111 protein-coding genes, 1 other RNA gene, 3 pseudogenes and 2 riboswitches are annotated in these 107548 nt (G+C 34.9%); of the genes and pseudogenes, 92 read left to right on the top strand and 23 right to left on the bottom strand.

Going from position 1 to position 107548, the window contains the following annotated elements; translation table 11 throughout:
• A partial coding sequence (locus tag RTL21_RS00485) for a DEAD/DEAH box helicase (protein WP_312092232.1) occupies positions 1-1353 on the bottom strand: 1353 nt, incomplete at its 3' end.
• A gap of 298 nt (positions 1354-1651) precedes the next feature.
• Positions 1652-1744: riboswitch (glycine riboswitch) on the top strand.
• Between the two features lie 3 nt (positions 1745-1747).
• A riboswitch (glycine riboswitch) is annotated at positions 1748-1835 on the top strand.
• A gap of 81 nt (positions 1836-1916) precedes the next feature.
• Between RTL21_RS00485 and gcvT the strand changes: the two genes are divergently transcribed.
• The 3 genes from gcvT (at position 1917) to gcvPB (ending at position 5899) form a co-directional block, all read left to right on the top strand.
• A complete protein-coding gene (gene gcvT / locus RTL21_RS00490) occupies positions 1917-3038 on the top strand; it encodes a glycine cleavage system aminomethyltransferase GcvT (protein ID WP_312092234.1) in 1122 nt (373 codons plus the stop codon).
• Between the two features lie 64 nt (positions 3039-3102).
• Entirely contained in the window at positions 3103-4449 is a 1347-nt protein-coding gene (gene gcvPA, locus RTL21_RS00495; RefSeq protein ID WP_312092236.1) for an aminomethyl-transferring glycine dehydrogenase subunit GcvPA, read from the top strand.
• Positions 4442-5899, top strand: a complete 1458-nt coding sequence (gcvPB, locus tag RTL21_RS00500) for an aminomethyl-transferring glycine dehydrogenase subunit GcvPB (protein ID WP_312092238.1) — start codon at positions 4442-4444, stop codon at positions 5897-5899. Before gcvPA ends, gcvPB begins: the two co-directional genes overlap by 8 nt.
• Before the next feature lie 85 nt (positions 5900-5984).
• On the opposite strand, the gene RTL21_RS00505 is transcribed toward gcvPB, so the two are convergent.
• Positions 5985-6368 carry a rhodanese-like domain-containing protein gene (locus tag RTL21_RS00505; protein WP_312092240.1) on the bottom strand — a complete coding sequence of 128 codons (384 nt, stop codon included), beginning with the start codon at positions 6366-6368 and terminating at the stop codon, positions 5985-5987.
• A gap of 222 nt (positions 6369-6590) precedes the next feature.
• On the opposite strand from RTL21_RS00505, the gene RTL21_RS00510 reads away from it, so the two are divergent.
• The 7 genes and pseudogenes from RTL21_RS00510 (at position 6591) to RTL21_RS23185 (ending at position 14642) form a co-directional block, all read left to right on the top strand.
• The gene (locus tag RTL21_RS00510; protein WP_312092242.1) at positions 6591-7427 is read left to right on the top strand and encodes a lipoate--protein ligase family protein; all 837 of its coding nucleotides are present in this window, start codon (positions 6591-6593) and stop codon (positions 7425-7427) included.
• Positions 7428-7917: 490 nt separating this feature from the next.
• Positions 7918-8703, top strand: a pseudogene (locus RTL21_RS00515) (ribonucleotide reductase N-terminal alpha domain-containing protein); the annotation flags it as partial.
• Between the two features lie 393 nt (positions 8704-9096).
• A pseudogene (locus RTL21_RS00520) lies at positions 9097-10866 on the top strand (vitamin B12-dependent ribonucleotide reductase); the annotation flags it as partial.
• 429 nt (positions 10867-11295) lie between these two features.
• Entirely contained in the window at positions 11296-11991 is a 696-nt protein-coding gene (vanR, locus tag RTL21_RS00525; RefSeq protein ID WP_312092244.1) for a vancomycin resistance response regulator transcription factor, VanR-F/VanR-M family, read from the top strand.
• On the top strand, positions 11984-13096 hold the full coding sequence (locus tag RTL21_RS00530) for a HAMP domain-containing sensor histidine kinase (RefSeq protein ID WP_312092246.1): 1113 nt from the start codon (positions 11984-11986) through the stop codon (positions 13094-13096). Before vanR ends, RTL21_RS00530 begins: the two co-directional genes overlap by 8 nt.
• Before the next feature lie 101 nt (positions 13097-13197).
• The gene (vanY, locus tag RTL21_RS00535; RefSeq protein ID WP_312092248.1) at positions 13198-14118 is read left to right on the top strand and encodes a VanY-A/VanY-F/VanY-M family D-Ala-D-Ala carboxypeptidase; all 921 of its coding nucleotides are present in this window, start codon (positions 13198-13200) and stop codon (positions 14116-14118) included.
• 53 nt (positions 14119-14171) lie between these two features.
• Complete coding sequence (locus RTL21_RS23185; RefSeq protein WP_396954404.1) at positions 14172-14642, top strand: VanZ family protein; 471 nt, start codon at positions 14172-14174, stop codon at positions 14640-14642.
• Positions 14643-14946: 304 nt separating this feature from the next.
• On the opposite strand, the gene RTL21_RS00540 is transcribed toward RTL21_RS23185, so the two are convergent.
• Positions 14947-15171, bottom strand: coding sequence for a spore coat protein (locus RTL21_RS00540; protein ID WP_312092250.1), 225 nt, complete (start codon positions 15169-15171; stop codon positions 14947-14949).
• A 337-nt stretch (positions 15172-15508) separates the two neighbouring features.
• Here RTL21_RS00540 and RTL21_RS00545 point away from each other — a divergent pair, with 337 nt between their 5' ends.
• Positions 15509-16393 (top strand): patatin-like phospholipase family protein, encoded by an 885-nt coding sequence (locus RTL21_RS00545; RefSeq protein ID WP_312092251.1) that lies wholly within the window; start codon positions 15509-15511, stop codon positions 16391-16393.
• 170 nt (positions 16394-16563) lie between these two features.
• On the opposite strand, the gene RTL21_RS00550 is transcribed toward RTL21_RS00545, so the two are convergent.
• Both RTL21_RS00550 and RTL21_RS00555 read right to left on the bottom strand, forming a co-directional pair.
• Positions 16564-16944 (bottom strand): SA1362 family protein, encoded by a 381-nt coding sequence (locus RTL21_RS00550; RefSeq protein ID WP_312092252.1) that lies wholly within the window; start codon positions 16942-16944, stop codon positions 16564-16566.
• 248 nt (positions 16945-17192) lie between these two features.
• Positions 17193-18137, bottom strand: coding sequence for a DUF1385 domain-containing protein (locus RTL21_RS00555; protein WP_312092253.1), 945 nt, complete (start codon positions 18135-18137; stop codon positions 17193-17195).
• Between the two features lie 275 nt (positions 18138-18412).
• Here RTL21_RS00555 and RTL21_RS00560 point away from each other — a divergent pair, with 275 nt between their 5' ends.
• The 4 genes from RTL21_RS00560 to ssrS all read left to right on the top strand — a co-directional run bounded on the left by RTL21_RS00560 (position 18413) and on the right by ssrS (position 21132).
• Positions 18413-18943 (top strand): YqhR family membrane protein, encoded by a 531-nt coding sequence (locus RTL21_RS00560; RefSeq protein WP_312092255.1) that lies wholly within the window; start codon positions 18413-18415, stop codon positions 18941-18943.
• 294 nt (positions 18944-19237) lie between these two features.
• Positions 19238-20299 carry a M24 family metallopeptidase gene (locus RTL21_RS00565; protein WP_312092256.1) on the top strand — a complete coding sequence of 354 codons (1062 nt, stop codon included), beginning with the start codon at positions 19238-19240 and terminating at the stop codon, positions 20297-20299.
• Positions 20300-20311: 12 nt separating this feature from the next.
• Positions 20312-20869, top strand: coding sequence for an elongation factor P (gene efp / locus RTL21_RS00570; RefSeq protein ID WP_312092257.1), 558 nt, complete (start codon positions 20312-20314; stop codon positions 20867-20869).
• 71 nt (positions 20870-20940) lie between these two features.
• Positions 20941-21132: non-coding RNA, 6S RNA (ssrS, locus tag RTL21_RS00575), on the top strand.
• Between the two features lie 52 nt (positions 21133-21184).
• Here ssrS and RTL21_RS00580 read toward each other — a convergent pair.
• Together RTL21_RS00580 and RTL21_RS00585 are read right to left on the bottom strand one after the other, a co-directional pair.
• Complete coding sequence (locus tag RTL21_RS00580) at positions 21185-21901, bottom strand: LysM peptidoglycan-binding domain-containing protein (RefSeq protein ID WP_312092259.1); 717 nt, start codon at positions 21899-21901, stop codon at positions 21185-21187.
• 61 nt (positions 21902-21962) lie between these two features.
• Positions 21963-23354: an alkaline phosphatase gene (locus tag RTL21_RS00585; protein ID WP_312092260.1), complete on the bottom strand. Its 1392-nt coding sequence runs from the start codon at positions 23352-23354 to the stop codon at positions 21963-21965.
• A 326-nt stretch (positions 23355-23680) separates the two neighbouring features.
• Between RTL21_RS00585 and spoIIIAA the strand changes: the two genes are divergently transcribed.
• From spoIIIAA to spoIVB, 20 genes are all read left to right on the top strand, one after another.
• Positions 23681-24607, top strand: coding sequence for a stage III sporulation protein AA (gene spoIIIAA / locus RTL21_RS00590; RefSeq protein ID WP_312092261.1), 927 nt, complete (start codon positions 23681-23683; stop codon positions 24605-24607).
• Positions 24608-25123: a stage III sporulation protein SpoIIIAB gene (spoIIIAB, locus tag RTL21_RS00595; RefSeq protein ID WP_312092262.1), complete on the top strand. Its 516-nt coding sequence runs from the start codon at positions 24608-24610 to the stop codon at positions 25121-25123.
• An 18-nt stretch (positions 25124-25141) separates the two neighbouring features.
• Complete coding sequence (gene spoIIIAC / locus RTL21_RS00600; protein WP_016204918.1) at positions 25142-25348, top strand: stage III sporulation protein AC; 207 nt, start codon at positions 25142-25144, stop codon at positions 25346-25348.
• A gap of 8 nt (positions 25349-25356) precedes the next feature.
• Positions 25357-25752 (top strand): stage III sporulation protein AD, encoded by a 396-nt coding sequence (spoIIIAD, locus tag RTL21_RS00605; protein WP_312092474.1) that lies wholly within the window; start codon positions 25357-25359, stop codon positions 25750-25752.
• 31 nt (positions 25753-25783) lie between these two features.
• Positions 25784-27016, top strand: coding sequence for a stage III sporulation protein AE (gene spoIIIAE / locus RTL21_RS00610; protein WP_312092264.1), 1233 nt, complete (start codon positions 25784-25786; stop codon positions 27014-27016).
• A gap of 14 nt (positions 27017-27030) precedes the next feature.
• Positions 27031-27663 carry a stage III sporulation protein AF gene (gene spoIIIAF, locus RTL21_RS00615; protein WP_312092265.1) on the top strand — a complete coding sequence of 211 codons (633 nt, stop codon included), beginning with the start codon at positions 27031-27033 and terminating at the stop codon, positions 27661-27663.
• Entirely contained in the window at positions 27656-28309 is a 654-nt protein-coding gene (gene spoIIIAG, locus RTL21_RS00620) for a stage III sporulation protein AG (RefSeq protein WP_312092266.1), read from the top strand. The genes spoIIIAF and spoIIIAG overlap by 8 nt, the downstream gene beginning before the upstream one ends.
• A 13-nt stretch (positions 28310-28322) precedes the next feature.
• On the top strand, positions 28323-28883 hold the full coding sequence (locus RTL21_RS00625; protein WP_312092267.1) for a SpoIIIAH-like family protein: 561 nt from the start codon (positions 28323-28325) through the stop codon (positions 28881-28883).
• A 511-nt stretch (positions 28884-29394) separates the two neighbouring features.
• Positions 29395-29865, top strand: a complete 471-nt coding sequence (gene accB, locus RTL21_RS00630) for an acetyl-CoA carboxylase biotin carboxyl carrier protein (RefSeq protein WP_312092268.1) — start codon at positions 29395-29397, stop codon at positions 29863-29865.
• An 18-nt stretch (positions 29866-29883) separates the two neighbouring features.
• Positions 29884-31242, top strand: coding sequence for an acetyl-CoA carboxylase biotin carboxylase subunit (gene accC / locus RTL21_RS00635; protein WP_312092269.1), 1359 nt, complete (start codon positions 29884-29886; stop codon positions 31240-31242).
• 15 nt (positions 31243-31257) lie between these two features.
• Entirely contained in the window at positions 31258-31665 is a 408-nt protein-coding gene (locus tag RTL21_RS00640; RefSeq protein ID WP_312092270.1) for an Asp23/Gls24 family envelope stress response protein, read from the top strand.
• Positions 31666-31945: 280 nt separating this feature from the next.
• The gene (nusB, locus tag RTL21_RS00645; RefSeq protein ID WP_312092271.1) at positions 31946-32338 is read left to right on the top strand and encodes a transcription antitermination factor NusB; all 393 of its coding nucleotides are present in this window, start codon (positions 31946-31948) and stop codon (positions 32336-32338) included.
• A 191-nt stretch (positions 32339-32529) separates the two neighbouring features.
• Complete coding sequence (gene xseA, locus RTL21_RS00650; protein WP_312092272.1) at positions 32530-33876, top strand: exodeoxyribonuclease VII large subunit; 1347 nt, start codon at positions 32530-32532, stop codon at positions 33874-33876.
• A gap of 3 nt (positions 33877-33879) precedes the next feature.
• On the top strand, positions 33880-34119 hold the full coding sequence (gene xseB, locus RTL21_RS00655; protein ID WP_312092273.1) for an exodeoxyribonuclease VII small subunit: 240 nt from the start codon (positions 33880-33882) through the stop codon (positions 34117-34119).
• Positions 34120-34122: 3 nt separating this feature from the next.
• On the top strand, positions 34123-35016 hold the full coding sequence (locus RTL21_RS00660; protein ID WP_312092275.1) for a polyprenyl synthetase family protein: 894 nt from the start codon (positions 34123-34125) through the stop codon (positions 35014-35016).
• 419 nt (positions 35017-35435) lie between these two features.
• Positions 35436-37328 carry a 1-deoxy-D-xylulose-5-phosphate synthase gene (dxs, locus tag RTL21_RS00665; protein WP_312092277.1) on the top strand — a complete coding sequence of 631 codons (1893 nt, stop codon included), beginning with the start codon at positions 35436-35438 and terminating at the stop codon, positions 37326-37328.
• Positions 37329-37335: 7 nt separating this feature from the next.
• Positions 37336-38166, top strand: coding sequence for a TlyA family RNA methyltransferase (locus RTL21_RS00670; RefSeq protein WP_312092279.1), 831 nt, complete (start codon positions 37336-37338; stop codon positions 38164-38166).
• 332 nt (positions 38167-38498) lie between these two features.
• Positions 38499-38948: a transcriptional regulator AhrC/ArgR gene (gene ahrC, locus RTL21_RS00675; protein ID WP_312092281.1), complete on the top strand. Its 450-nt coding sequence runs from the start codon at positions 38499-38501 to the stop codon at positions 38946-38948.
• Positions 38949-38964: 16 nt separating this feature from the next.
• Positions 38965-40653 (top strand): DNA repair protein RecN, encoded by a 1689-nt coding sequence (gene recN, locus RTL21_RS00680; protein WP_312092283.1) that lies wholly within the window; start codon positions 38965-38967, stop codon positions 40651-40653.
• Between the two features lie 332 nt (positions 40654-40985).
• Positions 40986-42278, top strand: coding sequence for a SpoIVB peptidase (spoIVB, locus tag RTL21_RS00685; protein ID WP_312092284.1), 1293 nt, complete (start codon positions 40986-40988; stop codon positions 42276-42278).
• A 69-nt stretch (positions 42279-42347) separates the two neighbouring features.
• Here spoIVB and RTL21_RS00690 read toward each other — a convergent pair whose 3' ends face one another.
• Positions 42348-43265: a 1,4-dihydroxy-2-naphthoate polyprenyltransferase gene (locus RTL21_RS00690; protein WP_312092286.1), complete on the bottom strand. Its 918-nt coding sequence runs from the start codon at positions 43263-43265 to the stop codon at positions 42348-42350.
• 483 nt (positions 43266-43748) lie between these two features.
• Between RTL21_RS00690 and spo0A the strand changes: the two genes are divergently transcribed.
• The 13 genes from spo0A (at position 43749) to RTL21_RS00755 (ending at position 57012) form a co-directional block, all read left to right on the top strand.
• Positions 43749-44534 carry a sporulation transcription factor Spo0A gene (spo0A, locus tag RTL21_RS00695; protein ID WP_312092288.1) on the top strand — a complete coding sequence of 262 codons (786 nt, stop codon included), beginning with the start codon at positions 43749-43751 and terminating at the stop codon, positions 44532-44534.
• Between the two features lie 378 nt (positions 44535-44912).
• Positions 44913-45113: a cold-shock protein gene (locus RTL21_RS00700; RefSeq protein WP_016203255.1), complete on the top strand. Its 201-nt coding sequence runs from the start codon at positions 44913-44915 to the stop codon at positions 45111-45113.
• 103 nt (positions 45114-45216) lie between these two features.
• The gene (locus RTL21_RS00705; RefSeq protein WP_312092293.1) at positions 45217-45939 is read left to right on the top strand and encodes a glycerophosphodiester phosphodiesterase; all 723 of its coding nucleotides are present in this window, start codon (positions 45217-45219) and stop codon (positions 45937-45939) included.
• A gap of 290 nt (positions 45940-46229) precedes the next feature.
• The gene (locus tag RTL21_RS00710) at positions 46230-47840 is read left to right on the top strand and encodes an AAA-type ATPase lid domain-containing protein (RefSeq protein WP_312092295.1); all 1611 of its coding nucleotides are present in this window, start codon (positions 46230-46232) and stop codon (positions 47838-47840) included.
• A 22-nt stretch (positions 47841-47862) separates the two neighbouring features.
• A complete protein-coding gene (buk, locus tag RTL21_RS00715) occupies positions 47863-48942 on the top strand; it encodes a butyrate kinase (protein ID WP_312092297.1) in 1080 nt (359 codons plus the stop codon).
• 19 nt (positions 48943-48961) lie between these two features.
• Positions 48962-50386, top strand: coding sequence for a dihydrolipoyl dehydrogenase (lpdA, locus tag RTL21_RS00720; protein ID WP_312092299.1), 1425 nt, complete (start codon positions 48962-48964; stop codon positions 50384-50386).
• A gap of 80 nt (positions 50387-50466) precedes the next feature.
• Positions 50467-51459, top strand: coding sequence for a thiamine pyrophosphate-dependent dehydrogenase E1 component subunit alpha (locus RTL21_RS00725; RefSeq protein ID WP_312092476.1), 993 nt, complete (start codon positions 50467-50469; stop codon positions 51457-51459).
• Between the two features lie 14 nt (positions 51460-51473).
• Complete coding sequence (locus RTL21_RS00730) at positions 51474-52457, top strand: alpha-ketoacid dehydrogenase subunit beta (protein WP_312092301.1); 984 nt, start codon at positions 51474-51476, stop codon at positions 52455-52457.
• A gap of 24 nt (positions 52458-52481) precedes the next feature.
• A complete protein-coding gene (locus tag RTL21_RS00735; protein WP_312092303.1) occupies positions 52482-53738 on the top strand; it encodes a dihydrolipoamide acetyltransferase family protein in 1257 nt (418 codons plus the stop codon).
• Between the two features lie 117 nt (positions 53739-53855).
• Complete coding sequence (locus tag RTL21_RS00740) at positions 53856-54296, top strand: BrxA/BrxB family bacilliredoxin (RefSeq protein WP_312092305.1); 441 nt, start codon at positions 53856-53858, stop codon at positions 54294-54296.
• 421 nt (positions 54297-54717) lie between these two features.
• Positions 54718-55503, top strand: coding sequence for a transporter substrate-binding domain-containing protein (locus tag RTL21_RS00745; protein ID WP_312092307.1), 786 nt, complete (start codon positions 54718-54720; stop codon positions 55501-55503).
• A 134-nt stretch (positions 55504-55637) separates the two neighbouring features.
• On the top strand, positions 55638-56297 hold the full coding sequence (locus RTL21_RS00750; RefSeq protein ID WP_312092309.1) for an amino acid ABC transporter permease: 660 nt from the start codon (positions 55638-55640) through the stop codon (positions 56295-56297).
• Positions 56290-57012, top strand: a complete 723-nt coding sequence (locus tag RTL21_RS00755; protein WP_312092311.1) for an amino acid ABC transporter ATP-binding protein — start codon at positions 56290-56292, stop codon at positions 57010-57012. Before RTL21_RS00750 ends, RTL21_RS00755 begins: the two co-directional genes overlap by 8 nt.
• A gap of 192 nt (positions 57013-57204) precedes the next feature.
• Here RTL21_RS00755 and prli42 read toward each other — a convergent pair whose 3' ends face one another.
• Entirely contained in the window at positions 57205-57306 is a 102-nt protein-coding gene (gene prli42 / locus RTL21_RS00760; protein ID WP_152679997.1) for a stressosome-associated protein Prli42, read from the bottom strand.
• A gap of 206 nt (positions 57307-57512) precedes the next feature.
• Here prli42 and RTL21_RS00765 point away from each other — a divergent pair, with 206 nt between their 5' ends.
• The 9 genes from RTL21_RS00765 to gndA all read left to right on the top strand — a co-directional run bounded on the left by RTL21_RS00765 (position 57513) and on the right by gndA (position 66800).
• Complete coding sequence (locus RTL21_RS00765) at positions 57513-58634, top strand: tripeptidase T (RefSeq protein WP_312092314.1); 1122 nt, start codon at positions 57513-57515, stop codon at positions 58632-58634.
• 1031 nt (positions 58635-59665) lie between these two features.
• Entirely contained in the window at positions 59666-60088 is a 423-nt protein-coding gene (locus RTL21_RS00770) for a DUF2712 domain-containing protein (RefSeq protein ID WP_312092316.1), read from the top strand.
• A gap of 139 nt (positions 60089-60227) precedes the next feature.
• On the top strand, positions 60228-61001 hold the full coding sequence (locus tag RTL21_RS00775; protein ID WP_312092318.1) for a hypothetical protein: 774 nt from the start codon (positions 60228-60230) through the stop codon (positions 60999-61001).
• Entirely contained in the window at positions 60991-61689 is a 699-nt protein-coding gene (locus RTL21_RS00780) for a WxPxxD family membrane protein (RefSeq protein ID WP_312092320.1), read from the top strand. The genes RTL21_RS00775 and RTL21_RS00780 overlap by 11 nt, the downstream gene beginning before the upstream one ends.
• A 51-nt stretch (positions 61690-61740) precedes the next feature.
• The gene (locus RTL21_RS00785; RefSeq protein WP_312092322.1) at positions 61741-62427 is read left to right on the top strand and encodes a DUF2705 family protein; all 687 of its coding nucleotides are present in this window, start codon (positions 61741-61743) and stop codon (positions 62425-62427) included.
• Between the two features lie 14 nt (positions 62428-62441).
• Positions 62442-63074: an ABC transporter ATP-binding protein gene (locus RTL21_RS00790; protein ID WP_312092324.1), complete on the top strand. Its 633-nt coding sequence runs from the start codon at positions 62442-62444 to the stop codon at positions 63072-63074.
• 388 nt (positions 63075-63462) lie between these two features.
• Positions 63463-63930 carry a chemotaxis protein CheW gene (locus tag RTL21_RS00795; RefSeq protein WP_312092326.1) on the top strand — a complete coding sequence of 156 codons (468 nt, stop codon included), beginning with the start codon at positions 63463-63465 and terminating at the stop codon, positions 63928-63930.
• Between the two features lie 50 nt (positions 63931-63980).
• Positions 63981-65246, top strand: a complete 1266-nt coding sequence (locus tag RTL21_RS00800; protein ID WP_312092328.1) for a DNA polymerase IV — start codon at positions 63981-63983, stop codon at positions 65244-65246.
• Positions 65247-65387: 141 nt separating this feature from the next.
• On the top strand, positions 65388-66800 hold the full coding sequence (gndA, locus tag RTL21_RS00805; RefSeq protein WP_312092330.1) for an NADP-dependent phosphogluconate dehydrogenase: 1413 nt from the start codon (positions 65388-65390) through the stop codon (positions 66798-66800).
• A gap of 310 nt (positions 66801-67110) precedes the next feature.
• Here gndA and RTL21_RS00810 read toward each other — a convergent pair whose 3' ends face one another.
• Entirely contained in the window at positions 67111-68223 is a 1113-nt protein-coding gene (locus tag RTL21_RS00810) for a metallophosphoesterase (protein WP_312092332.1), read from the bottom strand.
• A 94-nt stretch (positions 68224-68317) separates the two neighbouring features.
• Entirely contained in the window at positions 68318-69790 is a 1473-nt protein-coding gene (gene zwf / locus RTL21_RS00815; RefSeq protein ID WP_312092478.1) for a glucose-6-phosphate dehydrogenase, read from the bottom strand.
• A 417-nt stretch (positions 69791-70207) separates the two neighbouring features.
• Between zwf and rnz the strand changes: the two genes are divergently transcribed.
• Positions 70208-71122 carry a ribonuclease Z gene (gene rnz / locus RTL21_RS00820; protein ID WP_312092334.1) on the top strand — a complete coding sequence of 305 codons (915 nt, stop codon included), beginning with the start codon at positions 70208-70210 and terminating at the stop codon, positions 71120-71122.
• Between the two features lie 81 nt (positions 71123-71203).
• Here rnz and proC read toward each other — a convergent pair whose 3' ends face one another.
• Positions 71204-72040 carry a pyrroline-5-carboxylate reductase gene (gene proC / locus RTL21_RS00825; protein WP_312092336.1) on the bottom strand — a complete coding sequence of 279 codons (837 nt, stop codon included), beginning with the start codon at positions 72038-72040 and terminating at the stop codon, positions 71204-71206.
• Between the two features lie 657 nt (positions 72041-72697).
• On the opposite strand from proC, the pseudogene RTL21_RS00830 reads away from it, so the two are divergent.
• Positions 72698-73476, top strand: a pseudogene (locus RTL21_RS00830) (SDR family NAD(P)-dependent oxidoreductase).
• A 6-nt stretch (positions 73477-73482) separates the two neighbouring features.
• Here the strand turns inward: RTL21_RS00830 and RTL21_RS00835 are convergent.
• Positions 73483-73683 carry a YqzH family protein gene (locus tag RTL21_RS00835; RefSeq protein ID WP_312092338.1) on the bottom strand — a complete coding sequence of 67 codons (201 nt, stop codon included), beginning with the start codon at positions 73681-73683 and terminating at the stop codon, positions 73483-73485.
• A 201-nt stretch (positions 73684-73884) separates the two neighbouring features.
• Between RTL21_RS00835 and msrA the strand changes: the two genes are divergently transcribed.
• Together msrA and RTL21_RS00845 are read left to right on the top strand one after the other, a co-directional pair.
• Positions 73885-74397: a peptide-methionine (S)-S-oxide reductase MsrA gene (msrA, locus tag RTL21_RS00840; protein WP_312092340.1), complete on the top strand. Its 513-nt coding sequence runs from the start codon at positions 73885-73887 to the stop codon at positions 74395-74397.
• Between the two features lie 235 nt (positions 74398-74632).
• Complete coding sequence (locus tag RTL21_RS00845; RefSeq protein WP_312092342.1) at positions 74633-76345, top strand: methyl-accepting chemotaxis protein; 1713 nt, start codon at positions 74633-74635, stop codon at positions 76343-76345.
• 42 nt (positions 76346-76387) lie between these two features.
• Here the strand turns inward: RTL21_RS00845 and RTL21_RS00850 are convergent, their stop codons facing one another.
• Entirely contained in the window at positions 76388-77299 is a 912-nt protein-coding gene (locus RTL21_RS00850) for an alpha/beta hydrolase (RefSeq protein WP_312092344.1), read from the bottom strand.
• A gap of 271 nt (positions 77300-77570) precedes the next feature.
• Positions 77571-77702 (bottom strand): hypothetical protein, encoded by a 132-nt coding sequence (locus RTL21_RS00855; protein ID WP_312092346.1) that lies wholly within the window; start codon positions 77700-77702, stop codon positions 77571-77573.
• 128 nt (positions 77703-77830) lie between these two features.
• Here RTL21_RS00855 and RTL21_RS00860 point away from each other — a divergent pair, with 128 nt between their 5' ends.
• Together RTL21_RS00860 and RTL21_RS00865 are read left to right on the top strand one after the other, a co-directional pair.
• Complete coding sequence (locus RTL21_RS00860) at positions 77831-78280, top strand: OsmC family protein (protein WP_312092348.1); 450 nt, start codon at positions 77831-77833, stop codon at positions 78278-78280.
• Between the two features lie 25 nt (positions 78281-78305).
• Positions 78306-78554, top strand: a complete 249-nt coding sequence (locus RTL21_RS00865) for a YqkE family protein (protein ID WP_312092350.1) — start codon at positions 78306-78308, stop codon at positions 78552-78554.
• 67 nt (positions 78555-78621) lie between these two features.
• Here the strand turns inward: RTL21_RS00865 and RTL21_RS00870 are convergent, their stop codons facing one another.
• Positions 78622-78936, bottom strand: coding sequence for a hypothetical protein (locus RTL21_RS00870; RefSeq protein ID WP_312092352.1), 315 nt, complete (start codon positions 78934-78936; stop codon positions 78622-78624).
• A gap of 170 nt (positions 78937-79106) precedes the next feature.
• Between RTL21_RS00870 and RTL21_RS00875 the strand changes: the two genes are divergently transcribed.
• The 4 genes from RTL21_RS00875 (at position 79107) to RTL21_RS00885 (ending at position 82515) form a co-directional block, all read left to right on the top strand.
• A complete protein-coding gene (locus tag RTL21_RS00875) occupies positions 79107-79625 on the top strand; it encodes a DUF402 domain-containing protein (protein WP_312092354.1) in 519 nt (172 codons plus the stop codon).
• A gap of 85 nt (positions 79626-79710) precedes the next feature.
• Complete coding sequence (locus tag RTL21_RS23190) at positions 79711-79755, top strand: erythromycin resistance leader peptide (protein WP_145999722.1); 45 nt, start codon at positions 79711-79713, stop codon at positions 79753-79755.
• A 328-nt stretch (positions 79756-80083) separates the two neighbouring features.
• Positions 80084-81553 carry an Msr family ABC-F type ribosomal protection protein gene (locus RTL21_RS00880; protein WP_312092356.1) on the top strand — a complete coding sequence of 490 codons (1470 nt, stop codon included), beginning with the start codon at positions 80084-80086 and terminating at the stop codon, positions 81551-81553.
• An 89-nt stretch (positions 81554-81642) separates the two neighbouring features.
• Entirely contained in the window at positions 81643-82515 is an 873-nt protein-coding gene (locus RTL21_RS00885; RefSeq protein WP_312092358.1) for an AraC family transcriptional regulator, read from the top strand.
• A gap of 724 nt (positions 82516-83239) precedes the next feature.
• Here the strand turns inward: RTL21_RS00885 and RTL21_RS00890 are convergent.
• Complete coding sequence (locus tag RTL21_RS00890) at positions 83240-84121, bottom strand: ribokinase (RefSeq protein WP_312092360.1); 882 nt, start codon at positions 84119-84121, stop codon at positions 83240-83242.
• A 197-nt stretch (positions 84122-84318) separates the two neighbouring features.
• On the opposite strand from RTL21_RS00890, the gene RTL21_RS00895 reads away from it, so the two are divergent.
• The 14 genes from RTL21_RS00895 to RTL21_RS00960 all read left to right on the top strand — a co-directional run bounded on the left by RTL21_RS00895 (position 84319) and on the right by RTL21_RS00960 (position 93441).
• Positions 84319-84933, top strand: a complete 615-nt coding sequence (locus RTL21_RS00895) for a histidine phosphatase family protein (protein WP_312092362.1) — start codon at positions 84319-84321, stop codon at positions 84931-84933.
• 110 nt (positions 84934-85043) lie between these two features.
• Positions 85044-85511: an NUDIX hydrolase gene (locus RTL21_RS00900; RefSeq protein WP_312092364.1), complete on the top strand. Its 468-nt coding sequence runs from the start codon at positions 85044-85046 to the stop codon at positions 85509-85511.
• A 17-nt stretch (positions 85512-85528) separates the two neighbouring features.
• The gene (locus RTL21_RS00905; RefSeq protein WP_312092366.1) at positions 85529-85960 is read left to right on the top strand and encodes a GNAT family N-acetyltransferase; all 432 of its coding nucleotides are present in this window, start codon (positions 85529-85531) and stop codon (positions 85958-85960) included.
• Between the two features lie 19 nt (positions 85961-85979).
• The gene (locus tag RTL21_RS00910; RefSeq protein WP_312092368.1) at positions 85980-86750 is read left to right on the top strand and encodes a GNAT family N-acetyltransferase; all 771 of its coding nucleotides are present in this window, start codon (positions 85980-85982) and stop codon (positions 86748-86750) included.
• Positions 86751-86881: 131 nt separating this feature from the next.
• The gene (locus tag RTL21_RS00915) at positions 86882-87409 is read left to right on the top strand and encodes an RNA polymerase sigma factor (protein ID WP_312092370.1); all 528 of its coding nucleotides are present in this window, start codon (positions 86882-86884) and stop codon (positions 87407-87409) included.
• Positions 87393-88100 (top strand): hypothetical protein, encoded by a 708-nt coding sequence (locus RTL21_RS00920; RefSeq protein ID WP_312092372.1) that lies wholly within the window; start codon positions 87393-87395, stop codon positions 88098-88100. The genes RTL21_RS00915 and RTL21_RS00920 overlap by 17 nt, the downstream gene beginning before the upstream one ends.
• Positions 88101-88213: 113 nt before the next feature.
• Positions 88214-88627 carry an NUDIX hydrolase gene (locus RTL21_RS00925; RefSeq protein ID WP_312092374.1) on the top strand — a complete coding sequence of 138 codons (414 nt, stop codon included), beginning with the start codon at positions 88214-88216 and terminating at the stop codon, positions 88625-88627.
• Positions 88628-88753: 126 nt separating this feature from the next.
• Positions 88754-89275 (top strand): GNAT family N-acetyltransferase, encoded by a 522-nt coding sequence (locus RTL21_RS00930; RefSeq protein WP_312092376.1) that lies wholly within the window; start codon positions 88754-88756, stop codon positions 89273-89275.
• Positions 89276-89294: 19 nt separating this feature from the next.
• On the top strand, positions 89295-89696 hold the full coding sequence (locus tag RTL21_RS00935; protein ID WP_312092377.1) for a GNAT family N-acetyltransferase: 402 nt from the start codon (positions 89295-89297) through the stop codon (positions 89694-89696).
• A 67-nt stretch (positions 89697-89763) separates the two neighbouring features.
• Positions 89764-90591 (top strand): DUF2785 domain-containing protein, encoded by an 828-nt coding sequence (locus tag RTL21_RS00940; RefSeq protein WP_312092379.1) that lies wholly within the window; start codon positions 89764-89766, stop codon positions 90589-90591.
• On the top strand, positions 90588-91130 hold the full coding sequence (locus tag RTL21_RS00945) for a DUF4269 domain-containing protein (RefSeq protein WP_312092381.1): 543 nt from the start codon (positions 90588-90590) through the stop codon (positions 91128-91130). Before RTL21_RS00940 ends, RTL21_RS00945 begins: the two co-directional genes overlap by 4 nt.
• Before the next feature lie 80 nt (positions 91131-91210).
• Positions 91211-91786, top strand: coding sequence for a histidine phosphatase family protein (locus tag RTL21_RS00950; RefSeq protein WP_312092383.1), 576 nt, complete (start codon positions 91211-91213; stop codon positions 91784-91786).
• Between the two features lie 16 nt (positions 91787-91802).
• Positions 91803-92348 carry a ribonuclease FAU-1 family protein gene (locus tag RTL21_RS00955; protein WP_312092385.1) on the top strand — a complete coding sequence of 182 codons (546 nt, stop codon included), beginning with the start codon at positions 91803-91805 and terminating at the stop codon, positions 92346-92348.
• A 106-nt stretch (positions 92349-92454) separates the two neighbouring features.
• Positions 92455-93441, top strand: a complete 987-nt coding sequence (locus tag RTL21_RS00960; RefSeq protein ID WP_312092387.1) for an HD domain-containing protein — start codon at positions 92455-92457, stop codon at positions 93439-93441.
• 116 nt (positions 93442-93557) lie between these two features.
• On the opposite strand, the gene RTL21_RS00965 is transcribed toward RTL21_RS00960, so the two are convergent.
• On the bottom strand, positions 93558-93998 hold the full coding sequence (locus RTL21_RS00965) for a GNAT family N-acetyltransferase (RefSeq protein WP_312092389.1): 441 nt from the start codon (positions 93996-93998) through the stop codon (positions 93558-93560).
• 107 nt (positions 93999-94105) lie between these two features.
• On the opposite strand from RTL21_RS00965, the gene pdxR reads away from it, so the two are divergent.
• Positions 94106-95512 (top strand): MocR-like pyridoxine biosynthesis transcription factor PdxR, encoded by a 1407-nt coding sequence (gene pdxR / locus RTL21_RS00970; RefSeq protein WP_312092391.1) that lies wholly within the window; start codon positions 94106-94108, stop codon positions 95510-95512.
• Positions 95513-95610: 98 nt separating this feature from the next.
• On the opposite strand, the gene RTL21_RS00975 is transcribed toward pdxR, so the two are convergent.
• From RTL21_RS00975 to mciZ, 4 genes are all read right to left on the bottom strand, one after another.
• Positions 95611-96168 carry a cysteine hydrolase family protein gene (locus RTL21_RS00975; protein WP_312092393.1) on the bottom strand — a complete coding sequence of 186 codons (558 nt, stop codon included), beginning with the start codon at positions 96166-96168 and terminating at the stop codon, positions 95611-95613.
• Positions 96169-96312: 144 nt separating this feature from the next.
• Positions 96313-96549, bottom strand: a complete 237-nt coding sequence (locus RTL21_RS00980; protein WP_312092395.1) for a DUF3977 family protein — start codon at positions 96547-96549, stop codon at positions 96313-96315.
• 602 nt (positions 96550-97151) lie between these two features.
• Positions 97152-98063, bottom strand: a complete 912-nt coding sequence (locus RTL21_RS00985; protein WP_312092397.1) for an aldo/keto reductase — start codon at positions 98061-98063, stop codon at positions 97152-97154.
• A gap of 71 nt (positions 98064-98134) precedes the next feature.
• Positions 98135-98275 carry a Z-ring formation inhibitor MciZ gene (mciZ, locus tag RTL21_RS00990; protein WP_312092399.1) on the bottom strand — a complete coding sequence of 47 codons (141 nt, stop codon included), beginning with the start codon at positions 98273-98275 and terminating at the stop codon, positions 98135-98137.
• Positions 98276-98364: 89 nt separating this feature from the next.
• On the opposite strand from mciZ, the gene RTL21_RS00995 reads away from it, so the two are divergent.
• Positions 98365-98913, top strand: coding sequence for an NUDIX domain-containing protein (locus RTL21_RS00995; RefSeq protein ID WP_312092400.1), 549 nt, complete (start codon positions 98365-98367; stop codon positions 98911-98913).
• Between the two features lie 2 nt (positions 98914-98915).
• Complete coding sequence (locus RTL21_RS01000; protein ID WP_312092402.1) at positions 98916-100100, top strand: endonuclease Q family protein; 1185 nt, start codon at positions 98916-98918, stop codon at positions 100098-100100.
• Between the two features lie 18 nt (positions 100101-100118).
• Here the strand turns inward: RTL21_RS01000 and RTL21_RS01005 are convergent, their stop codons facing one another.
• Positions 100119-100676, bottom strand: coding sequence for a GNAT family N-acetyltransferase (locus RTL21_RS01005; RefSeq protein WP_312092404.1), 558 nt, complete (start codon positions 100674-100676; stop codon positions 100119-100121).
• A gap of 154 nt (positions 100677-100830) precedes the next feature.
• On the opposite strand from RTL21_RS01005, the gene spoIIM reads away from it, so the two are divergent.
• The 8 genes from spoIIM to deoB form a co-directional block, all read left to right on the top strand.
• Entirely contained in the window at positions 100831-101499 is a 669-nt protein-coding gene (gene spoIIM / locus RTL21_RS01010; protein ID WP_312092406.1) for a stage II sporulation protein M, read from the top strand.
• A 165-nt stretch (positions 101500-101664) separates the two neighbouring features.
• The gene (gene fur / locus RTL21_RS01015; protein WP_312092408.1) at positions 101665-102129 is read left to right on the top strand and encodes a ferric iron uptake transcriptional regulator; all 465 of its coding nucleotides are present in this window, start codon (positions 101665-101667) and stop codon (positions 102127-102129) included.
• Positions 102130-102389: 260 nt separating this feature from the next.
• Positions 102390-102518, top strand: coding sequence for a hypothetical protein (locus RTL21_RS01020; protein WP_312092410.1), 129 nt, complete (start codon positions 102390-102392; stop codon positions 102516-102518).
• A gap of 10 nt (positions 102519-102528) precedes the next feature.
• Positions 102529-104088: a methyl-accepting chemotaxis protein gene (locus RTL21_RS01025; protein WP_312092412.1), complete on the top strand. Its 1560-nt coding sequence runs from the start codon at positions 102529-102531 to the stop codon at positions 104086-104088.
• Positions 104081-105130 carry a sugar ABC transporter substrate-binding protein gene (locus RTL21_RS01030; protein ID WP_312092414.1) on the top strand — a complete coding sequence of 350 codons (1050 nt, stop codon included), beginning with the start codon at positions 104081-104083 and terminating at the stop codon, positions 105128-105130. The genes RTL21_RS01025 and RTL21_RS01030 overlap by 8 nt, the downstream gene beginning before the upstream one ends.
• 294 nt (positions 105131-105424) lie before the next feature.
• Positions 105425-105658 carry a YqzK family protein gene (locus RTL21_RS01035; RefSeq protein ID WP_312092416.1) on the top strand — a complete coding sequence of 78 codons (234 nt, stop codon included), beginning with the start codon at positions 105425-105427 and terminating at the stop codon, positions 105656-105658.
• A gap of 4 nt (positions 105659-105662) precedes the next feature.
• Positions 105663-106556, top strand: coding sequence for a site-specific tyrosine recombinase XerD (xerD, locus tag RTL21_RS01040; protein ID WP_312092418.1), 894 nt, complete (start codon positions 105663-105665; stop codon positions 106554-106556).
• 254 nt (positions 106557-106810) lie between these two features.
• On the top strand, positions 106811-107548 hold a 738-nt coding region (gene deoB / locus RTL21_RS01045; RefSeq protein ID WP_312092420.1), incomplete at its 3' end, for a phosphopentomutase.

Raw genomic sequence — 107548 nt, forward strand, 5'->3', positions numbered from 1 at the left:
AAAGTTAATAATATGGTGACAGAATTGGAGGTTGATACCTTCTCCGCCGGCTTCTGTTGCAATTAAAACTTGGGCATGATTTTGGAACAGGTCTCGCATCCAATCTTTCTTTCCCCGTTTGAATCCGCCGCGAAAGGGAACAGATGTAATCCCATGCTGCTTCAAAAACCATTGTAAATATAATTGAGTTGCTCTATATTCAGTAAAGATGATTACTTTATCATTAATTTTCTTAATAAGCTCCAATGCTTTCATTGCTTTTGAATTTTGCTGGATAGCTTCTACTTTTTTAACAAGTTCTTGTATTTTTTGCTGGAATTCAGGTGTTGGGTTTTCCACCTTTTTTAACATATTTTGTAATGTGTAATAAACAGCTTCTCTACTTGAGCAAGCTTCTCGTTGTAATGTAATCATGGAAAAAGAACTTCTGTTATTTTCGATATCATTTGATGTATAGTTATCGGTTCTTAATTCCATAATGGCTTCATATAATGCTCTTTCATCATTTGAAAATTCTATAGGTACTGCCTCTACGATTCGTTTCGTCCATTCAATTCCAGTATCATGACGTCTGTTTCTAATCATCACTTTATTGACTAATGCTTTTAAATTCTCATCATCATCAATAGAACGAGCATCTTTTTTATATTTCTCGTAGAAGGATGATTCACTGCCAAGATGTCCTGGTTTCAGTAAAGATACTAAATTGAAAATTTCACTAACCCTGTTTTGGATAGGGGTCGCAGTTAATAGTAAACAGAATTTCTTTTTTAAATTCTGGACAAATTCATAGTTTTTGGTTTTGTTATTTTTAAGTTTATGGGCTTCATCGATAATGACCAAGTCATAATCCTGATTGTATATGATATCCCGATGAGGCTGTCTTTTTGCCGTATCGATAGAGGAAACAACAATATCGCATTGCTCCCACACATAACTTTTGCGCTGAACCATTGCAGGAATGTAGAATTTGCTGTTTAACTCGAAAGCCCACTGAGTAACAAGGGAAGCAGGAACTAAAATTAACACTTTTTTTACTAATCCACGAATCATATATTCTTTAAGAATTAATCCTGCTTCAATCGTTTTACCAAGCCCAACTTCATCTGCTAAAATAGCTTTTCCATTCATATCCTCTATTACCTTTTTGGCAACCTCTAATTGATGAGGCAATGGCGAAAGATCGGAAAGATATTTTGGAGCTTGAAGACCTTCAAAGTCTGGAATGATATTTTGTTTTTCCACTTCTACAGCAAGCTTATATAGTTCCCAGTTTGCCCACGGACCATCATCAGAAATTCGTTTTAGTAGCTGATCATTCCATGAATCGTCAAAATGGATTTGCAAGGTCATATGCAGTCTTCCTTTCTTATGTCAATTGGTAAGCCGATATGTAAAATATGTATTAAAGAAAATGTAAAAAGAAAGCTAGTAAAAACACAAAAATATATTGCCACCTTATCGTTCGGATGTTAGGATAAAAGGGTAAAAAAGTTTTTAATTTTGTCACAATTTCATTATATTTGAATAAAACATGAACATTTAAGTTGAATAGATAAAAAACAATCGTATTTTTACTTTTTGGGATAGCTAATTATTTTTAGCAGGTAGTATTTAGTATGACCAACTGAAAAAATTTTATGAATCGCGGATGAGAAATAGGGGAGAGACTACATTCGTAGCGCCGAAGGAGCAAGCAAAGATTCTTTGTGAATCTCTCAGGCAAAAGAACTCTATTTGGACGCAGCTCTGGAGAGTGCTTACAGTATAAATGTGAGCCACCAAAGGGGACAGCCGATATTATCATCGGTAAACTTTCAGGTGCAAGGACAGAGACCTTACTTTTTATAAAGGGGGGTTTCTGTCTTTTTTTGTTGTAATTCTTTAAATACAACAAATGAAAATGTCTAATACATATGGAATTGGAGTGTTGTTCATTGACTTTATTAAAGCAAACACCATTATATGAGGTGTATAAAGAGTACGGCGGTAAGACAATAGATTTCGGAGGCTGGGATTTACCGGTTCAATTCTCAGGCATAAAGCAGGAGCATGAGGCTGTGCGAACAAAAGCTGGCTTATTTGATGTATCTCATATGGGGGAGATCGAAGTAAAGGGAAAAGATAGCTTACCCTTTCTTCAAAAGGTTTTAACAAACGATATAGCAAAAATAAAAACTAATGCTGCTCAATATTCTGCAATGTGCTATGAGAGTGGCGGAACAGTAGATGATTTATTAACATATAAGCTTGCAGATAATCACTATTTGTTGGTAGTAAATGCATCGAATATTGAAAAGGATTACGAATGGCTACAAAAACATGTTAGTGGAGAGGTAAGCTTGATTGATTTATCAGAAGATTTCGCCCAATTAGCACTTCAAGGTCCGTTAGCGGAAAAAATACTTAAGCGTTTGAATCCACTTATTGATTATGCTGAAATTAAGTATTTTCAATTTAAGAATAAGGTGAATATAGCAGGTAAAGAAGTTCTCTTATCACGCACCGGCTATACTGGCGAGGATGGTTTCGAAATTTATTGTCATAGTGGAGATGCCAAGCATTTGTGGAGAGAAATATTGACTGCAGGAGAAGAGTTAGGTGTTCTTCCTTGTGGCTTAGGTGCAAGGGATACTTTACGATTTGAAGCAACACTTGCTTTATACGGTCAAGAATTATCGGCAGACATTACACCTCTTGAGGCTGGAATTGGTTTTGCGGTTAAGTTAAACAAAGAAACGGACTTTATTGGGAAGGAAGCCTTAAAAAAGCAAAAAGAAGAAGGGTTAACAAGAAGGTTAGTTGGTCTTGAAATGTCAGACAGAGGTATTCCAAGACATGGTTATAAAGTATTTGCGAACGGAAAATGTATCGGAGTAGTTACCACGGGTACACAGTCACCGACCTTAAAGAAAAATATTGGTCTTGCATTAATTCAAGTAGATTATGCTTCGTTGGATACAGAGGTGGAAGTAGAAATTAGAGGAAAGTATTTGAAGGCAAAGGTTATCAATACACCTTTTTATAAACGAAAATAATTTCTAAAGGCTATTTTCTAAAAAATAGTAGAAAAAAATGGGCTAATGACTGGGGGAAAAACGAATGAAGCATCGCTATTTACCGATGACAGAACAAGATCAAAAGGAAATGCTTGAAACAATAGGAGTAAGTTCAGTAGAGGAATTATTTTCGGATATTCCAGAAAAAGTGCGCTTTAAAGGAAGCTATCAAATTAAACCTGCAAAAAGTGAATCTGCTTTATTGAAAGAATTAACAAAGCTTGCCCAAAAAAATGCTGACGCAAAAGCAAATGTTTCTTTTCTTGGAGCAGGAGTTTATGATCACTATTCGCCTGTAATTGTAGATCATGTTCTTTCACGCTCAGAATTTTATACGGCTTATACCCCGTATCAGCCAGAGATATCACAGGGGGAATTACAGGCTATTTTCGAATTCCAGACAATGATTTGTGAATTAACAGGAATGGATGTAGCGAACTCCTCTATGTACGATGGAGCAACCGCACTAGCGGAGGCTGGCATGTTGAGTGCCGGTACGACGAAACGTAAAAAAATCCTTCTTTCAAGTACGACCCATCCAGAAGCAAAAGAAGTAGTAAAAACGTATGCGAAGGGTCAATACATTGAAGTGGTAGAAGTTCCACATCATGATGGAGTAACAGATATGGAAATGTTAAAGACAATGATGGATGATCAGGTTGCAGCTGTGATGATTCAATATCCGAATTTCTTTGGTAGAATTGAACCTTTAAAAGAGCTGGAAGCAATTATACATGCCCATAAATCATTATTTGTTGTATCAAGCAATCCGTTAGCATTAGGTGCTCTAACACCTCCAGGTAATTTCCAAGCTGATATTGTAGTGGGAGACGCACAGCCATTTGGTATTCCAATGGGTTTTGGTGGTCCACACTGTGGTTATTTTGCTGTTACATCTAAATTAATGCGAAAGGTTCCTGGTCGTTTAGTAGGACAAACGGTAGATGAAAATGGTCAAAGAGGATTTGTTTTAACTCTTCAGGCTAGGGAGCAGCATATACGCCGTGATAAGGCAACTTCTAATATTTGTTCCAACCAAGCACTTAATGCTTTAGCTGCTTCAGTTGCGATGACAGCACTCGGAAAGCACGGGGTGAAGGAGATAGCTGTTGCTAATATTCAGAAGGCACATTATGTAAAAACAAGATTAAAAGAGGCGGGCTTTGAAATTGTTTTTGAAGGACCATCCTTTAATGAATTTATTATTAAATGTAATTCTTCTATTTCTGCTATTAATCGTGCGTTATTAGAAATAGGTATAATTGGTGGCTATGATTTAGGAAGAGACTTCGAACAACTAGAAAACCATATGCTAATAGCCGTAACTGAATTGCGTACAAAGGAAGAAATGGATGAATTCGTAGCAGAAATGGAGGATTATCATGTCTAATCAAAATCAACCTCTTATCTTTGAAAGCAGTACACCAGGCAGAATAGGTTATAGTTTACCAGAAATGGATATTCCCACAGTAGACCTTACTGAGCTGTTACCGAATGATTATATTAGAGAAGAAAATCCAGGATTACCAGAAGTATCTGAATTAGATATTATGCGCCATTATACAGCCCTATCAAAACGAAATCACGGCTTAGATTCCGGCTTTTATCCATTAGGTTCATGTACGATGAAATATAATCCGAAAATAAATGAAAATGTCGCGAGATTTAATGGCTTTGCTCATATTCATCCATTACAAGAAGAGTCATCAGTACAAGGAGCATTAGAGCTAATGTATGACTTGCAGCAGCATCTTGTTGAAATAACAGGAATGGATGAAGTGACGCTACAACCAGCTGCAGGTGCTCATGGTGAGTGGACTGGATTAATGCTGATTAGAGCTTTTCATGAAGCGAATGGGGATACTCATCGCACTAAGGTAATTGTCCCAGATTCTGCTCATGGAACCAATCCTGCTTCGGCAACAGTTGCTGGGCTAGAAACAGTAACAGTAAAATCAAATGAACATGGATTAGTAGATTTAGAGGATTTAAAGCGAGTAGTAGGAGAAGATACTGCAGCGTTAATGTTAACAAATCCTAATACTCTAGGTCTATTTGAAGAAAATATTTTAGAAATGGCAGAAATTGTCCATCATGCAGGCGGAAAATTATATTATGATGGCGCAAATCTAAATGCAGTTCTCTCAAAAGCAAGACCTGGAGATATGGGCTTCGATGTCGTTCATTTAAATCTGCATAAAACCTTTACAGGACCACATGGTGGAGGTGGACCAGGGTCCGGGCCAGTAGGGGTAAAAGCTGATTTAATACCATTTCTACCAAAGCCAGTTTTGACAAAGGTAGGAGAAGAATTTGTCTTAGATTATGATAGACCACAATCCATCGGTAGAATTAAACCTTATTATGGTAATTTTGGAATAAATGTCCGTGCGTATACTTATATACGTTCCATGGGTCCTGATGGCTTAAAAGCTGTTACAGAGAATGCGGTATTAAATGCAAATTATATGATGCGAAGACTATCTGCCTATTATGATTTACCATTTGACCGCCATTGTAAACATGAATTTGTGTTAAGTGGAAGAAGACAAAAAAAATTAGGAGTTCGCACATTAGACATCGCAAAGAGACTTCTTGATTTTGGCTATCATCCGCCAACTATTTATTTCCCGTTAAATGTGGAAGAATGTATTATGATTGAGCCAACAGAAACAGAGTCTAAAGAAACGCTAGATAGCTTTATCGATGCGATGATTCAAATTGCTAAGGAGGCAGAAGAAACACCTGAAATCGTTCAGGAAGCTCCTCATACGACAGTAATTAACCGTTTGGATGAAACGTTAGCAGCAAGAAAACCTGTTCTCCGTTATATAAAGTAAAAAAATATAAATTCGAACCATGAAAGAAGCTGATGTCTTTTAGACATCAGCTTCTTCTATATAATAATTCCTAGTTAGAATATTATTATTTTTTTGCTTTGATTTTACCAGTCCACTTTTTGAATCCGCCTTCTAGTTGGGTTAAATCTTTATATCCTTTACGATATAGAAATTGAGCAGCTCTTCCGCTTCTCATCCCATTTTGACAGTATAAAAATACTGGTTTATCAGGACGGATTTCACTTTTTCTCATCTTTAGCTGCGATAGTGGAATGTTTCTTGCACCAAGTACATGACCTGCTTCATATTCGTTTGGTTCACGTACGTCAATTAACTGTGCCTTTCTGTAGCCTTGTCGAAATTCATCCTGGCTTACAGTTTTTACAATACGACGTTGATACAGCCACATAACCACGGAATATACAAGGAATGCGACTAAAACGATGAGAAGAGTATAAATCGTTGTCAATTCTCATTTCTCCTTTCAATTACTTACACTATCTCTATTATATCTATCAACCCTTATAGTAGTAAAGTAAATACTTACAATATCATTAACATTCCATGGTTCTTAAAGTGCATACAGATAAGTGTCATTCTTTTTCCATGCAAGTTACTTTCAAATACTCTTTCTTTTTGATATCCTTAGTAAGAATTCAGGTGTACATTTTACATAAAAAGAGGGTTCAAAATGATAAAAGAAACATGGAGATTTATTGATTCAGGCAATCATTCTCCTTCTTTTAATATGGCATTAGACGAAGCTTTATTAGAATGGCATTCTAAAGGGATTTTTCCGCCGGTGATTCGTTTTTATGGTTGGAATCCTGCTACTTTATCTATTGGATATTTTCAGAAGGTAGAGAAAGAAATTGACTTAGAGGCAGTGAAAGAACTAGGTCTTGGATTTGTAAGAAGACCAACAGGTGGAAGAGGTGTTCTCCATGAACATGAATTGACATACAGTGTGATTGTTTCAGAAGAACATCCCAATATGCCTACGACAGTAACAGAAGCGTACCGAGTAATTTCAGAAGGTATTTTAAAAGGTTTTCACTTTCTAGAATTAGATGCCTACTTTTCTGTACCAAAAACAGAGGAGCAAAAAAATAATTTAAAAAGTCCGAGGTCAGCTGTATGTTTTGATGCTCCTAGCTGGTATGAATTAGTTGTAGAAGGCAGAAAAGTTGCTGGAAGTGCACAGACTAGACAGCAGGGCGTCATTTTGCAGCATGGTTCTATTTTATTAGACTTAGATGAGGATAAACTATTCCGTTTATTTAAGTATCCAAATGACCGAGTAAAAGAAAGAATGCAAAAGGCTTTTAAGAGCAAAGCTGTTGCAATTAATGATTTAACATCTAGAAATATCACTATTGACATGGCGAAAGTAGCTTTTAAAAAAGGCTTTGAAGAAGGCTTAAATATTCAATTAGAAAATTATCAATTAAGTGACAAAGAAGTAGAATACGTAGATAAAATAGCAAAAGAAAAATATGAGAGTGATGAATGGAATTTTAGACGATGAAATTTGTCGCAATTTTTGAACACGAAATTCTTTTTTTAGAATTTCGTGTTTTAATTGTGCGAAAAGTTCGGTTTAAAAGAAAAAAAGCAAAGGTGCAGTCTCATTTTTGACTGTCGAAAAATTTTTTTGGAGAGCAAAGTTATAGAGAAACAGGATTATATCAATGGGTTATCCCTTCTTATATTTAGCAAGTGCGAAAAAGGACGGAATTTCTTTTTTTTTGTCAGATTATCTATGTATCTCTTTCTTTTTCTTTAAAATCTACTTTTTTTCGTCGTTTGACAAATCGGCAGATATTGAAAATGCACACAACATATAGGCGTTTGTTTTTATAATTAATACTATATATTGATTTTATGTGTTTGATGTGATAGTTTAAGGGTATTACTAAAAATGCTAGATATCTAATTATAGATTTATATACAAAGATTATTTTCCATCAACTATTAGTATCTGCTCTATTTTTTATATGAATGAAGGGGTTGTGTTTATGTCAGTAATGTTAAGTCAAGGTTTGAAAGTAGATAAAGAAAAGCTGAATAAGGATATTGCTTTATTTCCGGAGGTTCATCCGATTACTCCAGATATGAAACTAACTCATAAAGGCGTTTCTCGACTTGTCATGCTTGACCGTTATACGTATAAAGATACAGAGAAAATTACGTTATCTGCTGGCGATTTCGTTGTGTTAACTATTAAAGAAGATCCTAAGTTCCCAGCAAGGGGATTAGGTTTCATTCAAGAAATTGATCATATTCTAAATACAGCAAAAGTATTAGTCGAAGAGGATTACCGTGGTGTGCTTGAAGGTGAAGAGGGAGAAACGGGTGTAATTGTTCGTTCATTAGATGTCATCGAAAAACCGTTGGAAATTTATTACGAGCAAATTGCAAAACGGAATGCTACTGGCTTAGCATCAGTAGAAAAAACGGAAGAGAAACGAAAAGAATGGTTCGAGAAGTTTTACAGTGAACTGGTTAACTTAAATTTCATTCCGGCAGGTCGTGTTCTATATGGAGCGGGAGCAGGCACGGATGTTACGTACTTTAACTGTTACGTAATGCCGTTTGTACAGGATTCAAGAGAAGGTATTTCCGAACATCGTAAGCAGGTTATGGAAATTATGAGCCGTGGTGGCGGTGTTGGAACAAATGGATCTACATTAAGACCTCGCAATACTTTAGCAAGAGGCGTTAATGGTAAATCATCTGGTTCTGTTTCTTGGTTGGATGATATTGCAAAGCTAACTCATTTAGTAGAACAAGGCGGATCCCGTTAACCTATAACGGCGGGATTAAAATCTCGTGAATTGCTGGAACACCCTTAGAGCTTTATCAACCACAACGTGACTGGTAACGGTGAGCGTGATGGTTTAAAAATGATAAAGATTGGGCAATCAGCAGCCAAGTGTCTTTGGAAACGAAGATAAAGGTTCAACGACTATTGAAACTTCCTAAAGTTACCAGTAAAATGACCCTATAGTACAAAGAGGGTATAATATTGGGAGCGAAGGAAGGAGTAAATCATAACAAGCGGAGACGTCGTTATGAGGCACGAGACAAAGAGGAATTGATTAATCTTCTTTGATGATATAGTCTGCTCTCATATGAAAGTATGAGAGGGTGGCAGAAATGACCATCCCCACTTCAATGAAGTGAGTAACAAATAGCGTGGTGCACAAATGATTATGCTAGCAGATTGGCATCCAGATATTATCGAATTCATTATTTCGAAAATGCAAAATCCGCGCATTTTACGTTTCTTGATTGAAAATACACAAGATGAAACAATTAAAAAATATGCACAAGATAAATTGAAATTTACGCCATTAACTGAACAAGAACGCTCTATGTATCAAGGCATTCTTAATTATAAAAATATCCCTGGTCATGGTGGTTTTAATGAGGGTATTTTCCGAGATGCAGAAGAAAAACTATCAAGTGGCGGAACTTATGCTGTCCATCAATCTGAATTTTTAACAGGGGCAAACATTTCTGTCTGCTTAACAAATGAATTTATGGATGCAGTGGAGAAGGATGAGGAGTATGCACTTCGTTTCCCAGATGTTGAAAGCTATGATAAGGAGCAAATGCAACATTATAACGAAGAATGGCATAAAGTTGGAGATGTAAGAGAATGGGAAGCAGAAGGAAATAAAGTCCGTGTTTATCGCAAAATTAAAGCGAAAGAATTATGGAACTTAATTAATATCTGTGCAACTTATTCTGCAGAGCCAGGAATTTTCTTTATTGATAATGCGAATGAAATGACAAATGCAACTAGCTATGGTCAAAAAGTTGTTGCTACAAACCCTTGTGGCGAGCAGCCATTAGCACCATTTAGCGTATGTAACTTAGCTGCTGTTAACCTTGCAGAAATGGCAGATAAGGAAAATAAAACAGTTAATTTTGAAAAGCTAAAGCAAACAGTAGAAATAGGCGTAAGAATGCAGGATAACGTTATCGATGCTACACCTTACTTCTTGGAAGAGAATAAAAAGCAAGCCCTTGGAGAACGTCGCGTCGGTCTTGGTGTTATGGGGCTTCATGATTTACTAATTTACTGTGAAACAGAATACGGTAGTGAAGAGGGTAATGTATTAGTAGATAAAGTATTTGAAACAATAGCTACTACTGCATATAGAGCATCCATTGAGTTAGCAAAAGAGAAGGGCAGTTTCCCATTCTTGAATGCAGCATCGAAAGATGAGGAAGCGAAACTACGTAGTGCCTTTATTCATACTGGCTACATGAAAAAAATGCCTGAGGATATTAGAGAAGATATTCTTCAATATGGTATCCGTAATTCTCATTTATTAACAGTAGCACCTACAGGCAGCACAGGAACGATGGTTGGGGTATCAACTGGACTTGAGCCGTACTTCTCCTTCTCTTATTTCCGAAGTGGAAGACTTGGAAAATTTATTGAGGTGAAAGCTGATATTGTTCAAGAATATTTAGATGCTCATCCAGAAACAGATCCAAATAATCTTCCAAATTGGTTCGTTGCAGCGATGGATCTTGCTCCTGAGGCACATGCTGATGTTCAATGTATCATCCAAAGATGGATTGACAGTTCTATTAGTAAAACGGTAAACGCGCCAAAAGGATACAGTGTAGAGCAAGTTCAAAAAGTATATGAAAGATTATATCGTGGCGGGGCTAAAGGCGGTACTGTTTATGTAGATGGCTCTCGCGATAGTCAAGTACTAACGTTAAAAGCGGAAGAAAACACATTTGATGAAGCACAGCAACCACAAAAACGTGAAGAACCACATGTAGTTCTTGTAGATACGATAAATGAGTTGAAATCAACAAACGTGACGATTGGTTCAGAAATCGGCGATACTTGTCCTGTTTGCCGAAAAGGTGTTGTAGAAGAAATCGGTGGATGTAATACTTGTACGAATTGCAACACGCAATTAAAATGTGGACTTTAATTCTTAAGCGATAAAGAAAAATGTCCGTTTAAGATAAAGTTACGATGAATTATATAAAAAGACGCGATATTTAAATACAGTTGCGAAGAAACACCTCTATGGATATGATTATCTGAAGGGGTGTTTTTTGATGTGAAAAAGAACGAGAACCTCTAAAGCTGATTAAGGGATAGAAGGCTGTCTTTCTAGAAGGAGAAATTTCTACATTAAAAGCTGTTTAAAACAATATTAAAGACAACTATTATTTATTTACATAAAAATATCAGAAAAAGAAATACAAGCTCTGCATTATCCCTTGTTAGTTAAGATATTGCTGACAAGGTAATCCCACACCAAAAACATTTGATCTTTTTGAAGTGTGCAGCTTTTTAAGGTTTCATGATTAATAAACAATACTAAAAATGTAACTTTGATATAGGAGTGAAATAAATGAAACAGATATCGATTTTAATTGCTGATGACGAGGAGGAGATAGCTGAACTGATTGCCATCCATCTAGAAAGAGAAGGATACAATTGTATTAAAGTACATAATGGACTAGAAGCTATACATGTTATCCAGACGCAGGTCATTGATTTACTAATTTTGGATATTATGATGCCGGAAATGGATGGATATGAAGTAACTCGTCAGATTCGGGAACAATATAATATGCCTATCATTTTTTTGAGTGCGAAAACTTCTGATTTCGATAAGGTACATGGATTAGTGATTGGAGCAGATGATTATATGACTAAACCATTTACCCCCATTGAATTGGTTGCACGTGTGAATGCACAATTGCGGCGCTTTATGAAGCTAAATCAACCCAAAGTAACGAATAATGCTATCTTGGAATTTGGTGAAATAGTGATTTCTCCTGATCAGCGGACCGTTTTGCTTTATGGCGAAAACGTCGAGCTAACGCCGAAAGAGTTTGATATTTTGTATTTATTAGCCAGTCATCCAAAGAAAGTGTATAGCGTAGAAAATATTTTTCGGAAAGTGTGGGATGAAGCATACTTTGAAGGGGCTAATACGGTAATGGTGCATATTCGTACTCTGCGGAAAAAACTTGGAGAAGATAAGCGAAACAACAAACTAATTAAAACAGTTTGGGGAGTGGGGTATACATTTAATGGCTAAATTTATACGCAGCTTTCGCGCTAAAATAACCATATTATTTACTTTCAGTATGCTTTTAAGTGGGGTAATATCTTACTTAATCTTTAAGGGACTTCAGATTTATTATCATTCGGCGGTTCGTCGTGGTGACCCACTTTCTTCACTTCGTCAATTCATAGGAAGTATTGGAGACTTTAACGTTTTTTTTCTACTATTTATCTCCCTTTCGATCTTGTTTTTCTATTTACTCATTAAGCCCTATTCAACTTATTTTAATGAAATATCAAATGGAATCCACTATCTCGCAAGTGGCAACTTTAAACATCGTGTTTATATTCAATCAAATGATGAATTCGGAGATATTGCGCATGCAATTAATCTGGCAAGTGAAAAATTAGAAGAAGCAATACAAAGAGGCGATTTTTCAGAAAATAGTAAAGAACAGTTAGTTGTAAATTTGGCCCATGATTTGCGAACACCCCTAACTTCTGTTTTAGGTTATTTAGATTTAATCCTGAAAGATGAGAAGTTGACACAAGAACAAGTCAAACATTTCTTAACGATTGCCTTTACGAAATCTCAGCGATTAGAAAGATTAATTGATGAATTATTCGAAATCACCAGAATGAACTATGGCATGTTGCCAATTGAAAAGAGGCAAATTAATGTAAGTGACCTACTTCTTCAATTAAAAGAAGAATTGTATCCTGTTTTCGAAAAAAACGATTTAATCGCTCGAACGAATATTCTGCCAAATTTACCTATTTTGGGGGATGGAGAGATGTTAGCTCGGGTGTTTGAGAATCTTTTAACCAATGCCAATCGATATGGATATGATGGTAAGTTTGTAGATATTAATGGGTTTGTTGATTCAGGGGAAGTGGTTGTTCAGGTAGTTAATTATGGAGATAGCATTCCCCATGATGAACTTCCGTATCTTTTTGATATGTTCTATACAGGAGACAAAGCACGGACTCATCTAGAAGATAGTACAGGTCTTGGTTTATTTATTGCAAAGAATATTGTGGAGCAACATAATGGAACGATTACAGCTGAGAGTAGTTTAATTCGTACTGTATTTGAAGTTCGTTTGCCACAGGAAAGTGATGCGATGGACAATGTTTAAAAATTTGATAAAGGATTTAAGAAAAATTTAAACTTTACCCTACTCTTTTTTTAAATAGTTTTTCCTATTCTAGTATCTATAAGAATAAGGAGGAACTTGAAATGAAAAAGTGGGGTCTTTTTTTGTTTTTAGTATTGTGTCTAAGTTTTACATTTGTCAATAAAGAATCTTCTTTTCAAGATAATGAAGAAATACAAAGCTATGAAAAAAATAACATAGATCATTTAGATAATAGCGACAGCTCTGAAAGCTTCCAAAAGATAGAGATTACTAAAGAAATGGTCTTTCAAGGAAATTTACTCTTGGTTAATAATGAATACCCAGTTCATCAAGAGAGTATAAAATCAGATGTTGTAAATTTATTTACGCATCAAGATTTGACAAAGGGATATGGATTGCTTGATAACGAAATTAAATTGTCCGAGGAGGTAGCACGGGAATTTAGGACAATGATAAATGCTGCTGAAAAGGAGGGGGTTCACCATTTTTTGATTAATAGTGGCTTCCGAGATTTTGATGAGCAAAGTGAGCTTTACCAGGAGATGGGGGCCGACTATGCTTTGCCTGCAGGCTATAGTGAACACAATTTGGGATTATCACTTGATGTAGGATCAACTCAAAATAAGATGGAGGTAGCACCTGAAGGAAAATGGATCGAAAAAAATGCTTGGAAATACGGCTTTATTTTACGATATCCAAAGGACAAAACAGCAATTACAGGCATTCAGTATGAACCTTGGCATATTCGTTATGTTGGATTGCCGCACAGTGTGATTATGGAGGAAAAGAATTTTGCGTTAGAAGAATATTTGGAATTCCTAAAAGAACAAAAGTCTATTTCAACTACTATACATGGTGAAAAATATGAGATCTCTTATTATCCTGTAACCAAAGATACGACCATTGATGTTCCATTAAATTTTAGTTGGGAGATATCGGGCGACAATATGGATGGTGTAATTGTGACAGTGTTTTCCAAAACATCACATACGAATCATAAGGAGGCAAGGATGACGGAATGAAAAAAACGAAATTATGGAACAGAATAATTGTACATGCACTATTCGTTTTTTATATGTACGCAATAATTAGAATCATTTTATTTAAGTTCCGCTGGAGAGATACGACCTTTCTCCTATCTCAACTTGAGAGGAATTTTGGGAACCCTGATATTCTCATATACCGATTGCAAAGGGGGAATTTTATCCCCTTTAAAACAATATTCATTAATATTCAGAATCTGTCGGGGTGGCATGATTTAAGTAACTTGGTTGGGAATATCATCGCTTTTATCCCATTTGGCATTTTTTTAGTATTATTATTCCCTAAGAAAGGGATGTCGTTCAAAAGCGTATTATTTCTATCTTTCTGTTTGAGTTTAAGCTTGGAATGCCTACAGATTATTTTCACTATCGGAAATTTCGATGTCGATGACTTAATACTAAACACAACTGGGGGATTGCTTGGCCATTACGTTATCAAGCTTTATGATAAGGTTTATAGCAAGTCTAGAGTGAATAATTCAAGTATTGTCCAAGATAGATAAGTTTTGAAAACGAGGAATTTAACAGGATGAAGCATGATGAACCATGCTATAAAAAACAAGTTCAGGTTATTCAGCTAAACAGGATAGATACCAGAAATAGTAACCATTGGGCAGCCGTTATTATTGATGATTTCAGCTAGAAAATTATCAAACGTTTATGGAATTGTCCTGTGCTTCTTAAGGGAAGAATTCGTTATGTTCAAACTTTATGTTGGAACTACATAAAGGCTGTGCAGTTGCACAGCCTTATATATTTGATTACCCCTTTTAAAAGGGAGGTAAAAAACCAATCCCAATTTGATATTTAATAATACCCATATGGTGGGATGCCATAGCCATATGGTGGATAGCCATATCCTCCATATAAAGCCGGAGCAAGTAATGCACCTGTTGCAAAACCGCCTAGTAAGCCTAATCCAAGTCCGAATCCAGCTCCGCCGAAGCCAGGTCTGCCAAAACCGGGTCTGCCTATTCCAAAGCCAGGACGTATTCTTCTCACATCATGTGGATGAATGAAATGATTTTGCATAAAGTTTCCTCCTCTTTTTTCATCATTTAGCTTAAGCGCAATCTTCTCTACAAACTTATGCTTTTTTTTTCGAGTTTGCGGGAAAAACAAGTGCTTGCACTTTTTATCTTTCGAAATAGTCTATGTGTTAATATACTAAATTGCTTGATACAAACGCCTAAACACCTACATGCATTCACTACATTCTTTCTAAGCAAATACTATATAGATAATAAAAGAGCATTTAACTTGTCTGCTGTACTATTTTTCAATTCAGAATACTAAATTGGAGTATAGAGGTACAAATTCCATTCAAAGCTTTCGAATTTCCATTTGCTTGTTTAAAGGAGTGAATAGCATGTATATAGACGGCGTCTTTTCAGGCGGAGGAATTAAAGGGCTAGCATTAGTGGGGGCATACGAGGTTATAGAACAAAGGGGATTTCAATTTGCTAGACTGGCAGGAACTAGCGCAGGTTCAATCATTGCAGCCTTAATTGCCGCAGGTTATACGAGTCGAGAAATTGCGGAATTATTGGAGGAGTTGGATTTAAGTACGTTTTTAGATGAAAGACAATTGCTCATTCCTTTTCCACTTGCAAAATGGTTTTTTCTTTATTGGAAGTTAGGGTTGTATAAAGGGGAGGAACTGGAAAAATGGATTGAACATAAATTAGCAATAAAAGGCTTAAAAACATTTGCGGATATTCATCCTCAATCATTACGCTTTATTGCTTCTGATATAACCAATGGAGTATTAATGATCCTACCAGATGATTTACCTAAATATGGAATAGATCCACAGACGTTTTCGATTGCGAAAGCAATTAGGATGAGTTGTAGTCTTCCATATTTTTTTGAACCGGTGATACTCGGCAATAAGTCAAATAAAAATGTGGTGGTCGACGGAGGTGTACTAAGTAATTTTCCTATGTGGTTATTTGATCAAGAGAATATACTGAAAACCAGACCTGTTTTAGGTGTTAAATTAAGTCATAACATAAAGGAACATCCGAAACATAAAATCCTAAATGCAATTGATTTATTTACCGCAATGTTTGAAACAATGAAAGATGCTCATGATTCCCGGTATATTTCCCGTAAGCACGAAAAAAATATTATCTTTGTTCCTACAGAAGGAGTATTGTCAACCGAATTTGCTCTTACGAAAGAAGATCAAGTGAAACTGATGCAATTAGGAAGAGATTGTGCAACGAAATTCTTTAAAACATGGGCTTATTAAAATAGGGTGCTTATTTTTGGAGAAATGGAAGTGGTAGTTCTTATCGAAAAGTTACCTCCATCCTGAACCCACGTTACTTTTCGTGAAGCTAATGGGCAGCTTTCTTATAAATACATTTTCCCTATTGAAAAAACAACATACTTAAAAAAGAGTAAAAAAAATCGAGCCCATTATAAGGAAGCTCGATTCTTTTTTTTGCTCTTCTTCCCTTCAATAACAGTCAAATGGGCAGTACTCTTATTACGTTTATGCTTATTGGCTTTTAAGGAAGAGGATTTAGTTGAGTGTTGCTGTCCTGCTGGTGATTTATCTCTTGTCTGTAGCCGTTTCTTTGATTTCTTTGCAGCTTTTAGAAAAGCTTTTTGCTCTTTTTTTTGCGGACTAGATGTACTGAAATGGCGATAAATGAACCAAATAATAGCACCGACAGCAAAAATGACAGCAATGTTTAGAAAAAATCCAGCAGGATTTTTAATTAAACTAGTAGTTAGGCCAATGAAAGCAAGGAAAATAATACTTCCAAATAAGATAATTGAAAATCGGTTCTTCAAAAAGCCACCTCCCTAAAAGCATGATAAGCATTTTTTCTAACTTTTAAACTATTATTAAGAAAAGTTTATTCAAAAAAAGCCAAATTGTTCACATGAAAAAGTTTTCAGAATAAAGATTTTAACAGTGAGTATAGGGAACGCTTAAATTTTGGAAAAGTTTCATAAATGAAGGTATGGCCTATCTAATTTGGCGATACTATTCCGATAATTCCAGGCTCCCTTTATATTACTAATACCCAAAATGATATTTATTCAACAACTGCCTTTGAAACTTTTGCTTCTGTTTCTTCTTCTCGTCTTTTTAATTCTGAAAAGGAAAGTATCGCTACTTCGACTTGATCATCGCTCGGCTCTTTCGTTGTTAATAATTGTAGCCAAAGGCCTGGTAATCCAAGATATTTTAATACAGGAACCTCTCTTAATTTATTGGTAAGCTGCAATACCTCAAAGGAAATACCTAGAACGACAGGAATTAAGGCAATTCGAATTAGTACTCTGTCTAAAAGATTATCTGGATAGAAAAATAAATAAAGAAATAACCCAACAATTACCGTGAAGAGAATAAAGCTCGATCCACAGCGATAATGTAATCTAGAAGCGGCTTGAACATTTTCTATTGTTAATTCTTTCCCGCTTTCATATGCATTAATCACTTTATGTTCAGCACCATGATACTGAAATACCCTCTTTATAATAGGGGTCAGTGATACAAAGTAAATATATCCAAGTAAGAGAATAAGCTTAAAAAAGCTTTCTAATAGAATCTGCGCAACATGTCCAGAAATAATTGGCATAAACATAGCTGCTAGAAAAGTTGGAATGAGCGTGAAAATGAATTTTCCAAATAGAAAGGAAAGCACACCTAAAACTGCTACCCCTAAAATCATTGATAATTTAGTAGGCTCTTGTTCAGCTAATTTATAATCTTCTGAAGGGTCAACATCATAACGATCCGTAGAAAAATTCAAATGTTTAGTTCCGTTCCCACTTGATTCAATAATAGCGATAATCCCCCTTAAAAATGGGACTTTTTTTAATTTTGCTAGCTTGGTATTATACGTTCTTGGAAGATGAAGATAATCAACAGACTGATCTTTTCGTCTTATGGCTGTGACATAATGATGTTTACCACCAAACATCACACCTTCTACAACAGCCTGGCCTCCGTATAATGGTTTTTGTTCATTCGACATGTATAATAACACCAACCTCAGGATAATTTAGGTGAAAACAACTGATTATTGCATCTATTTTGAAAAACTTATGGTTGTATATCCCCTACTACTATATTACTAAAAAATTCTAAAAACCACTAGCAGGACATTTTATCCTTTATTAATACTTCCTTTAAATTAATTCTAAAAAAAGATAAGGCAGCTCACCTTTTGCAACAAAGTTTACGAAGTCATAGATAATCATGCAAGGAAAGAAAAGGAATGGGACATACTACTATTTGGAGGTGGATATTATGGATAACCAACAACAATCACATGAAAAAGGTAGACCGATGTCTTTTATCGCCTTAGTAATTTGGACAGGCATGTTTGGTGGGATTATCTGGTCACTAATTGGGTACATAGGATATGTTTTTAATTTTACAGAAATTCGCCCGAACATTCTCTTAGAGCCTTGGGCGATTGGCAGCTGGAAATATGGTTGGCTTGGCACGGTAATCAGTATTGTTGCAATAGGCTTTTTTTCAACTGGGGCAGCATTTGCTTACTATTTGATGCTCAGAAAATTTAAAACCATTTATATTGGCATGGGATTTGGAATAGCATTGTTTATTTGTGTGTTTATCATTTTAAATCCCATTTTCCCAAGTATGGCACCATTTTTAGAGTTAAAGAGAGACACGATTATTTCTTCCGTTTGTTTATATGTCCTTTACGGAGTTTTTGTAGGCTATACAATTTCCTATGAAGAAAGTGAAGTTCAATTAAAAAAGTGGAAAGAAAAAAAGCCGTCTACTAATTTAACAGGTAATGAAGGGGAATAAGAACCTATTTTATGTAATTTATAATTAGAATAGAATTTGCTGCTCTTAATATAGAAGTAATTTCTTTAAAATAAGCTGACAGTCTCGTACATTCAGGCTTTTACTTAACTAGTTAGGGTGCCTAAAATCTTTGTTTACATGCTATTTTGCCTGTATTCTAAAAGTATTTATGTTAAAATAATTTCATGAGTGTACTTTTTTCATCATTCAGATTTTTATCTTATCTAGAAGTTGTTAAGGCTTTAAGAAGAACGGGCCTCTAGGAAAGTGTATAAACTAAGGGAGAGGATTTTAATGGAGAAACTTACAAGAGTTAGAGAAGCACTAACAGCAGTTGGAGCAGAAGGTATTTTAATAACAAGCACATATAACAGACGTTATGTAAGTAATTTTACAGGTTCATCAGGTGCTGTATTAATTAGTGGGGAAAAAGCATTATTTATCACAGATTTTCGTTATGTAGAGCAGGCTGGAAATCAATGTATTGGATTTGAGGTTGTTCAGCATAAAGGGGCTATTCTTCAAGAGGTCGCAAGTCAAGCAGAGAAATTAGGCATAAAGAAATTAGCATTTGAACAAGACTATACAACTTTTGCTCAATATAAGGAATTAGAATCAGTAGTAAAAGGAGAATTAGTGCCTGTTTCAGGTGTAATTGAAAAGTTACGCTTGATTAAGACTAATGAAGAGATTAAGATATTAAAGGAAGCTGCTAAGATTGCTGATGCTGCTTTCACCCATATCCTTGATTTCATTAAGGTTGGGAAAACAGAATTGGAAGTTTCGAATGAATTAGAGTTTTTTATGAGAAAATTAGGCGCCACTTCATCTTCCTTTGATACTATTGTTGCATCAGGAAAGAGATCTGCATTGCCACATGGTGTTGCAACCGATAAAGTAATTGAAGCTGGTGATTTTATTACATTAGATTATGGTGCTTATTATAATGGATATGTATCAGATATTACGAGAACAATTGCTATTGGTAACCCAGATGAGAAATTAAAAGAAATCTATGATATCGTATTAAAGGCTCAGTTGAAGGGAATGGAAGGCATTAAACCAGGAATTACTGGTGTGCAAGCAGATGCACTGACTCGTGATTACATAACTGAAAAAGGATATGGAGAATATTTCGGACATACAACAGGTCACGGAATTGGGCTAGAAGTCCATGAAGGACCGAATTTATCCTTCCGAAATAATGCTCCGCTAGAACCAGGTATGGTCGTAACGGTAGAACCAGGTATTTATATTGCAGGGCTTGGTGGAGTGCGTATTGAAGATGATACAATAATAACAAATGATCATAATGAAGCTTTAACCCATTCAACTAAGGAACTGATTATTTTATAGGAGGATTACTGCATGATTTCAGTAAACGATTTTAAAACAGGTTTAACAATAGAGGTAGATGGCGGAATCTGGCGCGTACTTGATTTCCAACACGTTAAGCCTGGTAAAGGGGCAGCGTTTGTTCGTTCTAAATTAAAGAATTTACGTACTGGTGCTGTTCAAGAAAAAACATTTAGAGCTGGAGAAAAAGTAGCAAAAGCGCAAATTGATAATCGCAAAATGCAATATTTATATGCAAACGGTGACCAGCACGTATTTATGGATGTAGAATCTTATGATCAAATTGAGCTTTCTTCTTCAGTAATTGAATACGAATTAAAATTCCTAAAAGAGAATATGGAAGTTCATATTATGATGTATCAATCAGAAACACTAGGTGTAGAACTTCCCAACACTGTTGTACTAGAAGTTGCTGAAACAGAACCAGGTATTAAAGGAGATACTGCTTCAGGTGGTACAAAACCTGCGGTAATGGAAACAGGTGTAACTGTTCAAGTTCCTTTCTTCGTTAACCAAGGGGATCGTTTAATTATTAACACAGCTGAAGCAAGCTATGTTTCTCGTGCGTAATAACTGAAAGGAAAACAAAATACTAATTTTACCATTTGCTTTCCGAAGATAATTCATGTATGATAGAACCATAGAAGCTGCGTTGTACGTTATCGTATGAAGTTTCAACCTTTATCGATAATTAGGGAGTTCTATATTAAAGAAGGATCAGCAGGCCTAATGCATTCGTCATTAGGACATATGATGATATCTTTTGCGAACACCCACCTGGTGGAGCAGGTTTTGAAACTCCATACATCTTAAGCGGCAAATGCGGCTGAAAAAGGAGGTAATCATTTGATTACCTCCTTTTTCATGTAATAAAATCCAAAAAGCTTAGCCAACTCTTAATTTTTGGCCAGGATATATTTTATTGATATCCTGTAATTCATTCCATTCCTTAATTTTTTCCACACTTGTATGAAATTCCTTTGCAATTTTACTAATCGTATCTCCTTTTTTAATTTCATAATAAAGTGCCTTTGTTGATGGTATCTTGATTTTCTGTCCTGGTTTAATCACATTTGTCTTGCTTATATTATTATAATCTGAAAGTGCCTGGACTGTTGTATTATATTTCTTACTAATTTGATATAAAGTATCTCCTGGCTTCACAGTATATTCAATATTATCTGAAACAGTCGGTTTAGATTCCGTTACAAAGTAATCAAGAGGATTAACAGCATTGGATTTTGCATCATTCCATCGCCCTTCATGCAATTCAAAATGTAAATGCTGACCGGACGAATTTCCTGTATTGCCCATTATGCCGATTGCTTGCCCTTTCTTTACATAATCTCCTACCTTTACTTTTCTTGAACTACTTTGTAAATGAGCGTAGACTGTTTCATAGACTTGTCCGTTTACTTCATGAAGAATCATAATACATTCTCCATAGCTAGTGGAATAATAGGATCTTGTTACGGTTCCATCTGCACTCGCGGTAATAAGATTTGTCCCCTTTTGGGCGAAATCCACTCCGAAATGTTTATTATTACCAGTGGGCTGGAATCTATTTGTTATATTTGCTACAGTTGTAGGTCTCAAAAACAATTAAAATCACCTCCATACAGCTTATGAGAAAGTGATTTTATTTGCTTGGATTTTCGTCGGACTAATGTGAAAAAGAATACCCCATAATGGAAGCAATTTTTTTCGGAATGTCGGTATTGTCTAAAACTCCGTGAAATTCTTCTGCCCCAATACCATAGGCAAAGACAATAATCATATTACTTGTATGCCCACCTGTACTGCTAAGCTGCTGTATTTGTGGTTGCAGAATGCCTCCGTGATAATGATTCGCGATAATATTGCCGATTTTCCAGTCGATTTGTTGCTCACGATATACTTGTCCTTTTTTAGGCGTTTTATTAGATTGCAATAGGGCAAGTTCTTCTTTTGTTAAATCAATCGCCGCGTACTCTTTAAAAACCTTCCGTATACTTTTGGTCGTAAAGTTATCGTTGGTTTTTTTCATTATTAATTGCTGGGCCATGTAGTGAGGGGATGCAGAAATATTTTTAAGTGCTTTAATATCCATTGCTTCGGTAGCAGATACCCCCATTGTTTCGTGGTCAGCAGCAACAACAACTAATGTATCTTTTCTTTTCTTAGCCCATTCTACACAGTATTTTACCACTTCATCAAAGGAAATCGTTTCTTTCCATATTCCCGTTATATCGGATGCATGGGAGGCATGGTCAATACGTCCGCCTTCAATCATTGCAAAAAAACCTTCCTCGTCTTTTGATAGCGCATCCAGTGCTTTTTTAGTCATTTCCTGTAATGTTGGTTCTGTTGTTTTTAGAAGGCTTCTATCTATTTGAAAGTTTAAATGAGCATCTCCAAAAAGACCAAGAATTTTAGTCGAATCAGTATTTTCTAATTGATCAGCGGTTGAAATATAAGTGTATCCTGCATTTTTGTATGCATCGATAAGGTCCATTCCTCTTTTATCTGTGTGCGTAAAGTACTTTTTGCCTCCCCCCATAATAATATCTACTTTATTGCTTAATTGCTGCTTGGCAATTTCCTCTTGGTCGGCCCATCGATTATTGACGCTTGCAGTAAAGCTTGCAGGTGTTGCATCTGTGACTGAATTAGTGGTAATGATGGCTGTTTTTTTGCCAGCTTTTTTAAATTTATCTAATATACTGTCTTCGTTTTTCCCATTAGGTGTAATGCCAATCATTCCATTATCCGTTTTCTTGCCGATTGCAAGGGCTGTTCCTCCGGCGGCGGAGTCCGTGACGCGATTATTGCTGGAGGAAGTGTGCACGATGGCAGTAAAGGGAAGTGTTTCGATAAAAAGTTTTCCTTTTGTACCATGCTCAAATAATCGAGCAAGCTCCATTTGTCCGATACCCATACCATCCCCAATGAGTAATATAACGTTTTTTGGTCGATTCTTTTGTTCCTTACTTAAAGCGGGTTTATTTTCCACGGTCTGAACAGAAAGAAAGAACCCTAAACTGATGGAAAGGAAAACGAGAAGTAACTTTTTCATATCCTTTTCCTCCTATATATTTGGCTTTAAATCTTCTATAGCTTTTGAAAAAATGCAATTTTTTAACCCATTTAATGCTCGCTATTATTATTTTTTTAAAAATTCGCATCAATAAAAATAAACGAATCAAACAAGAAATGACATAAAAAAAGGAGACAAGCATACATTTTAATAAGTCATTCTATGTATGTCATGTAAATGGATTTATCTTTTCTTAAATTTTGATTGATTTCAGTTACATGCAGCAAGAATCAACTCCGTTTTTTTTAAGAAGCAGAAAAAAGTCTAAATAAAAATAGTAACCTGTAGCAAAGGAGGAATTCATTGTGAATACCATTTATTCGTTTCTGCCAAAATCTATTGAAAATCATATTCTCACAATCCCTCCATCAGAAAGATTGGGTATGGAAGAGATTCGAGTTCGAGTAGGCAGACCTTTAGAAGTATTTATTAATGGACATTCTATCTTTTTCCCATTCATTGTTTCGAAAGAGGATGGTATCCAATTATTAAATAAAATTAGTCAATATTCGGTTTATACAATGGAAGAAGAATTGAAAAGAGGGTATATCACCGTACAAGGCGGGCATCGGATTGGACTTGCAGGTAGGGTCATTTTGCAGGATAGCAAAGTAAAGGCAATACGTGATGTAGCTTCTTTTAATATTCGTATTGCAAAGGAGCAACTCGGGATAGCGAATCCATTTATTCCTTATTTATATGAGAAGGGAAGATGGCGGCATACGATGATTATTGGCCCGCCGCAGACGGGGAAAACGACTTTATTGAGAGATATTGCTAGATTAATTTCTTCCGAGGAGGAGCATTCGTTACGAAGACCAGCAAAAGTAGGAATTGTGGATGAACGATCCGAAATTGCAGGATGTATGGATGGGATTCCCCAGATGACATTTGGTCCACGTGTAGATGTTCTGGATGCTTGTCCAAAAGCGGAAGGGATGATGATGATGATTCGCTCTATGAGTCCAGATGTACTTATTGTGGATGAGGTAGGGCGCAAAGAGGATGAAGAAGCCATATTAGAAGCTGTTAATGCCGGTATTCAATTGATCATGACGACACATGGATCAAGCTTGGATGAAGTGAAAAAACGTCCAATGCTTTCTGCAATTATAAAAATGGGCATATTTGAACGCTATATTGAATTAAATAGAAAGAAGGGTCCTGGAACAGTAACAGCAATACGAAATGGACAAGGCCAATTATTGATGGATGAAATGAAGGTGAATTAAATGATAAAAATAATTGGCGCAATCTTGATTCTTGCTTCCACAAGCTGGGGAGGAATGGAATTTTCAAAGCTATTAAGCCAAAGACCAAAGCAAATTAGGGCATTGAAATCAGCACTCCAATCATTAGAGGCGGAGATTATGTATGGACATACTCCATTGCATGAAGCCTGCAGAAGACTAGCAGAACAATTAAGTGAGCCATTAAGTTTCTTTTTTGCAAGCTTTGCAGAACGTTTAATCAAAGAGGATACAACCGTTAAAGAAGCATGGACATTATGCTTAGATGATATTTGGAAGAAAACAGCAATGAAGAATTCCGAATTAGAAATCATGAAGCAATTCGGAGAAACATTAGGTAGACATGATCGTTTTTCACAACAAAAGCAAATAATGCTGACACTTACCCATCTGGAAAGAGAAGAAGAAGAGGCAAGGGAAATACAAGGAAAATACGAAAAAATGATAAGAAGCTTAGGATTTTTGTCCGGTTTGCTGATTGTCATTTTATTGATGTAGTTTTTAGGAGGAGACTTTATGGGCTTAGAGGTCGATATTATATTCAAAATCGCGGGTGTTGGAATCGTTGTAGCTTTTTTGCACACAATCCTCGACCAAGTAGGCAAGAAGGAATATGCACAATGGGTTACTTTATTTGGTTTTATTTACATTCTATTTATGGTAGCTAATATTGTAAATGATTTGTTTCAAAAGATTAAAGCGGTATTTTTATTCCAAGGGTAAAGGAGGATATCGTCATTGAAATTCTTCAAATAGTTGGAATTGCACTTATTTCCACTTTTTTAGCATTAGTAGTAAAAGAACAAAAGCCCAATATTGCTTTCTTATTAGTTGTCTTTGTCGGCTGTGCAATCTTTCTTTTTCTTGTTGATCAAATAGCAGCAATTATTCAAATGGTTGAAAGAATCGCCTTAAACGCCAAGGTAAATACCGTTTATGTAGAGACGATTCTAAAAATAATCGGAATCGCCTATATAGCAGAATTTGCAGTGCAAATTACCAAGGACGCAGGACAAGGCTCCATTGCATCAAAGATTGAACTAGCCGGGAAGATATTGATTTTAGCAATGGCAGTTCCAATATTAACAGTCTTAGTAGAAACAATTTTAAATATGATTCCAAGTTAAGTAGGAAACCGTTTATTCCGAGGTGAAAAAATTGAAAACAAAGCTGAAAGTCGTACTACTAATAATGGCAGCTATCTTTTTTCTATATGAACCGATCGTACAAGCCTCACCTCATGAATCACAAGAAGCAACAGAAGTAGAAAGCTCAGAGGAAGTAAATGAAGAAGGAGTCGATCCAACGAAACTTGTTGAATCTCAATTGGAGTCACTGGACATCGATGAATTAACGGAATTTTGGGATTCTATCAAGACGGAGTATGGTGGTTTCTTGCCAGAAAGCCAAAAAGGAAGTCTATATGATTTTATGATAGGAAATAAAAGCTTTGACTTACAAGGCTTCTTTCAGGGAATGCTTAAATTTGCTTTTCATGAAATTATTGTAAATGGAAAATTATTGGGTTCGTTAATATTGCTCACTATATTTAGTGTAATGCTGCAAATGCTTCAAAATTCATTCGAGAAAAGCTCTATCAGTAGAGTAGCCTATGCCATTGTATTTATGGTCTTAATTATCCTCGCATTGAATAGCTTCCATGTAGCTATTACGTATGCGAGTGACGCAATTTCGAACATGACGAATTTTATATTAGCGCTTGTTCCGTTATTGCTGGCGTTGATGGCAGCTTCAGGTGGTGCTATATCCGCAGCTTTTTTTCATCCCGTTATTCTATTTTTGATGAATACAAGCGGGATGTTAATTGAATATATTGTCCTTCCTTTATTATTTTTATCAACCTTGCTTCATGTCGTAAGTAGTCTATCGGAACAATATAAGGTTACGCAATTAGCAAATTTATTACGTAATATCAGTATAGGAATCTTGGGGATTTTCTTGACTATATTTCTAGGTGTAATCTCCGTTCAAGGTGCATCTTCGGCAATAACAGATGGGATTACGATAAAAACAGCTAAATTTGTGACTGGGAATTTTATTCCTGTTATTGGACGGATGTTCACAGATGCAACAGATACTGTTATAAATGCATCCTTATTATTAAAAAACACAGTTGGAATAGCAGGAGTAGTGATTCTCCTTCTTCTTGTAGCATTTCCTGCAATTAAGATATTAATGATTTCCTTTATTTATAAATTTGCAGCAGCACTTTTGCAGCCGATTGGCGGAGGGCCGGTTATTAAATGTCTAGATGTTATTAGTAAAAGTGTCATCTATGTTTTTGCAGCATTAGCGATCGTTTCCCTTATGTTTTTTTTAAGCATTACAGTAATCATTGTGGCGAGTAATCTAACGATGATGGTGAGGTAGAAAGGAGGATAAGTATGAATTTTATTACAGAGTGGGTTACAAATATTATTCTATTTATTTTACTAGCGACCGTAGTAGATATGCTTTTGCCGAACTCTACCTTTCAGAAATATGCCAAGATGGTCGCTGGGCTATTATTAATTACGGTCATATTGACACCTGTATTTAAGCTTATATCCAGCGACTTTGAAGCTGTTTTCACCGCCAGTGCAATGGGGGAATCCGAACAAAAAAATATGAATAATTCCATTGAATTGAAAAAAAGAGAAATACAAGCCTCACTTGATGAATATACATTAAATAAAATGGCTGTCCAATTAAAAGAGGATGCGAATGAGGAGTTGATAGCAAATTACGGAATGGAGATCAATTCGATTCAATTATCGATAGACAAAGAGAAGGATGTTGGGTTTCCTGCAAACTTAACAGAAATGGTTATCCATATGAAAGAAAGCAAGGATCCACAAAACGTTGTGGAAGCCGTAAGCCCTGTTCGAATTGACGCACAACAACCTCTTCTTGACAAAACTGAATCGAAACAAATGGATACAGAAAGTATTATTTCTTTCCTTTCTGAAAAATGGGAAGTGCGAGATGATGCAATAGTAATTATGTACGAAGGAGGGGAGGAGGAGGAGAATGGATAAGAAGGACAAAGGGCCAATGAGCTGGTTAAAAAAATTTCTGTCAAACGACGGGGAGGAAAAGAAGCAGGGCAAAACTACCTATATTGTCATCGTTGTATTGTTTGGGGTAGCCATTATGCTTTTAAGCAATATGTTTTTTAAAGACGATAATAAAGCCCAGGAAGTTGCTGCGTATAGTAATGATGCTTCCTCTGAAGCGGCAGAAGAAACTTTTGGACAAAAAGCCAATAGTAGTAACTTAACCATCGCTGACTATGAAGAGCAGTACAAGGAAGAAATCAAAGAAGCGATAACCGCGATAGCAGGGGTTAAGGACGCGATTGTTTATGTAAATATAGAAGGATCAGAAAAGAAAGTATACGAAAAAAACCAATCGCAAACCATTCAGAAAACAGAAGAAGAGGATACACAGGGAGGCAACAGGAGTGTGGAAGAAACTTCAAATGAGGAAACGGTTGTATTGGTGCCAAATGGAGATAAACAAGTTCCGATTGTAGTGGAAACGATGAAGCCTAAAATAGTTGGGGTTCTAGTTGTTGCAAAAGGGGCTGAAGATATAAAAGTAAAAACAATGATTGTGGAGGCAGTTACTCGGGCATTGGATGTACCAAGTCATAGAGTTTCTGTACAACCTAAACAAAACTAAGGGGGAATAATAGATGTTATTAAAAAAGCAAACAGTATGGTTGTTAACGATGTTAAGTTTGGTTGTGGTATTGTCTGTCTACTATATTACTTCGCCAGAGTCCCGCTTAAATGAATTTGCAACAACCGAAGAAGAAAATACAGATAATGCAACAACAAATGATGCAGAGGAAGCAGCCTCAGATAATAAAGGGGAAAGCACTGTTAATACAACTGATTCTGAAGCAGTATTTGAACAAATGCGCCTTGATTTAATGGAGCAGCGTGACAAAATGAAAGAAGAATTAGTAACCATTCAAGGATCAAAAGATAAGACAGCAGAAGAGAAAAACGAAGCTACAGAACAAATTAAAGAACTTCAGGAAATTACAGATAATGAAAAAATAATGGAAAGTCTAATTAAAGCAGAGAACTATGAAGATGTGCTTGTTCAGACTGCTGAAGATGGTACAGTGAAAGTAACGGTGAAAGCAGAGGAGCTATCTGCAGAAGCTGCAAACGAAATTGTTCAGCTTGTACGCAAAAATATGGACGCACCAAATGCGAATGTTGCGGTAAAGATTGATCCAAAGTAAAAAGAAGCAGTAACTGGAAGTAATTTTTATGAACAAGGGAAAAATGAATAGTTCTAGAAAACTGTAGTTCACTTAAAATTAGTGTCTACAGTTTTTTTGTAAGACTGTCTATGGGAATCAATTATTGGAATATCTTAACTTTGCAAAGTGCATTTAAGTCTGGGGGAAATTACAATAAACTTTACGAAAAACAGTCAAATAGAATAACTATTTGAAAAAGAATAACCACTTGCTAATATGATTAATTTTTGCTCTTTTTATATATTGAATTAAAAGTAAGCGTATTCCTTTAATCACTCAGCTTGGATTAGTTATTTTAAAAAGATAGTGGTATGATAAGTATGTAGAAAGAGAGATGATTACCTTTCGATTCACAAAATAAAAGGAAATATAATAAAAGAATCAGTAGCAAAAAAGTAGTGTTTTAAAGATGGATGTTGAATTATCATAAGGTCTTATCGTATGATATTAGTATCTAGTCCTAAAAGAATGATTTAAGGGGTGCAATTATATGTTAAATATTTCAGAAGTAAAAGAACTAATAAAATTAATAGATGATTCTACTATTAGCAATTTTTTATATGAACAAGATGGTGTGAAAGTCGAAATCAAGAAGAATTACGGAGAGACAGTAGTATCTGCTCCAGTTATTACGAAAACAATCCAGCAACAAGAAGCTACAACAAAAGAAGTAGCCGTAGAAAGTGTAGTTACAGATACATCTGCGAAAGCAATGGATGAAAATTTACATAAGATTACTTCACCAATGGTAGGAACATTCTATCAATCAGCTTCTCCCGACGCTGATGCGTTTGTAAAAGTAGGAGACAAAGTTACGAAGGATTCTGTCGTTTGTATCGTAGAAGCGATGAAGCTATTTAATGAAATTACAGCAGAAGTAGATGGAGAAATTGTAGAAATTCTCGTTAAAGATGGAGAACTTGTAGAGTACGGGGAACCATTATTCCTAGTAAAGGCGTAACAAAAAGGGGCTTAAACAATGATAAAAAAACTGTTAATCGCAAATAGAGGAGAAATAGCTGTCCGCATAATAAGAGCTTGTCGCGAATTAGATATTCAGACGGTGGCTATATATTCAGAAGCAGATCGTGAGGCTCTACATGTGCAAATCGCAGATGAAGCATATTGCATCGGGCCAAAAGCTTCAAAGGACAGTTATTTAAACTTTACAAATATAATAAGTGTAGCAACATTGACAGGATGTGATGCTATACATCCTGGATATGGATTCTTAGCAGAAAATGCTGATTTCGCTGAACTATGCAGAGATTGCAAAATCACGTTTGTTGGCCCTAGTCCAGAGGCTATTAATAAAATGGGGACAAAAGATATTGCGAGAGAAACAATGCGTCAGGCTGGTGTGCCAATCGTACCTGGATCCCAAGGTATTATTAAAGATGTTGAAGAAGGAGTTTCACTCGCTAAAGAAATAGGATATCCAGTCATTATTAAAGCTACAGCAGGCGGCGGCGGTAAGGGTATCCGTGTAGCCAAAACGGAAGAAGAATTAATTAAAGGAATAAACATTACCCAGCAAGAAGCATTAACAGCTTTTGGGAATGCCGGCGTGTATTTAGAAAAATACATTGAAGATTTTCGCCATGTAGAATTGCAGGTGCTTGCTGACAATTATGGAAATGTCATTCATCTAGGAGAAAGAGATTGTTCCATTCAGCGTCGATTGCAAAAGCTGCTAGAAGAAACACCATCTCCTGTTTTATCAGAAGCAATGCGAGCGACAATGGGAGACGCTGCGGTTAAGGCTGCGGCTGCAGTAAATTATACAGGTGCTGGAACAGTAGAATTTATCTTTGATTATCAAAATCAAGCATTCTACTTCATGGAAATGAATACTCGCATTCAAGTGGAGCATCCAGTAACTGAAATGGTAACAGGTATTGATCTAATTAAAGAACAAATACTAGTAGCATCAGGAAAACCTCTGGAATACCAACAAAAGGATGTTACATTTACTGGATGGGCAATAGAATGCCGAATCAATGCAGAAAACCCTGCAATGAATTTCATGCCTTCACCAGGGAAAATAAACATGTATTTACCGCCAGGTGGCTTAGGTGTACGTGTTGATTCTGCTGCTTATCCTGGTTATACGATCCCACCATACTATGATAGTATGATTGCTAAGGTTATTGCCTATGGATCAACTAGAAAAGAAGCTATTTCCCGCATGAAACGGGCGCTGAGTGAGTTTGTAATCGAAGGTGTACACACTACGATTCCATTTCACTTAAATCTCCTTAATCATGAAAAGTTTGTGGAAGGCAACTTCAACACAAAGTTTTTAGAGATGTATGATTTAATGAAATCAGAAGATTAAAAGGAGGAAAAGGGTATGAGTGAAACAACTAGTTTAGAAATGAACCAAGAATATAATGGGTTAGGTAAAGTAGAAATTGCCCCTGAAGTAATTGAGGTTATTGCAAGCATTGCTGCTTCCGAAGTGGAAGGTGTAGCACAAATGAGAAGCAATTTTGCGACTGGAGTTGTGGAGAAATTTGGGAAAAAATTACACAACAAAGGTATAAAGGTTGACCTTAGTGAAGAAGGAATTAAAGTGGAAGTATATTGTGTGATGAATTTTGGCGTGTCTATTCCACAGATTGCTCAACAAATTCAAGATAATATTCGTCAAACGTTAATTAATATGACTGGTCTTGTAACAGAAGAAGTTAATATCCATATTGTTGGTGTTCAGTTCGAAACAGCAAAACAAGAACCTGAATTACAGCAAGAAATGTAACGAAAAAGACTAGTAAAGCTAGCGTATAATGAAAGAAAATACTAAAGGCTGAACAGGAAAGAACATCATATCTACTAAAAAGGATTTTGACACCTTTGTTAGATATAAAGTTTTTATCCTGGACAGCCTTTGTTTTTGTGAGAACTAATGGAAAACATGAACATAATTCTAGGTTTTTTTCATGTAAGATAGAGTTTTGTTTTTATTTATGCTATTATTCATGTAGCATAGATAAATAGGTTGTTAAACCTATGGAAGGATTTTAAAGGAGCCATAAATAATGAAAAGAAGAACTGCCAGAGAAAAGGCCTTACAGGCACTATTTCAAATTGATATTAGTGATATAGAGAAGGAAACAGCAATAGAACATGTTTTAGAAGGAGAAAAATCCGATTTATACCTTACTAAATTAGTGGATGGCGTATTAAGCCATAAAGTTTCTATTGATGAAACAATAAAGCAATACTTAGAAAATTGGTCGATAGAAAGAATTGCAAATGTAGACCGCAACGTTCTCCGACTTGCAACGTATGAAATTATGTATGGCCAAGCAGATGATGTACCTGTGAATGTAGCAATTGATGAAGCGGTTGAAATTGCTAAACTTTACGGTGATGATCAATCTGGTAGATTTGTCAACGGAGTACTATCTAAGATTAAAGATAATCAATAGTATTGAGCGAAACGATGGTTTGATTAAAAGTAAGAATAAGTGAATGCTTATCTTGTTTGCATCAATTTAGCAAATAAGATTTAATATCATCCTAAATTGTTTCCTTCTATAACCTATAAACATGAATGAAAAAGGGATGTGGTGTATGATACTACACCCCTTTTTCCATCCTGTATAAGGAGTTTTTATAAATGGAATCACGTTATTTAACGGTACATGCTTTGACGAAATACATAAAAAGAAAATTTGATGCAGATCCTCATTTGCAGGAGGTCATGGTCAAAGGAGAAATTTCGAACTTTAAGCAGCATACAAGTGGTCACATGTATTTTACCTTAAAAGATGAAAAGGCTAGGATTTTAGCAGTAATGTTTGCTCGTAATAATCAGCAAATGAAATTCACGCCTGAAAATGGGATGAAAGTACTTATTAAAGCAAGTATCACTGTTTATGAATCAAGCGGACAATATCAAATGTATGTAGTGGATATGCAGCCAGACGGAATAGGGCAGCTTTATTTAGCGTATGAACAGCTGAAAGCGAAATTGGAACAAGAAGGGCTGTTTCATCCAGAACGTAAACAAGCTATTCCTAAATATCCAAGAGCAATTGGTGTGATTACCTCTCCTACAGGTGCTGCTATAAGAGACATTATTACGACAATAAAAAGACGTTATCCAATTGCCAAAATTATGATTTATCCTGCGTTAGTTCAAGGAGAAACGGCTGCTTCTTCCATTGTAAAGGCTATTCAACAAGCAAATAAGCAGAATTCTCCAATGATTGATGTCCTCATTGTAGGTAGAGGTGGCGGTTCCATTGAGGAATTATGGGCTTTTAACGAAGAAATCGTTGCCAGAGCCATTTATACTTCGAAAATTCCAGTAATATCCGCTGTTGGTCATGAAACAGACTTTACCATTGCTGATTTTGTAGCCGATATGCGTGCACCAACTCCAACCGGTGCAGCAGAGCTTGCAGTACCCCATATTGATGAACTCGTAGAGCGAATTTTAACAAGGCAAAGTCGATTAATTAGAGGGATAAAGGAAAAGGTAGAATTGCAGAAGCTACGTCTAAACAGAATCCAGCGTTCCTATGCTTTTCGTTATCCAAGGGTATTATATGATCAAAAAATGGAGCAATTAGATAAGCAGACAGAATTGTTAATCCGCAATGTTCAAAGAGTTTTGGAGCAGAAAAATAATCAGCAGAAATTAATTCAAAAGCAGCTTGAAAGAAATCATCCTCATCAATATATAAAGAAAGCCAATCAAGATTTAGCTAGCTTACAAAAAAATTTAATCCGCAATACGGAGCTTATTCTCCAGACAAAAAGACAGTCTTTTCTTTCGAAAATCGGTAAGATGGATGCATTAAGTCCATTGAAAATAATGGAAAGAGGCTATAATGTAGCATATGATAATAGCGGAAAATTAATAGCCAGCATAAATCAAGTTAAGCCTAAGGATCATATTGAATTAAATCTTGCGGATGGTATGGTAGAAGCAGAAATTATTAGGATAAAGGAGAGATAGATTTTGGCAACCAATTCAGAAAAAAAACCATCCTTTGAAGAAGCGATGGAAGAATTAGAAAGAATCGTTGAAAAACTAGAAGAGGGAGACGTTCCGTTAGAAGAAGCAATTAATACATATAAAAAAGGAATGGAGCTTTCTAAATATTGTCATGAGAAATTAAAAAATGTTGAAGAGCAATTAGCTGAAGTGGTTTTAGAGAATGGAAAAAAACAACCTTTTTCCATCGCTGAGGAGGAATAACGTTTGAATAACATCTCTTTGTCAGCATTTACTGAAATGTATAAGAACCTATTAGAAGAGGAATTAAAGAAAAATGTAGAAACGCTTGGAGCTCCTACTAACTTAAAAGATTCCATGCTTTACTCTCTAAACGCTGGTGGGAAAAGAATTCGACCACTTCTATTATTTGCAACAATACATGCGTATGGAAAGGATCCGCTCAAAGGGCTATTACCAGCAACAGCAATCGAAATGATTCATACATACTCCTTAATCCATGATGATTTGCCAAGTATGGACGATGATGATTTACGAAGAGGACTCCCAACAAATCATAAAGTATACGGAGAGGCGACAGCAATTCTAGCAGGCGATGCACTCCTTACATACAGCTTTCAATTAATGACAAATATGACGGAGCAAAATATTCCTGCTGAAATAATTATTACTACTATTAGCCTTTTAGCAGAAGCAGCTGGAGCTGAGGGAATGGTTGGTGGACAGGTTGCTGATATAGAAGGGGAAAATAAAGTCTTAAATCAACGGGAACTTGAGCAGATACATTTGCATAAGACAGGAAAACTATTGGAAGTAAGTATCACAATTGGGGCCATATTAGCAGGTGCTACAAGTACTGAAATAAAGACGTTAAAACAATTTGCTTATCATTTAGGATTAGCCTTCCAAATTAGAGATGATATTTTAGATTTAGAAGGGGATGAAGCTATTATTGGTAAACCAGTCGGCAGTGATATGGATAACGACAAAAGCACCTATCCGAAAATACTAACAATGGATGGTGCAAAAAGAGAATTAGATGTACATATCAAGCAAGCAAAAGATCATCTTGCCGGTTTACATTTAGATAGCGCACTCCTAGAAGCGATTACAGATTTAATAGCGGATAGAAATAATTAATCATATCTCATTAAAACGTTTAAAAGCCTGTTTGCGGAAGGTATATATATGTAGATGTATAAGAAAACTTAGTAATATATCAGGGTGTCTCAAGCATATTTGACAGGACTCATGCATTTTATAAAAGGAAACATTTAAAATGTATAGTAGTGCTGTTCCACTATGAGGCATCCTTATTTTAAGCGCTAAGCTACCTTGTGCTCTAACTATGTAGAATAACTACTATTATGTATGAAGGAATGGTATAATACATACTTATTGCAAGAATAAATTAGGTTTTTTTCTAAAAATAAGGTATTCTAATATAAAATACAATCTTAGGCAAAAAAATGGATAAATGGAAGGAAGATATACCAATTTAGTCGTATTAATTTCTTGCTATATTGGTTATATACTGAATGAAAGTGAGTTGTTACCTAATGGATTTAATGTCAATTGAAAATCCAGCATTTTTAAAAGGATTATCTAACGAGGAACTTAAAGGCCTTAGTGAAGAAATCCGTCACTTTTTAATTAATAAACTTTCTCTGACTGGCGGTCATATTGGTCCCAACTTAGGAGTAGTAGAATTAACAATTGCTCTTCATAAATGCTTTGATAGCCCAAAGGATAAATTTCTTTGGGATGTAGGTCATCAATCCTATGTACACAAAATTTTAACTGGTCGTGCTAAAGATTTTGATACACTTAGACAATACAAGGGTTTAAGTGGTTTTCCGAAAATGAATGAAAGTGAGCATGACGTATGGGAAACAGGTCATAGCTCTACTTCTTTATCTGCTGCAATGGGGATGGCAGTAGCAAGGGATATTAAGAAGGAAGATTCTTATATCATTCCGATTATTGGGGATGGGGCATTAACAGGTGGAATGGCCCTAGAGGCATTAAACCATATCGGTGATGAAAAGAAAAACATGATCGTCATACTTAATGATAATGAAATGTCGATTGCACCAAATGTAGGGGCGCTTCACCAAGTATTGGGCAGATTAAGAACTGCTGGTAAATACCAATGGGTAAAAGATGAATTAGAAATGCTATTAAAGAAAATTCCGGCTGTAGGTGGAAAGATGGCCGCGACTGCAGAAAGAATTAAGGATAGCCTTAAATATTTATTAGTGTCCGGAGTGTTTTTTGAAGAATTAGGATTTACTTATTTAGGCCCAGTTGATGGACATGATTTCGATGACTTATTTGAACAATTAAATTATGCAAAGAAAACTTCAGGACCAGTGTTATTGCATGTAATTACGAAAAAAGGAAAAGGATTTTCTCCTGCTGAAAAGGATAAAATTGGAACCTGGCATGGAACTGGACCATATAAGATTGAAACAGGAGATTTTGTAAAACCAACTATTACTGCACCTGCTTGGAGTAAGCTAGTAAGTGACACAGTTTTGAAATTGGCAAGAAACGATGAACGAATCGTTGCTGTAACTCCTGCAATGCCAGTTGGTTCCAAATTAGAGGCCTTTGCAAAAGAATTTCCGGATCGAATGCTCGATGTTGGAATAGCAGAACAGCATGCTGTTACAGTAGCTGCTGGACTTGCGACTCAACAGATGAAGCCGTTTTTAGCAATCTATTCTACCTTTTTGCAAAGGGCATATGATCAAATGCTTCATGATGTTTGCCGTCAAAATTTAAATGTTTTTATTGGGATTGATCGGGCAGGCTTAGTGGGAGCTGACGGGGAAACGCATCAAGGTATTTATGATATCGCATTCTTACGTCATATGCCAAACTTAGTCTTAATGATGCCAAAGGATGAGAATGAGGGACAGCATATGGTGAATACAGCGATTCAGCACAATGCTGGACCAATTGCAATGCGCTATCCTCGTGGAAATGGAATAGGAGTTGAGCTCGATTCTACTTTGAAAACAATTCCAATCGGTACATGGGAAGTGCTTAAAGAGGGTACGGATGCAGCGATCCTTACATTTGGAACGACGATAGAGATGGCGATGGAAGCAGCTGAACTGCTCGAATCTCAGGGAGTACATGTGAAAGTAGTAAATGCGAGATTCATTAAGCCATTAGATGAAAACATGCTTTCTGAATTATTGCAAAAACAAATACCAATTTTAACGATTGAAGAAGCAGTTCTGCAAGGTGGATTCGGAAGCTATTGTTTAGAATATGCACACGATCATGGATATGGAGCAAATGTAATCGATCGTATGGGTATTCCAGATGAATTTATCGAGCATGGTGACGTAGACTCTTTATTAAATGAAATTAATTTAAATAAAGAGGAAGTTGTAAAAAGAATTCTATCTATTGCAAGAAAAAAACAAAAGAGGGCTTAGAGCATTCATGAAGAAAGAAAGAATTGATGTATTATTAGTAGAACAAGGCTTATTCGAGACAAGGGAAAAGGCAAAACGAGCTGTCATGGCTGGTATTGTTTACTGTGAGGAGAATAGACTAGATAAACCTGGTGAAAAAATAAGTGCAGATTCAAAGTTGACGGTAAAAGGCAAAACGCTGCAGTATGTTTCAAGAGGTGGCTTAAAGCTTGAAAAGGCAATAAAAGTATTTGATGTTAATGTGAAGGATAAGGTATTACTTGATATTGGTTCTTCTACGGGAGGATTTACTGATTGTGCCTTGCAAAATGGTGCAAAGCAATCATATGCTTTAGATGTTGGCTATAATCAATTAGCGTGGAAGCTTAGACAAGATGAGCGTGTAATTGTAATGGAAAGAACTAATTTTCGTTATGTAACGCCTGCTGATTTAAGAGGAGAAATGCCTAATATAGCGTCTATTGATGTTTCGTTTATATCCTTAAAGCTCATTTTACCGGTGTTAAAAACACTGTTAGTATCAGGCAGTGATGTCATTGCTTTAGTGAAACCGCAATTTGAAGCAGGTAGAGATCAGGTTGGGAAAAAAGGAATTGTCAGAGATCGAAAAGTTCATGAATCAGTATTAGAAACGATTATCGAATTTTCTATAAAAGAGGGATATCTCGTTAAAAACCTGTCTTTTTCTCCAATAACAGGTGGAGATGGAAATATTGAATTTTTGCTTCATCTATATTGGGATGAACGTCAGGAACATTCAGAGCATTTTTATCAAATAAAAGAGACGGTGGAAGCGGCACATTCCGAATTGAAAGCGAAAAAAGAAACCGACGAATAAGTGCGATTGTAAAAGGGTTTGTCTACATAAAGAGAACTATTAGTACAATGATGCTAGTAGATTATTCTTTTATTTAGACATACCCTTTTTGGTGTGTGTATTAGCAACAAACTATATGAAAACGGCCGATCTAAAAGAGGCTGGAAAAGTAATTTGTTTTTCTTTGTTCTTGTAAAAAGGCGAACAAACACGGTAAAATAAGATAAATGGAAAATGTCAAAAAAAATCGAATGAACGAATAAAAGGAAACCAATACTTTGGATAAGCTGTAAAAAAACAATGATACATAATCAATTAAATATAAATGATAATGACTATAAAGGATGGAAAATATGAATAAGGGTCAAAGGCATATAAAAATAAGAGAAATCATAGCGAATAATGATATAGAAACACAAGACGAATTAGTAGATGAACTGAAAAGTGCTGGTTATAATGTTACGCAAGCTACTGTATCAAGAGATATTAAGGAACTGCATTTAGTTAAAGTTCCACTTCAGGATGGTAGATATAAATATAGCTTACCTGCTGACCAACGCTTTAATCCGTTGCAAAAATTGAAAAGAATGCTAATGGATTCCTTTGTAAAAATCGACTCAGCTGAAAATTTACTTGTCCTAAAAACCTTGCCAGGTAATGCACAAGCAATTGGGGCATTAATTGATAATCTAGACTGGGATGAAATCCTAGGAACAATTTGTGGGGATGATACATGTCTTATTATTTGTCGCACTGCAGTAGATGGTAAGAAAATTAGTGATCGTTTTCTTGATATGCTTTAAAATGGGGGGACATTAATTGCTAAGTGAATTATCGATTAAAAATTTTGCAATCATCGATAGCCTATCCATATCCTTTAAAAAAGGACTTACTGTATTAAGTGGGGAAACAGGTGCAGGTAAGTCCATTATTATTGATGCTATCAATTTATTAGTTGGTGGACGAGGTTCTGCTGAATTTGTTCGTCACGGGGAAGAAAAAGCGGAAATTGAAGGATTATTCTATATTGAAGAAGGCCATCCATGTTTTCGAAAAATGAATGAATTTGGAATAGATATAGACGAAGGCACAATTGTATTAAGAAGAGATATAGCTTTGTCTGGTAAAAGTGTTTGTCGCATTAATGGTAAACTAATTACCATTTCGTTATTGAGAGAAATTGGTTCAACGCTAATTGATATTCATGGACAACATGAACATCAAGAGTTAATGGACGAAACGAGGCATTTACAATTACTAGATACATTTGCAATGGAAGAATTAGCTCCCGTTTTCGAAGAGTATGAAGAAATTTACCGCTCTTATACGCAAACACAAAAGAAATTAATGAATTTAACGGAAAATGAGCAACAGATGGCGCAAAGACTTGATTTATTGCAATTTCAGTATAATGAAATTGAGAGTGCTCATTTAAAACTAAATGAAGATGAAGAGCTATTGGAAGAAAAAAAGAAGTTAAGTAATTTTGAAAAAATATACGATAGCATTCAGACAGGCTATACAGCCCTTAAAGGTGAACAAAAGGGACTGGATTGGCTTGGTGAAGTAATGGGCAATATGGAAGAAGCCGCTAGTCTGGATACAGAGTATAAAGGGATGGCTGAATCTGTCTCCAATAGTTATTATATCTTAGAAGATATTGCAAGGCAGATGCGAAGTGCTTTAGATTACTTAGAATATGACCCAGAAAGATTAAATGAGATCGAAACTAGACTAAATGAAATCAACACATTAAAGCGAAAATACGGAAAAACGGTAGCAGAGATTTTGGAGTATGCTGCTAAAATTGAAGAAGAATTAGAAACATTACAAAACAAGGAAACGCATATTGATTTATTAGAGAAGGAATTAGCTTCTTTGAAAAAAGATCTTTTAGTAGAAGCAAAAGAATTGAATGCTTTAAGAAGAAAAGCTGCAGTGCGTTTAACTGATAGTATTCATCAAGAATTAAAAGAGCTATACATGGAAAAAACAATTTTTGAAGTAAGAATTCATGCTGATGAGAATAATGTCACGAAAAAAGGTATTGACGAAGTGGAATTCTATATTTCCACTAATCCAGGTGAACCACTAAAGCCATTATCGAAAATCGTGTCCGGTGGAGAGCTATCGAGAATGATGCTTGCATTAAAGAGCATTTTCTCAAAGCATCAAGGAGTGACATCCATTATATTTGATGAAGTAGATACTGGTGTAAGCGGAAGAGTGGCACAGGCAATTGCCGAAAAGATTCATCATGTTTCAGTTGATTCGCAAGTGCTTTGCATTTCCCACTTACCACAAGTAGCTGCAATGGCAGACACTCATTTATTTATTGCAAAAAAAATTGAAGACGGTAGAACCTCTACTTCTGTTACTCCTTTAGCACAGCAAGAAAAGATAAGAGAGATTGGACGAATGATTTCAGGTGCAGAAATCACTGAACTAACAAAAAAACATGCAAAAGAACTGTTAAAATTAGCGCAAAAAGCCAAGAATAAAATATAGACACGTAAAACCTCTGTATATGTGCAGAGGTTTATTTTATTCTTTATTACAGTTTAAGAAAGTAGCTGAAGTCGATTTTGTCTAGTGCAAACATCCAAACACATAGCAAACTTATGTATGTCAATAAACATAAAAAGCGATTGCTATTCGTTTCCGTTGTCAAGACAATTACGCTTTTCATAAGAAGTTGTCCAATTATCTTATTTAACAAAGTTATCCAATATGGGTAGGTATTTAAAATTTTTAACAGTTATAAATGATGCCGTTACAGGCAAAGTTATAAATGTAGCCGAAGAAGTTGTGGTGAAAAGAAGCGAGGAGAGTGAAGAGAATTGAAAAGTGATATCCTTAGAAAAATAATTGGTGGGATTCTCCTTGTTTCATTAATATCTTTAGTATGTAATCAATCCTTTCAAGAATATCTTCATATCCCAAAAAGCGTTACATTGTTTGAAGGCCAAACGATGGAAATCAACAATAGTGAGGCGATTCCTGTGACAGCTAATGTAGCAGACGAAGATTCGGTTGTTGCATTAAGTCAGGAAAAAGGAAAACTTTCTTTGCAAGGAAAAGTAAGTGGGAAAGAAGAGATGATGCTGGAGCTTGCTGGTTTTCCGATAAAAAAAGTGGATGTGAATGTTTTAAAAGACTTTAAAGTAATTCCTGGTGGCCAGTCCATTGGGGTAAAACTAAATACAGTTGGCGTACTGGTGGTTGGGCATCACCAGGTTAATACAGAAGAAGCAAAACAATCACCTGGTGAAAAAGCAGGGATTAAAGTTGGCGATATGATAGTTGAAATAAATGGCAAGAAAATCGAAAAAATGGCAGATGTAGCACCTTTTGTTCAAAAAGCAGGCGAGGAAAATAAACCATTAGATATAACAGTTAAAAGAGAGAAGGAAGAGTTTAAAACAAAGTTAATGCCACTTAAAGAAAAAGGGGACAATACCTTTAAATTAGGGCTATATATAAGAGATTCTGCAGCTGGAATTGGCACAATGACCTTTTATCACCCTGATTCCATGAAATATGGAGCTTTAGGCCATGTAATATCAGATATGGATACAAAAAAACCAATTGTTGTGGACGATGGAGAAGTACTACGTTCTACCGTAACAAGTATTGAAAAAGGGAGCAATGGAAATCCAGGAGAAAAATTAGCAAGATTTTCAGAAGATAAAGAAGTGATTGGGGACATTAAAACGAATAGTCCTTTTGGTATATTTGGCGAATTAAATAAAGAAATCAAAAATGGAATAATGGATAAGCCGATGCCGATTACATTATCTGACCAAGTAAAAGAAGGACCTGCACAAATACTAACGGTCGTTGATAATGATCAGGTGAAGCTATTTGATATAGAAGTGGTAAGCTCTGTTCCGCAAAAATATCCTGCTACGAAAGGATTAGTTATTAAAGTAACGGATAAAGAATTATTAAGGAAAACGGGTGGCATAGTCCAAGGGATGAGCGGAAGCCCAATTATTCAAGATGGCAAAGTAATAGGAGCAGTCACCCATGTCTTTGTAAATGATCCGACAAGTGGATATGGCGTTCATATCGAATGGATGTTAAATGAGGCAGGAATTGATATATACGAAAAAGGGCAAAAAGCGTCATAAAATAAAAACGTATCATGTAAAAGGATATATCGACATCCTTTTACATGATACATTGTATGGAAAAGATTTTTACATATTTTGCATGATAAAATCTAACAAATAACCAACTGTGATAAATAATCCAAACATCGTATTTGTCAATCCTGTATTTTTCATGGCAATCGGTGTTTGGCTTCGATCTCCTTTAAAGCCTTGAATTGCTTCTAGTGGCTTCTTGAAGCTTAGCAATACGATTAGGAGCCATGGACTGAATATACCGAAAGCTACGAAGACAATGACCCATAGATAAGATGAAATAAATAATGCCGCAAGTAGATTAACAGCTTTGTTAAAGCCGATAAGAATGGCGATTGTTTTTCTGCCACCCAAAGTATCCTCTTCAATATCCCTAATATTATTCGATAAATTAATCGCACCAATAAGAATCGCGATTGGTACAGAAATAAGAATGCTCTCTTGATTAATCACACCAGTTTGAATGTAGAAGGAAATAAGGATAAAAATACATCCCATACAAATCCCAGAAAATACTTCTCCAAATGGTGTATAAGCAATGGGAAGGGGACCACCAGTATATAGATATCCTATCGCCATCCCAAGTAAACCGACTAGGGCAATCCACCAACTAGTATTGGAACAAATATATATACCTAAAAGTAATGCAATAATATATAGGCTAATAGCCATATTTAATACCAATTTCGGTTTCATTCCATGATGAACAATGGCCCCGCCAATTCCTACTGAATCGACAGTATCAATACCTCTTACATAGTCATAGTACTCATTAAATAAATTGGTTGCTATTTGAATAATCAAACAAGCAAACATCATGGCAAAAAATAAACCCCATTGTGTTGAGGCATAAGGGAAAGATAAAACCGTACCGATGGAAACTGGTACAAAGGAAGCTGTTAATGTATGAGGTCTAGTTAGCTTCCACAGTATTTTATAAGTAGGTTTTACTTCATTTGTGACATTCTCCATAAAAAAATCCTTTCTATCATTGAACAAATTATAAAAGCACAATAACTGTTTCGCTGGTAAGAGCTTGTGCTAGGTGTTTATCTGCTTTTAACAGATAATATGGAACAAAAAAAATCGCTTCTTTTGTCCAACTTTAATAATACCGTATAAGGCAACATCCCAACAAGAATATATTCATAAAAAAGTCATAATTTTTTCTTCCAAAAAATGAAGTGTTTGGGTATATGGAAGTTAATTTGGGTTCTATTCTTTTTAATAGCTGATAAGTGGGGTATAATAAAGATAAAGATTTTTCGACAAAAAGATGAAATATATCGAAATCGGTCGAAAACGTGAGAAAATAAGAGAATTAATAGGGTTTTTCCTATTTTTTAAGTTTTTTTTATAAAATCAAAGGATTTTTTGTTGCTTTGTCGAAATTGTCCTTTAGAATAAAAATATAGATAAACTAGAGACATTGGGACTTAAGGGAGGAAACAACCGTTGAAGAAAATAAAAGTTTGTATTGTTGATGATAATCGAGAACTAGTAGGCTTATTGGAAGAGTATATAGATGCTCAGGATGATATGGAAGTAATCGGAGTTGCGCATAATGGGCAAGAATGTCTGGAATTAATCGAACAACTAGAACCAGATGTGATGGTGCTTGATATCATTATGCCTCATCTTGATGGATTAGCAGTATTGGAGAGAATGCGCCAAATGAATAAAAAAATGCCTAATGTTATTATGCTAACAGCCTTTGGTCAGGAAGATGTCACGAAAAAAGCTGTTGAGTTAGGTGCTTCTTACTTTATTTTAAAACCCTTTGACATGGAATATTTAGCCAGTCATATTCGTCAAGTAAGTGGTAAAACAACTGGCTTTGTTCGAAAATCCTCTACTTCTTTCAAAACACAACAGGAACCAAAAACAAAGAATTTGGATGCGAGCATTACGAGTATCATTCATGAGATTGGCGTACCAGCTCATATTAAAGGTTACCTTTATTTACGGGAAGCGATTTCAATGGTTTATAACGATATCGAATTATTGGGATCAATTACAAAAGTGTTATATCCAGATATCGCCAAAAAATTTAACACAACAGCTAGCCGTGTAGAGCGTGCCATTCGTCATGCCATTGAAGTAGCGTGGAGCAGAGGGAATATTGATTCTATTTCATCCCTTTTCGGCTATACTGTCAGCATGTCCAAAGCAAAACCGACTAACTCAGAATTTATCGCGATTGTGGCAGATAAGTTAAGACTTGAGCATAAGGCTTCTTGAGAGGGGTAGGGATTTTAAAGCATAACAAAACAAGGATTATCTTATCTTCGTTTTGTTATGCCTTATTCTTCAAGTAAATCAATCTTTTTTACTCATTGTCAATAACTGACTAAAGACAGACAAGTATTGGAATTTTTAATAGGGGAAAAAGATATTGTAAAAAGTAGTCAGTGAGTAAAATCCATAATAAGGAATTTATTTTAAAAAATTGAAAAATTTTCACCTAAAGATTTGCTTTCTGAGGATTAACCTGTTACTATTAAGGAGACTTATTTTTGTTCTCTAGAAAATAGTTGAGATTTACATATTTCTTTATTTTTTACTACGAGCAAGGATAGTAATACATTTGTGCATAAAGCACATAGGAGGAAACAAGAAATGGCTACAGGTAAAGTAAAATGGTTTAACGCAGAAAAAGGATTCGGTTTCATCGAAACTGCTGAAGGACAAGATGTATTCGTACATTTCAGTGCTATTCAAACAGAAGGTTTCAAAACATTAGATGAAGGTCAAGAAGTTTCTTTTGACATAGAAGAAGGTCAACGCGGACCTCAAGCTGCTAACGTAGTAAAAAACTAATTTAACAAAAACCGATACAGGCTCTGACTTATGTTAGAGCCTGTTTTTTTTCATCATTTATTTTGCAATAGTTAAAGAGTTCTACATAAGGAAGTGATTTTACATGACGAAAATATTTGCACATCGAGGTTTTTCTGCTCAATATCCAGAGAACACCATGAAAGCTTTTGAAGAAGCGGCAAAAGCAAAGGCAGATGGAATAGAAATTGATATTCAAATGACCAGAGATGGGGAAATTGTTATTATTCATGACGAAAAAGTAGATCGAACAACAAATGGATTAGGGTATGTGCAAGAATTAAGTTATAAAGAGCTAAGATCATTAAATGCAGGACATCGATTTAAGCATATTGAAAAAGAAGCTGTTCCCACTTTAATCGAGTTATTTGATTGGATGGAGCACAATACAATAACATGTAATATTGAAATGAAAAATAATAAGATTACTTATAAAGGAATGGAAGAAAAAACAATTGAGCTAATCCGTAAATACGGTTTTGAAAACAGGATAATCTTTTCCTCTTTTAATCATTATAGCCTCGTACATAGTTATCGAATAGCACCTGAAATTGAAACAGCACCTTTGTTGTCAGATGGAATATATCAGCCTTGGATATATGCCAATGCTATAGGTGCCAAAGGGTTTCATCCAAATTATAAACGGATTAGCCATGAGATAATCAAATCCTCAAAAGATAAAAATATCAAAGTTAGAGCATATACAGTGAATAATCCTAAAACGATGAGAGCACTAATGAACGAAGGAATCTCAGCAATTATTACAGATGAACCAATTCTTGCGCGGGAAGTATTAACGCTATCTTAAACAATGATGGTTTTCCACCTATCTTCTATTTTTAGAGAGAGGGAGGAAAACCTTTTTATTTATTTGAGAATATTAGCCTAATGGATCCCGAAATAGCGACAATTATAAGTAAGTAATAAGTTATCCTCCACCAACTCATTTGCCCATAAGATTGCAACCGATAGAGTACTCGAATAATCCTTTTTTTCAGAAATAAAAGAAAATGGGAAAAAAATTGCATAATAACAGGGAGATAGGTATAGTATAGATATGAAATAAATTGCACGGATGAACAGATAGGAAGTGTGCTAATGATTGATCGAACTATACAGACAACCTCTTATGCCCTATTTGATGAGATGAAGGAAGGGATTATTCTGGTGGATAATCGTGGAGTCATCTGCTATTTCAACAAAAGTGCAGAAAGAATGATACAGGAGCAATATCCTCTTCAAATAGATCAACATATTTTATCGATTATTCCTACTAGTGGGATGATGAGAGTATTACATACTAAAAGAAAAGAAGAACAGAAAATATTTGCAATTTCTGATAAGGATTATCTGTTAATTTCACGATATCCGCTAAAAAACACGGGAAATCAAGTAATTGGTGCAGTAGCGGTATTACAAGAAGCCAATCAAAAAAGACAATGGTTAGATGATAACAATATTCAGGTATTGCTAACGTTAGTTTTGCAAAATAGTGCAGAAGCATTTGCAGTAGTCGATGAACTTGGTCATATTATCATGCAAAATCCGTCATATAAAGAGTTGCTTTCTGTCCTTGATCAGCAAAGAGCTCGGAAATTAATTGCCCAGAATAGAGAAGAAGTCTTTCGAACAAGACGAGATGCGGAAATTTCGTTAAATTCGGACTCCCACTGTTTGGTCATAAAAAGTACACCAATTATTGTAGATGGAATATTAAAAGGCTGTCTGCAAAGTATTAACAATAATACGGAAATAATTCATTTAAAAAGGGAATTACAACAAACGAAATCGATTATACGCGGGTTAGAGCATAGTTACCAATTTGAGGACTTTATTTATCAATCATCCTCCATGAAATTTGCACTCGAGCAGGCAAAGCTAATAGGAGCTAGCAAACGGGTGCTATTTATTCGAGGGGAAGAAGGCACTGGAAAGTTTATGCTAGCAAATACTATTCATAATTGGAGTGGAAATAAGTTTCATTTGTTTAAGCGTATACATCCAAAGAGAAACAGAGAACAATTAATAAAGCTTTTAAACAAAAATAGCGGCAACTATAAAGGGACGGTTTACTTAGAAAATGTTACTTGTTTATCGATTGAAGAGCAAACACTGCTTCTAGAAATGGTAAAAGAGTATGCAAAGGTAGAGAAACAATCATCCCTTCGCCTTATTGTTTCGTCTACTATCAAACTAGAAAAAGCATTAATGGCAGGAGTGTTTTTAGAAGAACTCTATGACGAGCTAATGAAATCACATATATACTTACCGCCTCTAAGTGAACGTAAGGAGGATATTTATCCATTAGCAAAACATTTTCTCTTAGAACTGAATAAAGAAAGCGGTAGATGGATAAAAGAGATTGAATTAGATGCCCAAAAAGTATTAGAAGCTTATTCTTATTCTACGAATGTCCAAGAATTAAAGGCAATCTTACAACTAGCTGTAATAAGAGCAAAAGAAGAGGATACTATCCTTAAATCAGAGCATCTTGTTCTTTCACAAATGAATAAGAAGTCGAAAATGGACGTGCAGGATGAAATGGATGAAGATAATCAAACACTTTCTGAGCTAATAGAAAAATACGAGAAGGTTATTATAGAAAAAACCTTGAGGAAGTTAGACGGGAACAAAACCTTGACAGCAAAAACATTAGGGCTATCTGTCCGCAATTTATATTATAAATTGGATAAGTATGACTTAAATTAATTTTTAATAAGAGGTTTTTAAAATGAGTAAATTTCGGATATTGGTAATAAACCCGAGGTCATTGGTAACAGAAATTGCCCTCTATGAAAACGAGGTTCCACTAATTATAGACGATTTACCCCATGATTCTGATAAATTGGCGGGATTCCCTTCCATTGTTTCTCAATATAAGTATAGATCAGATGAAATTTTGTCCTATCTAGTAAATAAAGGAATCAACCTGTCGAAATTAGCTGCTGTTTGCGGAAGAGGGGGATTGCTTAAGCCAATCGATGGTGGAACCTATCAAGTAAATGCTGCTATGCGTAAAGAATTGCTTAAACAAACAAGGGGGGAGCATCCTTCTAACTTAGGAGCGCTCATCTCTTATGAAATTGCCGAGCATTTCGAGATCCCTTCCTATATAGTTGATCCAGTTGTCGTAGATGAAATGGCTAATATCGCCAAGATTTCTGGTTATCCAAAAATTACAAGGAAAAGTGTTTTTCATGCCCTTAATCATAAAGCAACTGGAAGGCGAGCGGCGATGGAACTTGGCAAAAAGTATGAGGATGTTCAATTAATCATTGCTCATCTTGGAGATGGAATTACAATTGGTGCACATTCGAACGGAAAAGTAATCGATGTTAATAATGGATTGAATGGGGAAGGGCCCTTTAGTCTGGAAAGGTCTGGTACACTGCCTCATGGTGATTTAGTGGACTTATGCTATTCCGGGAAATTCACTTATGAAGAAATGAAGCATCAGTTATTGTATCATGCAGGGGTGATGGCTTACCTTGATAAACCGAGTAGAGGTTCCTTAAATATAAGAGAAGAACTGATAAAAGTCGATAATCCCAATTATCCGATTTTTGAAGCTCTAGCATATCAAGTTGCAAAGGAAATTGGCAGTGCAAGTGTGGTGCTATTCGGAAAAGTTGATGCGATTATCTTAACAGGAGAACTTGCATTTAGTAACGAATTTGTAAAATTAATTATGGAACGTGTTAATTGGATTGCAGATATAATGGTATATCCAGGTGAAAACGAGCGACAATCATTAGCAGAAGGAGTTTTGCGCGTATTACGGAAGGAAGAAATGCCAAAAGAGTATAGATAAAGAGAGGAGTGTAAGGGAAATGGCAAAAGAGTATGATCTTGTCATTCTAGGCGGAGGAACGGGCGGTTATGTAGCAGCGATTCGTGCCTCCCAATTAGGTTTAAAAACAGCAGTCGTAGAAAAAGGAAAATTAGGTGGTACTTGTTTACATAATGGATGTATTCCAAGTAAAGCATTATTAAGAAGTGCAGAAGTTTATGCAACTGCGAAAAAAAGTGATGAGTTTGGAATTATTACGTCAGATATCCGATTGGATTTTAGCCGAGTGCAAGCAAGAAAATCAACCATCATAAGTCAGCTTCATAGCGGTGTTCAATACTTAATGAAAAAAGGCAAAATCGATGTGTATGAAGGAAATGGAAGAATATTAGGACCATCTATTTTCTCTCCTATGCCAGGAACCATTTCTGTTGAAATGAATAATGGAGAAGAAAATGAAATGCTGCTTCCTAAACATGTGATTATCGCGACAGGTTCAAGACCGAAAAGCTTGTCAGGACTAGAAATTGATGGTTTGACTGTAATTAGTTCGGAGGAAGCATTGCAGATGGAGGAACTTCCTAAATCAATCATTATTGTCGGCGGTGGTGTAATTGGAGTCGAATGGGCGTCTATGCTTGCAGATTTTGATGTGAAAGTCACTATTTTAGAATATAGTGATCGATTAGTACCGACAGAAGATAAAGAAATAAGTAAAGAGTTACAAAGAATTTTGAAGAATAAAGGGATAAACATTGTAACAGGTGCCAAGGTATTAGCAGAAACGTTGCAGAAGGACTCGTCCAAAGTAGCCATTCAAGCAGAAAAAAATGGCGAAGCTCAAACGTTCGAGGGAGAGAAGTTGCTTGTATCTGTTGGAAGAATTGGAAATGTGGAAGGCATTGGTCTTGAGAATACAGATATAGCGGTTGTTAATAATCAAATTCAAACAAATGAATACTATCAAACAAAGGAATCACATATATACGCGATTGGCGATTGTATTGGCGGCTTACAGCTAGCGCATGTTGCATCACATGAAGGAATAATTGCCGTTGAACATATGGCAGGGGAAAATCCCCATCCACTTGACTATAAAACAGTTTCCAAATGCATCTACACAAGCCCAGAAATAGCTAGTGTAGGCTATACAGAAGAGGAAGCTATAGCACAAGGACATTCGATAAAAAAAGGGAAATTTTCCTTTAAAGCAATTGGAAAAGCACTTATTTATGGAGAACAAGCTGGATTTGTCAAAGTAATTACGGATCAAGAGTCTGATGATTTATTAGGTGTCCATATTATAGGTGCACATGCTACTGATTTAATTGCTGAAGCGGCTCTTGCAAAAGTACTTGATGCAACCGCGTGGGAAATCGGAAATACGATTCATCCCCATCCAACATTGACTGAAGCAATGGGGGAAGCGGCACTTGCAGTAGAGGGTAAAGCAATTCATGGATAGTAAAAACTAGGAATTATAAAATTAGGATTCTAGTTATAGGGGGAATACAGATGAACCAATTAGGAGGTAATAATATGACAATGGTCCATAATCGCCATTTAGAAGCTGGATTAACAGATGATCAAGTATTGGAAATGTATGAACAGATGCTCCTTGCAAGAAGAATTGATGAAAGAATGTGGTTATTAAATCGTGCAGGGAAAATTCCATTTGTTATTTCTTGTCAAGGGCAAGAAGCGGCGCAAGTGGGTGCAGCCTTCGCTTTTGATCGCGAAAAGGATTATATCCTGCCTTATTATCGCGATTTAGGTGTTGTGTTATCTTTTGGGATGACCACTAAAGAAATTATGCTATCAGGCTTTGCGAAAGCAGAGGACCCAAACTCAGGAGGGAGACAGATGCCAGGGCATTTCGGCCAAAAGAAAAACCGAATTGTCACAGGTTCTTCACCAGTAACTACACAGGTACCCCATGCGGTAGGTGTTGCATTAGCAGGAAAAATAGAGAAAAAGGATTTCGTTACCTTTGTAAGCTTTGGAGAAGGCTCGTCTAACCAAGGAGACTTTCATGAGGGGGCAAACTTCGCTGGTGTCCATAAACTACCTGTTATTTTTCTATGCGAAAATAATAAATATGCGATCTCTGTTCCAATTGAAAAGCAATTGGGTTGTGCAAATGTTTCAGATCGAGCAATCGGCTATGGAATGCCAGGGTATACAGTTGATGGCAATGATCCGATTGAAGTATACCGTGTTACGAAAGAAGCGGTAGATCGAGCAAGAAGAGGGGAAGGACCTACGCTTATTGAAGCAGTTTCCTATCGCTTAACCCCACATTCCTCTGACGATGATGATAGTAGCTATCGCGCAAGAGAAGAAGTGACAGAAGCAAAAGCGAAGGATCCATTATTAACATTTAAAACTTATTTAATTTCGACTGGTATCTTAACAGAAGAAATGGATCAAAGGTTGAACAATAAAATTGCTGAAGTAATAAATGAAGCAACGGATTATGCAGAAAAGGCACCATATGCGAAACCAGAAGATACACTTAAATTTGTGTATGGCGAATAAGGGGGAAATAGAAAATGCCAGTAATATCCTATATAGATGCAGTGACCGAAGCCATTCGGGAAGAAATGGAGAAAGATGACAAAGTATTTATCCTTGGTGAAGATGTTGGAGTAAAAGGCGGAGTTTTTAAAGCTACAACAGGTCTTTACGAACAGTTTGGGGCAGACAGAGTGATTGATGCGCCACTCGCAGAATCAGCAATTGCGGGGGTTGGAATTGGAGCAGCAATGTACGGTTTAAAACCTATTGCAGAAATGCAGTTTGCTGATTTTATTATGCCTGCTGTCAATCAAATTGTATCAGAAGCAGCTAAGGTCAGATATCGCTCGAATAATGACTGGACCTGTCCTATTGTCATTCGTGCTCCTTATGGAGGGGGAATTCATGGTGCACTATACCATTCTCAATCAGTAGAAGCGATGTTCGCTAATACGCCTGGCTTGAAAATAGTGATGCCTTCCACGCCATATGATGTCAAAGGCTTACTGAAGGCGGCCATTCAAGATCCTGACCCTGTTTTATTCTTTGAACACAAACGTGCCTATCGATTAATTAAAGGGTTCGTGCCAGAAGAAGATTATGTGCTGCCAATCGGCAAAGCAGATGTAAAGCGAGAGGGCGATGATATTACCGTTATTACCTACGGCTTATGTGTCCATTTTGCCCTGCAAGCTGCTGAAAAATTAGCAGAAGACGGTATTTCTGCCCATGTTTTAGATTTACGCACCGTTTATCCACTAGATAAGGAAGCAATTATCGAAGCTGCTTCAAAAACGGGAAAAGTCTTATTAATAACAGAAGATAACAAAGAGGGCAGTGTGATTAGTGAGGTTGCAGCAATTATTGCTGAAAATTGTTTGTTTGATTTAGATGCACCAATTATGCGATTAGCGGGAGAAGATGTTCCTGCGATGCCATATGCACCAACGATGGAAAAATTCTTCTTAGTAACGCCAGAAAAAGTCGAAACAGAAATGCGAAAGCTCGCAGAATTTTAAGTCGCATAAGAAGGAGTGAACGTAATGCCGATTGAAAAAATAACAATGCCTAAGTTAGGTGAAAGTGTAACAGAAGGAACAATAAGCAATTGGATTGTTGCTGTTGGCGATGTGATTAATAAATATGATCCACTAGCAGAAGTAATGACCGATAAAGTAAATGCAGAAATTCCTTCTTCTTTTTCAGGAACTATTAAAGAACTAATAGCAGAAGAAGGACAAACGCTTGAGGTTGGTGAAGTAATTTGTACCATTGAAGTCGCTGGGGATCGTACACAGAATGAACCACCTACAGAAGAAGAGACAATAGAAAAAGTAGCTGTTTCAACGAATGAAGACTCAAGTCAAAAAGCAAGATATTCACCAGCAGTATTACGTCTATCTCAAGAAGCTGGAATTGATCTAACACTTTTAACTGGAACTGGTGCAGGTGGAAGAATTACGAGAAAAGACGTACAAAAAGCAATAAGCGAAGGAATTCCACAGGTAAAAGCGGAAGAGAAAGCAGTAACAAGTGCCACTGTTGAAAAAACACCTACAAATGAACCAGCTGTACATAGGAATAGTATTCAAACAAAAGCAGGAGACAAAGAGCTTCCGATAACTGGAGTAAGAAAAGCAATTGCTAGCAATATGGTAAAAAGTAAGCATGAAATCCCGCATGCTTGGACAATGATTGAAGTTGACGTAACAAAGCTCGTCCAATACAGAAATAAATTGAAAGATTCCTTTAAAAAAGAAGAAGGCTATAACTTAACATTCTTTGCCTTTTTTGTTAAAGCAGTTGCCCGCGCGTTAAAAGAATTTCCAGAAATTAATTCGACTTGGGCTGGAGACAAAATCATTCATAAAAAAGATATTAATATCTCCATTGCTGTAGCAACAGAAGGTGCGCTGTTTGTACCAGTTATTAAAAATGCTGACGAAAAATCGATTAAAGGTATTGCCCGTGAGATTACAGAGCTTGCAAACAAAGCGAGAACTGGTAAGCTAACAATAGATGAAATGCAGGATGGCACTTTTACTGTAAATAATACGGGATCATTTGGATCTATCCAATCAATGGGGATCATCAACCATCCACAAGCTGCTATTCTTCAAGTAGAGTCGATTGTGAAGAGACCGGTTATTAAAGATAATATGATTGCTATCTCAGATATGGTAAATTTATGTATGTCACTAGATCACCGAGTATTAGATGGACTTGTTTGCGGAAGATTCCTACAAAGAATTAAGCAAATACTAGAAACAACATCAGAGGAAACAACGCCAATCTATTAATCGCTTGGAGAATAGTATCAAAAAATGTGAAAACAATTAATACAAACATATATATTGAAAATGAATACTTTTTTTATAATAATGAAGTAAGAAGACATTTCATAAAGGAGCGAAACGATGAATATTGATTTTAATTTATTCATGAATGATGTTGTCCGTCAAGCACGCCAAGAAATAGTAGATGCTGGATATCAAGAACTAACAACAAAAGAAGCAGTAGATGAAGCATTATCCCAAAAAGGAACGACGCTTGTAATGGTGAATTCTGTATGTGGATGTGCTGGTGGAATTGCAAGACCAGCTGCTGGCTACTCACTGCATTATAAAAAAAGACCTGATCAATTAGTAACTGTATTTGCAGGACAGGATAAAGAAGCAACGGAACAAGCACGTTCCTATTTTACAGGTTTTCCTCCTTCCTCCCCATCCTTTGCATTATTGAAAGATGGCGAAATAGTTAAAATGGTTGAACGCCACGAAATCGAAGGACATGACCCAATGCAAGTAGTAGAAAAATTACAGAATGCATTTGAAGAATATTGCGAAGAAGTTAAGTAATTAATTAACTAAAAGAGAGCAATAGCTTCTTATGAATATTCATTGAAAAAAGGTTCAGGAATTCTGAGCCTTTTTTTGATGGGCTAAAAATAATAGGCTATTATCGTAAAAATTTCATATAACTCGATTAGACTTAATGTATTTCGCTTACCATTGGCATGCTTTTAGCCCCTTTTATAATAAATATTTATGATGAAAATAGAAATTTCAAAAATAACGACTTATTATTTAAAAATTTAGTTTTTTCAGAATAGTATTTTATTAAATGAATTTGTATAAATTATATTGAATAATTATTAGTATGTGTTAAAATTCATATTGTTGCATGAATATGAATAAAAAGATTATCTTATAATTTGCAACAAACAAGCAATATTAATAGAGAATACAACAGAAGAAAATACAGGGGGATAATAATAACATGAAAAAATTATTAGCATTAATGCTGTTATCTCTAGTAGTTGTTTTAGGTGCATGTGGAACTTCTACTGATGAAAATAGTTCAAATAATGATAGTGGGTCATCTGATAAAAAAGTACTTGTTATGGGAACTTCAGCAGATTATGCACCATTTGAATATATTGATACAGCAAAAAGTGATGACATCATCGGTTTTGATATTGATTTAGCTAATGCACTAGGTGAAAAGCTTGGCTATGAAATTCAAGTGAAAGACATGGATTTCAGCGGATTAATTTCTGCATTACAATCAGGCAAAGTAGATTTAGTTCTATCTGGAATGTCTCCAACACCAGAAAGAGCTGAAAATGTTGATTTTAGCGATGTATATTACACTTCAAGAGATCTAGTCATTACAACTAAAGATAGCAAAATTGAAAGTGTACAAGACCTTGCAGGAAAAACAGTAGGGGTACAATTAGGTTCCATTCAAGAAGATGCAGCAAAAGAAATTGCTAAAACAGTAAAGGTTACTGTAGAAAACCGTGACCGTATTCCACAATTGATCCAAGAAATTAAAGCTGGCAGATTTGATGCAGCAATTATTGAAGATGTTGTTGCTACTGGCTATTTAAATAAAGAAGATACATTAACATCATTCCCTGCAAAAGAAGCGAATGAAGATGCTGGTTCTGCTATTGCGTTTCCAAAGGGCAGTGATTTAACAGAGAAATTCAATTCGGAATTAAAGAAAATGCAGGATAGCGGAGAGATTGACGAGTTAGTCGTAAAATGGTTTGATAACTAAAGATAGTGTTGAAGTAGGGGACGGTTTAGGGCAAACATTGCCCTAAACGTTTTCTTGTTTTTTAAGAAGTTTCGAATAGGTGAAGGCTTATTTTAACAGACATCCCCGCTTTTTAAGAAAGGATTGAGATATTAATGGGCTTGGATTTCCAACAATTTATTCCATCCCTTCCTTATTTATTGAAGGGAATAACAGTGACATTGCAAATTGTCATTGTGGCAGGGATTATTGGTTTTATTTTAGGGATTATACTTTCGATTTTTAAACTTAGCAAACTTCCAGTATTGAGCTGGATTGCTGCTATTTATACATCTGTTTTCAGAGGAACACCCCTTGTTTTGCAATTAATGATTATCTATTTTGGTGTACCGCAATTAACAGGGATACAAATAGAGCCAGCTGTTGCAGCAATTCTTTCCTTTGGCTTAAATTCAGCCGCATATATATCTGAAATTATTCGCGCTGGAATTCTAGCAGTAGATCGTGGTCAGAAAGAGGCCGCTATGGCATTAGGTGTTTCACCTAGACAAGCAATGTTCGATTTAATTTTGCCACAGGCTTTAAAAAATATTTTTCCGGCATTAATCAATGAGGCTGTTTCCTTAACAAAAGAGTCAGCAGTTGTCACTGTAATTGGTGTAACAGATATTATGCGTAGAGCCTATATAATGGGTGGAGAAAAATATGCATACTTGGAGCCAATGATTCTTGCAGGTCTAATCTACTATGTATTAGTAATGATTTTGACTACATTGGCAAAAGCTGTTGAAAGGAGAATGAGAAGAAGTGATTAATGTTGAAAATTTGCATAAATCCTATGGCTCACTTCAAGTTTTAAAAGGGATTAATACACAGGTTAAAAAAGGAGAAGTAGTGACTATTATCGGTCCTTCTGGTTCAGGTAAATCTACTTTTCTTCGTTGCATTAACTTACTTGAAGTACCTACTGAAGGAAAAGTAATCATTGATGGCACGGATATTACGGATAAAAATACAAACATAAAAAAGATTAGAGAAAACGTTGGGATGGTATTTCAGCATTTTCATCTCTTTCCACATAAAACAGTCTTGCAAAATGTGACATATGCACCAATTAAGGTGAAGGGGTTAAGTAAATCGGAAGCTGAAAAAATGGGCAAAGAGCTTCTAGATAAAGTAGGACTTGCTGATAAGGCTGATGTATACCCTAGCCGTTTATCTGGTGGTCAAAAGCAAAGGGTCGCAATTGCTCGTGCCCTTGCAATGAATCCAGAGGTAATCTTATTTGATGAACCAACGTCAGCATTGGATCCTGAAATGGTAAAAGAAGTGCTTGAAGTAATGAAATCACTTGCTAATACCGGAATTACCATGCTTATTGTGACACATGAAATGGGCTTTGCAAGAGAAGCTGCAAACAGAGTATTATTCCTTGATGGTGGAGTGGTAGTAGAGGACGCACCACCAGCAGAATTTTTTACGAGTCCTAAAACAGACCGTGCAAAAGAGTTTTTGGAAAAAATGCTATAATGATGGATAAAACAAGATTTCTTTGTCTTCGGATGAGGGAATCTTTTTTGTTTTTACAATTTAGATGGCAATTTATTAGCATGAATAGTTTCAGATTAAGCAGGATTAGCAAGAGGGGATGGAGATATACATTATAAAGTAAAAAGCGAAAAAGGTTATCCCTTTTCGCTTCCTAGTGTAAACAGGCTTCAATTAAAATAACATCCCAATCCCGATTAACAGAGTGGATGCAAGCATAACAAAGATCATTAAATAAACAACAATCTTTTGTAATCTATTTTTCTTTTTCTTCATAGAATCCTCCAATTACTTACCTATTCTTACTGTCTATTTTACTAAGAATAGAAGAATGGTACAACTATAAACATATGGAATATTGATGAGAGAACTATTTCTTTTTTTAGAAAAGAAATGGTATTCAACTTTTAGGATTTTTATTTGATGTTCTATTTTTATAGGCGTATACTATTAATGTCACAAATTTTTGGAGGAACAAAGAAATGATAAATCAAGAGCGTTTATTAAATCTGTTTTTAGAACTAGTACAAATTGATTCAGAAACAAAGTATGAAAAAGAAATCAGTATTGTATTAAAAAAGAAATTTGAAGATCTTGGGTTAGAAGTAATAGAGGATGATACTACCGCTATTACAGGTCATGGTGCTGGTAATTTGATCTGCACGCTTCCTGCGACAAAGGAAAATGTAGATCCGATTTACTTTACATCACATATGGATACAGTCGTTCCAGGAGTTGGAGTTAAACCGTCAATAAAAGATGGATACATAGTAACAGATGGCACAACAATCCTTGGGGCAGATGATAAAACAGGTCTATCTGTTATGCTTGAAATTCTTACCGTTATCAAGGAAAATAACATTCCTCATGGAACAATCCAATTTATTATTACAGTAGGGGAAGAATCAGGGTTATTGGGTGCAAAAGCACTTGATCCGAAGTTAATCCAAGCAAAATACGGCTATGCATTAGATAGTGATGGAAAAGTAGGAAATATCGTTGTTGCAGCACCAACACAGGCAAAAGTAAAGGCAACGATTTTAGGAAAAACGGCACATGCAGGCGTTGCACCTGAAAAAGGCGTATCAGCTATTACTATTGCTTCAAAAGCGATTGCGAAAATGCCTTTAGGCCGTATTGATGCAGAAACGACAGCTAATATTGGTAGTTTTGCAGGCGGGAAACAAACAAATATTGTTTGCGATCATGTAGATATTCTTGCAGAAGCACGCTCATTAGTAGAAGATAAGATGCTTGCACAAGTAGCTAAAATGAAAGAAGCATTTGAATCAGCCGCAAAAGACATGGGTGGGCAAGCTATAGTAGAAGTGGATGTAATGTATCCTGGATTTAAATTCGGCGAAGGGGATCATGTTGTGGAAGTGGCTAAAAAGGCCGCTGCAAAAATCGGCAGAAGCTGTGAATTGCAACAAAGTGGTGGCGGTAGTGATGCTAACGTTATCTGCGGTTTTGGAATCCCAACGGTTAATTTAGCTGTAGGGTATGAAGATATTCATACAACAAATGAAAAGATGCCAATCGAAGAATTGAATAAATTGGCTGAGATGGTACTTGCAATTATTGAAGAAGTAACAGGTAAATAATTTAGTTTAAGTTAGGGTGTTTCCTTTTTAGGAAGCACTCTTTTTGTATGCTGGTCATGTTCACTAGCTAGGCGGTGAAAGTTCGCTATGACCGTCGGGATATGCGAACCTTTATTCGAAGGACAGGGGGTCCATGGTGATGCGGAATCTGAAGGGATAAAAGCGCTGTGGAAAAGCCGAAAGCACGGACATTCTTAGGGATAAGTTTTCACCAAAATCGAAGGAGGACTAGGATATTCGTGCCAAAAGAGAGAAAGAAAAGGTTTGAAGAAAAAATAAAGAAACTATCAAACCGAAACTAGGATGTAAGTATGAAATTACGTATCTCGAAAATAAACCAACTGATACAAGGCGGGGGGGGAACTATTTAAAACTACGGACATTAGAAATTCGCCAATGGAAAGAGAGTTGACAAAAAAATACAAACCACATAATACCAAATTTATTGTCAATGTTGAATTAGCTAGAATCTTTTTATGTAATTAATGTGTTTAGTATTTTAAATTTTGGATGTTATTGTAGAGGTTGGATATTAGAAGGATGTGAGTATTTAATAATAGCTGTTTTAATAATAATTTCTATTTTTGTAATCACTCGCTTCAAAATCTTCCAAATGTGACTCTAATAATTCTTTTATATGTTTCATGACAACACACTATCTAATAATTCAGAAAGAATAGCATTGAATGTGTACGTTATTGAAGCTTACTTTTTTAGAAATTAATTAAAAAAATTAAAGGTTTTTTAAAAAAATGTCGAAAATTTAAAATATACACACAATTCTTACGAACAAGAAACTTTATTACTATAAACCTTGTTCAAAAGACTAGTCCGCTTCCAGAGAAATACTGTGATATGTGACCCTAAAGCGGTCGGGCAATGTCTTTTTGCAATTAGATATGGTGTTAATTTTACAGCTAACCATAACAGATGTAAACAGGTTAATATAGCCCACTAAGGGAGGTAATAAAGGAAAAGAGTATTAAAAAGACGAGCGAAGGTATCAAGGAAAATAGAATGGGGGAGTATTAATGAAAAAGAAAGCTTTAACTTTTGGTTTAGTATCTTTACTTTCAGTGGGAGTTTTGATGCCTAATTTAGGACATGCTGAAGATAATCCAAGGGAATATCAAATTTTAGTACCTAACTATCATGGGAATGGACAAGAAGATCAAGGTTATTTAAGAGAATCAGGTGATAGTAGAGTGCAATGGGGGGTATCATTAACTAATAGTGACGAGGGTAATGGTACATATACACGTTTTTGGTTAGAGTTAGGAACTGGTGCTAATGTTACAAATGGACACGACGTTAAAGAGGGTGGAGGGTACAAACAATATGATTTTGAGAAAGCATCGGATGCTAAGGGGAAAAAAGTGTATTTGACTGCTGAAAATAACAATTATAACAGCTCTACTTTCGAAATTACCGGCGAATGGGACGAAGAAATATAATTATTAAATTAATTATTGATAAACTAGTGTTTATATGTCCTATAATTGTACTTGAAAAAACTAAATGCTATGAAAGTGGGAGTTGGAGCAAGAAAAAATGTGTTCCAACTCCATTGTTGATTAAGAAGGGGAGAGGGAAGTGAATTTTGACTTTTATCGTACTATAAAGCAGAAAAAATCTATTATTATCTTTTCTACTATCCTACTATTCATGTTAGCTGACTTAGTGATAAACCTTTTATGGCAATTTGGTAGGGAACATTATAATTATATGACGTTTTTAACTGGACAAAATTCCGTGTATCTACAAATGCTTTCTCTATGGTTATTACCTATTTGGTTATTATTATATACTAGTGAGCGATATATTAATGATAAAAAATTAGGATATGATAATATACTAATCGGGAAATTAGGCAAAAGGAAGTACATATTCACACTCATAAAGGTTACTTTTATTAGTGGTTTTCTTTTACTCTTTATTCCATTATTGATTAATTATATCATGGCATTTTTAACAAGTTGGGATGTGCCGAAAACACATTCGATAGATTATCTTTATAGATATGAAGATGCAGCGAAATATTCTGTTGAGTATTTTGGATGGAAGCATCCAATTTTTATAAATATGCTTTTTATTATTGTATCAAGTTTTATAGCTGGCTTATTGGCAGTAACATCGCTATGTTTCTCATTTGTTGTTCCAGATAAACGAATTGTATATCCTGTAGTTTTTCTGTTTTGGTTTGGACAGATTATCATAAGGAATGGATCTGTTATGGATATTTTTCAACCATTTACAGAATGGGGATGGGGAAAAATGGGGTTTGTATTTACTCGAACAGTGATTTTCTGTTTTATCATAATTATTCCAACGACAATATATAGGTTAAGGAGAAGGAATGTTTTATAAATTTAAATTTTTCATTTTAACTTTAATATTAATATCATTTTTATCCGTTTTTTGGTATTTACAATCAAAACCTTTTTTAGATGGACAAGATTTTCAAGCTACCCTTGTAACGTATCAGGGATTTTTAAGTCTGCGTTATGTAACAGGATATTATTTAATGATTTTCTTACCATTTCTTTATATTTTTTTTCCAGATATCAAGGATATTAAACTCATTCGCTATAAATCGAGGTTGCCTTTTTTTTATCAACGTCTTAGGAAATCTTTTTTCTTTAGTTTAGGATTCAGTGTGATTTTATGTGCAATTGTGGCGATAGGAACGTCAATATTTTTTGATGTGAGTAGATTAATTAACCAACATTTTTATCTTGCTATACTGTTTCAAACGATTCAATTTACCTTTGTATATGGAATAATTTCAAATTTATCTAATATATTATTGGATATTTCTAATAATGTAGTAATTAGCACTGTCAGTGTTGTAGTTGTTTTTATTTTGTTAACGAATATAATTTATTTTGAGTTAGACTATTCCTTTTTCTTTGCCGAAATACACCTTATAAATTATGTGATAAAAAATGACTGGTTAAACTTCTCATTTTTAATGAGACTTATTCGGATATGCAGTATGTTTATTATTACTTCCTTAATTAGTAGATACATATTTTTACTTCGTGATATAAGGTAGATGGTAATTTATATGTTTAAGAGAATATATGTATTATTAGTAGGAATTATAGTGCAAATTTGGATTCTTCAATTTTTGTATCAAGCATATTTTGAAGGGGGAGTTAACTCATTACTACTATATAATGTCTATGGGGTAGGAGTTAGTAACCAAATTTTATATTATGCATATAGCTATTTTTTTTTCGGTGTCATTAGTTTTTATTTTATAGGAAGTATGAGAAGAAATATTGAAAATTATGGGATTTTACAATTATATCGTGGAAAAAGTAAACTGATATTTTTAAGTATGTTAGTTTTTAAAATGATTTATCGCTTAGTTATTATTCTTCTTTTAGAAACAATGGCTTTCACATTTTTTTATTGGATAATAGATATGGGATTGAAAATAACCATTAACGATTTAGTGATAAAAAGTTATATATTGTGGATATTAACTTTTACCGCCTTGATAATAATTCAAATGACCTTGGAGTTATTCATGGACGATACTGTTGCGGTACTAATCATTAATTTATATGTACTTGTAAGTATTTCATTTGGGTCAATATTATTAGAGCGGGGGAGTATTATGTTATATTTATTTATCCCCAATTTTTCAATGTACCTTCGTTCTGATGTAGCATTCCATAAGAGTCCTTTGACCTTTTCTTATGAGATAGTTATCTTATTTATTATAATAATAGTTTGTTTCATTATTTCGTTACGAAGATTAAAAACAAAGGATTATGTTGGATAGGGAGGGGAATAAAGGTGACCTATATTGAACTGAAATCGATTAACAAAAAGATAAAAGGAAAAACTGTATTAGATGATATTTCTTATAGATTTGAATCTGGAAAAATATATGGACTATATGGAAGGAATGGATCTGGGAAAACAATGCTCTTAAGAGCTATTGCAGGATTAATTCACCCAACCAAAGGTGAAATTATTGTGAATGATAAATATCTGCATAAAGATATTTCTTTCCCTCCTAATATGGGATTAATTATTGAGAATATGAGTTTATTGCCTCAATTCAATGCTGTAGAAAATCTTAAAATACTTGGTAAAATTAAAAAGGTTGCAACAATGGAAGATATCGAGAAATCTTTAAAGAGAGTAGGATTAGAAGAAGCAAAATTAACAAAGGTTAAAGAGTATTCATTGGGAATGAAACAACGATTAAATATAGCTCAAGCCTTGTTTGAAAAACCAAATGTAATTTTATTGGATGAACCTACTAACGCAATTGACGAAGAAGGAATAAGGGAAGTTAGAAATATTTTATTAGAAGAAAAAAGAAAAGGGGCATTAGTAATTATAGCAAGTCATAATACTGATGATATAAAAATACTGTCAGACGCTGTAATAAAAATGGACAATGGAAAGTTGTGTTTGTAGAATTTATCTATTGAATAGTATAAATTGTAGCTGTATTCGTCAATATCATAACCACTTGTTTTATTTATTCGTTTATTTTAAATGAATTGCAATTTGAATTTCAAGATAGGGTTTATTGTATTAATCAGTAATATGAATTTTGCAAACAAGATAATTCACTTAATTAATAATGAGAAGATAGATGCTGAAGAAGTAATTTGGTATCCATGATTAGTTTCTAGGTGAATAATCATATTATTGAGTCGGGGTGTTTCCTTTTGAGGAAGCACTCTTTTTTATGCATATATCAAACAAATGTTTCTATTTTCGCTTGCATTTATACAGAAAACAGAGGAAAATATTTTTATAGGAAAATACTACTGTATATACTAATTTTGGGGGAATATAGATGGAAGAGAAAAAGGTTGTTATTTTTAAAGTTGGAAACGGAGAATATTCTGTCGATGTATCTTACGTAATATCTATTGAAAAAGAGGAGCAAATTACAGCTGTGCCTCAATTGCCAACCTTTGTAAAAGGGATTAGAAAAGTAAGAGACGAACTAATTCCTGTCATTGATTTACAAATGGTTTTATATAATCAAACAACAGAAGAAAACGAAAATAATAAATTAATTGTTGCTCGAACTGAAGATATTTCATTTGCCATGATTGTTAATGATGCAAAGGAAATTCTCGATATTAAAGAGGAAGTCATTAAAGAGGTTGGAATTTCTGCTTACCAGAAAACAGAATATCTAACAGGCGTTCTTAATTTAGAAAACCGTCTTGTCTTAATGCTAGATCCAAATATTTTGCTAGAAACGTTAGAGGGAGTACGAGAAATTAAAGACTATATGAAAAATCAGCCTGCATAAACTCTTTGTTTAAGAGATTTGCATGGCTTAAAAGAAATGGTGAAGGTAAAGTGAAGGAATTTTATCCGAAAAAAGGACACGTCATATTACATGTAGATATGAATAGTTTTTATGCATCTGTAGAAATGGCTTATAATCCACAGTTAAAAGGGAAGCCCCTCGCAATCGCTGGGAATGAAAAAGAACGCAGAGGAATTATCGTAACTTGTAGCTATGAAGCAAGAAAATTTGGTGTAAAAACAACGATGCCTTTGTGGGAAGCGAAAAAAAGATGCCCGGATTTAATTGTTTTGCCTCCCAACTTTGATCGCTATCGGACGGCATCTCTTGCGATGTTTCAAATCCTCCATGAATTTTCAGATATCGTCGAGCCTGTATCAATAGATGAAGGCTATGTAGATATTACGAACTGCCATGAGTTAGGGACACCGCTTTATATTGCAAGAACAATTCAGAAACGAATTTATGAACGTTTAGATTTACCATGCAGTATAGGTATTGCACCAAATAAATTTCTAGCTAAAACAGCATCCGATTTAAAGAAGCCGATGGGAATCACTATTCTAAGAAAGCGAGATATCCCGAATATACTTTGGCCGATGCAAGTAGAAGAAATGCATGGTATAGGAAAGAAAACAGGGGAAAAACTAAGAACGATTGGCATTCAAACGATTAAAGATTTGGCAATGGCTCAAGTGATTCCCCTAAAAGGGCTATTAGGCATAAATGGCGTTCGTTTAAAGGAAAGAGCCAATGGAGAAGATAATCGCCCAGTCGATCCAGAAGCAGCCAATGAGTTTAAGAGTATTGGAAATTCGACAACCCTTCCACGGGATGTAAAGAATCAACAGGAATTATTTAAAGTATTAGCGACATTAGCAAATAAAGTGGCAACACGCATGAAAAGAAAGCATGTGCATGCTAATCATCTATCTGTTACGATTCGGTATGGAAATCGCAAAAATTATTCGAAAAGCAAAAAAATGGCTAATCCGATTAAGACAGAGGAAGAAATACTACAATTTAGCAAAGAAATCTTTATTACTGCATGGGACGGCAATCCTGTTCGCTTACTGGGAATAACCGCAGGGGATTTAATCGATAATAATATTGTAGTAAAACAACTTGATCTCTTTTCTTTTGAAAAAGATGCAGAGAAGGAGCCTTTATGGACAGCCATTGATAAACTGAAAGAAAAATATGGTACTTCTATTATTGAGCCAGCATCGGAAAGAAATAATATTTCAAAAAAAGAAGAAAACATAGGTACACTGACTAGTTTTAATAAAGATTTTCTCCAAGGAAAGAAATTTTAGTGCGGTTACCTATGATAAAAAAATTTTTTTGAAATAAACCAGAAAAGTAGTTGCATTTTAGTTGCATAACTTAAAAAATCTTGCTAAAGTTAAGTGAATTCTACTATAAGGATACATAGTTTAGAAGGGACGTTAGGAAAAATGACAAAACAGCAATTTGGTGTAATCGGTTTAGCGGTTATGGGTAAAAACCTTGCTATGAACATCGAAAGCAGAGGGTATACTGTTTCCGTTTTCAACCGTTCAAAAGAAAAAACAGAAGAAATGCTTAATGAATCAGAAGGTAAGAACATTGTTGGGACATATACATTAGAAGAATTTGTACAATCTTTAGAAGTCCCACGTAAAATCATGTTAATGGTTAAAGCAGGACCTGCTACAGATGCAACGATTGAACAATTAAAACCTTTATTAGATAAAGGGGATATTGTAATCGATGGTGGTAACACATTCTTTAAAGATACACAAAGACGCAATAAAGAGTTAAGTGAGCTAGGTATTCACTTTATTGGTACAGGTGTTTCTGGCGGAGAAGAAGGCGCATTAAAAGGTCCTTCTATCATGCCTGGTGGACAAAAAGAAGCATACGAATTAGTTGCTCCTATTTTCAGAGATATTTCTGCTAAAGTAAACGATGAGCCTTGTACAACTTATATCGGTCCAGATGGTGCTGGTCACTATGTAAAAATGGTTCATAATGGAATCGAGTATGGTGACATGCAATTAATCTGTGAAGCATACTTCATTATGAAGCATGTACTAGGATTAGAAGCACAAGAACTTCATGAAGTATTTGCAGAGTGGAATAAAGGGGAGCTAGATAGCTACTTAATTGAAATCACTGCAGATATTTTCACAAAAATTGATGAAGAAACTGGTAAACCTTTAGTAGATCTAATCTTAGATACTGCTGGACAAAAAGGAACTGGTAAATGGACAAGCCAAAGTGCTTTAGACTTAGGTGTTCCACTTCCAATGATTACCGAGTCTGTATTTGCTCGTTTCATTTCCGCAATGAAAGACGAACGTGTAAAAGCTAGCCAAGTACTTTCTGGTCCAGAAATTAAACCATTTGCAGGTGATAAAGCTGCGTATATCGAATCTGTACGTAAAGCTCTATACTTAAGCAAAATTGTTTCATATGCACAAGGTTTTGCGCAAATGAGAGAAGCATCTGAAGAATACGATTGGAATTTAAGCTATGGCGAAATCGCAATGATTTTCCGCGGCGGATGTATTATTCGTGCTCAATTCCTACAAAAGATCAAAGATGCATATGACCGTGATCCAGAATTGAAAAACCTTCTATTGGATCCATATTTCAGCGAAATCGCTGAAAACTATCAAACAGCATTACGTGAAGTAATCTCTGGTGCTGTATTAAATGGTATTCCTGTACCAAGTTTCGCAGCTGCATTAGCATACTTCGATAGCTACCGTACAGCAACTTTACCAGCGAACTTATTACAAGCACAACGTGACTACTTCGGTGCACATACTTACGAGCGTACTGATAAAGAAGGAATTTTCCATACTAACTGGATGGAAAAATAAGAATTACATGAAAACACACCACTTTTTAGATTGTGGTGTGTTTTTTTTTCGGTAGTTTAAATAGGTGAAGATAGTATATAACTTAGTGTATTGGTGAAAGCCGGTACGAGAGAGAAGGGAAGGAAAAACGGTGTTCATAACCTAATTAGAAATTTTCCGCATCCAAACTATTTATTCTACTTCCCAAAATAATAAAACCTTTTAATAAACGAATAAAAGAATATGCCACAATATTAATTTTAGCAGCACATTCTTATTACATCGAATAACTATTTTATTACAATAATAAAGGCCTATATTTCAAAATCTCTCATTCCGTAAATATTATTTCAATATAAACCACTTCCGATCTACTGCCAATTCTAATTGGCGGTCCCCAAAACCCAAAACCAGAGGAAACGATCGCGTGCAATTGTTTCTTTTTCTTATAGCCCCAGTCTAATTCAAAGATTTTTTTTGTAATCAAATGATTCGGTGCCATTTGCCCTCGGTGGGTATGCCCAGAGAGGATGACATCAATTCCATCGTTCATAGCAGTTTCGAGCTCATCAGGCTGATGATCCATCATGATAATGGGAAGGTGATTACTTTCATTCTCGAGAAGTTCAGGGATGGATAGTCTTTCTGCATCTGTTTTATCTTTGCGACCAATTAAGCGAATGGTCTTGTCGATGGTTACTTTTTCATCCATTAATATGTGAATACCGATACGGTTCATTTCCTTTAAGAAAGTAGGAATCATTTTTCCATAGTATTCATGATTTCCTAAAACGCCGTATATGCCTAGAGGGGCATGGAGTTGCTTTAACTGCTCTCCCATTTTCTTTTTCATAAAAGGCAGGGGATCGTCGTCAATGATATCTCCAGGTAATAGGATCAAATCGGGGTGTAAGCCGTTTATTTTCGTTATTAGCCTGTTTAAATGACTTTTCCCTGATAAAGTGCCAAAGTGCATATCAGAAGCCATAGCAATACGCAGAGAGCCTCTTTTGGCCTGTTTTTTTTCTACGGTTAGTTTATATGTTCGCACAATAGGAGAATAGGCATTATAGGTTCCGTAAATTAGTAAAAATAGTAGGATGCAAGCTACAAGGGTGCCAATCATTCTTGTTGCATCTTCAGATTGAATATTAAAATGTAATAGAAACCATCCAACATTTGCAAATGGAAAAAGTAATAGACCGTATTCAAAAATTGCTAGCCAATAAGCACCGATTATTTTAAAAATAGAGATGGATTTAAGAAAATGACTAATAATATATGCATATGCACAAATGATAACAGTTCCAATATAGATGGATGGGTATGGAACTAATTGTAAAGATTCAAGCCAAACATAGCCATTCCAGCCTAAATAGAAAACAAGTAGATTATATACAATAAATACAAGAATGATAGAGAAGATAAGCTTGATTTTTTTCATCATAAACTCCTTTAACTATTACCATAATCGTAATTGAGTAAACAAAAAACGTGAATACAAAAGATTCACGTTTTTTAAGTACTAACACATTTACTTAGCAGACATCAACTTCAAATTGATTGACTGGCCACCAGAAGAAGCCGTCTTTTTCTAATAAATCATCCGCTTCTTTTGGCCCCATTGTACCAGAAGCGTAATTAGGGAATTGAGTAGAAGGTGTTTGCTCCCATGCTTGTGAAATTTTATCTACATAACTCCAAGATAACGCAACTTCATCCCAATGAGTAAAGTTTGTAGCATCTCCGTGAAGGCTGTCATCAATTAGTTTTTCATAAGCTTCAGGAGTATTTATGCCTGCAATGCCTGTGTTAGCATAGCTTAGCTTAATCGGAGTTGCCTCCATGTTTTGTCCTGCTTTTTTAGCGTTTAAATGCAAGGTAATTCCCTCTTCTGGTTGAATATGAATCACAAGAAGATTTGGTGTAATTTCTTGATCAGGACGATTATATAAATTCATCGGAATATCTTTAAATTGAACAACAATCTTTGTTGATTTGCTTTCTAATCTTTTTCCTGTCCGGATGTAGAATGGAACACCAGCCCAACGGAAGTTATCAATCATTACTTTACCAGCTACAAAAGTTTCTGTGTTGGAGTTAGGATCAACCATTTGTTCTTCACGATAGCTTGGTACCTCTAAGTCTTCTACTAATCCTTTGCCATATTGTCCTCTTACAAAGTATTTATCTACTTCATCCACTTCCATAGGACGCATTGCACGGAATACTTTCACCTTTTCAGAGCGAATTTCATCTGGTGTAAGTTTAATTGGCGGTTCCATTGCAAGGAGTGCGACCATTTGCAGCATATGATTTTGGACCATATCCCGAAGTGCACCACTTGTTTCATAATATCTTCCACGTTCCTCTACTCCAAGAACTTCACTTGAAGTTACTTGAATGTTGCTAATATAGCGGTTATTCCATAGGTTTTCAAAAATAGCATTAGAAAAGCGAATCGTTTCAATATTTTGAACCATTGCTTTTCCTAAGTAATGGTCAATTCGGTAAACTTCATCTTCAGAAAATGCAGTACGAATTTGTTCATTCAGTTCTTTTGCCGATTCTAAATCATGTCCAAATGGCTTTTCAATGATTAAGCGTTTATAGCCTTTTACATCTGTAAGTCCATCCTGATTTAGATGAATCGCAATAGGACCAAAGAATTCTGGTGCCATTGCTAAATAAAATACACGGTTACCATTTAAGCTATATTTTACATCTAAATCATCTGCGATGTTTTTCAACTCCACGTAAGAGCTTGAATTTGTAACATCATGTGAATGATAGCAGAAATAAGAAGCGAATGTCTCTAGATCATCATTTTTAGAACCCGCGATTGCTTCAGATACAGAATTAACAACATTTTGTTTAAACTGTTCTTGCGTTAAGGTTCTTCTCCCTACACCTACTACGGCGAAATTTGCTAATTTACCTTTTTTATATAATCGATACAGAGATGGGAAAAGCTTTCTATTGGCTAAATCTCCTGTAGCCCCGAAGATCATAATAAGTGCATTTGATGTTTGTTTTTCATTCACTTTCTTGTACCTCATTTCATTTATATATGTATGAAAATTAATAAATTGCTGCTTTACAAAAGTACATTAGTTTTAAATAAAACATGTACCTATACAGTTATAAAATTTTATCTTTTTCTCACGCATATAGCAACAAATTTGTTTATAATTTTTGCAAATATTTTTACTATTTGTATTTGCAACAGAAATTTTTCATTCATTCAACATGATATTACAATATATTAGCAAAAGTTACTAGTTAAATGATTTAGGAATTTGGATATTCCTATAGCGTTAAAGTATACTTAAGACATCTATTCTGATTTAGTATTTAATGATACGGTTTTATTTATACAGCAGGATTAGGAACAACGAAGAAAAACGAAAGGGGAGTAGTGTGTAAACATGAAATTGCAATTTTTAGGAACAGGTGCAGGTATTCCGGCAAAAGCGAGAAATGTTACATCTATTGCTTTAAAGCTTTTAGAAGAAAAGGGGAGTATTTGGCTGTTTGATTGTGGAGAAGCAACACAGCATCAAATTTTACATACAAGTATAAAACCAAGAAGAATTGATAAAGTGTTTATTACTCATTTACATGGAGATCATCTTTATGGCTTGCCAGGATTTCTTGCCAGTAGATCCTTTCAAGGAGGAGAAACGCCACTGACAGTATATGGCCCTAAAGGAATTAGCGAGTATGTCCGGATTAGCCTTGCAGTTAGTCAGACCTATCTAAAGTATGAGCTACGAGTAGTAGAAATTGAAGAAGGAGTTATTTTGGAGGACAATGATTTTATTGTAGAAGCGAGAACTTTAGAACATGGCGTAACAAGCTTTGGCTATCGGATAATCGAAAAGGATCGTCCTGGAAAATTAGATAAAGATAAATTATTGCAGTATGGAATAAAGCCTGGGCCTATTTATAAAAAAATAAAAGACGGGGAAGATCTTATACTTGATGATGGTACAGTCATCAGTAGTCAGAACTTTCTTGGACCGAAAATTAAAGGCAGAATTATTACTATTTTAGGGGATACTAGAACTTGTGATGCTGCAAAGGAATTGGCGAGAGAGGCAAAGGTATTGGTGCATGAAGCAACATTTTCTGAAAAAGAAGCTTCTATTGCCAGTGAATATTTTCATTCTACGACTGTACAGGCCGCCGAAACTGCCAAAAAGGCAGATGTTGATTGTCTCCTTTTAACACATATTAGTGCAAGATATGACCAGTCATTAATAGATCAACTATTACAGGAAGCAAAAGCAATTTTTCCTAATACATACATAGCTGAAGATTTTTCGGAGTTTGATATTTAAACTGAAAAAGGATGTTGTCAAAATAGGAGGCAACATCCTTTTTTTTATTGTTTGATTCTCATGATAGGAAGAAATCTTGCACTATTTTGAAAGCTTGAGCTCATCCGTAATGACTTTTCCCATCCGCTTTGACTGGGTAGTTGCTTCTTGGATACATTCAATAAAGGCATTTTGTACGTCAAATTGCTCTAGAATTTTGAGTCCTGCTTCGGTTGTTCCACCAGGACTTGTTACATTTTTGCGAAGCTCAAGAGGCGTTTTAGATGATGTGGCAATCATTTCGGCTGCACCAAGTAAGGTTTGTACGATTAACTCATTTGCAACTTCTCGTTCTAGTCCAATCGATAACGCTCCTTTTTCCATTGCTTCTACTAGGTAATAAATATAGGCGGGACCACTTCCTGAAAGCCCTGTAATAGCATCTAACTGTTCTTCCTCCACAAAGGTAACTAAGCCAACTGTCTTAAACATGTCAAAGACAAATTGTTGCTGTTCCTCCAGTACAAAGGAGTTGAAGGAGATTCCAGTTGCTGATTTACCGACTGTAGCGGAGGTGTTTGGCATTGCGCGCGCAATTGGAATATTTGTGCCAATTAAACGTTGCAGGCTGTCCATGTTAACACCAGCAAGAACAGAAATTAGAAGTGTTTTTTCAGATAAATAATCCTTCCATTGAGCAACTGCCTCTTTTACATCTTTTGGTTTCATTGCAAGAATGATAGTGTCTGCTTCTTGAACGATTTTTTCTAAGTCAAAGGAGTAATAAATGCCATAAAGCTCTTGTAATTCAGTAAGTCTTTCTACATTACCACGGTTTGTAACAGTAATATCTGTTGTCTCTATTATTTTGCTTGAAACAATCCCAGAAATCAATGCTTCGCTCATGGAACCAGCACCGATAATAGCAAGTTTGTTCATTTTCTTTCCCCCTAAATAATTTAGTACGGTTGTTTTTGTAACAAGAAAAAACCTCTCTTCAAAATATAAGGACGAAAGGTTTTCCGTGGTACTACCTTAGTTTCTATATAAACAGCGTATACGCATGATTATACAATTCTTCTCCGGTATGGACGGACTACGTTTAGGTTTGCCTAAATACTCCTAAGTAGGTTCGATGGAATGGACATTGAGAAGTTTTTATAGCCTTAGAACTTCACTCTCTAGCAAGCCAGTTACCATTTGCTATTTTTAATCATCGTATTCATATGATAAATTTATCTGATTATGCAAGATGGAAGGGGTATCTGTCAATAGTTAAGTAGCATGGTGGGAAAATTAGTATTAGAATCTATGATGAGAGTATATAAGTTTGGATTTGTTACCTAGTATATTCCTGTATATTGACATGAAAGGTATCTCTAAAATTAAAAGTGGCTATGATGTACCTTTGAAAATGAAGAGAAGCCTTGTTGTTATTTTGGTTCTACTATGTGAAAATAAGTAAGAAAATAGTTTTTATATCCAAAAATGACGAGAGACTGTAAAATAAATAATATGCGAATATAGATGTACGATTAATGAAACAGGTGCATGACATTTTCTCTTAAATGCATGTGCTTTTTTTTGGGGTGGATCATGAAGGATTTAAATAGAAAAAATATTGTAATAACGGGAGCATCATCTGGCATAGGCGAGAAAATCGCATATAATGCAGCACAAATGGGAGCTCGTCCCATTCTCCTAGCTCGATCAGAAGATAAGCTTGCTGCCCTTTGCGAGAAAATAAATAATCAATTTCCCGTTCAGGCTATCTATTTTTCTTTAGATGTAAGTAACATGAACCAAGTGAAAGAAGTTTTTGAGAGGTAGAGTTTATCGATATTTTACTTAATAACGCCGGTTTTGGGGTATTTGATATGGTGCATGAAGCAAGCATGACTGATATTGAGCGAATGTTCCAAGTAAATGTAATGGGGGTTATTGCCTGTACAAAAGAAGTTTTGCCATCTATGTTAGAAAAAAACTGCGGACATATCATTAATGTTGCATCACAGGCAGGAAAGTTAGCTACGCCTAAATCAAGTGCATATGCCGCAACGAAACACGCTGTTTTAGGTTTTACCAATAGCTTGCGAATGGAAGTTTCACATTCAAACATCAAAATTTCAGCAGTAAATCCTGGTCCAATTGAAACGGACTTTTTCAACATGGCTGACAAATCTGGCAACTATGTGAAAAATGTCCAAAAATATATGCTGTCATCGGAGAAAGTAGCGGAAAAGGTAACAAAATTAATGCTTCATCCAAAACGTGAGCTCAATCTGCCTGTTTGGATGAACTGGGGAAGTGTACTATATAACTTATTTCCAGCGATTGCAGATAAATTGGTCGGCGGTATCTTGAATAAAAAATAAAAACGATTAAAAATAAGGTGAATCTGTAACATACCCATACACTACGTCCTGAACAAGATCATAAAGTTCCTGGGAAGGATGTAGTTTTTTTAATTCAATGATCTTGGTTGCCAATTCTTCAATATCTTTGGCAGTAAGTATATTGCTTTCTACTTGGTATTGCTTAAGTGCTTTTTGAATCATTTTTTGTAAAAGTAATTTATTCATTGATATCCTTTCCTTATTTAAAATGGTATTAAACGATGAATAAAGTTCTAAGAATTAAATGAAAAATAGTAAGAATAAATAGTAACTTTCTTTAAAGTATTATATACTAATTTCTAACTAATTAGAGAGTTATCGCTAATTTTCTTAAAAATAGTAGTATACTAAAAAGATTAATAGGAACAACTAGGGAGATGAGACGTAATGGAAAAAGCAACATTTGCAGGTGGATGTTTTTGGTGTATGGTATCCCCATTTGAAGAGTTGCCAGGCATCGAAGGAATTGTTTCTGGTTATAGCGGAGGACATTTGGAGAATCCAACATATGAACAAGTAAAAACAGGGACAACTGGACATTTTGAAATTGTCGAAATCACATATGATCCAGAATTATTTCCATATGAGCGTTTATTAGAATTATTTTGGCAGCAAATTGATCCAACTGATCCAGATGGACAGTTTCAAGATCGTGGACCGCAGTATCGGACAGCGATTTTTTACCATAATGAAAAGCAAAAAGAGCTTGCTGAAAAATCAAAACAAGCAATGGCAGAAAGCGGAAAATTTAAAAAGCCAATTGTCACATTAATTGAACCTGCTGCTATTTTCTATCCAGCCGAAGACTATCATCAAGATTATCATAAGAAAAACAAGACACATTATAAAGAAGATAGAAAAAAGTCAGGCAGAGATGAATTTATTAAAGAACATTGGTGAAATCAAAAAGAAGCGAACTTTGGAAGTGAATCTATCACAGTGATAGAACTTGCAAGTTCGCTTTTTTAAGATGAAAGGAACGAACTGTATATGTGTAAAACTTTTGATGATATTACTATTCGTACTCTAATATCTTTTCATAAGAAAATGCTTATTTTTTTGATAAGACTCTAAAGTTTTGTCGATATATGTCGATAAAAAATGGAGAATTAGATAAAGAAAAGGAGTAGCTTCTATGAGATTTTTACAAAACATCAATATTTCCAAAAAAATACTGATTATTATTATGTTTAGCGCAATTGCATTAATTCTAATCGGATTATTTGGAATGTACGGGATGAAGGAAATGGCTGATAATTCACAAGAAATGTATGAGGAGAAGCTATTACCCAATACATATATTGCAAAAATACAAAACTATCATCGCATAAATGATAGTTATGTTATCGAGTTAATGATAACAAAGGATGAAAAACGAAATCAGGAACTATTAGACGCGATAAAAACGAATACGGAAGAGTCTGAGCAATATATAAAAAAACTAGATGGAATTGAACTTTCTAAGGAAGAGGCAGATGCTTATAAGATATTTAAAGATACTTATAATGGTTTCGAAGACTTGCAAGATCAAGTTGTCTCTTTAGCAATCAATAACTTTAATGACTCAGCGTATAACTTGTATACTACAAATCTACAATCAAAAAGAAATGTCATTAATAGTCAATTGGATGAACTTCAAGAGGCAAACCAGGCTGAAGCGAAACGGATTTCAAAAGAAAATGATAGTCATTATACAACGATGATTCTTATAACTTCAGGAATTATCATTATTGCTGTAGCGCTTGCCGTATTATTTGGTTTATATATTTCTTCAATGATTGTCAACCCAATTAAACGTCTAAAAAAGCTAATGGAAAAAGGCGGACAAGGAGATTTTTCGGAAAGATCTGCCTATATTGGCAAGGATGAAGTAGGATCTCTTTCTAATAGCTATAATACAATGGCTGACGGGATGAAGGAGCTTATTGTGACTTTATCGGAAACGTCTCATCATCTTGCTGCATCCTCTGAACAATTGAGTTCAAGCTCAGAAGAAAGCAGTAGAGCAAGTGAGCATATTTCGGAAACGATACAGGAGCTTGCGGAAAACTCAGAAATGCAGATGACATTAATGGAATCTAGCTCAAAAGGAATCCATAGTGTGAATAAAACAACTGGAAGCATTACAGATCGCGCAAAAAAAGTAGCAGAAACAGCAGAACAAACGTCAGGTGTATCAGCGGTAGGTGCGAGACGTATTTCGGAAGTAACGAAACAAATGAAATCGATTAATAATAATGTTGCGACGCTAGCTCAATCCATTGCAACATTAGAGTCTCGAATTAATGAAATTGGAGATATTACAATGGTAATAACAGATATTTCTTCGCAAACAAATCTACTAGCATTGAATGCTGCAATTGAAGCGGCAAGAGCTGGGGAGCAAGGAAAAGGTTTTGCAGTTGTTGCCGATGAAGTAAGAAAGTTAGCCGAACAAACAGCAGGGTCTGCAGAGAAAATTACGAGTCTAATTAGTCAAATTCAAACAGATTCAAAGAATACTTCTCTGTCGATGGCAACAGCTGCCAATGACGTAGAAGCAGGCATTGATATCGTTCAAGAAGCTGGTAATTCTTTCGAGAATATTGAATCGTCTGTAAAGGAACTAGTTTCATTAGTAGAGGAAGTAAGGGAATCGCTTGAGCAATTAAAAGAGCATACAAATGCAATTAATCATTCTATTACGGAAGTCAACAGCATGGCGAGTGAAGCGGCAGCAAGTACGGAAAACGTCTCTGCAGCTACAGAAGAGCAAGTCGCATCTATGCAGGAAATAGCGGCTTCATCAACATCATTAGCACAATTAGCATCCGACTTACAAGATAAAATCAAACAATTTAAGATATAAAAAGCAAAGGAGACATGCTAAATTAAGCATATCTCCTTTGCTTCAAGCATTATCAACATATTCCTCTAAAAAGTCATCAATTGCCTTCTCATAAGCTTCTTTGTTTTCATTGTAGCTTTGCGCATGAAAGCCATTTACAGCAAAAAATAACTTTTTGGGACCTTGTTTTTTGTCAAAAAGTTCTTGCGTCATTGCTGGCAGAATAAAATCATCTTTTTGGCTATGGATAAATAACATCGGACTTTTTATCTTATCAATAACGGAAATAGGCGAGATATCTTTTATGGAATAGCGAGCTCTGGCTCGCAGAAATAAATTAGCAATGGGGATAAATACTTTTCCTGGAAGCTTTATTTCCTGTTTAATTAGATAATTTAGCTGTTTGTTGAAATCGGAAAATGGACAATCAGCAATATAGAAGTCAGCACCATCCTCTATTCCTCCAGCATAAAGAATCATCGTTGCAGCACCCATCGATTCCCCGTGGATGCCCAGAATAATATCCTTCCCTTTCTCTCTCTTTACCCAGTCTACAATTTGCTTTAGATCAAATTTTTCATAGTAACCAAAGCTTGTATTTTTCCCGCCTGATTCTCCGTGTCTGCGATGATCATAAATGATACCATTATACCCTCTTTCTAAAAATAGGTTCATATATTTGATGGAACTTGTTTTATTTTCCGTAACACCATGTGAGATGATCATATATTTCTTTGTTTGAAAAGGTTCCACTAGGATTGCTTTTAAGTCATAGCCATAAGGGGATGGGAGCGTAATTTCTTGTTTAGTTAAATTTTCAAAAGAAACAGGATCATATCTGCCAGCCTCTTTCTCTCTATTTAAAATAAAGTCATTGTCTTTTTTCTTCATATACATTAATCGATTGGAACAGTATACCCCAATGGATGTAATAAACAATAAAACAGAAAATAGATAACGAAACAGCTTTCTCAAACCGATTCCTCCAGTAAGTACAGAAATTTAGCAGAAACTAATTTGAGTGTATCACTTCTCCATAGAGAAACAAAATAGACAGTCTCTTCAATTATAAAAAAATAGACGTGGAAGGATTAGCGCCTATGATAAAAAATCATATGCAGGAATGATTAAATGGTTACAATGTGGAAAATGAGTTACCAAAGCTGTTTGGCATCAGAGATAAGGAGAAGGATACAAAGAAAATGCTGCACCTTTTAAAGGATGTTAGAAGGTGCAGCAAAAATAACTATTGTTTGGAGTTTTGTCTCTTTGTCGGATGAATTGCTTTATCCAAATCCTCTGCTGCAATTGTTTGTTTAACCATATCAGCATTCGGTTTCCCAGCTTGACTATAACCTTTGACTCGTTTTTGACTCATTAAAATCCCTCCTAAATTAGAATGATGATGCTAGCAAGATAATTTATGCTGTATTCAATTCTCTCCTATAACTTGAGTTAAAAAATATGTTATTATACATACAGCATAGTAAAAAGAAGGGTTGAATTATGGCAGAACATCATTTTTATTTAAAAGCAGATTGGCCAGGCTATCGTAATGATATTGGTACAATTGAAAGCGGTAATTTAAAAACAAAAATATCGATTCCGAAAGAAATGGATGGACCTGGTGTCGGTACAAATCCGGATGAAATGCTTCTAGGAGCTGCGGCAACATGCTTTATTATTACGCTTGCGGCAATGATGGAAAGAAGCCGTCTTGAAAAGGACAGCTTAACATTGGAATCAGAGGCAGTGGTGGATGTAACAAACGGTGTATTTACCTATAAAAAAATTATCCATCGCCCAAAGATTGTACTTAAAAAAGAGGCAACTGAAAAAGACATGAAGCTTGCAGCAAAACTTGCACAAAAAGCAGAAGAAAGCTGCATGATTACTAGAGCAATTAAAGGGAATGTTGAAGTCGAGTTAGATGAAACCATTGAGCTTACATTGTAAGAACGGATAGTTGGAGGATAAACATATGGCAAAACAACGGAAAAATACCAAAAAAGAAAAACAGCAGGATAAGCCGGTTACACTAGGTGACCTATTGAATGAGCAATTAGCGGCTCAACTAAAAAATAAAAAGCAAGAGCTGAAAGAGCAAGAAGAGGCAAAGCTGAAAGCGGAAGAAGAAAGAAAAAGAGAAGAACGCAGACAAAGAGAGAAAAATAAAAGCTTTGAAGAGCTGCTTAATGAAAATTCGATGAACTGGAAGGATTTTAAATAAAAAGGATGCTATTGCTTTTAAGCATCCTTTTTATTTAATCATATCATCAATTTTGAAAAACGTGAGCTTAATTTACGCCTGTAATTTTAGTGAAATCTTCTTCTTTTATCAGATTATTTCCTGGTAAAAGTAACGCCTGAAATTTATTGAATAATACTTGAATCTCTACATTTTTATTGATAATGGCAATATTTTTAAGATAATCTTCCTCACTGTTATAAGTCGTTATCTCCATCCATTTTGTCGGATCCTCGTTACTTTGTAAGTAGGTTGTTTTCGATTCGATGTGTTTTTTATAAATTTTGCTAGCTTTTTCTTGGATGCTTAAATAGTCCTCAATCTTCTCTTCTTTTATATGGTATTCGTAAATTTTTACATACATTTCTCCCGCTCCTTTTATAAATAGCTTTTATGTTATTTATATATTACCATGGTTATAACATTTAATATTCCTCTAAGAAACTAAAGTAATTTTATATGTGTTTGTTTTTCTTATATGATGGGAAAGAAGTTAATAGTAGGTTTGTATCAGTCTAAACGGGAGATGAAAGAATGATAGAATCGAAGCTAAAGCATGGAAAGACGATAATTGAAAGGAAAATTCGTTATGATTCTTCCATAGTGGAGTATAGATGTAAGCTACTTAATTTGGATAAGATGAAAATTACACTCTTGCATAAAGTAGAGAAATCATTTGTTATGAGTAAGAATAATCATAAACTAATAATTCCTATTGGAGCATACACTTTCGCGTACTATTGGTTGGATCAGCCATATAATTTATATTTTTGGAGAGAACCGAGCGGAAAGTACTTAGGAGCTTATTTTAATATTGTAAGAAAAAATGTTATTCAAGATAATATTGTTTTGTTTGAAGATTTAATTATCGACGTTGTTGTCAAGCCGGATGGTACTTCTTATATTTTAGATCAAGAGGAACTCCCACTTCCTTTGCAAACATTTGAAAATGGCTATGTTCAAGATGCCTTACTAACTTTGCTAGAGAGGAAGGATAGTATCATTGAAGAGGTAAAGGCTGAAACGAATCTTTTTTTTAATTGTAAATCATAAAGTTTCAAAAAACTTTGCTTTTGACATTCACTATTATTCTCTTTATAATTTAAATTGTAATTTGATAAAGGAGGATTATTAAAAAATGACACATTCGATGAGACTACGTTTCCTAGCTTTGAACAAGTAATTGAATATGTTCAAAGGCTCTGTTTTGTGAATACAGAGTAAGCGGGATTAGTCTGTCCTTTTTTAATAATCTTCATTGCATATGGGAATACATCAATAGAGTCGATATTTCTATTGGTGTATTTCCGGACAATTTCAGTAAGCGCTGAGTTGTATTTATATGGAATGCTTGTTAAAAGGTAGATACGTCTGCCTTTTTAATTTGCCTTTTTTAACAGGGCATTTCCCTTTAACTCTATTTAAAAAGGTAGTTTTTTCCCTTTACTCTAAATCACAGGACATTCGCCTGTGATTTTTTTATTGGAAAATAACCAATGGAGGGTAAAATAATGGAAAAAGTTTGTCTTGAATTAGTACATGTAGAAGTTACGTATTTAGATCGGATTGTGTTAACAATACCAAGATTATCTGTCCATCAGTTTGATCGAATTGGTATTGTAGGGAAGAATGGAGCTGGTAAGAGTACCTTGCTAAAATTAATGGCAGGTAGGATTCTGCCAGAGAAAGGACAAATAAATAGTTTTGTAGATTTCGCCTATTTTGATCAATTAAATTCACCAGAGACAAAGGAAGTAGAGTATGACTTAATCGGAAAACTTTCCATCCCTAAAACGGAAATGGAGAATTTTAGTGGAGGAGAGTTAACGAGGCTAAAAATAGCAGAGGTTTTTTCGAGCTACCAGGAAGGCTTATTATTGGATGAACCAACAACCCATTTGGATATGTTGGGGAAACAGTTTTTACTAGAGGAATTAGAGTACTACTATGGTGCACTTATTCTTGTTAGTCATGACCGAGCTGTTCTTGATAAACTAGTAACAAAAATATGGGAAGTTGAGGATGGGAAGGTGACTGAGTATACAGGGAATTATTCAGATTATATGGACCTAAAGGAACTTCAGCGGAAACAACAGGGGGAGCAACATGAAAAGTATGTAAAGGAGAAATCTCGACTTTTAAATGCTGCCGAAGAAAAAAGAAAAAAGGCTGATAAAATCACGCAGGCTAATGGTCATATTTCTAAAAAGGAAACAAGGGCAAAAGCCAATAAAATGTATATGACCAAATCAAAGGATACAAGTCAAAAGGCAGTTCAACGAGCAGCAAAGGCGATCGAGCAGCGAGTAGAACAACTGAAAGTAGTAGAAGCTCCTAAAGGTGAGCAACAGTTGCGATTTCATCTGTCTGAAACTCTTACCATGCATAATAAGTTTCCAATTATGGGCGACAGAATTACATTGGAAGCAGGAGAAAAAATACTGCTAAAAGACATAAGTTTTCAATTTCCATTAGGGAAGAATATTGTGATTACTGGAAATAATGGTTCAGGGAAAACAACGCTTTTAAACTATATAATTCATCAAAAAGATGGAGTTACCATTTCTCCAAAGGCTGTACTTGGTATGTATAAGCAAATGGCCTATCAATTTATAAAGAACCAATCAGTCATGGATTATATGAAAGAAAAGAGTGATTATGGAGAAAGTAAAATTCGTTCTGTTCTGCATTCGATGAATTTTTTAGGAAATGATTTAAAAAAGAATGTCTGCCAATTAAGCGGGGGAGAAGCTATTCGATTAACATTATGTCAGCTTTTTCTAGGAAGATATAATGTCTTATTTTTAGATGAGCCGACAAACTTTTTAGATATTTATTGCATCGAAGCTTTAGAGCGATTTTTAAAATCATATGAAGGAACAGTCATTCTTGTTTCCCATGATCATGCATTTATAGAGCGAGTTGCAGATTATATATATGAAATTGAAAATAAACAATTAGTTTTGAAGAAATTTCAATAGTGCTTTAAAACCATGCATGTAATGTACAAGAAAAGTCGGAAGAGCATTGAATTTTTTTGTTAATTTTATAAAGAAGGGGAGGTCATGAAATGGATGTGATGAAAAGGATGAATCAAGCACTTCAATATATCGAAAACCATCTGTCCGAAGAAATAGATATGAAGCAAGTTGCGAGGATTGCTCTTTGTTCTGAGTATCACTTCAAAAGGATGTTTACGTTTCTTGCTGGAATTTCCTTAACAGAATATATAAGAAATAGAAGGCTCACGCTTGCAGCATTTGACTTGAAAAATAGCGATTTAAGAATCATTGATATCGCTATTAAATATGGATATATGTCACCAGATTCGTTTACAAGAGCTTTTCATCGTTTTCAAGGAATTACGCCATCTGAAGCGAAAATAACAGGAAATGCATTGAAAGCATATCCTCGAATGTCCTTCCAATTAACGATTAAAGGAGGCAGTGAAATGAGTTACCGAATCGAAGAAAAAGAAGCATTTCATATAGTAGGGATAATGAAGAGAGTACCCATTATTTTTGAAGGAGAGAACCCGGAGATTAATGGGATGTGGAAGCAGTTAGGGCGAGAGAAGATTAGTGAACTATTACAATTGTCAAATGTGGAACCAAGAGGCATTATTCAAGCATCTACAAATTTCTCTGAAGAAAGGATGATGGAAAAAGGGATGCTTGATCATTATATCGGTGTAGCTACTTCGAATTCCTGTCAAGATGGCTTCACAGCTTTAGAAGTGCCTAGTCTTACTTGGGCTGTGTTTGAGTCGGAGGGGCCGTTTCCAGAAACGGTACAGAAAACATGGGGAAATATTTATGCCGAATGGTTTCCATCTTCAGGCTATCAACAAATGGAAGGGCCAGAAATCTTATCGATTAAAAGTCAAGATTTACAATCTCCTAAAGTAGCCTGCGAAATTTGGATTCCTGTTAGTAAAAGGTAGTAGCATTTGTAAATAAAGTTTTTTAAGACGGTTTAATAAGAGAGAGTTACTTAAGGCTGAGACAAAAGTATTCCAGCCCAAGTTAAAGACAAACAATTACACGAAATTTCGTACGATTGTTTGGCTTTTTAATTAACTTGTAAAAAAGCTGTTTCAGTTGTTATCACCCGCAGCCTGAATACGCTCCGCTTTCCGTGGGGCTCGCGCTAAAACCGCGGTCTGCCTTTGGCCTGCAGGGTCTCAGGCTGTCTCGCTAATCCCACAGGAGTCTCCGTGTATTCAGGCTGCTCCATATTTCCTACTAATTCATTTTTTCTTGGAAAAACAATGTTTTTTTAGGAAATAGGCTTTAAAAACGGAGTGAAATGGAGCGGAAGACACTCGACTCCTGCGGGAAGTAGAGGAAAGGCTGAGACCCCGCAGCGCAGCTCCTCTCTTAATAATCCAAATGCTTATAATACAAAAGATATTCTTTTTCATTAAGTTTCTTCAATTTATATTTTCGAATATCGTTTTCCAGCTTCTTTTGATCGGTATTTTTATTACTTAGCTTCAATGCAAGCTGATAAAAAATTTCACCTAGAATAATAAAAGAAGCACAGAAAGCAAAAAAATACATGATTCACTATGGGATATAAGATCAGAGTGGATTATGTATTTTTTTGCTAGGATAATCTCATTCGTTGTCGTCTTGAAGATTGTCCCTTGATAAGGCTTAATATATTTAAATAGATTCCATAACTTCCTTCAAAGTAGGGATGGATGAAGCGGCACCTTTACGTGTTACAGCAATAGATGCTGCTTTTGAAGCGATTTGAAGAGCTTTCTTTATGTCGGCATGCAGAGAAATCTGGCTTAAGAAATATCCTAAAAATGTGTCTCCAGCCGCAGTAGTATCAACCGTATTGACTTTATAGACTGCTTGACTAAACTCTTGTGAATTATCTTTATAAATGACTCCTTCGGTACCTAATGTTAAAACGATTTTCATTTGATTGTTTAAGGATAGAAGCTGTTGAAAAATCTTCTCCATTGAATCTTCACCTGTAATAGATTTTGCTTCAATTTCATTTAAAATTAAGTAATCTATTTTAGAATAATCTAATGTTGTCAAACTCTCATCAATTGGGGAAGGGTTAAGCACAATTTTTATGCCTCTTTTATGTGCTGTTTCCACTATGTATTCTAAATGGTTAATTTCGTTTTGCAATAGGAGAATATCGTTCGTTGAAAAATTTGCAAGGACGCGATTAATTTGATCTATCATTATTTCTTTATTTGCTCCACCAAATAAAAGGATGCAATTTTCCCCAGTAGAAGAAACTTGTATGATGGCATGACCTGTCGTGCTTCCATTCTCGTCAATCCAATCCGTATTTACATTTTCATCAGATAAAAAATTTTTTAGAAACAGTCCATCTTTTCCAACCTTGCCGCCATGGTATACTTCTGCCCCTGCTTTAGTAAGTGCAATGGATTGATTTAGTCCCTTCCCGCCAGGAAATTCTTCGTAATTAGTAGAAGATAAAGTCTCTCCTGCAGAAACGAAGTGAGATACAGTGTATACCTTATCAATATTTAAAGAACCAAAATTTAATATCTTCAAGCCTTTCACCTCTGTATTTTAACTTATTTATAGAATATCATTGATTCTTCTTTCTATAAACGGGTGAAATTTGATAAAGTGATTAATAGAAGGAATATTCAGGAAGTAACTGGTAGCTTTTTGTATAGTTATAATACAAGTTTATTGTAAAAAGTAACTATTTTGATTTTTTTATTAGAGTTAGGAGAGATCTAATAATGCTTACCCTCTACATAACAAGACATGGAGAAACAAAATGGAATATAGAGAAAAGGATGCAAGGATGGAGTGATTCATCGTTAACGGAAAATGGTGTAAAGAATGCGATATTATTAGGAAATAGATTGAAAGAGATTGAGTTTGAGGCTATTCATACGAGCCCAAGTCAAAGAACCATAAAAACAGCGAATCTAATTAAAGGGGATAGAAAGATTCCGCTTATTTTAGATGATTATTTAAAAGAAATCAATATGGGGATATGGGAAGGAGAAACATTAGCTGATTTAAAAGATAATTATCCAGAACAATTCGACTTCTTTTGGAATGCTCCTCATCAGTATAAATCCATTGATGGAGAAGATTTTTTTGAAGTGAAAAACAGAATATCTAAAGCTTTGAAAAAAATCCAAGACAAGTATTCATCCGGTAATATCCTCCTTGTTACTCATTCAGTAGTGATAAAAGTACTACTGGCTATTTTTAAAGACTTGCCAATCGAGAAAATTTGGGAACCTCCTTTTATTTACGATACTAGTCTCACAGTTGTAGAAATGGTTAATGATACAGCTCAGATTGTATTAGAAGGCGATTTAATGCATAGGCAGGATAAATAATTCATAGGAGTGTACATAAAAGGAAAATCTTTGATTCACATTTTCCTTTTCTCTATGAGTGAAAATCAAGGTTTTATACCAAATACATAATAAATTGATGGAGGCATTGTATGGATTATATTCAGCATATAAGATCAATGGTAGGTCAAGAGAAAATAATTATGGTGGTTGCAGGTTCGATAGTTTTTGATAAGGAAAATAGAATTCTTTTACAAAAGCGTTCTGATAATGGAGAGTGGGGGATTGCTGGCGGTTTTATGGAGCTTGGAGAAACAATTCAAGATACTGCAAGAAGAGAGGTATTTGAAGAAACGGGGTTAAAACTAGGTAGCTTGGAGTTATTTGCTCTTTATTCAGGACCTCAATATGATAAGACTTTTCCTAATGGAGATCAGGTCTCCATGGTACAAGTAGTTTTCACTTGTAAAGATTTTACAGGGGAATTAATAGCGCAAAATGGAGAATCACTAGCTAATAAATTTTTTGAAATGGAATATTTACCTGAACCATTATTTAAAGACCATCGAATGATTTTCGAGGATTTATTATCTAAAAAAGAGGTTCCTATCATTACATAACCAGGAGAAAAAATACATTGGGAAAAACAATAATCGAAATAAAAGTAGAAGATAAACGTGAACATATCATAAAGCTACTAGCATATGCTACTTCCTTAAAGAGGGTAGACCATGCATATGATACATATCTTCAATCACCAAATAGTAAGTTATATGCTTTTGTGGAGGATAGTGTAATAGAGGGATGTATCGGCATTAACCTTACAGATTCAAATAAAGTTGAAATAAAACATATTGCTGTTTCCCCAACACAAAGGGGGAAAGGGATTGGAACAAATTTGATTATGTATGTAATAAAAAAGCATGCTATCAGTAAACTATATGCTGAAACGGATACGGATGCTGTCAACTTCTATAAAAATAATGGATTTACTATTACTAGTTTGGGAGAAAAATATCCAGGTGTAGAACGGTTTTATTGTTTACTGAAATCAGAAGGGAAATATTAATAATAGGAAGGAGAAAACGTTGGATAAAATTGAGTTTATCGAATTATCAACGGAAAATATTGAAGAAAAGGTCTGTTATTGTTTAAGAAGCAAACCGAAGTCTACAGGTTATCAAGGAAAAAAAGGTTGGTTAATAGATCAGTTTGGACAAGGATTAAAATACATTCAACTGTTAGAGAATGAAAAGCTGGCTGGTTTTATTGAATATACGCCAATAGAACATTCCTCAAGAGTAGTATATGGGGAAAATTACTACGTTATTCATTGCCTATGGGTTAATATAACTGGTAAAGGGTATGCCACTCAACTAATTGAAAAGGTTATTCAAGATGCTAAAGACCATAAAAAGAATGGTGTTATTGTTATAACAAATCCATCAACCTCTTGGACGCCGAGTAAAGAAGTTTTTATAAAAAACGACTTTGTTGAAGTAGAGCATGCTCCATATGGATTTGAGTTACTAGTCTACAAAATGGAAGATGCACCAAACCCATATTTTCCTAATGATTGGGAAGAACGGCTAACTCGTTATAACAACCAATTAACCATTCTTCGTACAGAGCAATGTCCTTATATAGATATAGCAATCGATAATGTAATAGAAGCAGCAACAAAGCTAGATATAAAAGCTGAAATCCAACATCTACAAACACGAGAAGAATTATTAAAGCTGTCTCCTACTCCATATGGCGTTTATGGAGTGGTTTATAGGAATCAATTGATCTCTTATCATCGACTTACGGTTCATTCTGCGATGAAACGATTGAGGAAATTAGTGGTATTGATATAAACGGAGTATTACCGAAAGTGGACCTATTTGAAGGACTCCACTTTTTTGTTTTGTAAAAACATTATAAAAAAGTAAAACTTTTAAAACTTTCATCCGTCTATATATAGAACTTTTTAAAGGGAGGGAAAAAGTTGGAGAATGAGAAAGATAAAATCATCTTAGAATGGTATGAAAAGTTCGGGGATGCTATTTTTAAATATATCCTAATAATGATTCAAGATTATCAGCAGGCAGAAGATTTAACAAACGAGACTTTTTTTAAAGCATTTCTTCATTTGGATACCTTTAAAGGACAATCAAGTGAAAAAACATGGCTTTACCGAATTGCTCATAATCTTACCGTTGATATGATTAGAAAAAAGAAGCCGTTAATACTTTTAAAAGAAGCCTTTTTACTAAAAAAAGATGATTGTCCATTGCCAGAAGAGATTTTACAAATGAAGGAGCAATCGCTGAATCTTTATCATGCAATAAGTTCATTAAGAAAATCCTATCGAGAGGTTATTATTCTAAGGAAAATGAAGGAGTTTTCTATAGAAGAAACGGCAGTGATTTTAGGATGGTCAGAAAGCAAGGTGAAATCTACTTTATTTCGGGCAATTCGAGCATTGGAGAAAGAATTAAAAAAGGAGGGAGAGTTAAATGGGAAAGTCATTTAAAGAACAGCTTGATTTTGAATTAACAAATTTAGAAGCAGATATCTATTGGGATAAGAAACGAAATGAGGCTACACTCATAAAGCTGGAGGAAAGGATGATAGCTCATAATAAGAGACGAAATAAACTTCAACCATTTCCTTACGTCGCAATTTTCGTAGCATCGACTATTCTCTTTTTATTAATTCGTATGGAATTTCCATTATTACATACATTTCAGGGTATAAACGCAATGGATGAAAAAACAGCTGATCTAGAAGAATTGGTCATTATTACAGCGGAAGAACAAAAGAGAGTCGAAAATAAAAACACCGTATTTCTTTCAGAGGAAGCAGGAATTCCCTATTCTCTATATACACTTAAATTATCTTCATTAAAGATAACTGGTGAACCGAAAATAAGTGCGACGAAGGTAAAGGATTCCATTCTAGTAAATGCAGATTATCCATTATCAAGCGGAAGCTATCTATCCATATATACGGAAAAAAAACAAAAAGGTATACAAGGTAATGGTAGAAATAGCATTGTAAAAAAGGAACTGGAAATGACCATTAATAATCATTTAGCAATACTTATCCATGAGAAAAATGATCTAAAATTAATGATAACAACAAATAACTATCAATATACGATTACAGGGGTTAATAATGAGTACGATTTAATAAGCATTGCAGAAATGATAGAATTTTACTGAGTTTGTGTAAGTACACTAGAAAAATAGATGAGAATTTAGCTTTTATAGATATTTAATTCCATTTTATGTATATAATTGAAGCGATATAATTAAAAAGTGGGGACAAAAATTTTATGCGAAATAGAGGATCAGTAGTTATTATTGAAAATAATAAGCTATGTCTTATAAAAAGAATTAGAAATAATTCTGTCTATTATGTATTTCCTGGTGGTGGCATCGAGCCAGAAGAAACACCTAGGCAAGCAGCTAAACGGGAAGTATTCGAAGAATTAGGCGTAACCGTCAAAATAAACGAATGCCTTGCAGAAATAGAATATAACGGAATCCAGTATTTTTTCTTAGCGGATATTATTAACGGCATGATTGGTACAGGTCAAGGAGAAGAATTTACGGAAATAACTCGAGATCGCGGAACATATTTGCCTATGTGGGTAGACATAGATGATTTATCGACTATCGATGTTAAACCACTAGTGGTAGCTAAAATAGTAAAAGAATTTTTTGATAGAAAAATCTCTTCCTCGTAAAAATGGTCTTTGTCATAGATGGTCATTTTTAACTTTATTGGATATCTGAATTTTTTAAAAAAAGTAATTTTCTTCCTTTTGATTGATGTTATAATTTTTGCAGGTAATAAGGAGGGAAATTCAGCGATGTTATTTAAAAGTTTAGGAGAAAAGATCTATATAAAACAGCCTGAATGGAAGGAACTTGGATTTGTGGAATGGCTTTGGGCTGACAAAGATACCATGATGGACGTTGGTGGTATAGTTGAATTTAAGGAAAGTCGTAGAGTGGAATGGTATCAACGAATGGTTCAACCAACAGATGGAACCAACTTTTATTGCTTAATTTACACCTATGAAGATATTCCAGTTGGGGAAGTAAGTTTCCATCGATTTGACCAAGAAAAGCGCCTAGCGGAGTTAAATATAAAAATAGCTTATAAATATCGTAGAAAAGGTTTTTCAAAAGAGGCGATTCGCTTATTTCTGAATTATTTCTTTTATGAATTTGGAGGACAAGTGATGGCTGACCGAGTGGCAATTAATAATACTGCCGGACAGAAACTATTAAAGGAATATGGATTCAATCTTATTAATGATAGTAATCCAGATATTGTTCTATTCCAGTTAAAGAAAGAAGAGTTTATAAAATTACGTGAACAAATATAGCAGTAGGTAGGGGAATGACGTGACAATAGAACTGTTGACATCTAAAGAGAAAACAATAAAGGCTAGCGAGGTGATTGGACTTTATAAGGATACAGGATGGTGGATTGAAAGAACGGAGCAAGATATGGAAAAAATGTTATCCCAAACATTAGCAGTAGGTGCATGGGAAAATAATAAGCTCATAGGCTTTGCCAGAGCAATAACGGATGGTATTTTTAGAGCATTTATAGAAGATGTAGTAATTCATAGCTCATTTAATAGAAAAGGAATTGGAACACAGCTTATTGCTAAAATGATAGAGGAATTATCCAATATTGATGTCATTAGTTTATTTTGTGAGGAAGACTTAATTGCCTTTTACAACAAGAACGAATTAAAAAAAAGTAAATCACAGTTTGTGATGCATAAAGTAAAGAGATGAAAAGGGACATTTACTCCCTTTTTTTGATAGGAGCGAGAAATTGAATCTACTAGAAAACATAATTCCTATGAAGGAAAAAGAGTTGAAGTACTTCTTAGGAAATAGAAAATCTGAAGAGATAGAATGGGCTGAAAAAAAACATATCGTAATATCCATGCTTGTACATATTGGTTCACCAGACAGCCAGCTTAGAGATAACATGATTTATCAAACCTTTTGTCAGCTAATATTGGAAACTAAAATAGACGACCAACTATTAGGTGAAATATTAGAGCTTTGTTTAAGTGATCAATTCTTGTTTAAAGGAATTGGTGAAAAGGATACGGATTCTGTTTTCACTCGTTCTTTCACATCATTACTAATTGCACTTATTCTTTATCAAGATAATCGCAATGATTTTTTAACAGAAGCCAAGGTTAATGAAATTAAAGATAAATTGATCAGCTATGTAAACCTTGAAAAAGATGTAAGAGGATATGTGAAAGATAAAGGCTGGGCTCATAGTATGGCGCATGTAGCGGATGCTTTCGATGAACTTGTCAAAAGTGAAAAAATAAATCAAAGTACATACCCGGCAATAATGCAGGCGATTTGGCAAAAAATCTATCAAACGGAAACTGTATATATTCATGATGAAGATGAACGAATGATTGTTCCTATTATACAAATGATAGATAACGGTTTGGGGCAGGAAGTGTTAGAAGGCTTAATAATAAATATGAAAAATGATTTACACCAGTATAGAAATCAAATAGAGGAAGAAAGTTATTGGTTTTTGGTGGCAAACTGTAAGAATTTCCTGAAAAGTTTGTTGGTACATATGATAAGTAATCCTAAGTTATCTTCTATGCAGTCAGTCGTGAGCAAAACTTTAAATGAGATGTATGAAATATGAAATTTTCAATGTTTGATAAACTAGATTATTTACGAGAAGGAAATGCTAAGCAGCAACAAGCATATTTAGCATTAAAGAAATTAAAAATAGACGAAATTTTACATTCTTATAAACCAATTCTTTGTGGAACCATTCCAATTGGAGTGGATATAGATGGGTCTGATTTAGATATCATAATGGAAGTCTACGAATTTGAACATTTTAAACAGATTGTAACTGAGTATTTTGGGGAAATGGAGCATTTTCGCCTGAAAAGATTAATGATTAGAGAAGTGGAAGTGATGAAAGCAAATTTCTATTTTGATGGCTTCGAATTCGAATTGTTCGGTCAGCCTATTCCGGTTAAACAACAATATGCTTATCTCCATATGATTATTGAACACGCAATTTTAAGGATAAATCCAACTATAAAAGCGGAAATAGTTTCTCTAAAGAAACAGGGTTACAAAACAGAACCAGCCTTTTGCGAGGTACTAGGGTTAAATGGTGATCCTTATCATTCGCTGATCCAATATGGGAAAGTGAAGAGATTTATATAAACATCGCAAAAAAAGAAGGTGCGACAGAGAAGAGAATAGTAATCGGTGAATATAAGTTTTATAAAAGAAAGAGGGATTAAATGGAATTAATCTTTATTCGTCATGGAGAGGGAGAACACACACTTAATCTCCCAACTAGCCTACAAAAAAGGAATCCTTCTCTTACAAAAAAAGGAATGGGCCAAGCAAAGAAGCTAAAAGACAGTTTTCCTTTAAGTACTCAGGATATTGTGTTCATTAGTCCTTTAGTTAGAACTATGCAAACAGCAATGCTGTGGACTGATGGCGTGGATTGCAGAAAAATAGTAACCCCCTATGTATCTCCAAGAATGTTCCCGCTCTTAGCGAATAAACACACATTGCCTTGTGATGTAATGATGGAAAAGGAAAATATACTACATACATTTCCTTCCTTTGAACTAGATAGCAATCCACCTGGATCTTTATGGAATATAGGATTTAACACAGCTACAGAAGGTGAATTTATAAGACACGCTGAAGAATTTTTAGTAAATTGTATTCGATTAAAAAAAAAGAAAATCTATATTGTCTCACATGACGGGACAATAACTTCCTATCGCCAGTTAATAACGGGTAGACAATTAAGTAGAGATGACTTTCCGAAAGAGACAGGGTGGTTTCGGATAAACTATTGATATAGGATGGGTGAGTATGCCGGTAAAAAGAAAATTCGGAAATCATAAGGGTTGGAAACGGATATTAGAAAAGCAATATGCGCAAACGTTTATAATAACGGATGAGTTTACGGGATATTTGTCACTATTTCATTCCATAAAGGTAGCGGAATCAGTAACGAAAAGGTATAAACAGAAAGAGGTTTGTATACTTGATGATGGCTATATGTGGCTTCACCAGTATCCATTAAATAAAAATCACTCCATCACTACTATGTTTAATGGAGATGGTGATATTGTACAGTGGTATATTGATATCTGTCTTGAACATGGAACAGAAAATAATGTTCCTTGGATGGATGATTTATTTTTAGACATTGTAGTACTGCCATCTAAAGAAGTATTTTTACTGGATGAAGACGAACTGGAGGATGCATTTAGGGATAGAGCTATTTCGAAAGAACAGTATGACTTAGCATGGAAAGAAGCGAGTGATATTTTAGAACAATTAAAGCTAGGTGAATTTCGATTATTAGAATTAGCAGATAAACATAAGAGACAGCTGGAGAAGCTGATAAGATAATCAAATATAAAAATAGAATGAAAATGTATGTAATATCAATGGGCTTTATAAAAAAAAAATAATCGAATTATTTTTTTGAAGAAAATACATACAGAAGGAGAAAACAGTGCTTATATGGGATAACCTATACGGAGAATTTGAGGTAGAAAAAGTGTTAGAAGAATTAATAAAAAGCAAGCCAATTCAACGACTAAAGGGCATTCATCAAGGAGGAGCAAGTTATTTAGTAAATACAGACTGGAACATTACTCGATATGAGCACTCTATTGGCGTTATGCTATTAATCCGAAAGTTTGGAGGTTCCATAGAAGAGCAAATTGCAGGACTATTGCATGATGTTTCTCATACAGCATTTTCCCATGTTGTTGACTTTGTTTTAGATAAACAGCATGAGAATTATCATGAAGCAATTTTTCTTTCTGTTATTAAGGATTCCGAAATTCCTACAATCTTAGAAAAATATAATTATGATTATGAGAAATTTATAGTGGATGATTCCAAATGGTCTATTCTGGAACAGCCTGCGCCAGAATTATGTGCTGATCGCGTTGATTATACATTACGAGATATGTATACCTATGGAAAAATTACATTAAAGGAAGTACATGAATTTTTAGAAAATGTTCTAATTGTGGACGCGAAAATGTGCTTGAAAAACGTGGATTCGGCAGAATGGTTTGTTGAAACTTATTACAAAGAAGTCATCGGTTTTTTTATGCATCCATTGAATATTTATGGGTATGATCGTTTAACGAATATACTGGCGTTAGCAAAAAATATCATAACGTTCACTGACCTACTAGGGGAAGATGAAGAACTCATGAATCGAATAAGTGTATCGATGGATATGGAAATTCAGCAATTATTGGGTAAGCTGCATCCTTCTGTGGAAGTGATAGAAGATGTAGAAAATTACGATATCTATTTAAAGAACAAAGTTCGACTGATTGACCCATCCATTTTCTATCAAAATAAATTAATGCGTGCTTCAAGTCTTTCGAAAAAGGTACAAGGGATGAATAGGGTTGCTTATGATAAAGCAAAGAAAGGTACTTATATAAAAGTAATAAAAGCTGGAGAAAATCTAATCTAAATCATTTTCAAAGAATAGTTGAAAATTACGTGAAAAAGAGTTATTTTCATATAATTTAAAAAGTAATAGCAAAAGAGACTTTGCCATCAATAAGCAAAAGTCTTTTTCTCTTTTTGTTAGAGTCTTTTCAAATAAACATAACTAACCTTCTCATACTCCATTTTCTCTTCATAAAAGCGATGGGCATCGATTCGCTGTAAGCCAGAAGATAAAGACACAATAGGATAGTCATTATCGATAGCCCACTGATGGACATATTCTAATAAGACTTTGCCATAACCTTTCGAACGATGCTGTCTGTCGGTAATTAATTCACATACCCATACAAATCTACCATTGTATAAAGTGATCATTGGCATAAATCCACAAAGTGCTACGATTTCTTTCTGATTGTAAAGCGCAATCAAGCGGTAACCTTGCTTTTGGACGGAGTCTGAAACTAATTCAAGATATACATTTATATCTAATTTCGTTCGCAATTGTTTCATTACGGGAAATGCTGTTTTCCATTCATCTACTGTCCTTAATTCTTTAATAATTAATGGTTCGTTTATCATGTTCATTCCTCCATTCTTATCTATAATATAATTGGAATCTGGTATAATCTAAAGTATCAGATTTGCACTTTTTAATGGTGTCAGTTTCAATGGAGGGTGAGTGTTTTGTGCTAGAGTTAACACCGATTTTACGTAAGGATAGTGGTAAGCCACTTTATATTCAATTAGCGGACTTTATCAAGCAAGAGATTAGAAAGAAGCATATTTTACCTAATGAAAAATTACCTTCTAAAAGAAAGCTAGCGACACATTTGCAAATTAGTTTAAATACCGTCCAAGCAGCCTATGATCAACTTTGTGCAGAAGGATACGTGGAAAGTATTCCCCGTAAAGGATTATATGTGCTAACAATTGATGAAGAATTTAAGAATCAGCAACAAACAAAAGCTATTCATATCGTAAAGAAAACAAATAAACAAGAAGAGGTGAAAATCGACTTTAACTCAGGGCAAGTCGAAAGTAAATATTTTCCCTATAACATATGGAGGAAGCTCTCTATGCAATCGATATATGAAGATCAAAATTTCTGGTTTTCGAATGGAGATCCACAAGGTGAGTTTAACTTAAGAGAACAGATTTCCAAGCATTTATATGCTACAAGAGGGGTAAATTGTCATCCTGACCAAATAATAATTGGTGCCGGAACGCAAGTGTTAATGGGCTTAATTGGTTTATTACTAGGAAGGGATAAAGTATACGGGCTTGAAAATCCGGGCTATTACCGAATTAGAGTGGTGTTACAAGATATGGGGATAGAAACACTACCTATTCCAGTTGATGAAAATGGCATGGATGTTTCTCAGCTGAGTAAAAGTAAAGCAAATGTAGCGTATGTAACTCCCTCTCATCAATTTCCATATGGGATGATTATGCCAATTACTCGAAGATTGGAATTAATTAAATGGGCAGAAAAAAATAGTGCTTTTATTATAGAAGACGATTATGATGGCGAATACCGCTATAAAGGAAAGCCAATTCCTGCACTTCAAGGATTGGCCAACAATAGTCAAATTATTTATTTAGGCACCTTCTCTAAATCATTAATTCCTTCCCTGCGAATAAGCTATGCTGTTCTTCCTAATACATTATATAGGACATATCAAAAACAGTTCACTGTCTATAAACAGACTGTTTCTCGAATGCATCAAGATACATTGTACCGCTTTATAAAAGATGGGCATTGGAACAGCCATCTAAATAAAATGAGAACATTATACCGAAAAAAACGGCAAGTATTGCTCCAAGCGATTCACGAACATTTAGGAAGAAATGTAGAAGTGATTGGAGAAAATGCTGGACTTCATATTGTTTTAGAAGTGAAAAGTGATTGGAGCGAATGGAGATTAATAGAAAAGGCATTAGATTTTGGAGTGAAAGTTTACCCTGTATCCACTTATTATTTTCAAAATGAATATTTAGGGAATCCAAAAGTGATTCTTGGATATGGTGGATTGACGGAACCGGAGATAGAAACAGGGATAGAATTGTTAAAGAGGGCTTGGGAGTTAGAGTGAAAATTAAGGAATTACAAAAAATTACAATGACAAAAGCCTTTTATAGCATCGCTTTTATCATTGTAATTATTTTTTTACTTCTTTTTCTACAAAAAAACTTATCGGTAACTATCATGCATTGGCGTAAACAAATCTTCCGCTGATCCGCGCACCATCGAAAAATGATCAACATTATAATGGCCATGCAATATTTTATTATGGTGTTGAATAATTTTTTCTGCTGAAAGAACAGGTGAATCCGTTGTTGAATGTCCATCTCCAACTAATGTTACATCCATATGATTCACGGTTGCTGTCCGAACAGCGGTATCGATACAATAAGGTGTTTCACAGCCCATAATAACAAGATGGTTAGTATCCTTTGATCGCAAATACTCTAGTAATCCTGTTCCATAGAATGCATTAGTAGCATATTTATCAAAGATTTTTGCTTCATCAGGAATATTCAAGTCTGAGTGAATTTCAAATCCAGGTCCTTCGCCTCCAGCAACATCTTTATCTCTTACAAAAATAATTTCCACATTAAATTGGGTAGCACTTTCAATTACAAGATTAATGGTTTTTAATAAATCTGCTTTGTTATAAATCTCATTTGTTTCGGCATTCCCGTCAACAAGATCTTGTTGAACATCAATAATTAATAATGCTTGATTCAATAGAAAAACCCCTTTATAAAAGTAATGGTAGGTACTTTAAGTGATGGTTTAATTACTATTTATAGTATTCGTTATTATCGAGGGATTTTCCTTTTTGGGAATACTAGAGTAAAAGATTAAAGGAGAATTACACCTAAAGAAAGACTACAAGCTCTTTATCCCCAATATTAATTTTAAGGAATTCCGTTCTTTTTTTCGTTTTTTAAATCCTTCTTTTGAGTCGATAATAAACACTGTTTTCCTAATCCAGACTCTTGTATAGAGGGAGTGGAATTTAATTGGCCTCTTTATTCCTTTTTCTTCAAACTCTGTCCCATCCTGTAATTCTGTTTCTGTGCGAATAATCCATTTGTTGCCAATACCAAATTCTATGTATTTCAATGAGATTCCTCGTTTCTATTATTCTTGTAAAATAAAGGAGTTTATTTGGACGCGTATACTATTTATCTAAAAAGAGTAGGTGGAAATTCTTGTTCATAAGCAAGATGAAAACCACATTTTAAGAAGAATCGAGCAAAAGTAGCGTTCATAAGCAAGATGAAAACCAGATTTCAAGAAGAACCAAGCAAAAGTAGCGTTCATAAGCAAGATGAAAACCAGATTTCAAGAAGAACCGAGCAAAAGTGGCGTTCATAAGCAAACTGAAAACCACATTTCAAGAAGAATCGAGCAAAAGTAGTGTTCATAAGCAAGATGAAAACCACATTTTAAGAAGAATCGAGCAAAAGTAGCGTTCATAAGCAAGATGAAAACCAGATTTCAAGAAGAACCAAGCAAAAGTGGCGTTCATAAGCAAACTGAAAACCACATTTCAAAAAAACGCAAGTAAAAGTAGTGTTCATAAGCAAGATGAAAACCACCTTTCAAAAAGACGAAAGCAAAAGTGGCTTTCATCCAAACAATGAAAACCACTTTTCCATAGTAAATAGAAAAAATTCTATGAACCATTCAAGCACCAAGCTCAGAAATAAAAATACATCCTATTAACGATGTGCCTCATAAGTCGATGCTTTCGAAACTTCCTTAATAAACGCTAATTCTTCCGCTGTTAAAGGTGCACTATTAACAGCTTTAGCGTTGGCTCGAAGCTGTTCTACAGAGCTTGCCCCTGCGATGATGCTAGCGACAGCGGGCTGAGCTAAGTTATATTGAACTGCTGCTTCTGTAAGTGTTCGATAATCTAAGAACTTCTGTTCTAGCTTTTGCAAAACTTCTTTCAGTTCTTCACCAGAATAATCTAAATAGCCTTTTCCGGTTAACTTATCTGGGTACTTAGGGCTTAAAAGGCCTTTCGCAAGAGGTCCTCGGGTAACAACACTAATATTGTTTTCCGCAAGTAATGGCAGAGCTTCCTCTTCTGGACGTCTGTCTAAAATACTATATTGCATCATGACAGAAGCGATAGAAGAACGCTTCACATATTCGCGAATGACATTTGGACGAATAGAGGAAATGCCGTAATAACGAATTATGCCTTCTTCTTTTAATTCTTCGAACCCTTCAATTGTTTCCTCTATCGAGTCTTCCATCATACCACCATGAAGCTGATATAAATCAATATAATCTGTGCCTAATCGTTTAAGGCTGTGTTTAACTTGTTCCTTAATATAGGCTTTACTCGCATCCCAAGACCATCCATCTTTTCCTTCTTCCCACTTATTTCCTACCTTTGTTGCAATAATGATGTCTTCCCGATTATTTTTGAAAAAACGTCCTAGTAATTGCTCATTTTGTCCTAGGTCATATAAATCAGCTGTATCAAAGTAATTAATTCCTTCTTCCAATGCGGCTTCCAAAATAGGAAAAGCAGTTTTTTCATCAGTTCCAAGACTCATACATCCAAGACCTAGTTTAGATACATATAAGTCAGAGCTACCTAATTGAGACTTTTGCAAATTCGAACACCTCTTTACCTAAGATACCTTTTATTGTACGAAAGATGATGTTTATTCACAAAGAAAATGGCTTATTTTTTTGGGGAATTCGAATTTGCATTTACCCAGTCTTTTACATAGGTGAATTCCTTTTGATATTTCTTAAGAATATAACGGATTTCCCATGCCTTTCCTGTTAATACGACCCCTTTTTCTCGGATATATACCTTCAAGCCTCCACAATCCTTTCCATTCAACAGAAATGAAGTATAATAATCTATATGTAAGAGCTTCGGCTTAATAGAACAGAGGAGTGTGTAAGATGAGTTCGTTAGAGGAAAAAACATTAAAAACAGAACATATTTATAGTGGAAGAATCATTCAAGTTCAAGTAGATGAGGTAGAATTGCCAAATGGGAAAACATCTACACGAGAATTAGTGAAGCATCCAGGAGCGGTAGCTGTAATCGCAATAACTGACGACAACAAACTAGTAATGGTAGAACAATTTCGAAAGCCACTTGAAAAAGTGATTGTGGAAATTCCCGCTGGAAAATTAGAAAAAGGAGAAGAACCTGCTCTTTGTGCACGAAGAGAGTTAGAAGAAGAAACAGGATATGATTGTGAGTCTCTTGAATTAGTAAGCTCTTTCTATACTTCACCAGGCTTTGCTGATGAAATTATTCATGTATATGTAGCAAAAGGATTAACAAAAAAAGAAGATGCGGCTGGTCTCGATGAAGATGAGTTTGTGAATGTATTAGAAATCACATTGGAAGAGGCATTGCAATTAATCAAGGAACAACGGATTTTTGATGCTAAAACGATTTTTGGGGTACAATATTTACAAATTGCTAACCTAAAGGAGTAAAAATGAAGTCGTTTTATACAGATTTACATATCCATATTGGCAGAACAAAGAGTGGAAAACCGGTAAAGATTACAGCATCTAGAAATCTTTCGTTACCAGCTATTATTGAGTATGCGAGCAAGCAAAAAGGTCTTGATATGATTGGAATCATTGATTGTCATTCTCCAGAAGTAATTTTGGAAATGGAAGAGTTAATAGAGCAAGGGAAAATGGTTGAATTGTCTAATGGTGGAGTGAAGATGGAAGAGATCACAATTATTCTCGGGTCAGAGCTCGAAATTTATGATGCTTCGTGCAAAGGTCCCATTCATGTATTATGCTATCTTCCATCTTTATCGAAAATGATGGAATTCTCTAATTGGCTCACCGATCATATGAAAAATGTAACTTTGAGCTCTCAACGCCTATATGTCAGCGGCAAAGAACTTCAGCAAAAAGTAAAGGAATTAAACGGGCTATTTATCCCAGCACATGTGTTTACGCCGTTTAAAAGTTTATACGGGAGCGGTGTTTCCCGATCCTTTAAAGAAGTATTAGAGGAAAAAATGATTGATGGAATCGAGCTAGGCTTGAGTTCTGATACAGAGATGGCCGATCAAATAGAAGAATTACATTCCTTTTCTTTTATAACCAATTCAGATGCCCATTCTTTGGAAAAAATCGCTAGAGAATATCAAGTGATGGAGATGAAGGAAGCTTCATTTGCGGAATTTGCAAAAGTCCTTCATCAAGAAGAGGGGAGAAGAATCGTTGCAAATTATGGCTTAGATCCGAAATTAGGCAAGTATCATGAAACAGTATGCATGAAATGCTACACGCCTTTTTTCGAAACGGAAGGGATTTGCAGAGAATGTGGGAGTCATAAATGGGTGAAGGGAGTAGCATCAAGAATTACAGATTTAAAAGACGCTGCAAACGCTCCTTTTAGACCTCCATATATTCACCAAATACCATTAGACTATATCCCAGGCTTAGGAAAGAAGACGCTTCAAAAATTGCTGGATTATTTTTCTACCGAAATGCAAATAATCCATGAAGCTCCCTATGAAAAGTTAGTGGAAATCGTACCAATGAAAATTGCCGATTATATTGTTGCAGCAAGAACGGGAACCTTAAACTTGCAAGTTGGCGGTGGCGGGAAATACGGTAAAGTAAGAGTAGATAGTGCTAAAAATCCCACAATATAATTTGTGGGATTTTTAGCATTATGTCAAAGAATAAAGACAAATATCTCTTAATTCCTGCGTATCAGCACTGAGGGATTCATTTTTCAATATACCATCCAATGCGAAGCCGAGTTTTTCTGGAATAGCTCGGCTTTTCGTATTCGTGGAATCAACGCGAATCTCTATTCGATTAGCTTGTAGAGTCTCCATGGCAAGCTTTATTAACGCTTTTGTGCTTTCTGTAATATACCCTTTACCTGTATGGGCAGAATCACACCAATATCCAATTTCAAAAACACGCACTTTCCAATCGATAGAATGGAGGCCTGTTGAACCAATAAATTCATTTGTATCTTTTAAATAAATATGTAATCGGATATCTTCTCTTAAAATATATTTTGCATACGATTCTCGTACACCTGCTTCTACTTCTTCTAATGATTGTTCCTGATTTGCAAACGTCATCCAAGGTTTAAAAGCAGCTTTTGACCGCTGTATAGATTCAAACACATCTTTGCCGTCTCCAGGCATACATGGGCGAATTATTAATCTATCCGTTTCCATTGTTTCTGGTAAATCTATTAAAATTGGTTTCAATTTTCCTCACCTCAAATTTTAATCTATCATATCATTTCGTAAAATGACATAATTTTCAGATGTGTATTTCCTTTTAACGAATAATAGATTTCTAGTCATATGCCTTTCTTTTTTGCATAAACATAAACTAACAGACTTGGTAGGAGGAAAGGCAATGAAAAAGAAAAAATATCAGAATATCCTAACTACACATATACGTGAGCATTCCTCAATTTATTTATTTATCATTGTATTATTTTTAATGGGGGTCATATTTGGAGCGATTGTAGTGAATAGCTTATCTCTCACACAAAAGGAAGATCTCTACTATTATTTAACGCAATTTTTTGGACAGGTATCGAATGGACAAGTAGCGGAAAGCAAAGATTTATTTTTTCAAAGCTTCTCGCATAATAGTAAATATATTGGCTTTATTTGGCTACTAGGTATCTCGATCATAGGGCTTCCTATTATTTTAATTCTATTATTTATTAAAGGAATGGTAGTTGGCTTTACGGTTGGCTTTTTAGTAAATCAGATGGGCTGGCACGGATTTTTACTATCATTTGTGTCGGTTTTGCCACAAAATCTAATTGTTATTCCAATTTTTATTATTTCTGCTACACTATCAGTAGCGTTCTCTTTTAAAATGATTCGGCAACAATTTATGAAGAAAAAGGGAGAACCGATGCTGCCACTGTTTGCTAGATATACCTTTCTGTTAATGATTGCCTTTGTTATAATCGGAATTGCAGCAGCGGTTGAGGCGTATGTTTCGCCAATATTAATGAAAGCAGTCATTAATATGGTACAGTCTATTATTATCTTGGTGCCGTTTGTATAAAGGGAAAATCGTCCAGTTATCCATTTTGAATGTTTACAAAATATCGGTAATATTTATTTCAATATAAGAATTATTATTAATTGTTATTTATAATAATTTTTATTAGGATTCTTTTCCTACTTCTGTTATAATGAGATGGACAGTGGCTAGGGAGGGACTTTCGGAATGGAAAGTAGATTAGATAGAATAAAAAAGCTGTTGCATTCTTCGAGCTATAAATTAACTCCCCAAAGGGAAGCGACAGTTAGAGTATTATTAGAAAATGAAGAAGACCATCTTAGTGCAGAAGATGTATACTTACTCGTTAAAGAGAAATCTCCTGAAATTGGATTGGCAACCGTATATCGTACACTAGAACTACTAACGGAATTGAAAATTGTTGATAAAATAAATTTTGGTGACGGCGTTTCTAGATATGACTTGAGACAAGAAGGTGCAGCTCACTTTCATCACCATTTAGTATGTATTGAATGTGGAGCAGTAGATGAAATTCAAGAAGATTTACTAGGCGATGTAGAGAAATTAGTTGAGCGTGACTGGAATTTTAAAATTAAAGATCACCGCCTAACATTTCATGGTATTTGCCATCGTTGCACGGAAAAAAGTGAGGATGCATCATCCGCACAATAAACCTTTTCAAATGAGAAGGTTTTTTATTTTGCCTTTAGATGCTATTTTTGGAGGGAAAGGAAGCAAGAATACGTAGTCTGTGCGTATTCTTGCTTCCTTTCCATTTAGTTTGTTAATGCCAATACTATATTCTACAAATAACCCATCAGGTGTTAATTCTTAAATCAAACTTTATGAAAGAGTCTCTAAAAATATACTGATATAATTTCATTGATATTTTCATTTTAATGCCGATAATAAGTTGGACTGGAGGGATTTTTTTGTTTACTAAATTTCGTTTTGGAAATTTGAATATTGGAAGTAAATACGGTGTTGTTTTTGGCATCACACTTGTTCTATTTCTCTTTTCTATCCTCATAACTTACACATCATTAAATAAGATGGATTAGTGTAGATTCGATGGAATTGGTGGCGATTTTTCAAGAGAAATATACCCAAATTCCGCTATATTTTTTGGATGCAAATGATGAAAAACTAAACACATACTTAGAATTAAGTAAAAAGTTTACATCTACTGCATTAAAAATAGAAACAACTATTACAAACGAAGAAGGTAAAAAGTTATATTTACAAATCATTGAAAACAACCAAAAGATTGATGAAATATTCTTTAACTCAGTAGTACCAAATGTAAAAGATTTCAATACTTCTGCTTATAAAGAATTAGAAGAAGAAATTCAAGTCTTAGGAGAACAAGTAAATCAAAGTGGTGCGAAATTAAATGAAATTGCTGCACAAGAGAATGATTTATCTATTTCCGAATCCAAATCATTGGTTCAAAGAACAATATCTATTGTAACGACGCTAACTTTATTTATTGTTTTAGTTAGTATCATCGTATTAATTTTGATCAATAGAGGAGTATCTAAAAGCTTAAGAAAGGTTATCCAAGTGAGCGACTCTGTTGCACAAGGTAAATTAACGGAAGAACCTTTGGATGAAAATTCTAAAGATGAAATAGGTTTGTTATCTAAGTCTATAAATAAAATGGGGACTAATCTAAAAGAAACAATTCAAGATATTTCTAATATGTCTACTGTTTTAGACTACAGAAGTTTGGAAGTAGCTCGATCAACAGAAGAGGTAAGTACAAGCATTGACGCTATATCGACTACTGTTCAAGAATTAGTTCAAGGTGTAAATGTACAAGCAGATGCAGCAACTACCATTGCCAGTAATATGCAGGAATTCAATCAACAAATTATTGTAGCGGATGATCATGCAAATAATTTAGTGAATACTTCTGCTATAGTAATAGCTTCAAGTGAAAAAGGGAGCGAATTAATGACCCATTCATTAGAACAAATGCACGTTATCAATGAGATGGTGTTAAGTAGTGTAGAAAAAATGAAAGTATTAGAAACAGACACTTCAAATATTACAGCTTTAGTTACTTTTATAAAATCAATTGCTGAACAAACAAATTTATTATCATTAAATGCTTCTATTGAAGCGGCTCGTGCTGGTGAAGCAGGTAAAGGATTTGCTGTTGTTGCTGAGGAGGTTCGTAAATTAGCGGCTCAAACATCTGATTCCATTAAGGATATCACTGATTTGGTTACATCTATACGAGAAAATAGTGTTTCTTCTTTAGAACAACTTCAAAAAGGATACGAAGAGGTAAACAAAGGGGCGGAACAAATTAAATTAACGGATTCATCCTTTAAAGAAATAACCGCAGGAATTTCTAATCTAACGAGTAAGTCGAAAAGTATTTCTTCTATTATCAGCAATTTTAAAAACACAAGTTCAGATATCAGTTCTGCTGTTGAACAAATAGCAGCAGTATCTGAAGAGTCCGTTGCTTCATTCGAAGAAGTATCTGCTTCTATGATCAAACAAAACGATATGATGACGAGTATTTCTAAAAGCTTCATGGAACTTACTCAAATGGTGGAAGATATGAATAATATCATACAAAAATTTGAATTAGATAAGGAGGGAGAGGGAAATGCGTAACTCGATTAAAAAAGGTCTGTTGGCTAGTGTAATCATAGTTGTTCTCTCCTTCTTAGGTGCTTGTTCTGCAGATATAAAAGATGAGGATTCCACAAACAAAGTGAAGTTAAGCCTAGATGATAACAAAATTTATGTTGGTTTCTCTTTAGATACACTTGCTGAGGATAGATGGTACAAAGATAAAGATGCCTTTGAAACGACCATAAAGGAATTAGGTGGAGAAGTAAAAACGCTCGCTGCAAATGGAATAGACAGTGTTCAAATTAAGCAAGCAGAGCTGTTAATTGCAGAAGGAGTAGACGTATTAGTTGTTGTTCCCCATAATGCGGAAGTAACATCTGAAATTGTAGAGAAGGCACATAAAGCAAACGTAAAAGTCATTTCCTATGATAGATTGATTAAAAATGCAGATGTAGATTACTATATTTCTTACGATAATAAAGCGGTAGGTAAATTACAAGCAGCTGAAATTCTGAAAAAAGTAGATAAAGGGAATTTTGCCTATATCGGCGGAGCAGAAACTGATAATAATGCTGTACTAATAAAAGAGGGTGCGATGGAGGTTCTCAAACCATATATTGATAAAGGACAAATTAAACTTGTTTTTGATAAATATACGGAGGAATGGGAGCCTAAAAAAGCAGAAATTAGTATGGAAGAAGCGTTAAAAGAACAAAAAAATAATATTCAAGCCGTAATTGCCGCTAATGATGGTACAGCTGGAGGCGTAATTCACGCTTTACAGAAGAATAATCTAAATGTACCTGTTACTGGACAAGATGCAGAAGTAGCGGCAATTAAACGTATTCTTGCAGGTACTCAAACGATGACAGTATATAAGCCGATTCAGGCAATTGCTAAAAATGCTGCTGAAATAGCAATGAAAGCAGGGAAAGCAGAAAAAATAGAAACAACTACTACGGTAAATAACGGGAAAATAGATGTCCCTTCTATCTTATTAGATCCTGTAGTAATTACAAAATCAAATATAGATGAAACAGTTATAAAAGACCAATTCATCAAAAAAGAAGAATTAGAATAATCAATTTAATAAAAGAAACTAAATTGAAAGTAGACAATTGCAAATTATAAAAGGTCTAAGAACTTCAGCTCTACATTCTATATGGATTTGGCTAAGGGAACTTAGACTTTTTTATTTGCATTCTTAAAAATAGAAATAACTGGATGCCAACGGTGAAAGATTAAGTTAATTATTCAACGCTTAACTCTTTAAATTATATTTATTTCCATTATAATAAGAATAATAAGTCCATTAGGTATATTAATTGTCCAACCTGGCATAGCTTGTATTAGAGAAGCTATGGAGGGATTTTGGATGAGACAATGGACAAAGGCGATTATGAATACGTTAAAAGTGTTTCTCCTATTCACAGGATGTACGATACTTTTTTATTATGCTATCGTTTGGTTTAATCAAGAATATCAACAGCTTCACCGTTATGACGAGCCATCTGGTTCTGCCATTAAGGTGAATGCGGATAATAGTCTGGAAACAGAAAAATATTCATGGAGGGATCGAATATTCCTGTTTTATTTAAATGGGGAGTAATCCTATGGAAGATCAATTAAAAGATTTTATGCATTATTTACTAGTAGAAAAGGGTTTGGCGAGTAATACACTTGTATCATATGAGAGAGACCTAAAAAGTTATGTGAAGTATATGAAAAATGTGGAGAGATGCGATTTGAAAGAAATACAGCGTTCTCACATCATCCGTTTTTTAGGGTTTTTAAAGGATCAAGGTAAATCATCTAAAACAATCGCTCGTCATATTGCATCTATTCGTGCGTTTCATCAATTTCTTTTTCGTGATCGAGTGCTTGATGAGGATCCGACCGTACATATTGAAACACCACAGGCAGAAAGAACATTGCCAAAAGTTTTATCAATGGAGGAAGTGGAAGCACTGTTGGATTTCCCGCATAAAAATGATCATTATGGACTTAGGGATAAGGCAATGCTTGAACTTCTTTATGCAACAGGAATCCGTGTGAGTGAGTTAATTAATTTAAATATTGATGATGTTCATCTTACTATGGGATTTATTCGATGTATCGGAAAAGGAAATAAAGAAAGAATTATCCCAATTGGTGGAGCGGCAACAAGAGCGTTAGAGGAATATTTAAAGGAAGCGAGACCTGCGTTCTTACAGCATAAAAAGTCGACGGAAAATTCCTTGTTTTTAAATCATCATGGAAACCGACTAACGAGACAAGGCTTTTGGAAAATCTTAAAACGTTTAGGCAAGGAAGCACATATTGAAAAAGAAATAACGCCACATACGTTAAGACATTCTTTTGCTACCCATTTATTGGAAAACGGTGCCGATTTAAGAGCAGTTCAGGAAATGCTTGGACATGCTGATATATCGACAACGCAAATATACACCCATGTAACAAAAACAAGGTTGAAGGATGTATATAGTCAATTTCATCCGAGAGCTTGATTTTCTCATTCTAAAGAGATTACGAATTACATACATTTGAAAAGAGCACTTAAGCAGTGTTCTTTTTTCATTTTTGTGAAAAAAACGTTATAATAAAGAGGAGAAATACATAGGGATTTAAAATTTTCATAAATTAGTGAAATGCTTGTTGAAAAAGATGTCAGACTTCTGACGATTATGCTATAATTTTGTAGGTTAAAGATACATATCATAGGGTAAAATAGGATGACTAAAATGGTAAAAGGAGGATATAAATGTCTACATATAAATATAATCGCGTTTTCCTAATTGTAATGGATTCGGTTGGGATTGGCGAAGCACCTGATGCGAAAAAGTTCAATGATGAAGGAGCGCATACACTTTTGCATATTGCTGAAAAAATGAACGGACTGCATATGCCGAATATGGGGAAACTTGGCCTTAGCAATATAGAAAAAATTGCTGGTGTAGATCCCGTTGAAAAACCTCTCGCATATTTTACAAAAATGCAGGAAGCTTCTAATGGAAAAGATACAATGACAGGTCATTGGGAGATAATGGGGTTGAATATTGAAACACCATTCCGCGTTTTTCCAGAAGGATTCCCAGATGAGTTATTAAATGAAATCGAAGCAAAATCAGGACGGAAAATTATCGGTAATAAGCCAGCAAGTGGAACAGAAATTTTGGATGAATTAGGCGAAGAGCATATGAAAACAGGTGCTTTAATTGTCTATACTTCAGCAGATTCTGTACTACAAATTGCTGCCCATGAAGAAATAGTACCATTAGATGAGCTGTATCGTATTTGTGAAATTGCTAGAGAATTGACGTTAGACGAAAAATATATGGTTGGCCGTATTATTGCAAGACCTTTTGTTGGAGAACCAGGAAACTTTAAACGTACAGCAAATCGTCATGATTATGCACTAAAACCATTTGATCGCACGGTAATGAATGAATTGAAAGATAATCAAATAGAGAGTATTGCCATTGGGAAAATCTCTGATATC

It is taken from the genome of Niallia sp., assembly GCF_031978665.1.
In the GTDB taxonomy this organism is placed as follows: Bacteria; Bacillota; Bacilli; order Bacillales; family Cytobacillaceae; genus Niallia.

Excerpts from the sequence above, each read along its gene's own strand:
- RTL21_RS00900 (WP_312092364.1), top strand. The coding sequence starts at position 85,044 with ATGGATTATATTCAGCATATAAGATCAATGGTAGGTCAAGAGAAAATA.
- RTL21_RS00880 (WP_312092356.1), top strand. The coding sequence starts at position 80,084 with ATGGAAAAAGTTTGTCTTGAATTAGTACATGTAGAAGTTACGTATTTA.
- gcvPB (WP_312092238.1), top strand. The coding sequence starts at position 4,442 with ATGTCTAATCAAAATCAACCTCTTATCTTTGAAAGCAGTACACCAGGC.
- RTL21_RS00560 (WP_312092255.1), top strand. The coding sequence starts at position 18,413 with ATGGATAACCAACAACAATCACATGAAAAAGGTAGACCGATGTCTTTT.
- RTL21_RS00860 (WP_312092348.1), top strand. The coding sequence starts at position 77,831 with ATGGCAGAACATCATTTTTATTTAAAAGCAGATTGGCCAGGCTATCGT.
- RTL21_RS00640 (WP_312092270.1), top strand. The coding sequence starts at position 31,258 with ATGAGTGAAACAACTAGTTTAGAAATGAACCAAGAATATAATGGGTTA.
- RTL21_RS00870 (WP_312092352.1), bottom strand. The coding sequence starts at position 78,936 with ATGTATGTAAAAATTTACGAATACCATATAAAAGAAGAGAAGATTGAG.
- RTL21_RS00925 (WP_312092374.1), top strand. The coding sequence starts at position 88,214 with ATGCGAAATAGAGGATCAGTAGTTATTATTGAAAATAATAAGCTATGT.
- RTL21_RS00700 (WP_016203255.1), top strand. The coding sequence starts at position 44,913 with ATGGCTACAGGTAAAGTAAAATGGTTTAACGCAGAAAAAGGATTCGGT.
- RTL21_RS00670 (WP_312092279.1), top strand. The coding sequence starts at position 37,336 with ATGAAGAAAGAAAGAATTGATGTATTATTAGTAGAACAAGGCTTATTC.
- RTL21_RS00710 (WP_312092295.1), top strand. The coding sequence starts at position 46,230 with ATGATTGATCGAACTATACAGACAACCTCTTATGCCCTATTTGATGAG.
- ahrC (WP_312092281.1), top strand. The coding sequence starts at position 38,499 with ATGAATAAGGGTCAAAGGCATATAAAAATAAGAGAAATCATAGCGAAT.
- RTL21_RS00965 (WP_312092389.1), bottom strand. The coding sequence starts at position 93,998 with ATGATAAACGAACCATTAATTATTAAAGAATTAAGGACAGTAGATGAA.
- RTL21_RS00545 (WP_312092251.1), top strand. The coding sequence starts at position 15,509 with ATGTATATAGACGGCGTCTTTTCAGGCGGAGGAATTAAAGGGCTAGCA.
- RTL21_RS00920 (WP_312092372.1), top strand. The coding sequence starts at position 87,393 with ATGGGAAAGTCATTTAAAGAACAGCTTGATTTTGAATTAACAAATTTA.
- spoIIIAG (WP_312092266.1), top strand. The coding sequence starts at position 27,656 with ATGGATAAGAAGGACAAAGGGCCAATGAGCTGGTTAAAAAAATTTCTG.
- RTL21_RS00625 (WP_312092267.1), top strand. The coding sequence starts at position 28,323 with ATGTTATTAAAAAAGCAAACAGTATGGTTGTTAACGATGTTAAGTTTG.
- RTL21_RS00540 (WP_312092250.1), bottom strand. The coding sequence starts at position 15,171 with ATGCAAAATCATTTCATTCATCCACATGATGTGAGAAGAATACGTCCT.
- RTL21_RS00945 (WP_312092381.1), top strand. The coding sequence starts at position 90,588 with ATGAAATTTTCAATGTTTGATAAACTAGATTATTTACGAGAAGGAAAT.
- RTL21_RS00730 (WP_312092301.1), top strand. The coding sequence starts at position 51,474 with ATGCCAGTAATATCCTATATAGATGCAGTGACCGAAGCCATTCGGGAA.
- RTL21_RS00735 (WP_312092303.1), top strand. The coding sequence starts at position 52,482 with ATGCCGATTGAAAAAATAACAATGCCTAAGTTAGGTGAAAGTGTAACA.
- RTL21_RS00795 (WP_312092326.1), top strand. The coding sequence starts at position 63,463 with ATGGAAGAGAAAAAGGTTGTTATTTTTAAAGTTGGAAACGGAGAATAT.
- dxs (WP_312092277.1), top strand. The coding sequence starts at position 35,436 with ATGGATTTAATGTCAATTGAAAATCCAGCATTTTTAAAAGGATTATCT.
- gndA (WP_312092330.1), top strand. The coding sequence starts at position 65,388 with ATGACAAAACAGCAATTTGGTGTAATCGGTTTAGCGGTTATGGGTAAA.
- prli42 (WP_152679997.1), bottom strand. The coding sequence starts at position 57,306 with ATGAAGAAAAAGAAAAATAGATTACAAAAGATTGTTGTTTATTTAATG.
- fur (WP_312092408.1), top strand. The coding sequence starts at position 101,665 with ATGGAAAGTAGATTAGATAGAATAAAAAAGCTGTTGCATTCTTCGAGC.
- efp (WP_312092257.1), top strand. The coding sequence starts at position 20,312 with ATGATTTCAGTAAACGATTTTAAAACAGGTTTAACAATAGAGGTAGAT.
- RTL21_RS00940 (WP_312092379.1), top strand. The coding sequence starts at position 89,764 with ATGAAGGAAAAAGAGTTGAAGTACTTCTTAGGAAATAGAAAATCTGAA.
- RTL21_RS00740 (WP_312092305.1), top strand. The coding sequence starts at position 53,856 with ATGAATATTGATTTTAATTTATTCATGAATGATGTTGTCCGTCAAGCA.
- lpdA (WP_312092299.1), top strand. The coding sequence starts at position 48,962 with ATGGCAAAAGAGTATGATCTTGTCATTCTAGGCGGAGGAACGGGCGGT.
- RTL21_RS01000 (WP_312092402.1), top strand. The coding sequence starts at position 98,916 with ATGAAGTCGTTTTATACAGATTTACATATCCATATTGGCAGAACAAAG.
- RTL21_RS00950 (WP_312092383.1), top strand. The coding sequence starts at position 91,211 with ATGGAATTAATCTTTATTCGTCATGGAGAGGGAGAACACACACTTAAT.
- RTL21_RS00930 (WP_312092376.1), top strand. The coding sequence starts at position 88,754 with ATGTTATTTAAAAGTTTAGGAGAAAAGATCTATATAAAACAGCCTGAA.
- RTL21_RS00780 (WP_312092320.1), top strand. The coding sequence starts at position 60,991 with ATGTTTTATAAATTTAAATTTTTCATTTTAACTTTAATATTAATATCA.
- RTL21_RS01025 (WP_312092412.1), top strand. The coding sequence starts at position 102,529 with ATGGAATTGGTGGCGATTTTTCAAGAGAAATATACCCAAATTCCGCTA.
- RTL21_RS00530 (WP_312092246.1), top strand. The coding sequence starts at position 11,984 with ATGGCTAAATTTATACGCAGCTTTCGCGCTAAAATAACCATATTATTT.
- RTL21_RS23185 (WP_396954404.1), top strand. The coding sequence starts at position 14,172 with ATGTACGCAATAATTAGAATCATTTTATTTAAGTTCCGCTGGAGAGAT.
- RTL21_RS00725 (WP_312092476.1), top strand. The coding sequence starts at position 50,467 with ATGGTCCATAATCGCCATTTAGAAGCTGGATTAACAGATGATCAAGTA.
- spoIIIAC (WP_016204918.1), top strand. The coding sequence starts at position 25,142 with ATGGGCTTAGAGGTCGATATTATATTCAAAATCGCGGGTGTTGGAATC.
- RTL21_RS00510 (WP_312092242.1), top strand. The coding sequence starts at position 6,591 with ATGATAAAAGAAACATGGAGATTTATTGATTCAGGCAATCATTCTCCT.
- RTL21_RS00555 (WP_312092253.1), bottom strand. The coding sequence starts at position 18,137 with ATGTCGAATGAACAAAAACCATTATACGGAGGCCAGGCTGTTGTAGAA.
- RTL21_RS00865 (WP_312092350.1), top strand. The coding sequence starts at position 78,306 with ATGGCAAAACAACGGAAAAATACCAAAAAAGAAAAACAGCAGGATAAG.
- gcvPA (WP_312092236.1), top strand. The coding sequence starts at position 3,103 with ATGAAGCATCGCTATTTACCGATGACAGAACAAGATCAAAAGGAAATG.
- accC (WP_312092269.1), top strand. The coding sequence starts at position 29,884 with ATGATAAAAAAACTGTTAATCGCAAATAGAGGAGAAATAGCTGTCCGC.
- RTL21_RS00565 (WP_312092256.1), top strand. The coding sequence starts at position 19,238 with ATGGAGAAACTTACAAGAGTTAGAGAAGCACTAACAGCAGTTGGAGCA.
- RTL21_RS00885 (WP_312092358.1), top strand. The coding sequence starts at position 81,643 with ATGGATGTGATGAAAAGGATGAATCAAGCACTTCAATATATCGAAAAC.
- nusB (WP_312092271.1), top strand. The coding sequence starts at position 31,946 with ATGAAAAGAAGAACTGCCAGAGAAAAGGCCTTACAGGCACTATTTCAA.
- RTL21_RS00770 (WP_312092316.1), top strand. The coding sequence starts at position 59,666 with ATGAAAAAGAAAGCTTTAACTTTTGGTTTAGTATCTTTACTTTCAGTG.
- spoIIIAB (WP_312092262.1), top strand. The coding sequence starts at position 24,608 with ATGATAAAAATAATTGGCGCAATCTTGATTCTTGCTTCCACAAGCTGG.
- RTL21_RS01030 (WP_312092414.1), top strand. The coding sequence starts at position 104,081 with ATGCGTAACTCGATTAAAAAAGGTCTGTTGGCTAGTGTAATCATAGTT.
- RTL21_RS00705 (WP_312092293.1), top strand. The coding sequence starts at position 45,217 with ATGACGAAAATATTTGCACATCGAGGTTTTTCTGCTCAATATCCAGAG.
- RTL21_RS00585 (WP_312092260.1), bottom strand. The coding sequence starts at position 23,354 with ATGAAAAAGTTACTTCTCGTTTTCCTTTCCATCAGTTTAGGGTTCTTT.
- RTL21_RS00810 (WP_312092332.1), bottom strand. The coding sequence starts at position 68,223 with ATGAAAAAAATCAAGCTTATCTTCTCTATCATTCTTGTATTTATTGTA.
- vanR (WP_312092244.1), top strand. The coding sequence starts at position 11,296 with ATGAAACAGATATCGATTTTAATTGCTGATGACGAGGAGGAGATAGCT.
- accB (WP_312092268.1), top strand. The coding sequence starts at position 29,395 with ATGTTAAATATTTCAGAAGTAAAAGAACTAATAAAATTAATAGATGAT.
- RTL21_RS00845 (WP_312092342.1), top strand. The coding sequence starts at position 74,633 with ATGAGATTTTTACAAAACATCAATATTTCCAAAAAAATACTGATTATT.
- xseA (WP_312092272.1), top strand. The coding sequence starts at position 32,530 with ATGGAATCACGTTATTTAACGGTACATGCTTTGACGAAATACATAAAA.
- RTL21_RS00835 (WP_312092338.1), bottom strand. The coding sequence starts at position 73,683 with ATGAATAAATTACTTTTACAAAAAATGATTCAAAAAGCACTTAAGCAA.
- RTL21_RS01035 (WP_312092416.1), top strand. The coding sequence starts at position 105,425 with ATGAGACAATGGACAAAGGCGATTATGAATACGTTAAAAGTGTTTCTC.
- RTL21_RS00995 (WP_312092400.1), top strand. The coding sequence starts at position 98,365 with ATGAGTTCGTTAGAGGAAAAAACATTAAAAACAGAACATATTTATAGT.
- RTL21_RS00765 (WP_312092314.1), top strand. The coding sequence starts at position 57,513 with ATGATAAATCAAGAGCGTTTATTAAATCTGTTTTTAGAACTAGTACAA.
- spoIIIAF (WP_312092265.1), top strand. The coding sequence starts at position 27,031 with ATGAATTTTATTACAGAGTGGGTTACAAATATTATTCTATTTATTTTA.
- proC (WP_312092336.1), bottom strand. The coding sequence starts at position 72,040 with ATGAACAAACTTGCTATTATCGGTGCTGGTTCCATGAGCGAAGCATTG.
- zwf (WP_312092478.1), bottom strand. The coding sequence starts at position 69,790 with ATGATCTTCGGGGCTACAGGAGATTTAGCCAATAGAAAGCTTTTCCCA.
- RTL21_RS00745 (WP_312092307.1), top strand. The coding sequence starts at position 54,718 with ATGAAAAAATTATTAGCATTAATGCTGTTATCTCTAGTAGTTGTTTTA.
- xerD (WP_312092418.1), top strand. The coding sequence starts at position 105,663 with ATGGAAGATCAATTAAAAGATTTTATGCATTATTTACTAGTAGAAAAG.
- RTL21_RS00690 (WP_312092286.1), bottom strand. The coding sequence starts at position 43,265 with ATGGAGAATGTCACAAATGAAGTAAAACCTACTTATAAAATACTGTGG.
- RTL21_RS00895 (WP_312092362.1), top strand. The coding sequence starts at position 84,319 with ATGCTTACCCTCTACATAACAAGACATGGAGAAACAAAATGGAATATA.
- vanY (WP_312092248.1), top strand. The coding sequence starts at position 13,198 with ATGAAAAAGTGGGGTCTTTTTTTGTTTTTAGTATTGTGTCTAAGTTTT.
- buk (WP_312092297.1), top strand. The coding sequence starts at position 47,863 with ATGAGTAAATTTCGGATATTGGTAATAAACCCGAGGTCATTGGTAACA.
- RTL21_RS00875 (WP_312092354.1), top strand. The coding sequence starts at position 79,107 with ATGATAGAATCGAAGCTAAAGCATGGAAAGACGATAATTGAAAGGAAA.
- RTL21_RS00955 (WP_312092385.1), top strand. The coding sequence starts at position 91,803 with ATGCCGGTAAAAAGAAAATTCGGAAATCATAAGGGTTGGAAACGGATA.
- RTL21_RS00750 (WP_312092309.1), top strand. The coding sequence starts at position 55,638 with ATGGGCTTGGATTTCCAACAATTTATTCCATCCCTTCCTTATTTATTG.
- RTL21_RS00855 (WP_312092346.1), bottom strand. The coding sequence starts at position 77,702 with ATGAGTCAAAAACGAGTCAAAGGTTATAGTCAAGCTGGGAAACCGAAT.
- spoIIM (WP_312092406.1), top strand. The coding sequence starts at position 100,831 with ATGAAAAAGAAAAAATATCAGAATATCCTAACTACACATATACGTGAG.
- msrA (WP_312092340.1), top strand. The coding sequence starts at position 73,885 with ATGGAAAAAGCAACATTTGCAGGTGGATGTTTTTGGTGTATGGTATCC.
- rnz (WP_312092334.1), top strand. The coding sequence starts at position 70,208 with ATGAAATTGCAATTTTTAGGAACAGGTGCAGGTATTCCGGCAAAAGCG.
- gcvT (WP_312092234.1), top strand. The coding sequence starts at position 1,917 with ATGGAATTGGAGTGTTGTTCATTGACTTTATTAAAGCAAACACCATTA.